At 72.4% G+C, this 109723-nt stretch carries 109 protein-coding genes, 2 tRNA genes, 1 pseudogene and 1 riboswitch (1 of these 113 cut by a window edge); of the genes and pseudogenes, 67 read left to right on the forward strand and 45 right to left on the reverse strand.

Features of this window, described 5'->3' with window-relative positions; translation table 11 throughout:
* The 6 genes and pseudogenes from ACIBQ8_RS44590 to ACIBQ8_RS44615 all read left to right on the forward strand — a co-directional run.
* Nucleotides 1-152 (forward strand): annotated as a pseudogene (locus ACIBQ8_RS44590) (IS110 family transposase); the annotation flags it as partial.
* Nucleotides 153-236: 84 nt separating this feature from the next.
* A complete protein-coding gene (locus ACIBQ8_RS44595) occupies nt 237-2591 on the forward strand; it encodes an ATP-binding protein (RefSeq protein ID WP_397172381.1) in 2355 nt (784 codons plus the stop codon).
* A 357-nt stretch (nt 2592-2948) separates the two neighbouring features.
* A complete protein-coding gene (locus ACIBQ8_RS44600) occupies nt 2949-3722 on the forward strand; it encodes an AMP-binding protein (protein WP_397195170.1) in 774 nt (257 codons plus the stop codon).
* A gap of 123 nt (nt 3723-3845) precedes the next feature.
* On the forward strand, nt 3846-5138 hold the full coding sequence (locus ACIBQ8_RS44605) for an ABC transporter substrate-binding protein (RefSeq protein WP_397172377.1): 1293 nt from the start codon (nt 3846-3848) through the stop codon (nt 5136-5138).
* 54 nt (nt 5139-5192) lie between these two features.
* Nucleotides 5193-6074, forward strand: a complete 882-nt coding sequence (locus tag ACIBQ8_RS44610) for a carbohydrate ABC transporter permease (RefSeq protein WP_397195171.1) — start codon at nt 5193-5195, stop codon at nt 6072-6074.
* Nucleotides 6071-6931: a carbohydrate ABC transporter permease gene (locus tag ACIBQ8_RS44615; RefSeq protein WP_397172373.1), complete on the forward strand. Its 861-nt coding sequence runs from the start codon at nt 6071-6073 to the stop codon at nt 6929-6931. Before ACIBQ8_RS44610 ends, ACIBQ8_RS44615 begins: the two co-directional genes overlap by 4 nt.
* Here the strand turns inward: ACIBQ8_RS44615 and ACIBQ8_RS44620 are convergent.
* The gene (locus tag ACIBQ8_RS44620) at nt 6871-7932 is read right to left on the reverse strand and encodes an ArsR/SmtB family transcription factor (protein ID WP_397195172.1); all 1062 of its coding nucleotides are present in this window, start codon (nt 7930-7932) and stop codon (nt 6871-6873) included. The two genes, ACIBQ8_RS44615 and ACIBQ8_RS44620, sit on opposite strands and share 61 nt — an antisense overlap.
* Before the next feature lie 58 nt (nt 7933-7990).
* Between ACIBQ8_RS44620 and ACIBQ8_RS44625 the strand changes: the two genes are divergently transcribed.
* The gene (locus tag ACIBQ8_RS44625) at nt 7991-9316 is read left to right on the forward strand and encodes an MFS transporter (RefSeq protein ID WP_397195173.1); all 1326 of its coding nucleotides are present in this window, start codon (nt 7991-7993) and stop codon (nt 9314-9316) included.
* Here ACIBQ8_RS44625 and ACIBQ8_RS44630 read toward each other — a convergent pair.
* Nucleotides 9279-10262, reverse strand: coding sequence for a LacI family DNA-binding transcriptional regulator (locus ACIBQ8_RS44630; protein WP_397172368.1), 984 nt, complete (start codon nt 10260-10262; stop codon nt 9279-9281). The genes ACIBQ8_RS44625 and ACIBQ8_RS44630 overlap by 38 nt on opposite strands.
* A 75-nt stretch (nt 10263-10337) precedes the next feature.
* On the opposite strand from ACIBQ8_RS44630, the gene ACIBQ8_RS44635 reads away from it, so the two are divergent.
* Both ACIBQ8_RS44635 and ACIBQ8_RS44640 read left to right on the forward strand, forming a co-directional pair.
* Nucleotides 10338-11504, forward strand: a complete 1167-nt coding sequence (locus ACIBQ8_RS44635) for a CynX/NimT family MFS transporter (protein ID WP_397172366.1) — start codon at nt 10338-10340, stop codon at nt 11502-11504.
* 14 nt (nt 11505-11518) lie between these two features.
* Nucleotides 11519-12184, forward strand: a complete 666-nt coding sequence (locus ACIBQ8_RS44640) for a hypothetical protein (protein ID WP_397195174.1) — start codon at nt 11519-11521, stop codon at nt 12182-12184.
* Here ACIBQ8_RS44640 and ACIBQ8_RS44645 read toward each other — a convergent pair.
* Both ACIBQ8_RS44645 and ACIBQ8_RS44650 read right to left on the reverse strand, forming a co-directional pair.
* Nucleotides 12156-12692: a cysteine dioxygenase gene (locus ACIBQ8_RS44645; protein WP_397172362.1), complete on the reverse strand. Its 537-nt coding sequence runs from the start codon at nt 12690-12692 to the stop codon at nt 12156-12158. The two genes, ACIBQ8_RS44640 and ACIBQ8_RS44645, sit on opposite strands and share 29 nt — an antisense overlap.
* Before the next feature lie 243 nt (nt 12693-12935).
* Complete coding sequence (locus ACIBQ8_RS44650) at nt 12936-13796, reverse strand: amidohydrolase family protein (protein WP_397195175.1); 861 nt, start codon at nt 13794-13796, stop codon at nt 12936-12938.
* Between the two features lie 241 nt (nt 13797-14037).
* Between ACIBQ8_RS44650 and ACIBQ8_RS44655 the strand changes: the two genes are divergently transcribed.
* Nucleotides 14038-15021, forward strand: coding sequence for a LacI family DNA-binding transcriptional regulator (locus ACIBQ8_RS44655; RefSeq protein ID WP_352352106.1), 984 nt, complete (start codon nt 14038-14040; stop codon nt 15019-15021).
* Here ACIBQ8_RS44655 and ACIBQ8_RS44660 read toward each other — a convergent pair.
* Nucleotides 14963-16294 carry an aromatic amino acid ammonia-lyase gene (locus tag ACIBQ8_RS44660; RefSeq protein WP_397195176.1) on the reverse strand — a complete coding sequence of 444 codons (1332 nt, stop codon included), beginning with the start codon at nt 16292-16294 and terminating at the stop codon, nt 14963-14965. The genes ACIBQ8_RS44655 and ACIBQ8_RS44660 overlap by 59 nt on opposite strands.
* Nucleotides 16295-16304: 10 nt before the next feature.
* Complete coding sequence (locus ACIBQ8_RS44665) at nt 16305-16685, reverse strand: phage holin family protein (protein WP_352319465.1); 381 nt, start codon at nt 16683-16685, stop codon at nt 16305-16307.
* Nucleotides 16686-16800: 115 nt separating this feature from the next.
* Here ACIBQ8_RS44665 and ACIBQ8_RS44670 point away from each other — a divergent pair, with 115 nt between their 5' ends.
* On the forward strand, nt 16801-17076 hold the full coding sequence (locus ACIBQ8_RS44670; RefSeq protein WP_352319467.1) for a hypothetical protein: 276 nt from the start codon (nt 16801-16803) through the stop codon (nt 17074-17076).
* A gap of 63 nt (nt 17077-17139) precedes the next feature.
* On the opposite strand, the gene ACIBQ8_RS44675 is transcribed toward ACIBQ8_RS44670, so the two are convergent.
* On the reverse strand, nt 17140-17913 hold the full coding sequence (locus ACIBQ8_RS44675) for an FAD:protein FMN transferase (protein ID WP_352352103.1): 774 nt from the start codon (nt 17911-17913) through the stop codon (nt 17140-17142).
* A gap of 50 nt (nt 17914-17963) precedes the next feature.
* Nucleotides 17964-18662, reverse strand: coding sequence for a hypothetical protein (locus tag ACIBQ8_RS44680; protein WP_397195177.1), 699 nt, complete (start codon nt 18660-18662; stop codon nt 17964-17966).
* Between the two features lie 52 nt (nt 18663-18714).
* Here ACIBQ8_RS44680 and ACIBQ8_RS44685 point away from each other — a divergent pair, with 52 nt between their 5' ends.
* The 4 genes from ACIBQ8_RS44685 (at nt 18715) to ACIBQ8_RS44700 (ending at nt 22885) form a co-directional block, all read left to right on the forward strand.
* A complete protein-coding gene (locus tag ACIBQ8_RS44685) occupies nt 18715-19107 on the forward strand; it encodes an OsmC family protein (RefSeq protein WP_352319472.1) in 393 nt (130 codons plus the stop codon).
* 286 nt (nt 19108-19393) lie between these two features.
* The gene (locus ACIBQ8_RS44690; RefSeq protein ID WP_397172353.1) at nt 19394-20317 is read left to right on the forward strand and encodes a nucleoside hydrolase; all 924 of its coding nucleotides are present in this window, start codon (nt 19394-19396) and stop codon (nt 20315-20317) included.
* Between the two features lie 41 nt (nt 20318-20358).
* A tRNA-Lys gene (locus ACIBQ8_RS44695) sits at nt 20359-20435 on the forward strand.
* 80 nt (nt 20436-20515) lie between these two features.
* Nucleotides 20516-22885: a helicase-associated domain-containing protein gene (locus ACIBQ8_RS44700; RefSeq protein ID WP_397195178.1), complete on the forward strand. Its 2370-nt coding sequence runs from the start codon at nt 20516-20518 to the stop codon at nt 22883-22885.
* Here ACIBQ8_RS44700 and ACIBQ8_RS44705 read toward each other — a convergent pair whose 3' ends face one another.
* On the reverse strand, nt 22886-23446 hold the full coding sequence (locus tag ACIBQ8_RS44705; RefSeq protein WP_397172349.1) for an NADAR family protein: 561 nt from the start codon (nt 23444-23446) through the stop codon (nt 22886-22888).
* Between the two features lie 252 nt (nt 23447-23698).
* Between ACIBQ8_RS44705 and ACIBQ8_RS44710 the strand changes: the two genes are divergently transcribed.
* Nucleotides 23699-23959: a hypothetical protein gene (locus ACIBQ8_RS44710; RefSeq protein ID WP_397195179.1), complete on the forward strand. Its 261-nt coding sequence runs from the start codon at nt 23699-23701 to the stop codon at nt 23957-23959.
* 66 nt (nt 23960-24025) lie between these two features.
* Here the strand turns inward: ACIBQ8_RS44710 and ACIBQ8_RS44715 are convergent, their stop codons facing one another.
* Nucleotides 24026-24874, reverse strand: a complete 849-nt coding sequence (locus ACIBQ8_RS44715; RefSeq protein ID WP_397172346.1) for a DUF4429 domain-containing protein — start codon at nt 24872-24874, stop codon at nt 24026-24028.
* A 31-nt stretch (nt 24875-24905) separates the two neighbouring features.
* Between ACIBQ8_RS44715 and ACIBQ8_RS44720 the strand changes: the two genes are divergently transcribed.
* Complete coding sequence (locus ACIBQ8_RS44720) at nt 24906-25490, forward strand: HD domain-containing protein (protein WP_397195180.1); 585 nt, start codon at nt 24906-24908, stop codon at nt 25488-25490.
* Here the strand turns inward: ACIBQ8_RS44720 and ACIBQ8_RS44725 are convergent.
* Nucleotides 25487-26197, reverse strand: a complete 711-nt coding sequence (locus ACIBQ8_RS44725; protein ID WP_358288371.1) for a FadR/GntR family transcriptional regulator — start codon at nt 26195-26197, stop codon at nt 25487-25489. The genes ACIBQ8_RS44720 and ACIBQ8_RS44725 overlap by 4 nt on opposite strands.
* A 138-nt stretch (nt 26198-26335) precedes the next feature.
* On the opposite strand from ACIBQ8_RS44725, the gene ACIBQ8_RS44730 reads away from it, so the two are divergent.
* From ACIBQ8_RS44730 to ACIBQ8_RS44750, 5 genes are read left to right on the forward strand one after another with little or no spacing between them, the layout of a single operon-like run.
* Nucleotides 26336-27940, forward strand: coding sequence for an ABC transporter substrate-binding protein (locus ACIBQ8_RS44730; protein WP_397195181.1), 1605 nt, complete (start codon nt 26336-26338; stop codon nt 27938-27940).
* A complete protein-coding gene (locus tag ACIBQ8_RS44735; RefSeq protein ID WP_397172340.1) occupies nt 27937-28896 on the forward strand; it encodes an ABC transporter permease in 960 nt (319 codons plus the stop codon). Before ACIBQ8_RS44730 ends, ACIBQ8_RS44735 begins: the two co-directional genes overlap by 4 nt.
* Nucleotides 28896-30839: a dipeptide/oligopeptide/nickel ABC transporter permease/ATP-binding protein gene (locus ACIBQ8_RS44740; RefSeq protein ID WP_397195182.1), complete on the forward strand. Its 1944-nt coding sequence runs from the start codon at nt 28896-28898 to the stop codon at nt 30837-30839. Before ACIBQ8_RS44735 ends, ACIBQ8_RS44740 begins: the two co-directional genes overlap by 1 nt.
* A complete protein-coding gene (locus ACIBQ8_RS44745; RefSeq protein ID WP_397172337.1) occupies nt 30832-31824 on the forward strand; it encodes an oligopeptide/dipeptide ABC transporter ATP-binding protein in 993 nt (330 codons plus the stop codon). Before ACIBQ8_RS44740 ends, ACIBQ8_RS44745 begins: the two co-directional genes overlap by 8 nt.
* Nucleotides 31821-32753 (forward strand): dihydrodipicolinate synthase family protein, encoded by a 933-nt coding sequence (locus tag ACIBQ8_RS44750; RefSeq protein ID WP_397172335.1) that lies wholly within the window; start codon nt 31821-31823, stop codon nt 32751-32753. Before ACIBQ8_RS44745 ends, ACIBQ8_RS44750 begins: the two co-directional genes overlap by 4 nt.
* A gap of 35 nt (nt 32754-32788) precedes the next feature.
* Here ACIBQ8_RS44750 and ACIBQ8_RS44755 read toward each other — a convergent pair whose 3' ends face one another.
* From ACIBQ8_RS44755 to ACIBQ8_RS44765, 3 genes are all read right to left on the reverse strand, one after another.
* Complete coding sequence (locus ACIBQ8_RS44755) at nt 32789-34453, reverse strand: catalase (RefSeq protein WP_397172333.1); 1665 nt, start codon at nt 34451-34453, stop codon at nt 32789-32791.
* Between the two features lie 85 nt (nt 34454-34538).
* Nucleotides 34539-35483, reverse strand: a complete 945-nt coding sequence (locus tag ACIBQ8_RS44760; protein WP_397172331.1) for a sugar kinase — start codon at nt 35481-35483, stop codon at nt 34539-34541.
* Nucleotides 35480-36235: an IclR family transcriptional regulator gene (locus ACIBQ8_RS44765; protein WP_397195183.1), complete on the reverse strand. Its 756-nt coding sequence runs from the start codon at nt 36233-36235 to the stop codon at nt 35480-35482. Before ACIBQ8_RS44765 ends, ACIBQ8_RS44760 begins: the two co-directional genes overlap by 4 nt.
* A gap of 122 nt (nt 36236-36357) precedes the next feature.
* On the opposite strand from ACIBQ8_RS44765, the gene ACIBQ8_RS44770 reads away from it, so the two are divergent.
* Genes ACIBQ8_RS44770 through ACIBQ8_RS44780 form a run of 3 tightly spaced genes read left to right on the forward strand, consistent with a single transcriptional unit; the run spans nt 36358 to nt 39313 of the window.
* Nucleotides 36358-37608 carry an extracellular solute-binding protein gene (locus ACIBQ8_RS44770; RefSeq protein ID WP_397195184.1) on the forward strand — a complete coding sequence of 417 codons (1251 nt, stop codon included), beginning with the start codon at nt 36358-36360 and terminating at the stop codon, nt 37606-37608.
* Nucleotides 37605-38495 carry a carbohydrate ABC transporter permease gene (locus ACIBQ8_RS44775; protein WP_397195185.1) on the forward strand — a complete coding sequence of 297 codons (891 nt, stop codon included), beginning with the start codon at nt 37605-37607 and terminating at the stop codon, nt 38493-38495. The genes ACIBQ8_RS44770 and ACIBQ8_RS44775 overlap by 4 nt, the downstream gene beginning before the upstream one ends.
* Nucleotides 38492-39313 (forward strand): carbohydrate ABC transporter permease, encoded by an 822-nt coding sequence (locus tag ACIBQ8_RS44780; RefSeq protein ID WP_397195186.1) that lies wholly within the window; start codon nt 38492-38494, stop codon nt 39311-39313. The genes ACIBQ8_RS44775 and ACIBQ8_RS44780 overlap by 4 nt, the downstream gene beginning before the upstream one ends.
* On the opposite strand, the gene ACIBQ8_RS44785 is transcribed toward ACIBQ8_RS44780, so the two are convergent.
* Together ACIBQ8_RS44785 and ACIBQ8_RS44790 are read right to left on the reverse strand one after the other, a co-directional pair.
* A complete protein-coding gene (locus ACIBQ8_RS44785) occupies nt 39284-40390 on the reverse strand; it encodes a winged helix DNA-binding domain-containing protein (protein WP_397195187.1) in 1107 nt (368 codons plus the stop codon). The genes ACIBQ8_RS44780 and ACIBQ8_RS44785 overlap by 30 nt on opposite strands.
* Nucleotides 40391-40440: 50 nt before the next feature.
* Nucleotides 40441-41571, reverse strand: a complete 1131-nt coding sequence (locus tag ACIBQ8_RS44790) for an alpha-hydroxy-acid oxidizing protein (RefSeq protein ID WP_397195188.1) — start codon at nt 41569-41571, stop codon at nt 40441-40443.
* Between the two features lie 82 nt (nt 41572-41653).
* Between ACIBQ8_RS44790 and ACIBQ8_RS44795 the strand changes: the two genes are divergently transcribed.
* On the forward strand, nt 41654-43375 hold the full coding sequence (locus ACIBQ8_RS44795; protein ID WP_397195189.1) for a serine/threonine-protein kinase: 1722 nt from the start codon (nt 41654-41656) through the stop codon (nt 43373-43375).
* A 13-nt stretch (nt 43376-43388) separates the two neighbouring features.
* On the opposite strand, the gene ACIBQ8_RS44800 is transcribed toward ACIBQ8_RS44795, so the two are convergent.
* From ACIBQ8_RS44800 to ACIBQ8_RS44810, 3 genes are all read right to left on the reverse strand, one after another.
* The gene (locus ACIBQ8_RS44800; protein ID WP_397195190.1) at nt 43389-46619 is read right to left on the reverse strand and encodes a protein kinase; all 3231 of its coding nucleotides are present in this window, start codon (nt 46617-46619) and stop codon (nt 43389-43391) included.
* 105 nt (nt 46620-46724) lie between these two features.
* Nucleotides 46725-47279: a GNAT family N-acetyltransferase gene (locus ACIBQ8_RS44805; RefSeq protein ID WP_397195191.1), complete on the reverse strand. Its 555-nt coding sequence runs from the start codon at nt 47277-47279 to the stop codon at nt 46725-46727.
* A gap of 12 nt (nt 47280-47291) precedes the next feature.
* The gene (locus ACIBQ8_RS44810) at nt 47292-47801 is read right to left on the reverse strand and encodes a shikimate kinase (protein ID WP_397172315.1); all 510 of its coding nucleotides are present in this window, start codon (nt 47799-47801) and stop codon (nt 47292-47294) included.
* A gap of 38 nt (nt 47802-47839) precedes the next feature.
* On the opposite strand from ACIBQ8_RS44810, the gene ACIBQ8_RS44815 reads away from it, so the two are divergent.
* Entirely contained in the window at nt 47840-48121 is a 282-nt protein-coding gene (locus tag ACIBQ8_RS44815) for a hypothetical protein (protein WP_352319513.1), read from the forward strand.
* A gap of 13 nt (nt 48122-48134) precedes the next feature.
* On the forward strand, nt 48135-48518 hold the full coding sequence (locus tag ACIBQ8_RS44820) for a ChaB family protein (protein ID WP_397172313.1): 384 nt from the start codon (nt 48135-48137) through the stop codon (nt 48516-48518).
* 5 nt (nt 48519-48523) lie between these two features.
* Here the strand turns inward: ACIBQ8_RS44820 and ACIBQ8_RS44825 are convergent, their stop codons facing one another.
* Nucleotides 48524-50350, reverse strand: a complete 1827-nt coding sequence (locus ACIBQ8_RS44825) for a transketolase (RefSeq protein ID WP_397172311.1) — start codon at nt 50348-50350, stop codon at nt 48524-48526.
* A 129-nt stretch (nt 50351-50479) separates the two neighbouring features.
* Nucleotides 50480-50860, reverse strand: a complete 381-nt coding sequence (locus ACIBQ8_RS44830; protein ID WP_397172310.1) for a winged helix-turn-helix transcriptional regulator — start codon at nt 50858-50860, stop codon at nt 50480-50482.
* Between the two features lie 132 nt (nt 50861-50992).
* Here ACIBQ8_RS44830 and ACIBQ8_RS44835 point away from each other — a divergent pair, with 132 nt between their 5' ends.
* From ACIBQ8_RS44835 to ACIBQ8_RS44845, 3 genes are all read left to right on the forward strand, one after another.
* Nucleotides 50993-51400 (forward strand): RidA family protein, encoded by a 408-nt coding sequence (locus ACIBQ8_RS44835; RefSeq protein ID WP_397195192.1) that lies wholly within the window; start codon nt 50993-50995, stop codon nt 51398-51400.
* A gap of 144 nt (nt 51401-51544) precedes the next feature.
* Nucleotides 51545-51880: a hypothetical protein gene (locus tag ACIBQ8_RS44840; RefSeq protein WP_397195193.1), complete on the forward strand. Its 336-nt coding sequence runs from the start codon at nt 51545-51547 to the stop codon at nt 51878-51880.
* A gap of 10 nt (nt 51881-51890) precedes the next feature.
* Nucleotides 51891-52406, forward strand: coding sequence for a GNAT family N-acetyltransferase (locus ACIBQ8_RS44845; protein WP_397195194.1), 516 nt, complete (start codon nt 51891-51893; stop codon nt 52404-52406).
* A gap of 306 nt (nt 52407-52712) precedes the next feature.
* Here the strand turns inward: ACIBQ8_RS44845 and ACIBQ8_RS44850 are convergent, their stop codons facing one another.
* Both ACIBQ8_RS44850 and ACIBQ8_RS44855 read right to left on the reverse strand, forming a co-directional pair.
* On the reverse strand, nt 52713-53717 hold the full coding sequence (locus ACIBQ8_RS44850) for an SDR family oxidoreductase (protein WP_397195195.1): 1005 nt from the start codon (nt 53715-53717) through the stop codon (nt 52713-52715).
* Nucleotides 53718-53725: 8 nt separating this feature from the next.
* Nucleotides 53726-53992 carry a hypothetical protein gene (locus ACIBQ8_RS44855; protein ID WP_352319527.1) on the reverse strand — a complete coding sequence of 89 codons (267 nt, stop codon included), beginning with the start codon at nt 53990-53992 and terminating at the stop codon, nt 53726-53728.
* A gap of 54 nt (nt 53993-54046) precedes the next feature.
* Here ACIBQ8_RS44855 and ACIBQ8_RS44860 point away from each other — a divergent pair, with 54 nt between their 5' ends.
* From ACIBQ8_RS44860 to ACIBQ8_RS44870, 3 genes are read left to right on the forward strand one after another with little or no spacing between them, the layout of a single operon-like run.
* Nucleotides 54047-55054, forward strand: coding sequence for a DNA topoisomerase IB (locus ACIBQ8_RS44860; protein ID WP_397195196.1), 1008 nt, complete (start codon nt 54047-54049; stop codon nt 55052-55054).
* A 45-nt stretch (nt 55055-55099) separates the two neighbouring features.
* On the forward strand, nt 55100-55348 hold the full coding sequence (locus ACIBQ8_RS44865) for a BON domain-containing protein (RefSeq protein ID WP_397172299.1): 249 nt from the start codon (nt 55100-55102) through the stop codon (nt 55346-55348).
* Complete coding sequence (locus tag ACIBQ8_RS44870; protein WP_397172298.1) at nt 55341-56081, forward strand: metallophosphoesterase; 741 nt, start codon at nt 55341-55343, stop codon at nt 56079-56081. Before ACIBQ8_RS44865 ends, ACIBQ8_RS44870 begins: the two co-directional genes overlap by 8 nt.
* 10 nt (nt 56082-56091) lie before the next feature.
* Here the strand turns inward: ACIBQ8_RS44870 and ACIBQ8_RS44875 are convergent, their stop codons facing one another.
* Both ACIBQ8_RS44875 and ACIBQ8_RS44880 read right to left on the reverse strand, forming a co-directional pair.
* Nucleotides 56092-57873 (reverse strand): PP2C family protein-serine/threonine phosphatase, encoded by a 1782-nt coding sequence (locus ACIBQ8_RS44875; RefSeq protein ID WP_397172296.1) that lies wholly within the window; start codon nt 57871-57873, stop codon nt 56092-56094.
* Nucleotides 57874-58009: 136 nt separating this feature from the next.
* Nucleotides 58010-58159, reverse strand: a complete 150-nt coding sequence (locus ACIBQ8_RS44880) for a GPGG-motif small membrane protein (RefSeq protein ID WP_165959640.1) — start codon at nt 58157-58159, stop codon at nt 58010-58012.
* A 71-nt stretch (nt 58160-58230) separates the two neighbouring features.
* On the opposite strand from ACIBQ8_RS44880, the gene ACIBQ8_RS44885 reads away from it, so the two are divergent.
* Nucleotides 58231-59184, forward strand: a complete 954-nt coding sequence (locus ACIBQ8_RS44885; protein ID WP_397172294.1) for a TIGR03557 family F420-dependent LLM class oxidoreductase — start codon at nt 58231-58233, stop codon at nt 59182-59184.
* Here the strand turns inward: ACIBQ8_RS44885 and ACIBQ8_RS44890 are convergent.
* Nucleotides 59181-59666: a DUF1360 domain-containing protein gene (locus ACIBQ8_RS44890; RefSeq protein WP_397195197.1), complete on the reverse strand. Its 486-nt coding sequence runs from the start codon at nt 59664-59666 to the stop codon at nt 59181-59183. The two genes, ACIBQ8_RS44885 and ACIBQ8_RS44890, sit on opposite strands and share 4 nt — an antisense overlap.
* A gap of 151 nt (nt 59667-59817) precedes the next feature.
* Here ACIBQ8_RS44890 and ACIBQ8_RS44895 point away from each other — a divergent pair, with 151 nt between their 5' ends.
* A complete protein-coding gene (locus ACIBQ8_RS44895; protein ID WP_364330127.1) occupies nt 59818-60369 on the forward strand; it encodes a nucleotidyltransferase in 552 nt (183 codons plus the stop codon).
* A gap of 102 nt (nt 60370-60471) precedes the next feature.
* On the opposite strand, the gene ACIBQ8_RS44900 is transcribed toward ACIBQ8_RS44895, so the two are convergent.
* On the reverse strand, nt 60472-60759 hold the full coding sequence (locus tag ACIBQ8_RS44900) for a PRC-barrel domain containing protein (protein WP_352352063.1): 288 nt from the start codon (nt 60757-60759) through the stop codon (nt 60472-60474).
* Nucleotides 60760-60949: 190 nt separating this feature from the next.
* Here ACIBQ8_RS44900 and ACIBQ8_RS44905 point away from each other — a divergent pair, with 190 nt between their 5' ends.
* The 5 genes from ACIBQ8_RS44905 (at nt 60950) to ACIBQ8_RS44925 (ending at nt 66707) form a co-directional block, all read left to right on the forward strand.
* Nucleotides 60950-61765: an SAM-dependent methyltransferase gene (locus ACIBQ8_RS44905; RefSeq protein WP_397172290.1), complete on the forward strand. Its 816-nt coding sequence runs from the start codon at nt 60950-60952 to the stop codon at nt 61763-61765.
* A 192-nt stretch (nt 61766-61957) separates the two neighbouring features.
* Nucleotides 61958-62839 (forward strand): DMT family transporter, encoded by an 882-nt coding sequence (locus ACIBQ8_RS44910; RefSeq protein ID WP_397172288.1) that lies wholly within the window; start codon nt 61958-61960, stop codon nt 62837-62839.
* Nucleotides 62840-63006: 167 nt separating this feature from the next.
* Complete coding sequence (secA2, locus tag ACIBQ8_RS44915) at nt 63007-65157, forward strand: accessory Sec system translocase SecA2 (protein WP_397172287.1); 2151 nt, start codon at nt 63007-63009, stop codon at nt 65155-65157.
* 54 nt (nt 65158-65211) lie between these two features.
* A complete protein-coding gene (locus ACIBQ8_RS44920) occupies nt 65212-65586 on the forward strand; it encodes a VOC family protein (RefSeq protein WP_397195198.1) in 375 nt (124 codons plus the stop codon).
* 164 nt (nt 65587-65750) lie between these two features.
* Entirely contained in the window at nt 65751-66707 is a 957-nt protein-coding gene (locus ACIBQ8_RS44925; protein ID WP_397195199.1) for a DMT family transporter, read from the forward strand.
* Here the strand turns inward: ACIBQ8_RS44925 and ACIBQ8_RS44930 are convergent.
* Complete coding sequence (locus ACIBQ8_RS44930; protein ID WP_397195200.1) at nt 66676-67836, reverse strand: FAD-dependent monooxygenase; 1161 nt, start codon at nt 67834-67836, stop codon at nt 66676-66678. The genes ACIBQ8_RS44925 and ACIBQ8_RS44930 overlap by 32 nt on opposite strands.
* 84 nt (nt 67837-67920) lie before the next feature.
* Here ACIBQ8_RS44930 and ACIBQ8_RS44935 point away from each other — a divergent pair, with 84 nt between their 5' ends.
* Complete coding sequence (locus tag ACIBQ8_RS44935; protein WP_397172281.1) at nt 67921-68493, forward strand: TetR/AcrR family transcriptional regulator; 573 nt, start codon at nt 67921-67923, stop codon at nt 68491-68493.
* Between the two features lie 42 nt (nt 68494-68535).
* Here ACIBQ8_RS44935 and ACIBQ8_RS44940 read toward each other — a convergent pair whose 3' ends face one another.
* The 3 genes from ACIBQ8_RS44940 to ACIBQ8_RS44950 form a co-directional block, all read right to left on the reverse strand.
* Nucleotides 68536-68661 carry a hypothetical protein gene (locus ACIBQ8_RS44940; RefSeq protein WP_397172279.1) on the reverse strand — a complete coding sequence of 42 codons (126 nt, stop codon included), beginning with the start codon at nt 68659-68661 and terminating at the stop codon, nt 68536-68538.
* A 140-nt stretch (nt 68662-68801) separates the two neighbouring features.
* Complete coding sequence (locus ACIBQ8_RS44945) at nt 68802-71198, reverse strand: hypothetical protein (protein WP_397195201.1); 2397 nt, start codon at nt 71196-71198, stop codon at nt 68802-68804.
* Nucleotides 71199-71222: 24 nt separating this feature from the next.
* A complete protein-coding gene (locus tag ACIBQ8_RS44950) occupies nt 71223-71798 on the reverse strand; it encodes a GNAT family N-acetyltransferase (protein ID WP_397172276.1) in 576 nt (191 codons plus the stop codon).
* 107 nt (nt 71799-71905) lie between these two features.
* Here ACIBQ8_RS44950 and ACIBQ8_RS44955 point away from each other — a divergent pair, with 107 nt between their 5' ends.
* From ACIBQ8_RS44955 to ACIBQ8_RS44965, 3 genes are read left to right on the forward strand one after another with little or no spacing between them, the layout of a single operon-like run.
* On the forward strand, nt 71906-73108 hold the full coding sequence (locus ACIBQ8_RS44955; RefSeq protein ID WP_397172274.1) for an acyl-CoA dehydrogenase family protein: 1203 nt from the start codon (nt 71906-71908) through the stop codon (nt 73106-73108).
* Complete coding sequence (locus ACIBQ8_RS44960; RefSeq protein ID WP_397172273.1) at nt 73105-74268, forward strand: acyl-CoA dehydrogenase family protein; 1164 nt, start codon at nt 73105-73107, stop codon at nt 74266-74268. The genes ACIBQ8_RS44955 and ACIBQ8_RS44960 overlap by 4 nt, the downstream gene beginning before the upstream one ends.
* Nucleotides 74265-75320: an acyl-CoA dehydrogenase family protein gene (locus ACIBQ8_RS44965; protein ID WP_397172271.1), complete on the forward strand. Its 1056-nt coding sequence runs from the start codon at nt 74265-74267 to the stop codon at nt 75318-75320. The genes ACIBQ8_RS44960 and ACIBQ8_RS44965 overlap by 4 nt, the downstream gene beginning before the upstream one ends.
* Here the strand turns inward: ACIBQ8_RS44965 and ACIBQ8_RS44970 are convergent.
* Nucleotides 75279-75893 carry a TetR/AcrR family transcriptional regulator gene (locus ACIBQ8_RS44970; protein WP_397172270.1) on the reverse strand — a complete coding sequence of 205 codons (615 nt, stop codon included), beginning with the start codon at nt 75891-75893 and terminating at the stop codon, nt 75279-75281. The genes ACIBQ8_RS44965 and ACIBQ8_RS44970 overlap by 42 nt on opposite strands.
* Nucleotides 75894-76042: 149 nt before the next feature.
* Between ACIBQ8_RS44970 and ACIBQ8_RS44975 the strand changes: the two genes are divergently transcribed.
* Nucleotides 76043-76807 carry a nuclease-related domain-containing protein gene (locus ACIBQ8_RS44975; RefSeq protein ID WP_397172268.1) on the forward strand — a complete coding sequence of 255 codons (765 nt, stop codon included), beginning with the start codon at nt 76043-76045 and terminating at the stop codon, nt 76805-76807.
* A 6-nt stretch (nt 76808-76813) separates the two neighbouring features.
* On the opposite strand, the gene ACIBQ8_RS44980 is transcribed toward ACIBQ8_RS44975, so the two are convergent.
* Complete coding sequence (locus ACIBQ8_RS44980; RefSeq protein ID WP_397195202.1) at nt 76814-78193, reverse strand: VWA domain-containing protein; 1380 nt, start codon at nt 78191-78193, stop codon at nt 76814-76816.
* Entirely contained in the window at nt 78186-79025 is an 840-nt protein-coding gene (locus tag ACIBQ8_RS44985) for an AAA family ATPase (protein ID WP_397172265.1), read from the reverse strand. Before ACIBQ8_RS44985 ends, ACIBQ8_RS44980 begins: the two co-directional genes overlap by 8 nt.
* Before the next feature lie 101 nt (nt 79026-79126).
* Between ACIBQ8_RS44985 and ACIBQ8_RS44990 the strand changes: the two genes are divergently transcribed.
* The 8 genes from ACIBQ8_RS44990 to ACIBQ8_RS45025 all read left to right on the forward strand — a co-directional run bounded on the left by ACIBQ8_RS44990 (nt 79127) and on the right by ACIBQ8_RS45025 (nt 87549).
* Nucleotides 79127-79200 (forward strand) — tRNA-Lys (locus ACIBQ8_RS44990).
* Nucleotides 79201-79430: 230 nt separating this feature from the next.
* Nucleotides 79431-80570: an aminotransferase class V-fold PLP-dependent enzyme gene (locus tag ACIBQ8_RS44995; protein ID WP_397195203.1), complete on the forward strand. Its 1140-nt coding sequence runs from the start codon at nt 79431-79433 to the stop codon at nt 80568-80570.
* Complete coding sequence (locus ACIBQ8_RS45000; protein WP_397172262.1) at nt 80567-81877, forward strand: ABC transporter substrate-binding protein; 1311 nt, start codon at nt 80567-80569, stop codon at nt 81875-81877. The genes ACIBQ8_RS44995 and ACIBQ8_RS45000 overlap by 4 nt, the downstream gene beginning before the upstream one ends.
* On the forward strand, nt 81874-82743 hold the full coding sequence (locus tag ACIBQ8_RS45005; RefSeq protein ID WP_397172260.1) for a carbohydrate ABC transporter permease: 870 nt from the start codon (nt 81874-81876) through the stop codon (nt 82741-82743). Before ACIBQ8_RS45000 ends, ACIBQ8_RS45005 begins: the two co-directional genes overlap by 4 nt.
* Nucleotides 82740-83549, forward strand: coding sequence for a carbohydrate ABC transporter permease (locus ACIBQ8_RS45010; RefSeq protein ID WP_397172258.1), 810 nt, complete (start codon nt 82740-82742; stop codon nt 83547-83549). Before ACIBQ8_RS45005 ends, ACIBQ8_RS45010 begins: the two co-directional genes overlap by 4 nt.
* Nucleotides 83550-83551: 2 nt before the next feature.
* Nucleotides 83552-85195 carry a glycoside hydrolase family 36 protein gene (locus tag ACIBQ8_RS45015; protein ID WP_397172256.1) on the forward strand — a complete coding sequence of 548 codons (1644 nt, stop codon included), beginning with the start codon at nt 83552-83554 and terminating at the stop codon, nt 85193-85195.
* Entirely contained in the window at nt 85196-86212 is a 1017-nt protein-coding gene (locus tag ACIBQ8_RS45020; protein ID WP_397195204.1) for a LacI family DNA-binding transcriptional regulator, read from the forward strand. It begins immediately after the preceding gene.
* Nucleotides 86209-87549, forward strand: coding sequence for a hypothetical protein (locus ACIBQ8_RS45025; protein ID WP_397195205.1), 1341 nt, complete (start codon nt 86209-86211; stop codon nt 87547-87549). Before ACIBQ8_RS45020 ends, ACIBQ8_RS45025 begins: the two co-directional genes overlap by 4 nt.
* A 46-nt stretch (nt 87550-87595) precedes the next feature.
* Here the strand turns inward: ACIBQ8_RS45025 and ACIBQ8_RS45030 are convergent, their stop codons facing one another.
* Nucleotides 87596-88216, reverse strand: coding sequence for an L-threonylcarbamoyladenylate synthase (locus ACIBQ8_RS45030; protein ID WP_397172254.1), 621 nt, complete (start codon nt 88214-88216; stop codon nt 87596-87598).
* Between the two features lie 67 nt (nt 88217-88283).
* Nucleotides 88284-89042 (reverse strand): hypothetical protein, encoded by a 759-nt coding sequence (locus ACIBQ8_RS45035; RefSeq protein ID WP_397195206.1) that lies wholly within the window; start codon nt 89040-89042, stop codon nt 88284-88286.
* 226 nt (nt 89043-89268) lie between these two features.
* On the opposite strand from ACIBQ8_RS45035, the gene ACIBQ8_RS45040 reads away from it, so the two are divergent.
* From ACIBQ8_RS45040 to ACIBQ8_RS45060, 5 genes are all read left to right on the forward strand, one after another.
* Nucleotides 89269-89895 (forward strand): hypothetical protein, encoded by a 627-nt coding sequence (locus ACIBQ8_RS45040; RefSeq protein ID WP_397172252.1) that lies wholly within the window; start codon nt 89269-89271, stop codon nt 89893-89895.
* Between the two features lie 91 nt (nt 89896-89986).
* Nucleotides 89987-91741: an ATP-binding protein gene (locus ACIBQ8_RS45045; RefSeq protein ID WP_397195207.1), complete on the forward strand. Its 1755-nt coding sequence runs from the start codon at nt 89987-89989 to the stop codon at nt 91739-91741.
* A gap of 10 nt (nt 91742-91751) precedes the next feature.
* On the forward strand, nt 91752-92891 hold the full coding sequence (locus ACIBQ8_RS45050; RefSeq protein WP_352352034.1) for an exonuclease SbcCD subunit D: 1140 nt from the start codon (nt 91752-91754) through the stop codon (nt 92889-92891).
* Nucleotides 92891-95311: an AAA family ATPase gene (locus tag ACIBQ8_RS45055; protein ID WP_397195208.1), complete on the forward strand. Its 2421-nt coding sequence runs from the start codon at nt 92891-92893 to the stop codon at nt 95309-95311. The genes ACIBQ8_RS45050 and ACIBQ8_RS45055 overlap by 1 nt, the downstream gene beginning before the upstream one ends.
* Entirely contained in the window at nt 95308-96255 is a 948-nt protein-coding gene (locus ACIBQ8_RS45060; RefSeq protein WP_397172248.1) for a hypothetical protein, read from the forward strand. Before ACIBQ8_RS45055 ends, ACIBQ8_RS45060 begins: the two co-directional genes overlap by 4 nt.
* Before the next feature lie 5 nt (nt 96256-96260).
* Here ACIBQ8_RS45060 and ACIBQ8_RS45065 read toward each other — a convergent pair whose 3' ends face one another.
* A complete protein-coding gene (locus tag ACIBQ8_RS45065; RefSeq protein ID WP_397195209.1) occupies nt 96261-97448 on the reverse strand; it encodes a sensor histidine kinase in 1188 nt (395 codons plus the stop codon).
* Entirely contained in the window at nt 97445-98101 is a 657-nt protein-coding gene (locus ACIBQ8_RS45070; protein WP_397195210.1) for a response regulator transcription factor, read from the reverse strand. Before ACIBQ8_RS45070 ends, ACIBQ8_RS45065 begins: the two co-directional genes overlap by 4 nt.
* A gap of 134 nt (nt 98102-98235) precedes the next feature.
* On the opposite strand from ACIBQ8_RS45070, the gene ACIBQ8_RS45075 reads away from it, so the two are divergent.
* Genes ACIBQ8_RS45075 through ACIBQ8_RS45090 form a run of 4 tightly spaced genes read left to right on the forward strand, consistent with a single transcriptional unit; the run spans nt 98236 to nt 101907 of the window.
* A complete protein-coding gene (locus tag ACIBQ8_RS45075; protein ID WP_397195211.1) occupies nt 98236-98751 on the forward strand; it encodes a hypothetical protein in 516 nt (171 codons plus the stop codon).
* On the forward strand, nt 98751-99881 hold the full coding sequence (locus tag ACIBQ8_RS45080; RefSeq protein ID WP_397195212.1) for an efflux RND transporter periplasmic adaptor subunit: 1131 nt from the start codon (nt 98751-98753) through the stop codon (nt 99879-99881). The genes ACIBQ8_RS45075 and ACIBQ8_RS45080 overlap by 1 nt, the downstream gene beginning before the upstream one ends.
* Nucleotides 99882-99940: 59 nt before the next feature.
* The gene (locus ACIBQ8_RS45085) at nt 99941-100693 is read left to right on the forward strand and encodes an ABC transporter ATP-binding protein (protein ID WP_397172586.1); all 753 of its coding nucleotides are present in this window, start codon (nt 99941-99943) and stop codon (nt 100691-100693) included.
* A complete protein-coding gene (locus ACIBQ8_RS45090) occupies nt 100693-101907 on the forward strand; it encodes an ABC transporter permease (protein ID WP_397172239.1) in 1215 nt (404 codons plus the stop codon). Before ACIBQ8_RS45085 ends, ACIBQ8_RS45090 begins: the two co-directional genes overlap by 1 nt.
* Here the strand turns inward: ACIBQ8_RS45090 and ACIBQ8_RS45095 are convergent.
* The 4 genes from ACIBQ8_RS45095 to ACIBQ8_RS45110 all read right to left on the reverse strand — a co-directional run bounded on the left by ACIBQ8_RS45095 (nt 101850) and on the right by ACIBQ8_RS45110 (nt 104620).
* A complete protein-coding gene (locus ACIBQ8_RS45095; RefSeq protein ID WP_397172237.1) occupies nt 101850-102386 on the reverse strand; it encodes a hypothetical protein in 537 nt (178 codons plus the stop codon). The genes ACIBQ8_RS45090 and ACIBQ8_RS45095 overlap by 58 nt on opposite strands.
* A 90-nt stretch (nt 102387-102476) precedes the next feature.
* Nucleotides 102477-103046, reverse strand: a complete 570-nt coding sequence (locus tag ACIBQ8_RS45100; RefSeq protein ID WP_397172236.1) for a DUF421 domain-containing protein — start codon at nt 103044-103046, stop codon at nt 102477-102479.
* Nucleotides 103043-104038: a rod shape-determining protein gene (locus tag ACIBQ8_RS45105; protein ID WP_397172235.1), complete on the reverse strand. Its 996-nt coding sequence runs from the start codon at nt 104036-104038 to the stop codon at nt 103043-103045. The genes ACIBQ8_RS45100 and ACIBQ8_RS45105 overlap by 4 nt, the downstream gene beginning before the upstream one ends.
* Nucleotides 104039-104122: 84 nt before the next feature.
* A complete protein-coding gene (locus ACIBQ8_RS45110) occupies nt 104123-104620 on the reverse strand; it encodes a PadR family transcriptional regulator (RefSeq protein ID WP_397172233.1) in 498 nt (165 codons plus the stop codon).
* A 68-nt stretch (nt 104621-104688) separates the two neighbouring features.
* Between ACIBQ8_RS45110 and ACIBQ8_RS45115 the strand changes: the two genes are divergently transcribed.
* The 4 genes from ACIBQ8_RS45115 to ACIBQ8_RS45130 all read left to right on the forward strand — a co-directional run bounded on the left by ACIBQ8_RS45115 (nt 104689) and on the right by ACIBQ8_RS45130 (nt 108501).
* Entirely contained in the window at nt 104689-106131 is a 1443-nt protein-coding gene (locus ACIBQ8_RS45115) for an MDR family MFS transporter (protein ID WP_397195213.1), read from the forward strand.
* A gap of 47 nt (nt 106132-106178) precedes the next feature.
* A complete protein-coding gene (locus tag ACIBQ8_RS45120; RefSeq protein WP_352323331.1) occupies nt 106179-106379 on the forward strand; it encodes a DUF5302 domain-containing protein in 201 nt (66 codons plus the stop codon).
* Nucleotides 106380-106544: 165 nt separating this feature from the next.
* Nucleotides 106545-106679: riboswitch (cyclic di-AMP (ydaO/yuaA leader) on the forward strand.
* A 175-nt stretch (nt 106680-106854) separates the two neighbouring features.
* Nucleotides 106855-107571 (forward strand): hypothetical protein, encoded by a 717-nt coding sequence (locus ACIBQ8_RS45125; RefSeq protein ID WP_397172229.1) that lies wholly within the window; start codon nt 106855-106857, stop codon nt 107569-107571.
* A gap of 54 nt (nt 107572-107625) precedes the next feature.
* Nucleotides 107626-108501: an alpha/beta fold hydrolase gene (locus ACIBQ8_RS45130; RefSeq protein WP_397172228.1), complete on the forward strand. Its 876-nt coding sequence runs from the start codon at nt 107626-107628 to the stop codon at nt 108499-108501.
* A 63-nt stretch (nt 108502-108564) separates the two neighbouring features.
* Here ACIBQ8_RS45130 and ACIBQ8_RS45135 read toward each other — a convergent pair whose 3' ends face one another.
* The 3 genes in view from ACIBQ8_RS45135 to ACIBQ8_RS45145 are tightly spaced (at most 32 nt apart) and all read right to left on the reverse strand, a layout consistent with a single transcriptional unit that may run on beyond the window.
* Nucleotides 108565-108936, reverse strand: coding sequence for a hypothetical protein (locus tag ACIBQ8_RS45135; RefSeq protein ID WP_352352019.1), 372 nt, complete (start codon nt 108934-108936; stop codon nt 108565-108567).
* 26 nt (nt 108937-108962) lie between these two features.
* The gene (locus ACIBQ8_RS45140) at nt 108963-109334 is read right to left on the reverse strand and encodes a roadblock/LC7 domain-containing protein (RefSeq protein ID WP_397172226.1); all 372 of its coding nucleotides are present in this window, start codon (nt 109332-109334) and stop codon (nt 108963-108965) included.
* A 32-nt stretch (nt 109335-109366) separates the two neighbouring features.
* Nucleotides 109367-109723: the end of a DUF4388 domain-containing protein gene (locus tag ACIBQ8_RS45145; protein ID WP_397195214.1), read on the reverse strand. 471 nt of this gene lie beyond the right edge of the window; 357 of the gene's 828 nt are visible here — the last part of the coding sequence; its start codon lies beyond the right edge, outside the window; it ends in the stop codon at nt 109367-109369.

Raw genomic sequence — 109723 nt, forward strand, 5'->3', positions numbered from 1 at the left:
GCCTGCGCTGGGACCCTCGCACCCGCGCCTACATGGAACGACGCACCCAAGACGGCCTGTCCAAGAAAGAGATCATCCGCTGCCTGAAGCGCTACATAGCTCGCGAACTCTACCGAATCATCACAGCAAACGATCAAGAACATCCCGCTTGACATCCATAGGAGCATCCGCGGGCCGCCGAGTTCTCCACCGATTGAGTCTGGGCGCGAACGGTAGTTGATGCCACACTCACAGTGATGCTGCGAACCGCCGATTTCCGCAACCTGCCGGCCGAGCCCAACCTGTTCGTGGGCCGGGAGTCCGACCTCGATGAGCTGGCCCATCTCGGCCGCGTCTCGCGTGTGGTGACGCTGTGCGGCGCGGGGGGCATCGGCAAGACGCGCCTGGCCCTGCGCCTGGCCGCCAGGGTCGCCGCCGAGCACCCCGACGGCGTGTGGCTGGTCGAGCTGGCCGACGTGGAGAAGGGCGAGCTGCGGGAGCGGGTCCGCGCCGCGCTCGGCGTCGCCGAGGACCTGGCGGAGACCATCGGCGGCCGCCGCGTGCTGCTCGTCCTGGACAACTGCGAGCCGGTGGTCGGCGAGTGCGCCGAGCTCTGCCGCGACCTGCTCGGCGCCTGCCCGCGGCTCACCGTGCTGGCCACCAGCCGCGAGCCGCTGCGGGTGCCGGGCGAGACGGTCTGGCGGGTGCCGCCGCTCTCGCTCGTCGGCGAGGAGAGCGAGGCCGTGCGCCTGTTCGTGACCAGGGCCAGCGCCGCGCGTCCCGGCTTCGAGCTGACCGAGGAGACGCTGCCGCTGGCGATCGAGCTGTGCCAGGCGCTCGACGGGCTGCCGCTGGCGATCGAGCTGGCCGCCGCCATGGTGCGGGTGCTGTCGGTCAGGCAGCTCGTCGAGCGGCTCGACGACCGGTTCAGGGTGCTGGCGGGCGGCGCCCGTACGGCCCACGCCAGGCACCGCACGCTGCGTGCCGCCGTCGACTGGAGCTACCGGCTGCTCAGCCCCCAGGAACGCCTGCTGCTGCGCCGCGTGGCGGCCTTCCGCTCCTGCTGGACGCTCGACCTGGCCGAGACGGTGTGCGCCGGCTCCGGCCTGCCCGAGGAGGACGTGCTGCCGCGCCTGTGCGACCTGGTGGACAAGTCGCTGGTCGTGCTCGACGGCGAGGTCGCCGGCCAGGCCCGCTACCGGCTGCTGGAGACCGTCCGCGAATACGCGCTGGAGCGGCTGGCGGAGTCCGGCGAGGAGGCGGCGCTGCGCCGCGCCCACCTGGCCGCGCTCGCCGGGCTGGCCGGGCGGTTCAAGGACGTCCTCGCGCCCGGCACGCGCACGTCGTGGCCCGTGGTCGAGCGCTTCGTCAACCTGTTCGACGGGCTCAAGGCCGAGGTGGGCGCGGCCTGCGACTGGGCCGTGGCGAGCGGGACGCCGCAGACCGCCCTGCAACTGCTGACCGACGTGCGCTACCTGCTCATGGCCAGCGGGCGGCGGCTGGACATCGCCGAGCGGCTCGACCGGCTGCTCGCGCTCGACGCACCCGACGTGCCCGAGGGCTTACGCGGGCAGGCGATGATCCTGCGCGGTGAGCTGGCGCTCGCGGCCGGTGAGACGGGGCTCGCGGCGCGGTGCGTACAGATCGGGCTGGCGCTGTGCGTCGACGCCCACGACGCCTACGGCGAGGCCGTGGGCCTGATCATGCTGGCCCAGGCGACCGGCGACCAGGAGTCGCTGGCCCCGGCCCTGGAGGCGGCGCGGCGGCGCGGCGACCCGATCCTGGAGTCGCTGGCCCAGGGCACCCGGGCCGACTTCGGCCTGCGGGCCGGCCGCCTGCACGAGGCCCGGCGCGCGTTCGAGGAGGTCCTGTCGCTGAGCGAGCGGCTGGACAACCACCTCGGCCAGTCCTACGGGCACGTCGGCCTGGCCCAGATCGCCCGGCGCACCGGCGACCGTCCGGCCGCCCGGCGGCACTACGAGGCCGGCCTGCGCCTGCTGCGGCACATCGACGCCCGGCAGCAGATCGTGAGCTGCCTGGCCGGGCTCGGCCGCGTCGCGCTGGACGAGGGCGACCTGGCGCAGGCCCGCGCGCGGCTCACCGAGGCGCTGGTGCTCAGCCGCGACGCGGGCCTGCGCGACAGCATCGCCCGGCGGCTGGCGGCCTGGGCGCGCCTGGTGGCGGCCGAGGGCGACGACCGGCGCGCGGTCCTGCTGGCCGCCGCCTCCCTGGGGCTGCGCGACCGCCGTCCCGACGCCCGCACCGAGGAGCTGCTGGCCCCCGCCCGCGAACGGCTCGGCGAGGCCCTGGTGGCGCTGCTGTGGGCCGAGGGCCTGGCGATGACGGCCGACCAGGCGGTCTCGTGCGCGCTCGGCGGCCCGTTGCCCGAGCTGCCCGCCGCGCCGGTCGCCCCGGCCGCCCAGGACAGCAGGCTGACGGCCAGGGAACGCGAGATCGCCGAGCTGGTGGCCCGCGGGCTGAGCAACCGGGCCATCGCCGACGAACTTGTGATCAGCCCGGCCACCGCCGCGCGGCACGTCGCCAACATCCTCGGCAAGCTGGGCTTCTCCACACGTACACAGATTGCCGCATGGGTGATCGGCGGACGCTGATCCCGGCGGGTTCTCTACACATCGCCGCCGCCCGGCGCTTACATCGTCGAATGGCCATGTCAGCGCATGTGCCGCCCCGGCCGGAACGCCTACCGTTCTCGTGTGATCGACCGCGCCCCGCGCTCCCCGTCCTCGCGCCGGGGGCCGCGGCGGCCGATCGACCGAGGGACGTCACGCGTCCCGACGGAGCCGGGCCTTCTCGGAGGGGTGGGGGCCCGGTTCCGGGGCGCGTGACAGCGGGCTCGAGTCGCGCAGGGCTCGGGCCCGCCCACCTCGGCCCTGGGCTGGGGAAATGCACACCGCTCTACATAGATCGGTGGATGCGGCCGGCGCGCGGGCGACCGTACGTTGACGGTCATGACGCCGTCCGCCTCGTCCTCCGGCACCGTGATCCACGAGGTGTTCTGCCGGGCGTACGAGCGGGGCGAGCGGCCGGCGCTCATCGATCTGCGCGGCGGCCACGTCTACGGCTACCGCAGCCTGGTGACCGAGGTGACCAGGGCGGCGTCCGGGCTGGTGCGCAGGGGAGCGCGCCGCGACCAGGTGGTGGGCGTGCACGTCTCCACGACCGGCACCCAGACCGTGGCCCTGCACACCGTGCTGGCGGCGGGCGGGGTGGCCGCGCCGATCGGTCCAGGGCTCGGCGTCGAGGAGGTGGCGGCGCTGCTGCGCGAGTGCGACGCCCGCATGCTGATCACCACCCCCGACCTGGCGGAGACGGCGATCGCGGCGGCCGACGGCTCCCGCGTGCGCCAGGTGGTCTCGCTCGGCCCGGCGCTCGACACGATCGACTTCCGCGGCCTGCTCGTGCTGGAGCCCACCGCGCTGCCCGCCCTCGACGCCAAGCGCCAGGACGCGCTGGCGCTGCCCGGCGGCGCCCGGCTCACCCATGCCGACCTGCTGGCCAGGATGGCCGAGCTCGACGTGCCGATCGGCCTGACGGAGTCCGACGTCGTGCTGTGCACGTGGCCGCCCGGCGCCGGCGCCGACCTGCCCGCCCTGGTCGGCCTCGCCGTCTCCAGGGGCGCGCTCGTCGTCGCCGCGGGCCGCGGTGACCTGCCCGGATCCGGCTACGACGCGGGCGTCACCGTGCTCACCGGGCCCGCCGGCACGCTGGAGCGCGTGGGCTGAGTATGCGGACCTGTTACCTGCTCCGCCCTTGACGTCGGCGCGCGCGAAGTGGGTTGATAGCCGTTGTTGACAACGTTGTCAAAGGTCACCAACTTCGGGGGATCGCGAAGGGAATGGTGTGCGATGCGACGGTGGTTAGCGGCCGTCTCGATCACGATGGCGGGCGTTCTGGGCCTGGCGGGCTGCGGCGGAGGCAGCGGCGGCCAGACTGCCGAGCCGGGCTCGTCGAGCGGCGGCAAGCAGCAGGTGGAGGTCTTCTCCTGGTGGACGGGCCCCGGCGAGGCCGACGGTCTCAAGGCGATGAAGAAGATATTCGAGGACAAGAACCCGAACTACACGTTCTTCGACGCCGCCGTGGCGGGCGGCTCTGGTGACAAGGCCAAGGCGTTGTTGCAGTCGAAGTTGCAGGCCGGCACGCCGCCCGACACCTTCCAGGGGCACGCCGGCGCCGAGTTGCAGGGCTACATCAAGGCGGGCAACCTGGAGGACCTGACGTTCCTGTACGACGAGCTGAAGCTCAAGGACGTCTTCCCCGCCCAGCTCGTCGACCAGATCAGCGTCGAGGGCAAGATCTACTCGGTGCCGGTCAACATCCACCGGTCCAACGTCCTGTGGTTCAACCCCAAGGTGCTCAAGGACGCCGGCATCGCGGCCGCGCCCAAGACGATCGAGGAGTTCATCGCAGACCTGGAGAAGGTCAAGGCCAAGGGCAAGATCCCGATCTCCATCGGCTCGGAGTGGACCGCCACCCACCTGCTGGAGAACGTGCTGCTCGGCTCGCTCGGCACCGACGCCTACAACGCGCTGTTCAAGCCGGGCGCCGACTGGAGCGGCCCGCAGATGACGAAGGCGCTGGAGAACTACGCCAAGATCATGTCGTACGCGGGCGACCCGCAGGACGACTGGCAGCCCGCCGCCAAGCAGGTGGCCGACGGCGAGGCGGCGTTCAACATCATGGGCGACTGGGCCTACGGCTTCTTCCACAACCCGCCGGAGGGCGGCCTCGGCAAGACGTCCAAGACGGACTTCGACTGGGCGCCCGCGCCCGGCACCGAGGGCACCTACATGTGGCTGTCGGACAGCTTCACGCTGCCCAAGGGCGCCAAGAACCGGGACGGGGCCATCGCCTGGCTGAAGGTCGCGGCGAGCAAGGAGGGCCAGGACGCCTTCAACCCCAAGAAGGGCTCCATCCCCGCCCGCAAGGACGCCGACCAGTCGCTCTACACCGACTACCTGGCCGACGCGCTGAAGGACTGGTCGGGGAACAAGCTGGCCGGTTCCATCCAGCACGGCGTCTCGGTGAGCCAGCCGTGGCTGGCCTCGATCAACGAGGCGGTCGGGCTGTTCATCGGCAGCAAGGACGTCAAGGGCCTGCAGCAGGGCCTGGCCGACGCGGCCAAGGCCAACGCTCAGTGACGCATGCGGGTACGGCGGGAGGCTCCCGCCGTACCCGCGCGAAGGGAAACGGTTGTGAGGCGGGCACGCACCTGGCTGCCCGGACTCCTCCTCGTCGCGCCGTCGATCGTGGCGATCGGCGTGTTCGTGTACGGCATGCTGGGCTGGAACTTCCGCCTGGCCATGACGGACCAGCACGATGAGGTGTCCGAAGGCACGTTCGTGGGGCTGAAGAACTTCGTCGACATCTGGGAGCAGGCGCGCTGGCGGCTGTCGGTCGACCACGCGATCGTGTTCACGATCACGTTCGTGGCGGGGGCGCTGGTGCTGGGCTGGTTCCTGGCGTTCCTCATGGAGAAGGGGATCTGGGGGGAGGGCACGTTCCGGGCGATCTACCTGTTCCCGATGGCTGTGTCGTTCGTCGCGACCGGCATCGTGTGGCGGTGGCTGATGAACTCGGGGACGGGTGAGCGGGCGGTCGGCCTGAACCGGCTGTTCGACGCGATCGGGCTGCCGCAGTGGCAGTGGTTCAGGGATCCGGACTGGGGGATGGCCGCGATGGCGCTCCCAGCGATCTGGCAGATGTCCGGATATGTCATGGCGTTGTTCCTGGCGGGCTTCCGCGGCGTCCCCGAGGAGCTGCGCGAGGCCGCGCGGGTGGACGGCGCCGGCGAGTGGGGCGTCTACCGGCACGTGGTGCTGCCCATGCTCAGGCCGGTCACCCTGTCGGCGCTGATCATCCTGGGACACATCTCGCTCAAGGTCTTCGACCTCATCGTGGCGGTGTCCGGCAAGCAGATCATCACCGACGTGCCCGCGGTGTTCATGTGGGTGGCGGTCTACGACTCGCACGACCCGGCGAAGGGGGCCACGATCGCCTCGTACATCGTGCTCAGCGTGGCGGTCTTCGTGATCCCGTACCTGATCTGGTCGGTGCGAAGGGAGCGCAGGCCATGACGGCCGTCGCGGCCCGGCGCAGGACCGGGTTCGGGATCGTGCGGTTCTGCCTGCTGCTCGCCCTGGTGGTCGTCGTCCTCGTCCCGATCTACGTGCTGCTGGCCACCAGCTTCAAGCCGCTCACCGAGGCCGACCCCGGCCAGGCGTGGAACCTGCCCAGGACGTGGACCACCGAGGCGTGGCGGGTGGCCTGGGAGAAACTGGCCCCCGGCCTGTGGAACAGCGTGCTGCTGGCCGTCCCCGGCTCGCTGCTGTCGTGCGCGTTCGGGTCGATGAACGGCTACGTGCTGTCCAAATGGCGCTTCCCCGGCGCGGACGTGCTGTTCACGCTGTTCCTGTTCGGCATGTTCATCCCCTACCAGGGCGTGATGATCCCGCTGGTCAAGCTCATGGTCTGGCTGAACGAGCAGACCGGGCTGCCGGGCGTCTTCTACGGCGGCATCCCGGGCCTGGTGCTCGCGCACGTCGTGTACGGCATCCCCATCTGCACGCTGATCTTCCGCAACTACTACGTCACGATCCCCGACGAGCTGATCGAGGCCGCGCGGGTGGACGGCGCTGGAATGCTGCGCGCGTACTGGTCGGTCGTGCTGCCGGTGTCGTGGCCCGCCATCGCGGTGGTGATCATCTGGCAGTTCACCTCCCTGTGGAACGACTTCCTGTTCGCCGTCTTCATCACCGGGCCGCAGAGCTGGCCGACCACCGTCATGCTCAACAACATCGCCGGGGCCCAGGCAACCCCCTACAGCCAGCAGATGGCCGCGGCCGTCCTGGCCTCGATCCCGACGATGCTGATCTACGTGCTGCTCGGCCGGTTCTTCATGCGCGGCCTGATGGCGGGCGCGCTGAAGGGCTGAGGCGGGACGGCGCGCCAGTCCGGTGACCGGCCGGCCAGCGCGTCGCCCAGCGGCGTACGGGCGTACAGGACGGAACGGCCGGTGCGGGTGCCCACGACCAGGCCCGTCCTGCGCAGGACGGCCAGGTGCCCGCCGGTCGCGCCGAGGCTCTGGCCGAGCAGGGCGGCCAGGTGGGTGGTCGTCGCGGGCACGGCCAGCTCGGTCAGCAGGCGCGCCCTGGTGCGGCCGATCAGCAGCGCCAGGTCGCCGTCCGGGACGCCGACCGCGGCGCCGGTGCCGCGGGCCGGGTAGACCAGCGCGTTGGGCCAGGCCGCCTCCAGGTACACGCCGACCGAGCCGGAGAAGGCGGTCGGCACGAACAGCAGGCCCCCGCCGCCCAGCACGTGCAGGCCGTGGCGGGTGTGCAGGCGCACCTCGATGTGCCCGTCCGGACGCCAGCGCACCTGGTCGCTCAGGTCGTCGAGGGCCGCGGCCCAGCCGTAGGCGGCCAGGCGTCCGGCCCGCTGGATCACGTCGCGTTCGAGGATCGCGTGGAGCCGCTGCCAGTCCACCGAGATGATCTCCCGCCACAGCGCCTCGTACGCGTCGGCCAGCACCTGCACCACCCGCGGCGAGAAGAGCAGGTCGCGGACCGGCTCCGGCACCGGCGGCAGCTCCGCCAGCACCCTGGCGATCTCCTCGTGCGCCTGCCGGACCGGGGTCCTGCGCATCGAGGCCAGCTCGGTCTCGAACGGCACGCTCATCCCGGCCGGCGGCGGGGCGAGGAAGTCGACGTTCGCGTAGCCCTTGTTGCCGCTGATCGCCGCCATCGCGCGCAGCGCCGGATGCCGTCGCACCAGGTCGAGGTACGGGCCGCGCCAGCGCTCCACCCACCGGCGGTGCACGCCGGGCTCGTTCCTGCCGTCGAGCGTCCAGTGGGCGTGCATGGTCTCGATCAGGGGTGAGATCGCGAACCTGCCGGCCACCAGGTCCTGCGGGGTCACCTGGATCTGCAGCGCCATCTTTCGGTTATATCCGAAACCTTGGCCGGGCCGGGCGCCGGTTCAGCAGCATCGGGGTGTGAGAGCGGCGAGGTACGGCGACGTGTTCGCGGTCAAGGAGTTCCGGGTGCTGTTCGGCAGCTTCGTGCTGCTGGTCACCGGGGACTCGATCAAGATGCTGGCCCTGTCCGTGCTGGTGTACGCGCGGACGGGCTCCCCGGGGCTGTCGGCGGCGGCGTACATGGCGGGGTGGCTGCCGTACATCGTGGGCGGGATGTTCCTGCTGTCGCTGGCCGACCGGCTGCGGCCCCGGGCGCTGATGGTGACCGGCGAGCTGGTCAGGGCGGCGGTGTGCCTGCTGCTGGCCTGCCCCGGGCTGCCGGTGTGGGCGATGCTGGCGCTGGTGCTGGTCAGCGGGCTGTTCTCGCCGGTGTTCGGCGCGGCCAGGTCGGCGGCGCTGCCGGACGTCCTGCCCGGGGACGCGTTCGTGCTCGGCCGGTCGGTGCTCGGGCTCGCCTCGGCGGCCTCCCAGGTCGGCGGGCTCGCGGCCGGAGGCGCGTTCCTGGCCTTCGCCGGGGCGCCCGGCGCGCTGGCCGCCACCGCCGCGCTGTCGGCGGCCGGCGCGGCGGTCCTGCGGTTCGGCCTGCCCGACCGTCCGGCCCGCGCCGGCGCGCGCAGCGGCGGGACGGGGGCCGTGCGGCAGACGTTGCGGGTGAACCGGTCGCTGCTGGCCGATCGGCGGGTGCGCGATCTGCTGCTGGCCGGATGGCTGCCGACGATGTGCCTGGCCGGGGCGGAGGCGATGATCGTGCCGTACCTGGGCGGTGAGGGGCAGGCGGGCGTGGTGCTCGCCGCGGCGGCGGCCGGGATGGCGGTGGGGGAGTTCACCGTGGGCAGGTTCGCCGCGCCGCCGCTGCGGGAGCGGCTGTCGGCGCCGCTCGCCGTGCTGCTCGGGGTGCCGTGGCTGGGGTTCGCGTTCGGTCCTGGCCCGGGGTGGGCCGCGGTGCTGGCGGCGTGCGCGGCCGCGGGGCTGTCGTACCAGCTCGGGTTGCAGCGGCGGTTCGTGGACGCGGTGCCCGAGGAGGGGCGCGGGCAGGCGTTCGGGCTCCAGTCGGCGGGGCTGATGACGGGGCAGGCGGCCGGGGCGGCGCTGGTCGGCGCGCTGGGCGAGACGATCGGGCCGGGGGCGGCGATCGTCGCGGCGGGCGCGGCGGGTGTCGTGGTCGCCCTGGCCCTGCTCGGGCCGCTGCGCCCGCCGCGCCCTTCCCCGGCTTTCCCGGCTTCCCCGGCTTCCCCGGCTTCCGTGGCTTCTCCGGCTGCCGGCGCCGCCGGTTCCATGGGGCCGGTCGCGGCGTCCGGGGCGGGGGTCACGTCGCCGGAAGCTCCCCGGAGCCCCGCGGGATGAGACGTACGGGCAGCTCGACGTGCTCCGGCGGGCCGCCGTCACCGCGCAGACGGCGGAACAGCAGCTCGGCGGCCACCCGGCCCATCCATGCCGGATCCTGCGCCACCACGCTCACCCCCGGCCGCAGCAGGTCGGCCAGCTCGAAGTCGTCGAACCCCACCAGCGCCAGCCGCCGCCCCTCCAGGGCCCGCAACGCGGTCACCGTGAGCCGCCCGTTCCCGGTGAACAGCGCGGTCGGCGGCGCGTCCAGGGCGAGCATGCGCCGCAGGTCGGCCCGCACGTCGTCGAGCGACGGCGGGCGCATCGCCACCAGCCGGGGGTCGAACAGCCCGCCGAGCGCCCGCCGGTAACCCGCCAGCCGCCGCGCCGCGGTGTAGATCGCCGGGTCGTCGCCCAGGAACGCGATCCTGTGGTGCCCGTGCGTGAGCAGGTGCCGGACGGCCTGCTCGGCCCCGCCCGCGTTGTCGGCGAGCACGGTGTCCACGTCGATCCCCGGCTCGGGCGGCCGGTCGGCGAAGACCACGGGCGTGCCGGTCTCCAGCTCGCCCCGCAGGTAGGCGTGGTCGTCGCCGGCCGGGACGACGATCAGCCCGTCCACCCGGCGCGCGCAGAACGTCTCGACCAGCTCGCGTTCCCGGCCCGGCTCCTCGCCCGAGGACCCGCTGAGCAGCAGGCAGCCGTGGTCGATGACGACGTCCTCGACCGCCCGGCTGAGACCGGCGTAGAAGGGGTCGGCGACGTCCTCGATGACCAGGCCGATGGTGGCGGTCATGCCCGTGCGCAGGACCCGGGCGCTCTCGTTGCGGCTGTAGCCCAGCCGGTCGATGGCCGCCCGCACCCGCTCGGCGGTGGCCGGATGGACGCCGGGCTCGCCGTTGACCACGCGCGAGACGGTCTTGAGCGCCACGCCCGCCGCCGACGCGACGTCCTTCATCGTCGGTCTCACGCATGGATCATGTCCTACTCCACCCGGGCGGACAACGTTGTCAGACGCCTGTGCCAGAGTAGGTGCCCTATGCCGTTGCGACACGCCTTGCTGGTGGCCGGGTTCGTGCTGGCCGCGCTCAACCTGCGGCCCGCCATCGCGGGTCTGTCACCGCTCCTCGACGAGATCATGAAGGACCTGGGGCTGTCGCCGTCGGGCGGCGGCGCGATCACCACCGTCATGGTGGTCTGCCTGGGCGTGTTCGGCCCGGTGGCCCCGCTGCTCGCCCGGCGCATCGGCTTGGACAGGACGCTGCTGGCCGGCCTGCTCGTGGTCGCGGCGGGCGAGTGCCTGCGCGGGCTCGACGGCGTTCCCATGCTCTACCTCGGCTCGGCGCTGGCCGCGACCGCCATCGCCGTCATGAACGTCTCCATGCCCGGCATCGTCAAGCAGCACTTCCCCACCCGCGTCAACCTGCTCACCGGCGTCTACGTCGCGGCCGTGGTGGCCGGCGCGGCCGGGGCCTCGGCCCTGGTGATCCCGCTGGAGCGGGCCACCGGCTTCGACTGGCGCGGCGTCTCGGCGCTGCTCGCCGTGCCCGCCGTGCTCGCGGCCCTGCTCTGGCTGCCGCAGGCGGTCCGGGGCGGCCCCGCCGAGCAGGGCGGCCCGAGACCGTTCGGCGCCGTCCTGCGCAGCCGCGTCACCTGGTACGTGACCGCGCTCATGGGCCTGCAGTCGCTCACCTTCTACGTCATGCTGGCCTGGCTGCCGACCATCTTCCTCGACGCCGGCCTGCCCGCCGACCAGGCCGGCTACCTGCTCAGCCTGACGAACCTGGTCCAGGTCGCGACCTCGCTCGCGGTGCCGGTGCTGGCCGGCCGCCGGGACTCGCAGGTGCCGTACGTGGTGGGCGCCGGCGTGCTGACCGTGCTGGGCTACCTCGGCGTGCTGCTGGCCCCGGCCACCGTGCCGTGGTTGTGGATGATCGTGCTCGGCATCGGCCAGGGGGCCTCGTTCGCGCTGGCGCTGCTGATCATCGCCCTGCGCCCGGCCGATCCGGCCGGCGTGACCGCGCTGTCGGCCGTGGCCCAGTCGGTGGGCTACGTCGTGGCCGCGCTGGGCCCGCTGCTGTTCGGCTACCTGAGGGAGGTCTCGGGCGGCTGGACCGTGCCGCTGACGGTCGGCCTCGGGGTTCTCGGGGCCCAGCTCGTGGCTGGCTGGTTCGCCGGACGCCCTGCTACTTTAGGTAAGGCTAACCTATAGAAGGGATCCGCAGCGTGCTGACCGAGGCTCTCCAGCGTCTGGCCGACAGCCGCGGCGGCGTCATCGGGGTCGAGCCAGGGCTCGTCATCGACCCCGACGAGAGCTGGACGGCCGCCGCCGACCTGGTGCGGGAGCCGTACACGCTGTTGGAGGGCCTGGTCGCGCAGACGGCCGCGCGCTGGAACGCGCCCCGGCACGTCGGCGCGGCGCTGTTCTGGAAGACCTTCGGCTACTGGCAGACCCTGCCCATGGCGCTCGGCTGGGCCCTCGACGGCCGCATCCCCGTCATGCGGCTGGCCGACACCTACTTCAAGGTCTCCGACGCCGGCGTGACGATCGCCGCCGGCCGCGTGAGCTGGGGCACGGGCGTCGAACCCATCCGCGAGTCGCTGGCCGAGGCGCAGCAGCCGCTCGTCAAGGCCATCAGCGCGCTGGCCAAGGTCGGCGAGCGCACGTTGTGGGGCTCCACCGCCGAGGCGTTCGCCCATCCGCTGACCTGCATCGTCAAGGGCGACTACATGGCCCTGCTCGCCGAGCTCGGCAGCCCGGTCGACGGGCTGGTCGAGCCCGCCGACGACGGCTACTTCCGCAGGACGTGCTGCCTGTGGATCACCCTGCCCGACGTCGAGCCGTGCGGGAGCTGCTGCGTGCTCAGGCCACAGGCACCGGCTCGTCCATAGGACGCAGCTCGTCGGCGTAGCTCACCGACACCCGGCGCATGACGCCGCTGTCGTCGATGGAGTACTGGCCGAGCCGCCACAACGGCGGCGAGTACGCGTGGATCGAGACGCTCTCGCCCTCCGCGCCGCCGAGCCGGTGGATGTGGTCGGGCCCGAACGAGAACGACTGCCCGGCCGGCACCACGGTCTCCAGGTGCTCGCCGCCGATGCGCGGATTGCACTCCTGCAACGCCCCCTGCACGACGTGCACCGCGCCCGAGGAGATGTCGTGGTCGTGCCAGCCCGTGTCGTCCTCGGGACGCCAGCACAGCACCCAGACGTCCACATAGGCGTCCCGGTACAGGGAGGCGTAGTGCCGTCCGCCGTCGGACGGGAAGTCGACCATGTCACGCCACTCCTGCGGGTTGGCGGCCAGCTCGTCGACCAGGTCGCGCAGCTCGCGCCGGTCAAGCGTGCGCTCGGGCAGCCCGGCACACACGCCCCCGCCCTGGATCTGGATGTCACTCACGTACGAGTCTCCTTTCTGTATCTAATGGCCTCACTCCGTGAGGCGGCTCGGTCGCCGGTATGCCGGCGTCTTCCCCCGCTCTGGTCGCTGCGCTCCCGCCGCTCCTCCAGACGCCGGCGCTCCCTCGCGCGTTTGATGGCCTCACTTCGTTCGGCGGGCTCGGTCGCCTCATGCCGGCGTCTTCCCCCGCTCTGGTCGCTGCGCTCCCGCCGCTCCTCCAGACGCCGGCGCTCCCTCGCGGCTTCATGGTGGGGGGAGGCCCAGGAGGCGGCGGGGGTTGGTGGACTGGATGGCGTGGCGGGCGGCGGTGCCGAGGCCGGGGTCGGGGGTGGTGGCGTACGGGGCGTCGGAGCCGTTGACGACGACGTCCACGCCCAGCTCGCGGACGATCGCGTCGATGGCACGCGGCCCGTACGAGGACGTCTCCACGTAGAAACCGGGATCGACCAAGCCGCGCCCAGTGCCACCACGGGCGATGAGCCGTTCGGAGTGCAGCGGCGCCAGCCCCGCCAGCAGCGCGAAGCACACCCGCAGCCGAGGATGCCTGGGCCGGACCACGGCGTGGAAGTGGTGCCAGGCAGCGTGCATCTGCTGCACGTACGGCACCAGCGCCGGCCACCACGGCGGCGTCCCCGGCGGCGGCGGCACGGCGGCCGGCCCCGGATGCACGAACAGCGGCAGGTCCCGCTCGGTGAGCACGTCGAGCAGCCGGTCGTCCGGTACGGCGGTGGCCGGGATCTGCAGCCCGGCCAGCCCCCGGTCGAGGTCCTTGGCCAACCGCTCCGGATCGGGCTCGCTGTGACAGGTCGCCGCCCACACCCCGAACGGCTCGCCCAGCCCGAGCGCGCCCTCGTGGTAGGCGTCGATCAGCGGCCACGCCTCCTCCGGCGGCAGGAATTCCACGCCCAGCGGGCTCGACATCGACACCAGCGCCAGGTCGAGCCCGGTCGTGTCCCGGTGCTCGTGGTCGGCCGGATCCACCTCGTACGGCGGCTCGCCGTCGAGCAGCAGCGTCCACCCGTCGAGCCGGGGCGGGACGGTGCGAGCGCGCAGCGCGGCGACGAACGAACCCGTCCACAGGTGCTGGTGCACGTCGATGCTCACGATCACACCTCCCTCTATTTCCTACTGAGATTACAGGTAAACGAAGTGTACTGCGAAATCAAGCAGGTGAACCGTTTCAGTGATACGGTTCAGTGAACCGCTTCACTGCCCTATTTGTCAACGGATCGCACGTCGAGGGCAGGTCGAGAAGAAGCCCGCGAGCCCGTGCGGTAATCCGGCTTCTGTCGGTGGCAGGCAATAGGCTGGCGGGATGCCGCGGAAGAGAGCGACGATTCGGGAAGTGGCCCGCGCGACCGGTCTGTCTCCGGCGGCCGTCTCCTATGCGCTGCGCGGCATGCAGGTCTCGGAGGAGACGATGGAGCGCGTGCGCGCCGCCGCCGCCGAGCTCGGCTACGAGGCCGACCCCATCGCCAGGGCCCTGGCCAGCGGCCGCACGGGCATGATCGGCCTGCTCTGCGGCTCGCTCGAAGACCTGTGGCAGCAGTCGCTGGCGGTCGGCATCAGCAGGGGCCTGCGGGAGAAAGACCGCTATGCCCTGATCCTCGACGCGGTCGGCGACCCCGACCGCGAGCGCGTGCTCGCCCAGCAGCTCCGCGACCAGCGCGTCGACGGCATGATCGTGCAGCCGGTCGACCCGGCCGCGCCGTTCTGGGCCGAGCTGTGCGAGTCGCTGCCCGTCGTCGCGATCGGCGACTCACTGGCGGGCACGGCGGGCGAGGTCGTCTTCGACAACCGCCGGGGCGTCACGCTGGCCCTGGAACACCTGGCCGGCCTCGGTCACCGCCGGGTGGCCGTGCTCACGCCCACCCAGGCCAGCACCCCCGACCGTCCGGCCGACGTGCACGTGCTGGCCGAGGCCGACCGGCTGGGGCTCGACATCGAGGTCGTCACGGCCCCCCACGACCTGGCGGCGGCCACCTCGGCGGCCCACGAGATCCTCTCCACGTCCAGGCCGGGCGCGGTCTTCTGCTTCGCCGACTCCATCGCCTACGGCGTCTACGCCGCGGCCAAGGAGCTTGGCTTGTCCATCCCCGGCGACGTGTCGGTCATGGGCTACGACGACCATCCCATGTCGGGGCTGCTCACCCCCGGCCTGACCACCGTCGACTGGGACATCGACGGCATCGTCAGGGCCGCGGTGCGGCTCATCGCGGCCGCGGCCGACGGCGGCACCCGCCGCCGCCGGGTGGTCCAGGAGCCGACGCTCAGGGAGCGCGGCTCGGTCGCGCAAGCGCCGCCCGCGCCTCGTCCAGCTCGTCGGTGAGCTGCCTGTCGGGCCGCGCCCCCTTGCGGGCCCGCATGGCGGCGGCGCGCTCGCAGGCCAGCACGACCTCCAGCGGTTCGAGGCAGCGCAGCGCGTGGCGGGCGGCCTGGGTGGCGAAACCGGCGTGGTCCTCGGTGCCCAGCGAGATCACCGCGGTCCCGGTCGTCACGGGGGTGGCGAGGTGGCGCAGCTCGGCCAGGGCGTCCTGGGCCACGTACTCCAGGATCATCAGGCCGGAGGCGCCCGGCCGGTCGGCCAGGAACGGCAGTTGCCCGGTGTAGGCGGGGTTCATGAGGGTGGCCAGGCGGGCGGTGCTGAGCTGGGCCGTCTGGGCCAGCGCGGCGCGCAGCGCGTCGAGGGCCAGGGCCACCGGGGCCGAGTGGAAGTTGCCGTTGTGCCAGGCCAGGGTGCCGGTGATGAGCGGGTTCTCGGTGGCGGCGTTCAGATCGGTCTCGACGATGGCGGTGGCACGCTCCAACGCGTCCACGGCCGCGCCGTGCACCTGCGCGAAGGCGCGGTAGCCGTACGGGTCCTGGACGCGGGTGGCCAGCTCGTGGGTGAGCAGGCCGCGCAGGCGTCCGGCCACCCGCGACTGGCCCGGATGCGGCCTGGCCTCCTGGACGGCGGCGGCCAGCGGCTCGGCGGAGGCGTCGACCGCGGTGAAGGACAGGGCGGCCACGTCGACGGCCGCCTCCAGCAGCGCGCCCAGCCGGTGGCAGGCCAGCGCGGCGTCGGCCAGCGTGGCCGCGCCCGAGCTGATGAAGGGCAGCGCGTCGCCGGAGGCGAGCGCGAAGCGCGGCCCGGCCGCCTCCTCGCCCGCCCGCCGCCAGGGCACCTCGCCCAGCAGGCACAGGGCCGTGGTGGCGAGCGCGGTCAGGTCGCCGGTGCCGATCGCGCCGTACGTGCGGATTGGCGGCGTGAACCCGCCCGCGACCGCCTCGGCCAGGACGGGCAGCACGGCCGGGTCGATGCCCGAGCCGCCCGCCATGAGCTGGTTGAGCCGCACGACGAGCATGGCCCGCGCGCGTTCGTCCGCGACCAGGGGGCCCGCTCCGCAGGCGTGGCTGCGCAGCAGGTCGAGGCCGGGAGAGTCGAGCCGGACGTCCCGGTTGGCGCCCACGCCCGTGCTGCGGCCGTAGACGGGGCCGGTCAGCCCCTGGGCGGTGGCCCACGAGGCCCGGGCCCGATCGAGAGGACCGATCGTGACCCGGGCCCGGCCGTGGGCGGCTTCGTGCACCTGGGCGCAGGTCAGGCCGGCGCCGTTGAGCTGCATGGGGAGGGGATCAGTCGTTGTCGGGGATGAACAGGCCGAGCAGCCAGCTGACCACGCTGATGATGATCGCGCCCCAGAAGGCGGCCGGATAGAAGTTGTCGACGTGGAAGGGGATGTCGAACTGGCCGGCGATCCAGCTCGTCAGCAGCAGCATGGCCGCGTTGATGACGAGGAGGAACAACCCGAGGGTCAGCACGATGACCGCGCAGCCCAGCGCCTTGACGATCGGCTTCACGATGGCGTTGACGACACCGAAGATCAGCGCCACGAGGAGCAGGACGCCCCAGTACTTGGCCGAGTTCTCCGGGGCGGTGATCTTGATGCCGTCGAGGAGCTGGATGGCGACCCAGAGGGCGGCGGCCGCGGCCACGGTTCTGATGATGAATCTCACGCTGGTTGATCCTCCCACTTCGCGATGGCCGGCGCGATAGATCGACCCCGCGAAGCCGGTCGACCACGGATGGTGGCGGCGGTTACCTGTGACTCATGTCGGGAAAGGGAGCGGGATGGACGCTAATGGTCTTGATTCGTTGCCCGCGGCGGAGTTGCACGACCGAGCGGTGCGGTACGCCGTACGCCATGGGGATCTGGGCTTCCTGTGGAACCTGCTGAAGGTGATCCCGGCCGCCGAGGCCGCGAGCGGTCACGAGAGTGAGACCGCCAACGACCTCAGCCGGGTCTCCGCGCTGCTCAGCGACGCGCTCGCGGCGGGCGAGGGTGAGCTGGGCGAGGCGTTGCGCCCGATCTACCTGGAATACCTGCGCGATCATCCCGACGCCTGACGCCTGACGCCTGACGCCTGACGCCTGACGCCTGACGCCTGACGCCTGGACACTGGGCGGTGCTCAGCCGGCCAGGCGGGCCCCCGCGGCGATGCCCGAGATGCCCGGCGTGCTGACCTCCTGGCCGTCCCGGAGCACGATCATGGTGTCGTACGCGCCGGCCTCGGCCAGGTCGGTCGCGAAACGCCTGGCCAGGGTGGGGCCCATGGCGTACATGGCGGTGGCGTAGGCGTCGGCCACGCCGAGGTCGGGGCCGATCACGGTGACCGAGCCGAGCGTCTGCTGGCGCTCCCCGGTGCGCGGGTCCACCACGGCCGCGCCGCCCGAGGTGGCGATGCCGAGGTCGTGGGCGAACAGCGCCTTCCTGACGACGTCGGTGCGCGGGTCGCGGATGCCGACGCGCCACGGCTTGCCTGGCGCGGCCGAGCCGCGCACCCTGATGTCGCCGCCCGCGTTGATGCGGTGGTCGCCGGCGCCCGCGTTGCACAGCGCCCGCGACAGGCGTTCCAGGGCCCAGCCCTTGATGTAGCCGGACGGGTCGATCACGCCGTTGATCCGGTGCTCGAACCAGCCGCCGGTCGCCTCGCCCAGCTCCTCGCAGCGGTGCAGGACCTCGACGAGCTCGGGGATCTGCCTGATGGTCAGGCCGTGGTTGAGGCGCCAGATCTGGCTGTCCTCCTTGGCCGGGCTGAAGGTGTCGGCCACCCAGCGCAACCAGGAGAAGGCGTCGTCGAGCAGGGGGGTGAGCTCTCGGGCCGGCAGAGCCGTGCGGATGTCCACACTGACGGGCATGCCCATGACCGTGTCGACACGGGCGCTTCCGGGGAAAATCGTCACCTGGCCTCCTTGTCCGCTGCCCACGCTCTCACGCCGGCCGTAACGTGGGGCTAAGCCTTTTGCCCTGGTTTGAAATGGACCTGTGACCTCGGGATCGCGAGGCGTGACAACGCGCCGCCGACGTACCGGGTGAACGGGCGCGGGCCCTCGACGACCACCTCGCGCTCGGCGATGTCGGGGATCTGGCGGCTGAGCCCGGAGGCGCTGATGCGCTCCTTGGCCCTCGGGTCGTGCTCGGCGCCGGTGACGAGGATGAGACCGTACCTGGCCTCCAGGTCGCGCAGCTCGCTGGTGGCGCGCTCGGCCCGGTAGACGGCCACGGTGTCCGTCCCGGCCAGCCGGGCGCGCAGGGTCTCCGGGGCCATGCCGGACGCGATCAGCACCCTGCCCTTGGCCCGCGGGACGACCGTGTGGCTGCGGACCGCCATGACCGCCGCCATCGCGTACAGCAGGAGCGAGCCGACGCGGCTGAGTTCCGTCACGTACGCGGTGGAGCTGAGCTCGTGGGCCACCAGCAGCGCGCCGGCCAGGTAGCCGCCGAGCCGCAGCCGCTGCCGGGCCTGCTCGGTGCGGAGCAGGTCGGCGGCCTTGACGGTGGCGAAGCCGAGCGCGACGAGCAATGCCGCGGCGGCGTAGGCGGTGGGTCGCCAGGGGTAGCCGAACCCCGGCTGGATCGCGCCGAACTCGGCGACCGCGACCCCGCACCAGAAGAGGATGGGACCGTGACTCGCATTCACCTCACTAGCCATGTCTACGACGATGCTGAAGGAACATGAGAGCTTTCTGAGTAAGGTCTGAAACATGGCTAACGTGCGTGTTGAGCGGACAGAAGACGGCGGATTCCGGGCCACGAACGCCCGCGGCGCCGAGGTGAAGATCGGCGGCGGCGACGACGAGGGCGTGTTCACCCCGGTCGAGCTGCTGCTCGCGGCGGTGGGCGGCTGCAACATCGTGACCGTCGAGCCGCTCACGGCCAAGCGCGGGCACCGGCTGGTGCGCCTGGCCATGACGGTGGAGTCGGAGAAGGTCGAGCCGAACAAGCTCGGGCCGGTGACGGTCACCTACGACGTGGAGCTGCCCTCGGAGGAGGCCGACGAGGTCTTCAGGGCGGTGGCCGGGCGGGTGCACGACAAGTACTGCACGGTGAGCAGATCGTTGCAGGACGGTACAGAGGTTCGATTGGAGCTTCCCTAGTCGGATTAAACGCTTATTCGACCCCGTTATGACGCGACCGTTGCATTCGTCTCGGTAGCGTTGTAGCAGGTCGAGAGGCCACAACAGACCTTCACCGATGCGGACGCGGAGGGGGACCGCGGTCCGCGAGTGCGGGACCGCCGACGTTTTTGGGGGAAGACGTCGGCCTGGACCGCCACCGATCGGGGCCGGGCAGATTTGGGGGAACTGCCCGGCCCCGATCCATGCCCGCAGCCGGCCACGGCGCTGTCCCGTCTGTCATCGGGGATGCGTATTGTCCTGGGGTGTGAAGAAAGTTCTCATCGACTGCGACCCCGGCATCGACGACGCGCTCGCCCTGGCCCTCGCCGCCGGCTCCCCGGACCTCGACGTCGTCGGCGTCACCACCGTGGGCGGCAACGTCGACCTGGAGCTGACCACCGCGAACGCGCTGGCGCTCAGGGAGTTCCTCGACCTCGGCGACGTGCCGGTCACGCCCGGCAGCGCGGGCGCCCTGCTGCACCGCACGGTCCGCGCCGGGCACGTCCACGGCGACACCGGTCTCGGCGACGTCGTCCTGCCCGCCCCCGTACGCGCCCTGTCGGAGGGGCACGCGGTGGACTTCATCGTGGACGCCCTGCGTGCCGCCCCGGGCGAGATCACGCTGGTCGCGGTGGGCCCGCTGACCAACATCGCGCTCGCCGTACGCCGCGAGCCCCGCGTCGTGGAGTGGGCCCGCGAGCTGGTGATCATGGGCGGCTCGTACACCCGGGGGAACCACAACCCGGCGGCCGAGTTCAACATGCTGGCCGACCCCGAGGCCGCGGCCATCGTCTTCGAGGCGGGCTGGCAGGTCCGCCAGCTCGGCCTCGACGTGACCCTGTCCGCCCTGGTCACCGCGGACGTCCTCGACCGCATGCGGCCGCTCGGCCGGCTGTCGGAGCTGCTGGTCCCGGCCGCGCAGTTCTACGGCGTGGTGACGGCCGAGGGCGGCCCGGCCATCCACGACGCCTGCGCGGTGGCGTACGTGCTGGACCCGTCGCTGTTCACCTGCGTGCCGGCCGTGGTGAACGTGGAGACCGCCGGGACGTACACGCGAGGTATGACCGTCACCGACTTCGACCTGCGCGGACGGCCGGCGAACGCGCTGGTGGCGACGTCCGTGGACGTCAAGGGGTTCTGGGACCTGGTGCTGGGGGCGTACGGGCGGCTGGGGGAGCGGCTCGGCTGATGTGCGGGCACCGTCCGGCGGCTGATACAGTTAACCCTGTTGCGCCGCTAGCTCAGTTGGTTAGAGCAGCTGACTCTTAATCAGCGGGTCCGGGGTTCGAGTCCCTGGCGGCGCACCACACCGAAACCGCCTGGTTCACCAGGCGGTTTCGCTGCTTTTCGGGCCCCTTCGCTCCTCGCGGCTTGCGACAATCGGTCGGTGGACGAGACGTTTGCGGGGTGGCTGGCGGGGCTGGGGCGCGAGCGGCTGACCGAGCTGCTGGCGGCGCGGCCCGACGTGTTGCGGCCCGTGCCGCCGCGGCGGCTGGCCGAGCTGGCCGAGCGCCTCGACGCGCCGGAGTCGGTGCACCTGGCGCTGTCCCGGACGCCGCTGCCCTGCCTGCTGCTGGCGGAGGCGATCCTGGTCTCGGCCCGCAGCGACCGGCCGCTGTCCGCGCTGGTGACCGCGGGCGCCGACCTGTCCGGGCTGATCGACCGGCTGGAACGCGTCGCGCTCGTACGGCGGGGCGCGGGCGGGGCGCTGCACCTGGCCGCCGGGCTGCCCGCGGCGCTGCCGACGCCCCTGGGGCTGGGCCCCGACCTGTCCGGGCTGCTCGCGCACGTCACCGTGGCCGAGCTGATCGACGTGCACCGGCGGCTGGGCGGCACGGGCGCGCCGCGCAAGGCGGCGCTGATCGAGTCGATCACCGCGGCCCTCGGCGATCCCGGCAGGCTGGCCCGGCTGGTCGCCCGCGCCCCGGCGGGCACCCGCGAGCTGCTCGACGACTTCCTCGATCGCGGGCCCGCGCGGGTGCTCGACGAGTTCCCGCCCCGCGGCCGGCACCAGCCGCGGGGCTCGGCGACCCCGGCGCGGTGGGCCCGCGACCACGGTCTCGTCTGGAGCGTCGACTGGGAGCGCACCTACGTCATGCCCATGGAGGTCGCGCTCGCGCTGCGCGGGCCCGACCATCGGATCGACCTGCCGGTCGAGCAGCCGGCGATCCGCACCCGGCCGGTCGACGCCGAGCTGGTCGCGCACGAGGCGTCCGTGGCCGCCCTCCGCCTCCTGGACCGGGCCGCGGCCCTGCTCCAGGACGCGGCGGCGCAGCCGTTGCCCGAGCTGAAGGGCGGCGGCGTGGGCGTCAAGGAGGTGCGCCGTCTGGCCGGCCGGCTGGGCTGCGCCGAGGACGAGGTCCGCCTGCTGCTCGACCTCGTGCACGCCGCCGGTCTGCTGGCCGCCAACCCGCTCACGCAGGTGCCCGCCCGGCGCGCGACCGAGACCCGGCGTGCCGGGGTCTCGCCGACCAGGGGTTACGACGCGTGGTTGCGCCTGTCGCCGGCCGACCGCTACGCGGCGCTGGTCGAGGCGTGGTGGCGGCTGCCGATCAGCCCGACCCGCCGGTACGACGGCAAACCCCGCAACCCGCTGGCCCCCGCCGGGACCGGGACGCCGTCCAGCGTCATCCGGGAGGTGGTGTTCGGGCTGCTCCCGGGCGGCGCGGCGACGGAAGAGGCGGCGGCGGGGGAGGTGGCGGCGGGGGAGGTGGCGGCCGTGCCGGACGCGGAGGCGGTGGCGGCGGCCGCGAGCTGGCATCTTCCGCTGTTGCAGCGGGCGAGCTGCCGCGAGGTCGTGCTCGCGGTGCTGGCCGAGTCCCGGCTGCTGGGCCTGCTCGGCGCGGACGCCCTCAGCCCGCCCGGCCTGGCACTCCGGACGCCGTCCGGGCCGAGGGTGGGCGAGGCCGCCGCCGGGCTGCTGGCCGGCGCCCGGCGGCAGGCGCTGTTCGGGACGGACCTGACCGCCGTGGTCACCGGGCCGCCCGCCGCCGCCCTGACGGAGGTCCTCGACCGGGCCGCCGACCGCGAGCCCGGCGGTTCGTGGCGGTTCGGCGCGGCCTCGGTGCGCCGCGCCCTGGACGCCGGGCACACCGCGGCCGATCTCGTCTCCGCCCTGGCCGAGGTGGCCGCCGGCCCGCTGCCGCAGCCCCTGACGTACCTGATCCACGACGTCGCCCGGCGGCACGGGGAGATCGAGGTGGTCCCGGTGGGCTGCTGCGTGGTGGGCGACGACCATGCCCTGCTGGCCGAGCTGGCCGCGCATCGCAGGCTGGCCAAGCTGCGTCCGCGCCTGCTGGCGCCCACCGTCCTGGCCAGCGCGCTCGACCCGGCGCAGACCCTGGCCCTGCTCAGGGAGGCCGGGTACGCGCCGGTCGCCCGCGAGGCCGACGGCACGCTCACCGTCACCGGCCGCAGGCCCCGGCGCGCCCCGGCCCGTCCGGCCGGCCGCGAGCAGGCGGTGCTCCGCCCGGAACGCGCCGCCGCCTGGCTGGTCACCACCGCCGGCGAGCCGCTGCCGGCCCACCACGGCCTGCGCGACGTCTTCGCCCGGTACGCCACCGCCCTGCCGCCCAAGGCCCGCGGACGGGTGGCGATGGAGCTGGAGTACCACGGCACGGCCCGGATCGTCCACGACGGCGAGGAGCTCACCGTCAGCGGCCCGGAGGTGCGCGGCACGGACCTTGACGTGTGGTGCCACGAGCCCGCCGAGTTCCGGCTGCTGGACCTGGCGAAGATCACAAAAGTGCTGACCTGATCAGGAGTCCAGCTCGTCGCGGGCCGCCATCAGGGCGAAGCCGAGCAGGTTCAGCCCCCGCCAGGTCGCCGCGGACGCGGCGCGCTCGTCGTCGGCGGCCAGGCCGATGCCCCAGACCCGGTCCAGCGGGCTGGCCTCGACCAGCACGTGCGCCCGGGTGCCGATCAGGAACTCCCGCAGGTCCCGGTGCGCGCCGAACTTGGCGAGGGAGGCCCGGGTGACGATGTCGAGCCGGTGTGCCGCCCACACGGCCTCGTCGAAGCCGCGCACGGTGCGGCCGAGCTTCTTGGCCTCGCCCGGGGTCGCGGCCAGGAGGATGCGGCGGGCGCTGTCGTCGTCGCCGAACAGCCACGCCTTGTGGGCCATCATGTAGTGCTCGGCCGAGGCGAAGGTGTGGCCGCCCTCGGTGAAGGCGACCGGCCACCACTGCGACAGGCAGCCGCGGCCGGGGCCGCCGTCGCGGGGCGGGCGGTGGCCCCAGAAGTAGAGGTAGCGCGGCCGGTGGCCGTTCCGCTCCGCCTCGACGGCCTCGTCAACGGTACGGGGAAGCTGGTCGGACACCGCTCAACCGTCCCACAAGGGACGGACGCCGGCCAAGCCGATTAAGACCGGCGGTCGAGCCCGCCGAGTTCCGGCTGCTGGACCTGGCGAAGATCGCCAAGGCGCTGACCTGACGATGCCTCCCGGCTCACGATGATCGCGACCGGAGGTCAGGGCGCGGCGTCAGCGGGCCGTCGTGCGGATGATTATGATCATGATTGCGGGAAATGATCTAGTTTTCTCCGCTATGACCCCTGACCCGAAGGGATGTTCATGTCCAAGCTCACCCGCGCCGCCGCCACCTCCGTGGCGGCCGTCGCCCTGGCCGCGACGTGCACCGCGATGACCGCGCCCGCCGCCTCCGCCACCACCTCGGCCGCCTCGGCCGCCGCCTCCACCTGGATCAAGTACGGCGACTACAGCAGTGAGGCCAAGTGCATCGCCAAGGGCAAGGAGCTCAAGGCGAAGGGCACCTACCTGTCGTACTTCTGCCAGTACACCGGCTTCTTCACGCTGATGGTGCTGACCCGATGACCGCCTGACCGGCCATGGCCCGGAGGCTCGTCCTCCGGGCCGGTCGCCGTCACGGCGGGTCGCCGGTCAGAGCCGGCGGATCATGGCCTGCTTGGCCGCCGCGAACTCCTCGTCGGTCAGCACCCCGGAGCGGTGCAGCTCGCCCAGTTCGGCCAGGCGGCGCAGCACGGCGTCGTGGGCGTCGCCGGTGGAGGCCGCCGGCTCCAGCTCCTCGGGCTGCTCGCGCGGCAGCCGGGCCAGCACCGCGGCCCCGACCAGCGCGGTCGCGCCGCCGAAGCGCTGGATGCCCCAGGAGACGCAGTGGGGGTCCTTCTGCGGGGACGCGCCGGGCCCGTCGCCCTTGAGCCGGAAGCGGAGGGTGCCGTAGCCGAGGCCGGACTGCGGTTTCCACTCCACGCCCACCAGCTCGGCCAGCGGGAACTCCTGCGACCCCGCCCGTTCCTTCTCCGTGCTGGCGAAACCCGTCCACTCCAGGCGGACGCGCTCGCCGTCGAAGATCGCCGTGCCGTCGCCGGCCGTGGCCGAGACGGGGATGGCGGGGCCGGGGAGCAGGTAGTGCTCGCAGGGGCCGCCGGGCGTCTGGTTGATCTCCAGGGTGTCGCGCACTTCGTCGGCGAAGTACTGGGCCGCGCCGGCGCGCTCCTTGGGCACCGCCAGCCGGTACGGGTCGGCGGGGGCGGCCAGCGACCCGGCGACGAGGTCGGACAGGGGGTCGGCGCCGTAGCGCAGGCGCAGGCGGAGCTGGCCGCCCTTGCGGCCGGGCTCGAAGGCGCACGTCGCGATGGCCTCCAGCGGCACGGCGACCTCGCCGAGCACCTTGCGGAGCTCGTGGACGTTCTTGTCGCCGCCAGGGACGACGCGCAGCATCTCTCCGTTGAACGTCCACGAGCCGTCGGGAACGGCGATCTCGGTCATATTCTCAGCCTAGGACGTCGAGAGGAGCCCGATGAAGATCTTCACGAGCTGGATGTCATGGGGCCAGGCCGCCGGCCCCCTGGGCGAGGCGCTCCCGTCGCAGACCGTCGCGGGGTTGCGCGAGGCGGTGCGCTTCGCCCGGACGCAGCACGGCGTGCAGCAGCGTCCCACCGGGCGGCCGTACGTGGAGCATCTGCTGGAGGCGCTGGAGGTGGCGGTGGCCGGGGCGCAGGTGCGCGACCCCGACGTGCTGACCGCGATCGTGCTGCACGACGTGCTGGAGGACACCGCGTGCACCGAGCGGGAGCTGGCCCGGCGGTTCGGCGCGGAGGTGACCGGGCTCGTCCGCTGGGTGACCAGGCCCGCCGGGCGCGCGAAGGCCGACCACCTGGCCGCGCTGGCCAAGGCCCCGGCCCAGGCGGTGCTGGTGAAGCTGGCCGACCGGGTGAGCAACGTGCAGGAGTTGCAGCGCCTCCACTGGCGGTTCCAGAAGCGCTACTACCACGAGACCGTCGCCCACATCGTGCCGCTGGCCGCGCCACACCCCTGGTTCGCCGCGTGGTACGAGGAGTGGCGGCGGCCGTGGGCCAGGCGCGTGGCGCGCTACCCGGACTAGCCTCCCAGCCGGGCCAGCCGGTTGCGCACGCCGTCGAAGTGCGCGTACACGGCCGAAACCGCGGCGGCCCGGTCGCCGGCCAGCACCGCGGCGTAGATGTCGCGGTGCCGCCTGGCCACGTCGCCGGGCGGCTCGTCGGGGGCGCCGAGGTGGTCGCGGAGCTGGTGGTAGACGTCCCAGAAGGCGCCGAGGAGCTGGCTGACCAGCGGGTTGCCGAGCGGCCGGTAGAGCAGGTCGTGGAAGAGCCGGTCGGTCTCGGGGGAGACCTCGCCGACCTGCGACTCGTGGTCCATGCGGGCCATGACGTCGGCCACCGGGGCGAGGTCGGCCTCCGGGCCGAGGTCGATGAGCCGCTGGACGAGCCCGCTCTCCAGGATCTCGCGGATCTCGATGAGGTGCGCCAGGTGGTTGCGGCCGTTCTGCAGGGTGATGCGGCTGTGGAAGGCCAGCTCGTCCACCAGCCCGGCCAGCGACATCCGGCCCACGAACATGCCGAACCCGTGGCGGATGTCCACGATGCCGACCGCCTGCAGAGCCTTCAGCGCCTCCCGGACGGAGTTGCGGCTGACCTGGAGCTCCTCCATGAGCTCCGACTCCGTGGGCAGCGGGTCGCCCGCGACCAGCCCGCGCCTGACGATCAGGTCCTTGACGCCCTCCTGGGCCTCGACGGCCCGGCTGGGACGTGCCGGACGCGGGACTGCGGCCATGAAGCTTCCTTTCATCGTAGGTAACATTCCGGAAATCCTCTGTTGACCTCAAGACGCTCTGGCGTTTAGCGTCCACGTTACGCACAAGATAGGACATGGGATGTCCTACGTTCTACCTGTTCCCCCCAGGAGGCATCCGTGAGCTCTGAGTTCAGCCGCCGTGACTTCCTGCGCTACAGCGGGGCCACGGGTGCGGCGGCGTTCATCGCGGCCACCCTCTCCGCCTGTTCCGGAGGCCCGGCCTCGACCGGCTCGGTCGGCGCCGGATCGAACAAAGACCTGATCACCGCCGTCATCGGCTACGGCAACGACCAGAGCTGGGACCCGACGCAGACCGCGTCGGCGTTCGCGATGGCCGGGATCAGCCACGTCTACGAAGGGCTGCTCGACACCGACCCGGTCACCCGGGAGCCGTACCCGGCCCTGGCGACGGCGCTGCCCGCCGACGCCGACGCCACGTCGTGGACGTTCGCCCTGCGCGAGGGCGCCAAGTGGCACGACGGGCAGCCGGTCACCGCCGACGACGTGATCTTCACCTTCGAGCGCATCCTCGGCCCCGACAACGTGCTGACCGGAAACTTCTTCAAGCCCTGGCTCCAGGAGGTGAAGAAGGTGGACGACCGGACCGTGGAGCTGGTCCTGAAGTTCCCCTTCCCCGACGCGGCCCCCCGGCTGACCATCGCCAAGATCATGCCGAAGCACGTGTTCAGCCAGGCGGGCGCGTGGGACAAGGCCAAGAGCGGCATGGCGGTCGGCTCCGGGCCGTACAGGCAGACGGCGCACAACCCCAAATCCAACACCTCCTTCGAGGCGTTCGACGGCTACAACGGCCCCCGCCCGGCCACGGTCAGGAAGATGAACTGGCTGACCATCGTGGACGCCTCCGCCCGGGTGGCCAAGATCTCCGGCGGCTCGGCCGAGGCGCAGATCGCCGACAACATCCCGTACGCCAACGTCGACCAGCTCAAGCAGCAGGGCCTCACGGTCGAGGGCGGCAAGGGCATGAACCACATGTTCCTGATGTTCAACACCGCCGCCAAGCCCTTCGACGACGTACGCGTCCGCCAGGCCCTGCACTACGCCATCGACAAGCAGAAGATGATCGACGTGGCGCTCAAGGGCCACGGCACGGCCGCCAGCTCCTTCCTCAACGAGGGCCACCCCGACCACCGGCGCGCCTCGGTCGTCTACGACCACGACCCCGACAAGGCCAAGGCGCTGCTGAAGGAGGCGGGCGTGACGAACCTGACGGTCAACCTCATGGCCGTCAACGTGAGCTGGATCGCCGACTGCCTGCCCACCATCGCCGCCTCCTGGGAGGCGGTCGGGGTCAAGACGACGCTGGAGCCGCAGGACACGGCCGCGCTGTTCACCAAGATGGACCAGTTCCAGGACTACCAGGTGGTCGCGGCGGCCTCGAACCCCAACCAGTTCGGCATGGACGCCGACCTGATCCTGCACTACAACTACGTGCCCGGCGGGCTGTGGATGAAGTACAGCCACTGGGACGGCAGCAAGGACGCCGAGAAGCTGTTCGCCATGATGGACGCGGCCGCCAAGGAGACGGACAAGACCAAGAAGAGCGAGCAGATCCACAGATATCTGGACCTGGTCGCCGAGCAGGCCGTGCTCTATCCCGTCGTCCACAACGAGCTGATGACCGCCTGGGACCCGAAGAAGCTGTCCGGCGTCCGCGCCCAGCCGTACCCCGGCATCAATCTGCTGCAGGCCAAGAGGACATGACGCTCGTACTCAGGATGCTGCTGCGGCGGCTCCTCATCCTGATCCCGCTGGTCCTGGGCGTGGTCGCGTTCGTGTTCGTGGTGATGCGCTTCTCGGGCGTCAAGCCCGAGTACGCCTACTTCCAGGGCGCGAACCCCACGGCCGAGCAGATCCACCGTTTCCAGCAGGAGAACGGCCTGCTGGACCCGCTGCCGCTGCGGTACGCGCGCTTCGTCGCCGACCTCGCCCAGGGCGACATGGGCACCAGCGTGCTCACCAAGAAGCCGGTCGTCGAGTCGGTGACCACCGCGCTGCCGCTGACCCTGCAGCTCACGTTCCTCGGCCTGGCCGTGGCGGTCGTGCTCTCGCTGGTGTTCGGCGTGACCGCGGCGCTGTTCCGCGACCGCTGGCCCGACCAGGCGATCCGGGTCGTGTCGCTGGTCGGCGTGGCGGCCCCGGCGTTCTGGCTGGCGCTGCTGATGATCCAGTGGCTGGCGGTCGGCGAGGGGCTGTTCCCGACCGGCGGCTACATCAACCCCGCCGACTCCCTCACCGGCTGGCTGCAGTCGATGACGCTGCCCGCGCTGTCGTTGTCGCTGCCGATCGCCGCCCAGCTCACCCGCATCATCCGCACGTCGATGGTCGAGGAGCTGGACCGGGACTACGTGCGCACCGCGATCGGCAGCGGCCTGCCGATGATCGTCGTGGTCGGCCGCAACGTGCTGCGCAACGCGCTGATCAACCCGCTGACCGTGCTCGGCCTGCGCATCGGCTACCTGATCGGCGGCACGGTGGTCATCGAGACGATCTACGGCCTGCCCGGCATGGGGCAGCTCATGATCAACGCGGTCCGCGACGGCGACCCGGCCGTGGTGCAGGGCGTCGTGCTCACCATCGCGATCGGCTTCATGGTGGTCAACCTGGTCGTCGACATCCTCTACCTGCTGGTCAACCCCCGCCTGAGGAGTGCCGCCTGATGAGAAGCGGACTCACCGAACGCCTGACCGCGTCGGCCGGCAGGCCCGGCGTCGCCTTCCGGCGGCTGCCCGCGGCGTCGTGGCCGGCGGTCGCCGTCGTCGTCCTGGTCGTGCTGGCCGCCCTGTTCGCGCCGCTGATCGCGCCGCACTCGCCATACTTCCAGGAGGCCGCCGGCGGCGGCCCGTCGGCCGCCCACTGGATGGGCCTCGACAGCGCCAACCGCGACATCCTGTCCAGGCTCCTGTACGGCGCCCGCTGGTCGCTGATCATCGGCCTCGGCGCCACCGGCCTGGCCCTGGTCGCCGGGGCGGTCGTCGGCGCGGTCGCGGCCACCTCGCGCCGGGCGGTGGACGAGACCGTCATGCGCGTGCTCGACGTGATCATGGCCTTCCCCGGCATCGCGCTGGCCGCCGTGCTGGTCGCGGTGTTCGGCGGCAGCATCCCGGTGCTGGTCATGGCCATGGCCTTCCTCTACATGCCGTCCGTGGCCAGGGTCGTGCGGGCCAACGTGATCGCCCAGTACGGCGAGGACTACGTGGCGGCCGAGCGCGTCATCGGCGCGCGTACGCCGTACATCGTGCTGCGGCACGTCGCGGTCAACTGCGCGGCGCCCGTGCTGGTGTTCTGCACGGTGATGGTGGCCGACGCGATCGTGTTCGAGGCGTCGCTGTCGTTCATCGGCGCCGGCGTACGGCCGCCGAACCCGTCGTGGGGCAGCGTCATCGCCGACGGCAAGAACCTGGTGCTGCTCGGCGGCTGGTGGGCCACGGTCTTCCCCGGCCTGCTGATCCTGATCACCGTGCTGGCCCTGAACGTCCTGTCCGAGGGCATCGCCGACGCCTGGGCCGCCCCGGCGCGCAGGGCCGCACCCAGGAAGGACGACGCCTACGAGCAGGCCGCCCCCGGCGCCGGCCAGGTCGTCGAGCTGCCCGGCCTGGCCGAGGCCGCCCGCCGGCTGGCCGGACGCGCCCGCCCGCTGCCCGAGGGACAGCCGATCCTCAGCGTCGAACGCCTGAGAATCGGCTTCGACACCGGCGTGGACATCGTGGACGGCATCGGCTTCGAGGTCTGGCCCGGCGAGGTCGTCGGCCTGGTCGGCGAGTCCGGCTGCGGCAAGTCGCTGACCGCCCTGACCGTCATGGGCCTGCAACCGCGCCAGGCCCGGGTCGGCGGCCACGTGCGCTTCGACCAGCAGGAACTGCTCGCGCTGCCGCGCCGGGCCCGCCGCCGCCTGCTCGGCCACGAGATGGCGATGATCTACCAGGACGCGCTGTCCTCGCTCAACCCGGCCATGACCATCAGGGCCCAGCTCAGGCAGCTCGCCCGCAGGGGCGGCCGGCGCACCCCGGCCGAGCTGCTGGAACTCGTCGGCCTCGACGCCCGCCGCATCCTGTCGGCCTATCCGCACGAGCTGTCGGGCGGCCAGCGGCAGCGGGTGCTGATCGCGATGGCGCTCTCCCGCGACCCCAAGCTGATCGTCGCCGACGAGCCGACGACCGCGCTCGACGTGACCGTCCAGGCGCAGGTCATCGAGCTGCTGCTGCGGCTGCGCGAGGAGCTGGGGTTCGCGCTGATCCTGGTCTCGCACGACCTGGCCCTGGTCGCCGACGTCACCGACCGCGTCGTCGTCATGTACGGAGGCCAGATCGTCGAGACCGGCGCCACCGCCGCCCTGGTCGGCGAGCCCGCCCACCACTACGCCCGGGGGCTGCTCGGCTCGGTGTTGTCGCTGGAGTCGGGGGCCGAGCGGCTGACCCAGATCCCCGGCGTGGTGCCCGCGCCCGCCGACTTCCCGGCCGGGTGCAGGTTCGCCGACCGGTGCCCGATGGCCACCGGCGTGTGCCGTACGCAGACCCCGGTATTGGCCGGAGAGGCCAGGCGGCACGCGGTGGCCTGCCACCACCCGGCGGCCGGACTCGCAGGGAGTGAGACACGTGCTTGAGCTGAACGACGTGCACGTCGTGCACAGGGCCCGCTCGGGAGGGCTGTTCTCGCGGGACCGCGTGCACGCCCTGACCGCCGCCTCGCTGACCGTCGCGCCCGGCGAGACCGTCGGGATCGTGGGCGAGTCGGGCTGCGGGAAGTCCACGCTGGCCAAGGTGCTGGTCGGGCTCCAGCGTCCGACCTCGGGAAACGTGCGCCTGAACGGCCGCGACCTGTGGACGCTGAAGCAGGACGAGCGGCGCGCGCTGGTCGGCGGCGGCGTCGGGCTGATCTTCCAGGACCCGTCCACGGCGCTCAACCGGCGGCTGCCGGTCGGGCGGATCCTGCGCGACCCGCTCGACGTGCACCGCCGGGGCACCACCGGCGAGCGCGAGGCCCGCGTCCGCGAGCTGCTGGACCTGGTCGGCCTGCCCGCCGGCGTGGCCGGCGCGCTGCCCGGCCAGCTCTCCGGCGGGCAGCGGCAGCGGGTGGCCGTGGCCAGGGCGCTCGCGCTCGAACCGCGGCTGGTCGTCGCCGACGAGCCCACCAGCGCCCTGGACGTGTCGGTCCGCGCCCAGATCCTCAACCTGTTGCTCGACCTCAAGGACCGGCTCGGGCTGGCGATGGTGTTCATCTCGCACGACATCCAGACCGTGCGCCGGATGAGCGACCGCGTGGTCACCATGTACCTGGGCAGGATCGTCGAGCAGACGCCCGCGCGGTCGGTGCCGGGGCGGGCCAGGCATCCGTACACGCGGGCGCTGTTCTCGGCCACCCCCGGGCTGATCTCGCCCATCACGCCGATCCCGCTGGTCGGCGCGGTGCCGTCGGCCACCAGGCCGCCCAGCGGCTGCCCGTTCCGCACCCGGTGCTGGCGGGCGGACGACCTGTGCGCGGCCGAGATGCCCGCCGCCACGCGGGCCGGGGACGACCACCTCTTCCACTGCCACCACCCGGTGGCGGCCGGAGCCACCGACCTAGAGCTGATCCAGGAGCACTCATGACAGATCCCGATGTCGCCGGGGCCGCGACGGTGACCGGCGTGATCCCCCCGGTCTGCACGCCGTTCACCCCCGGCCACGAGGTGGACGCCGCCTCCCTGACCCGGCTGGTGGACCACCTGCTGGCCGGCGGGGTGGACGCGCTGTTCGTGCTCGGCTCCTCCTCGGAGGTGGCCTACCTGACCGACGCCCAGCGGCGGGTGGTGCTGGACACGGTCGTCGGGCACGTCGGCGGCCAGGTGCCGGTGCTGGCCGGGGTGATCGACATGACCACGCCGCGGGTGCTCGAACACGCCCGCGTCGCGGCGGCGGCGGGGGCGTCCGGGCTGGTGGCGACCGCGCCGTTCTACACGCGCACCCATCCCGAGGAGATCCGCACCCACTTCCGGACGATCGCCGCCCGCACCGGCCTGCCGGTCTACGCCTACGACCTGCCGGTCAGCGTCCACACCAAGCTGAGCGCCGACCTGCTGCTCGACCTGGCCGCCGAGGGCGCGCTCGCCGGGGTCAAGGACTCCAGCGGCGACGACGGCGGGCTGCGCCAGGTCATCCTGGGCCGCCGGGCGCCGTTCAGCGTGCTCACCGGGTCGGAGGTGACCGTGGACTCCGCGCTGTGGATGGGCGCCGACGGCGTCGTCCCCGGCCTCGGCAACGTCGACCCCCACGGGTACGCCGAGCTGTACCGGGCCGCCACCCGCGGCGACTGGGCGGCGGCCAGGGCCGAGCAGGAACGCCTGGTCAGGCTGTTCGAGATCGTCCGGGTCGGCGCGGGCCGCATGGGCGGCAGCTCGGCGGGGCTGGGCGCGTTCAAGGCCGCCCTGCACCTGCGGGGCGTCATCGACTGCCCGCTCACCGCGCTGCCGCAGATCCCGCTGAACGACGACGAGACCGGCCGGATCGGCAAGCTGCTGGCCGCCGCCGGGCTGCTGTAGCCGCCGCTCGGACGTCGCGGGTCAGGGGCCGCCTGTCACAGGCCGTCGGCGTGGGCGGCCCGCTCGTTCGGCACGCAGTGGGTCATCTTCAGGCCCTCCACGTCGCGCGGGCCGTTGCGCCCCAGCTTGACCAGGCGCTCCCGGTCCTCGTCGGTGAGGTCCTGGCTCGCCAGCGGCTCCAGGTGGGCGACGTCGTCCGGGGTGATGCCGAGGCCCTCGCCGACGCGCAGGCCGAGGTCGTCCTCCACGAGCAGGAAGTGCCAGACCATGCGCTCCTGGATGCGCCGGTCGCACTGGCTGAGCGCGTCGACGAAGTTGCGCACCAGGTCGTCGCGCTCCCACTGCTCCATGAGCAGGTAGCGCTGGCCGGCCTGCTTGTAGTCGTTGGTCCGCGGGATGCGCCTGCGCATGACCCGGCCGCTGATGACCGGGCCCTCCTCGTCCACGGTCGGGTACTCGGCCTCGCGCAGGCCGCCGCGCAGCGAGGGCTCGTAGTTGATGTGCGGGTCCTCGCCGCCGGTGTCGACGAAGTACGCCATCTGGCCGTCGCGCTGGTTGGTCCTGATGGGCGCGTTCCTGGCCTGGTTGACCGGCAGTTGCAGGTAGTTCGGGCCGACCCGGTAGCGCTGGGTGTCGCTGTAGGAGAATGTCCGGCCGACCAGCATCTTGTCGTCGGAGAAGTCCAGGCCGTCCACCAGGACGCCGGTGCCGAAGGCGGCCTGCTCGTTCTCGGCGAACTGGTTCTCGACGTTGCGGTTCAGCACCAGGCGGCCGACCGGCCTGGCCGGGAACTCGTTCTCCGGCCACACCTTGGTGTCGTCGAGCGGGTCGAAGTCCAGCTCCGGGTGCTCCTCGTCGGTCATGAGCTGGACCAGCAGCTCCCACTCGGGATAGTCGCCGCGCTCGATGGCGTCGTGCAGGTCCTTCGTCGCGTGCCCGAGGTCGCCCGCCTGGACGACCGCCGCGTCCGCCTCGGTCATGCTGCGCACGCCCTGCTTGGGCATCCAGTGGTACTTGACGAGGAACGTCTCGCCCTGCTGGTTGACCCACTTGTAGGTGTTCACGCCGAATCCCTGCATGTGCCGGTAGTCGGCGGGGATGCCGCGCGGGCTGAACAGGTTGACCAGCATGTGCATCGACTCGGGCGTCTGGGACATGAAGTCGAAGATGCGGTTGGGGTCCTGCCGGAAGGTCACCGGGTCGGGCTTGAGCGCGTGGATGACGTCGGGGAACTTGATGGCGTCCCTGATGAAGAAGACGGCCAGGTTGTTGCCCACCAGGTCCCAGTTGCCGTCCTCGGTGTAGAACTTGATCGCGAAACCGCGCGGGTCGCGGGCGGTCTCGGCCGAGTCCCGGCCGCCGATGACGGTGGAGAAGCGCAGCGCCACGTCGGTGCGCTTGCCGGCCTCCTGGAACAGCTTGGCCCTGGTGTAGCGGCTGACCGGCTCGTCGCCGATCTTGCCGTACGCCTCGAAGTAGCCGTAGCTCAGCGCGCCCCTGGCGTGCACCACCCGTTCGGGGATGCGTTCGCGGTCGAAGTGACTGATCTTCTCCAGGAACTGGTAGTTCTCCAGCGTCGCCGGTCCGCGCGGGCCGACCGTCCGCTGGTTCTGGTTGTCGTAGACGGGATGCCCTTGTCGGTTGGTGAGCACCTCGCGCTCGTCGTTCGACTGCGGACCCTTGCTGGAGACGTCTGTCATCGCACTGTTCCTCTCCCCGGACGAGATCTTCCCCGGCTGCCCTCAAGACCGGGTCGAAAACGGGCAAAACCTCGTCCTCGGGGAGCTACCTGCTCACACCGTCGGCTCCCCGGCCGAGCAGGCCCAGGTCGGACCGGCGGGGCAGGCTCTCCCAGTCGCCCTGCGAGGTCACCGCGAACGCGCCCGCCGCGCAGGCGGTGTCCAGCCGCCGTTCCGGCGCCGCCCCGGCCAGCCAGTCCGACAGCCAGCCGGCCGCGAACGCGTCCCCGGCCCCCACGGGGTCCACCTCGGTCACCCGGTACGGCCGCGCCCGCCGCAGCACCCCGCCGGACAGCTCAAGCGCGCCCGCCGACCCCGACTTGACCAGCACGTACGAGGGCCCGAGCGAGGCCAGCGCCTTGGCCAGCTCCGCCGGGTCCTCGACGTCGGCGACCAGGCGGCCCTCCGGGACGGTCGCGAACAGCACGTCCACGTCGCCGGCCGTCTCCCGCAGCCAGGCGCCCGCCTCCTTCTCCGTCCACAGGGCCCGCCGGTAGTTGACGTCCAGCGAGACCAGCACGCCGGCCGCCCGCGCCACGGCGATGGCGTGCGCCACCGTCTCGCGGGCCGACGCCGACAGCGCCGGGGTGATCGCGGAGACGTGCAGCACGCGGGCCGAGGCGATCAGCGCCGGATCGAGGTCGCCCGGCCGCAGCCGGGAGCCGGCGCTGTCCTTGCGGTAGTACCGCACGTCCACGAGGTCGGCCGTGCGGCGGCCCTTGATCATCAGTCCGGTGGGGGCGTCCGGGTCGGTGACCGCGCGCACGTCCACGCCCTCGCCGGCGAGGGTGGCCCGGATCAGGTCGCCGAACTCGTCGTCGCCCACCCGTCCGGCCCACGTCGCCCGGTGGCCCAGCCGGGCCACGCCGATCGCCAGGTTCGACTCGGCGCCGCCGAGGCCCAGGTCGAAGTCGCGGGCGAAGCGCAGCGGCCCGGTACGCCGGGCGGCGAACAGCGCCATGGTCTCGCCGAAGGTCACCAGATCGGTCATGTGGTCGGCCTGCCCAGCTTTCTGGAGATCCGCGACGCCGCCCCGGCCACCAGCGGCCCGAGCTCCCGCACCCGCGCGGCGGTGATCCGCGAGGTGAGCCCGGAGACCGAGACGGCGGCGACGACGGCGTCGTTGTGGTTGAAGATCGGTGCGGCGACGCAGCGCACCTCGGGCTCGTTCTCGCGGTCGTCCACCGCGTAGCCGCGCCGCCGGATGTGGGTCAGTTCGGCGCGCAGCCGGTCGGGGTCGGTGATGGTGTGCTTGGTGATCGGGTCGAGCGCCAGCCCGGTCAGCGCCTCCTCCGGCTGCCAGGCCAGGATCGCCTTGCCGACCGCCGTGGCGTGCACCGGGCCGCGGCTGCCGATGCGCGAGGCCATGCGCACGTTCGTCTCGTTCTCCACCTTGTCGATGTAGACGACGTGCGGGTGGTCGTAGACGACCAGGTGGACGGTCTCGCGCACCTCGCTCATCAGCCGGTGCGACTCCTCGGCGGCGACCGCGCGCAGGTCCAGCGTGGCCAGGTACGCCTGCCCGAGCCGGAGGGTGCCGTGCCCCAGCCGGTAGGCCCCGGTCCTGCGGTCGCGTTCGAGCAGCCTGGCCTCCACGAGCGGGACGGTCAGCCGCAGCACCGTGCTCTTGGACAGGCCCACGGCCTCGGCGAGCTGGGTGAGCGACAGGCCGGTGTGGCCGCGTACGTGGTCCAGGACGGCCAGGGCGCGCCGGAGCGAGGCGGACTGGTTGCGGTCAGGCACGCAAGTCACCATATTCGATGAAATTTCGCGAAATGCAGCACCCTGTTGTGCACTGCACAACATCTCCTGACAGGTCTTCTCGACTCCAGAGCGAATTCCTAGTGTCGGCGCAGGAGGTAATAGTGAAGTTTCTTTACTTTGCCGCGGCCGGAACGGCCCTGCTCACGCTGGCCGCCTGCGCGCCCTCGACCGCTCCCGCCTCCGGCGGCGGCGACGAGCGAACGGGGACGCTGCGCGTCTGGCTCTTCGACGAGCCCAACCGGGCCCCCAAGGACAAGGTCGTCAACGAGGCGATCAAGGAGTTCACCGCCGCCCACGCGGACGTCAAGGTCGAGGTCACCTACATCCCCACCACGCCCGCCCGGCACGAGAAGTTCAAGGGCGCCTTCAACGACCCGGCCAGCTCCCCGGACGTCGCCGAGTACGGCAACACCGACCTGGCCGAGTACGCCGCCGCCGGCGGGTTCGCCGACCTCACCGCGGACCTGAAGGGCCTGGACCTGACCCCCGACCTGGTCAGGTCGGCCTCCGTCCAGGGCAAGCAGTACGGCCTGCCGTGGTTCATCGGCATCCGCGCCCTCTACTACCGCACCGACGTCTTCGACGAGCTCGGCCTGAAACCGCCCGCGTCCATCGGCGCCCTGACCGAGGCCGCCCGCACGATCCGCAGGAAGAAGCCCGACCTGTACGGCATAGCCGTCGGCGGCGAGTACACCTTCGGCGCCCTGCCGTTCGTCTGGGACGCCGGCGGCGACATCACCTCGCTCGACTCGCCGCAGTCGCGCAAGGGCGTCAAGGCGTACACGGACCTGCTGACCGACGAGGTGTGCCCGCCGCAGGCGTGCGTCTCGCTGACCGGCGGCAAGACGGTCGAGCTGTTCGCCGGCGGCAAGGCCGCGATGGGCATACTCGGCAACTTCAACCGCTCGGCCGTGGACGCCGGCGCGGCGGCCGGCAAGTACGCCGTCGTGCCGCTGCCCGGCGCGGCCGAGGGCTCGATCGCGCCCGCCTTCGCCGGCGGCAACAACCTGGGCGTGCTGAAGAACGCCGGTCACCGCACCCTGGCCGCGGACTTCGTCAAGCTGCTGGGCGGCAAGGCGTACCAGGGCAAGATGTACGACGCGATGGGCAACCTGCCGACGCTCACCTCGGCCCGCGACGAGCTGGCGGCCAAGGACCCGTTCGTCAAGCCGTTCCTGGACACGGTGGCCAAGGGCACCCGGTTCGTGCCGATCGACCCCGCCTGGGTGAAGATCGACAACGGCAAGGTCATCCCCACGATGCTGCAGAAGGTCGCGACCGGCCGGTCCACCGTCGAGCAGGCCACCACCGAGGCGGCCGCGGCCGTCAAGACCGCCTTCGGCCGCTCGTGAGCCGAGGTTCGACCGCCCGCCGCGGGCGCCCCTGGCTCTACCTGCTGCCCGCGGCGGCCGTGCTGGTCCCCATGTTCGGCTACCCGGTCTACATGCTGGGCCTGCTGTCGGTCTTCGACTACCGGCAGGCGCAGGTCAGCGGCGGGCAGCCGAGCACGTTCGTCGGGTTCGGCAACTACGCCGCGCTGCTCGGCGACCGGCGGTTCTGGGAGGTGCTGGCGCAGACCGTGGGGTTCGCGGCGGCGCTGGTCGTCGCGACGCTGGCGGTCGGCGCGGCCCTGGCCGTGCTGCTGACCAGGACCGGGCCGCTGCCGAGGACGGCCCTGTCGCTGGCCGCGCTCGGCGCGTGGGCGGTCCCCGCGATGACCGGCTCCACCGTGTGGATGTTCCTGTTCGACGCCGACCTCGGCCTGGTCAACCAGGTGCTCGGGATCGACGGGTTCAACTGGTTCTACGACCGGTGGGTCACCTTCGGCGTGGTCGGCGCGACGGTCGTGTGGCACTCGTTCCCGCTGGTGATGATCACCCTGTACGCGGGCATCCGGGCCATCCCCGCCTCGGTGCTGGAGGCGGCCGCGCTCGACGGCGCCTCGGCCTGGCAGGGGTTCTGGCGGATCATCGTGCCGATGCTGCGGCCGCTGGTCACGATCGTGGTCATCCAGTCGGTCATCTGGGACTTCAAGCTCTTCACCCAGATCTACGTGATGACCAACGGCGGCGGCGTGGCCGGACAGAACACCGTGCTCAACGTCTACGCCTACCAGATCGCCTTCGGCTCCTCCGAGTACGGGCTCGGCTCGGCCGTCGCGGTCGTCATGACGCTGATCCTGCTGGTGATCACCCTGTTCTACATCCGGGCGCTGCGGCGCAGTGGGGAACGCCTGTGAACCGACGACGTCTTCTGCCCAACGCGGTCGCGCTGATGGTCGCCCTGCTCACCGCGTTCCCGCTCTACTGGATGGTCCTGTCGGCGCTCAAGCCGGCTGGGGAGATCCAGTCGCTGGAGGTCAGGCCCTGGACGTCGCACCTGACGCTGGACAACTTCGTCCGGGTGCTGACCGGGGAGAACTTCGCCCGCTACCTGCTCAACAGCGCGATCGTGGCGCTCCTCGTGGTCGTGCTGTCGGCCGGGGTCGCCTTCCTGGCCGCGGTGGCCGTGACCAGGTTCGCCTTCCGGTTCAGGACGACCGTGCTGATCATGTTCCTGGTCGCGCAGATGGTGCCGGTCGAGGCGCTGACGATCCCGCTGTTCTTCGTGGTCCGGGACCTGGGCCTGCTCAACACGCTGGCCTCGCTGGTGGTGGTGCAGCTCGCCTTCACGCTGCCGTTCGCGATCTGGATGCTGCGCGGGTTCGTCGCCGGGGTGCCGGAGGCGCTGGAGGAGGCGGCGATGATCGACGGGGCCGGACGCGCGACCGTGCTGTGGCGCGTCCTGTTCCCGCTGGTCGCGCCCGGCCTGGTGGCGACCAGCGTGTTCTCCTTCATCACCGCCTGGAACGACTTCGTCTTCGCGCGCACCTTCATCATCTCGTCCAAGGACAACCAGACCCTGCCCGCGGCGCTGCTCGTCTTCTTCAAGCCCGACGAGAACGACTGGGGCGGGATCATGGCGGCCTCGACGCTGATGACGATCCCGGTGCTGATCTTCTTCGTGGCGGTGCAGCGGCGGCTCGTGTCAGGGCTTGGAGGGGCGGTCAAGGACTGAGACGGCGTGCTCGTCGCCGGGGGCGAGGAACTCCAGCAGCAGCCGCGCCTCCCGCTCGACCTCGTCCAGCTCGGCGATCGGCGTCCACTGGTGGACGTTCAGCGTGGAGACGCCCTTGGCCCTGGTCACCGTCCAGTCGCCGGCGGTGACGCCGTCCACCAGGATGATCCGGGGGATCACGTTCGTGCCCATGAACGACCCCTGTATGACGGCCGCGCCCCGCTCGCTGATCACCCGCGAGCGGTCGGCGTGCGACAGGAACAGGTTGTCGAAGTCGTACATCAGCCGCACCGGGGCCGGGACGTCCTCGGCCGGGCGGACGGCCTCCGGCAGGTCGTACAGCGTGCGGCCGGCGGCGTCCCTGAAGCGGACCAGGTCCATGGACTCGACGACCTCGCCCAGCCTGGTCAGGCCCGACCAGGTCTGCGCGTCCTGCACCGAGGCCGGGCCGAACGCGGCCAGGTAGCGCCGGACCAGCTCGGCGGGCGTCATCGGCGGCACCTCCGCCGGGCCCAGCCACGACTCGGCGGTGGTGTGCGCGACCGGCCCGCTCCTGCCCCACAACCCGCGCGGCGGCACCTGGACCAGCGGCAGCAGCCAGCGCACGCCCTGGCCGAGCGCGTGCTGGTCGTGCTCGGGCCACCGCTCGGCCAGCGCCCGCCCGAGGTCGGCGAAGGTCATCGCACGCTCCTCCAGCAGCGCCCGGCCGACCGCGGCCAGCTCGTCCAGGTCGACGCCCGCCAGCCGCCGGCCGAACGTCGTACGGGTCATGCGCTCGGTGACGACCTGCAGCAGCGGCCGCATGGCCAGGCAGTCGCGGGCGGTGACCAGGTGGATGGTGGAGCGCTGCAACGCGAGCCGCACCAGCTCACGTCCGGCCAGCAGGCCGGAGACCTCCTCGGGCTTGAGCCCCTCGATGCGGTTCCACAGGCCGACGTACCAGGTGTGGGGGGTCTGCGCCTGGAGGCCGCCGAGCCTTTCGACGACCTCCTGCACGCTGCCGTCGCCGCGGCGCAGCAGCAGCTGCCGGTCGAGCGTGGCCCGGTTGAGCGCGCGCTGGGAGATGAGGGGATCCATGGGGACAACGGTAGGGGTGATCGCGGTCATTTCCGGACCTCGATGCGCCCTCAGGCGAGCGCGTCGGGGCCCAGCTCGTGCGGCGCGGAGTAGCCGGACAGGGCGAGCGTGATGTCCAGCTCGCCCAGCAGGCAGCGCAGCACGTGCTCGACGCCCGCCTGCCCGCCCAGCGCCAGCCCGTACAGCACGGGACGGCCGACCAGCACGGCCCGCGCGCCCAGCGCGAGCGCCTTGACCACGTCGGCCCCGGTGCGCACGCCCGAGTCGAACAGCACCGTCAGCCGGTCGCCCACCGCCTCGGCGATGCCGGGCAGCGCGTCGAGCGCGGCCAGGGCGCCGTCGACCTGGCGGCCGCCGTGGTTGGACACCACGATCCCGTCGACGCCGTGCTCGGCGGCCAGGCGCGCGTCCTCGGTGCTCATGATGCCCTTGAGCACGATCGGGCCGTCCCAGTGGTCGCGCAGGAACGACAGGTCGTCCCAGCTCAGGCCGGGGTTGGGGAACATGCCCGCCCAGTGGGCGACCGGGTTCTCGACCCCGGCGAAGTGGGGGTCGCTCAGGTAGTTGGCGAGGCCCGTGCCGGCCAGGAACGGCAGGAAGCCGCGGTCGAGGTCGGCCGGACGCCAGCCGAGCAGCGTCGTGTCCAGCGTGACCACCAGCACCGAGTGGCCGGTCGCCCTGGCCCGGCGCAGGAAGCTCAGGCACACGTCCCGGTCGGTCGGGCAGTAGAGCTGGTACCAGCGCGGCGCGTCCCCGCCGGCCGCCGCCACCTGCTCGAAGTCGTGGGCGGCGGCCGTCGAGTGCACGTACGTGACGCCGACCGCGGCCGCGGCCCGCACGGTGGCGAGCTCGCCCTCCTCGTGGGCCAGCGTCTGCACCCCCATGGGCGCCACCAGCACCGGCGCCGCCATCCGGGTGCCCAGCACCTCGCACGACAGGTCACGCTCCCGCGCGACGCCGCGCAGCATCCTCGGCACGATCCGGCGCCGCTCGAACGCCTCCAGGTTGGCCCGCGCGGTCGAGCCGCTGCCCGCGCTCGGCACGATGTACCCCAGCGCCTCGGGCGGCAGAACCCGCCCGGCCGCGCCCTCCAGGGCCGACAGATCGGTGGTCAGCTCCGGCGTGCGGCCTTCGAACATGCCCGTCAGGTAGATGCCGAGCTGGTGGTCGCCTGCGTTCATGGCGCCCATCCAACCAGCCCGCCCGTCCCCGCCGCGACCACCCTGATGACGGCGACCACGACGCGGCCCTACGCTGCTTCCCATGCACAAACGCGTGATCGACAACCGCTTCGAGCTGACCGAGAGGCTCGGCGGCGGTGGCATGGGCCTGGTGTGGCGCGCCTGGGACACCGCCCTCCACCGCGAGGTCGCGCTGAAGGAGGTCCGGCCGCCCGATCCCGCGTTCGAGGAGCACGACCCGGAGGCCGCCCGCGAGCTGCGGGCCAGGGTGCTGCGCGAGGCCCGCGCGCTGGCCCGGCTGAACCATCCGCACGTCGCCACCATCCACCACATCGTCGATCCGGGCGGCGACGGCTACCCGTGGATCGTCATGGAGCTGGTCACCGGCGGCTCGCTCCAGGACCGCCTGGCCCGCGGGCCGATGACGCCCTGGGAGACCGCCCGGCTGGGCCGCGAGGTGCTGTCCGCGCTGCGCGCCGCGCACGCCGTCGGCATCCAGCACCGCGACGTCAAGCCCGCCAACGTGCTGCTGCGCGAGGACGGCCGGTCGGTGCTCACCGACTTCGGGATCGCCGCCGTGCGCGAGTCGACCAGCCTGACGGCGACCGGGTCGTTCATCGGCTCGCCCGAGTACATGGCGCCCGAGCGCATCAACGGGCACGAGGGCGACCCCGCCTCCGACCTGTGGTCGCTCGGCATGCTGCTGTACGTGGCCGTCGAGGGCCGCCACCCGCTGCGCAGGAGCACCACGCTGGCGACGCTGGCCGCCGTGCTCAACCAGGACGTGCCGCCGCCGGAGCGGGCCGGGCCGCTCGGTCCGGTGCTGGGCGCGCTGCTGCGCCGCGACCCGGCCGGGCGTCCCGACGCCGAGACCCTCGACCGCATGCTCGCCGCCGCCGCCGACCCCGGCGCGGCCCCGCCCGCCTACCCGCCCCCCGCCCCGCAGCCCGCCCCGGCCCCGCTCCAGCCCGGCCCCCCGTCCGCCCCCTCGGGACCGCTCCACCAGGGTCACTTCCCGCCGTCGCCCGGCCCGCTCCGGCAAGGCCCGCCGTACGGGGCCACCGTGCCGCCCGGGGCGCGGCAGGGGGCCACCGTGCCGCCCGGGGGGCCGCGGCCCTGGGGGCCGGAGCCGTCGTTCTCGCAGGCCGGCACCATGGCGTCGCGTCGCGCCCGCCGTTCGCCGGTCGCCGCCGTGACGGCCTCCGTGGGCGCGCTGGCGGTGACCGGCGTGCTGGTCTACACGCTGCTGCCCGGCGTGCGCGGCGCTGAGGAGCCGACCCAGCCGAACACGCCGCAGATCACCCCGGTGGAGACCACCGACGTCGAGGAGCCGAAGGCGAGCGAGGAGCCGCAGCCGCAGCCGGAGAACCTGCTCACCGCCGACGGCGTCCGCGCCGCGATCAAGGCGCTCAAGCCGGTCATGGGCGGCACCAAGGTCGTCCGGATGGTCGTCTACCCGACGTACATCTCCGCCGAGGCCCCGGTCAAGGACGACCCGGGCGTCTACGACCGCTACGCCTACCGCGACGGCAAGGCCACCCACGAGGGCCCCGGCTCCACCATCCGCACCCCGACCGTCGACCTGGCCAAGTACAACTGGGACGCCTTGCCCGGCCTGTTCAAGAAGGCGCAGAGCGTCCTCGGCGTGCGCAAGCCCACCGCCCGCTACGTCATCATCGATCCCGACTACGTCTTCACCAACCCCAAGCAGGTCATGCTCATCTACCTCACCGACGCCTACCGCACGGGCTACCTGGCGGCCGACCCCCAGGGCAGGGTGCTCAAGACCGTCCCCGCCTCCTGACCTGCCGCCCGGCTCAGCAGCCGCCCTGGTAGCCGCTCTCCGGGATCAGCCGGGTCCACTCGTCCTGGCTGAGCGGCCCGCCCGCGCGGGCGCACACCTCCTGCGCCGTCAGCGCCGGGTCGACCGGGCTCTCGCGGACGCTGCCGTCGGCCGCCACGCCGCGCAGCCTGCGGCCGTCCTGGCTGAAGGCCAGGCCCTCGGACCACGACCCGACCTGGCCGACCTCGCGCAGCGTGCCGGCGTCCCACAGGGAGGTGCGTTCCGCGTCGATCGCGAGCAGGTCGCCGCCGGGGGAGAAGCGCAGGTCGCGTACGGGGGCCGGGCCGGTCTCGACCGAGCCGGCGCGCCGGCGCCCGCGCACGTCCCACAGCTCGACGCGTCCGCCGCCGAGCCCGAGGGCCAGCGTGCGGCCGTCGGGGGAGAAGGCGAGCGCGGTGGGCCGGGCGGCGGCCGGGGCGAGCGGGGTGACCTCGCCGGTACGCAGGTCGAGCAGGTTCGTGCCGGAGGCGAGCGTCGAGCCGTCGGGGCTGAAGGCCATCGCCAGGTCGCCCGCACCCTCGTAGGCCCTGATCCGGCGGCCGGCGCGCACGTCCCAGGTCTCCAGCAGCCGGCCGCGCGCGGTGGCCAGCGTGTCGCCGCCGGGGGACAGGGCCACGGCGGGCACGTCGCCGCCCGCGTCGATGACGGCGACCCTCCTGCCGCCCGACGCCTCCCAGACGGTGACCGGGTCGCCCGCCACGGCCAGCAGCCTGCCCGCGGCGTCGAAGGCCACGTCGCCGGTGGCGGCGATCTCGGCCAGCGGCTTGCGCGCCACCACGTCGGTGAGCCGGATGGCGTTCCCGACGTCCTTGGCCGCCACCCGGCCGTCGCTCGACAGCGCGGCGGTGCGGACGCCGGAGAAGGGCGCGGGCAGCCCGGAGACGTCGAGCGAGACGACCGAGCCCAGGCCGCTCAGGTAGCGCAGGGTGCGGCCGTCGGCGGAGAAGGCCAGGCCGCCGTGCTGGTCGCCGCGGAAGCGGTAGGCGCCGGCCAGCCGCCGGTCGGCCACGCTCCACAGGCGCACCTCGTCCCGGCCGGGGAGGGCGAGCAGGCTGCCGTCGGGGCTGAACACGGGCGTGCCGGCGGAGCCGTCCGCCGGCAGCTCCCCGCCGGGGGCCTCCGCCGCGAACGCGGTGGCGGCGGCGCCGGTCGGGGCCCCCTGCGGCGGTTCGGCGCCGGGCGTCAGGAGGGTCACGCCGTCGCGGCCCGCGACCGCCAGGGTGCGGCCGTCGGGGCTGAACGACAGGGGCGGCGCAGACCGGTCCGGCCCGGTCTGCGGCCGGACGGCGAACTCCCGCTCCTTGGCCCGGCCGGGCAGCGACCAGAGCTCGACCCGCCCGTCCAGGTCGGAGACCGCGGCCCGGCTCCCGTCGCGCGACACCGCCACCCGCCGGTCGAGCACGTCGAGCAGCACCTCGGCGCCCCGGTAGACCCTGGTGCGGTTGCCGCTGGTGATCGTGTACGTCCCGGTCGCGGGGGCCCGGCCGGTGGCCACCTCGACGGGCTGCCCGCCGGGGCCCTCGGCGTACCGGCCGTCGTCGCTCAGCGCGGCGCTGCCCTCGGGGAGCGCGTGCGCGGCGAGCTGCCGGCCGCTGCGCACGTCCCAGACGGTCAGCGTGCGGTCGCGCCACCTGACCAGGTCGTCGCCGCGCAGCAGGTAGCCGGCCCGCTCGTCGGCCGCGGGGTCGGTGAACACGCCCAGCTCCGGCTGCGCCAGCGAGGCCTGCAACGCCACCCGCGCCTCGAACACCGGCGACATCCGCCAGGCCGCCACGCTCAGCCGCATCGCCGTGCGCGGGTCGGAGGAGCGCAGCGCCTCGGCACGGGCGGCCACGGCCCGCGCGTTGGCCTCCAGAAGGTGCCCGCGCAGCTCCCGCTCGCCGTTGAGCGAGACGGCGGACATCGACACCGCGACGGCCAGCGCGGCGGCCAGGGTCGCCATCGAGGGGCGCAGCAGCCGCCTGCGCTGCTTGGACATGGCCACGCTCGCGCCGATGAAGTCGCGTTCGAGCTGGCTGAGCCGCAGGTGGCGGCGCTTGGCCGCGGCCCAGCCGAGCGCCGTGTCGAGCCGGTCGCCCCGGTAGAGGTAGGTGTGCCCGCGCCGGTGGCGCGACCACCGGTCGGCCGCCAGGCGCAGCTCGCGGTGGACGGCCAGGCCGTCGCGCTCGTCGGCCACCCAGCCGCGCAGGCGTGGCCAGGCCCGGTAGAGCGCGGCACTGGCCGGCGCGACCCGGTCGTCGCGCACGGCCACGAGCTTGCCGACCGCGGTCTCGGTCGGCGGCACCCGCACGCTGCGGCGCACGAGCAGCCCGGCGTCCATCAGCGGGGCCAGCACGCCGCCCTCGTCGTGGGGGTCGTCGCCGTCCATCAGGCGCAGCAGCAGGCCCGGCACCGCCTCCTGCTGGCGCGGCGTGAGCCCGGCGTAGACGCGCTCGGCCAGCTCGCCGAGCGACCTGTGCCCGGCCACGCCCGCCGGCGGGCGCAACGCGGCCGGGTCGGCCTCGACCAGCAGCTCGTCGGCCGCGGGACGGGCGGCGGGGTCTTTGGCCAGCGCCCGCCCGACCAGCTCGCGCAGCCCGTCGGGCAGGGCGCTCAGGTCGGGGTCGACGGTCAGCAGCCGGTGCAGCACCGCGCCGAGACTCCGCCCGGAGAACGGGTCGCCGCCCGTGGCCGCGTAGAGCACCACGGCCCCCCAGGAGAAGACGTCCGTCGCCGGCTCGTGGCCGCTGCCGGTCAGGATCTCGGGGGCCAGGTACGTGCACGTCGCCCCCAGCGACCCGCCGACCGCCGCCCCCATGTCGATCACCTTGGGGCCGCCCGCCGCCAGCAGCACGCTCTCCGGCCGCAGATCGCGGTGCGTCAGCCCGGCCGCGTGCAGCGTGCGCAACGCCCCGGCCAGCGCGCCGGCCAGCGCCGCCAGCTCCTCGCCCCGGTACGGCCCGTGCCGCTCGACCGCCTGCCGCAGGTCGGGCCCGTCGACGAACTCGCTCACCACGTAGGGGATGCCGTGATCGACCCCGGAGGCGACCACCTCCGCCAGATGCGGGCAGCTCACCCGCGCGACCGGCTCGACCTCGACCCGGGGCACCTTCACCGCGTAGCGGCGGCCCTCGTCGTCGTAGGCGTCGTAGACCACCCCGCGCGCGCCCGCGCCGAGCCGGGCGGCCAGCCAGAAGCCGCCCAGCCTCTCGGGATCACCAGGCACCAAGCGCATCGTCACTGATGCTTAGATGCGCCGGACCGGCCGTTGGTTGTCGGTGAACGACCACAGGTCCCCCGCGCGCCTCGGGGGACCCATGCGTCATGATCATTATGCCAGGCTTCCGGATCTTGACTGCCACTCCGGCCGCAGCACCGACATCGTCACGGAGTCGTGCCACTCGCCCTCCCACAGCAGGGTGTCGCGCTGCACGCCCTCCTCCACGAACCCGATCTTCTTGTAGACGTGCCGCGCCCGGTCGTTGAAGGTGAAGACGCCGAGGCCGATGCGGTGCAGCGGCGTGGTGGCGAAGGCGTGGCCGAGGACCAGCTCGATCGCCTCGGTGCCGTAGCCCTTGCCGAAGACCCGCGCGCCGATCAGCGCGATCCGCAGGTTGCACGACAGGTTGTGCCGGTCGAGCTCGTTGAGCACGACCTCGCCGACGTACTCGTCGCCGGCCATGATGGCCAGGTCGAGGCGGTCGGCGTGCTCGCCCCTCGTGCTGTACCACTGGCGGGCCACGTCGTGGTCGACCTCGCCGTGCGAGCCCGTCAGCCGCTGCACCTCCGGATCGCTGATCAACGTGATCAGGCCCTCGACGTGCTCGGGGCCGACCGGGAGCAGCCTGACGCGCTCACCCGTCAAAGTGGGTTTCTCGGCGAACATCCCCTCTGGGTATCAGTCCTGCTCATCGGCGGGCAAACCCATTTTCCGCAGGGCCGCGTCGCGCACCTCCTCGGGGGTCAGCACGCCGACGTCGCACGTCAGGTCCGCCACCTGCTGGAAGTAGCCCTCGCGCCGGGCCCGCATCTGCGCCGGCTGGAACTCGGGACGGTGCGCCCCCGAGCTCATGCGCCGGGCCAGGACGGCGTCGGCGGCGTCCACCCAGACCACGAACGCCTCGCGCAGCGCCTCGCGCACCCGGGGGTCCTCCACGGTGCTGGCCGCCGCCGCGATCACCTTCGGCTCGCCCGCCAGCGCCGCCAGCACGTGCTCGGCCTCGTACCGGTGCAGCGCCTCGGCCCCTTCGCGGACGGCGATCTGCGCCGCCGTGCCGCCGTGCTCTCTCTCCAGGAACGGGTCGCTGTCGGTGAACGGCATCCCCAGCGCGGTGGCGAGGAGGCGGCCCGCGGTCGTCTTACCCGATCCCATCAGCCCGATCACCACGACTGGTTTGTTTTTCGACATGTGGATAGAGGTTCCTTCGTGTCAAGGAGGTAAATCTGATGACCATCGCCGGAAGCATCATCCTCATCATGCTCGGTGCGATCCTCACCTGGGCCGTCGAGTTCGACCTCGCCGGTCTCGACATCAACGTCGTGGGCGTCATCCTCATGCTCGGCGGCCTGGCGGGGCTGCTGTTCGGCATCTACCGGATCAGCGTCACCCGCAGGGCGGTCGGCCCGATCGACGAGCCGGTGCACCGGCACGAGATCTACGAGGAGCCGGAGACCCGCAGGACCACGGTGTATGAGGAGCGCCGCCACTACGACGAGCCGCCGCTGTAGGAGGTGAATCGACATGCCAGCCGTTGACGAGCTGCCGTCGACCATCAAGCGTTCGCCGAAGAAGGCACAGAACACGTGGATCAAGGCGCACGACTCCGCCGTGAAGGAGTACGGAGAGGGCAGGCGCGCGCACATGACCGCGTTCGCCGCACTCAAGCACTCCTTCGAGAAGGTGGGGGACCACTGGGAGCCCAAGGGGGAGAAGGGACCGTCCGACAAGGGCGCGACCGACCGCTCCGGCAGGACCCAGGAGGGCGTGGACGCCAACGCCAGCAAGGAGCACTTGCAGGGCGTGGCGTCCAGGCTCGGGGTGCGCGGCCGATCCAGGATGACCAAGAAGGAGCTGGTGGACGCCATCAAGAAGGCCAACAGGAAGGCCACGGCGAAAGCCCGCTAGTTCCTTCACAGCAACCGCTTGACCGCCTCGGCAATCGCGTGGCGGTCTATGCGGGCGTCCGCGAGCTGTTCCTCAGGCGTCGCCGACCCGGGCAACCCGGTCACGGCGAGCTTCACCACCCGCGGGCCGAGCTCGCTGACGGCGTCCAGCACGGCGTCGCCGAGACCGCCCTCCAGCCGGTGATCCTCGACCGTGATCAGGTTGCCCGTCGTCGTGGCGGCCTCCACCAGCACCGCCGCGTCCACCGGCTTGACCGAGTACAGGTCGATCACGCCGACCGGGACGCCGGCCGCCTTCAGCTCGTCGGCCGCCGCCAGCGCCTCGTGCACCGTGATCCCGGCCGCCACGATCGTGACCCGGTCGTCGGGCGAGCGCCGCAGCACGCGCGAGCCGCCCACCGGGAAGCGTTCGCCGGGCGGGTAGATGACCGGCGTCTCGCCGCGGGTGGTGCGCAGGTAGGACACCCCTGACACGTCCGCCATCTCGACGGTCAGCGCCGCCGCCTGGTTGGCGTCGCACGGGTACAGCACCGTGCTGCCGTACACCGCCCGCATCATGGCCAGGTCCTCCAGGCCCATCTGCGAGGGGCCGTCCTCGCCGATCGAGACGCCGGCGTGCGAGCCGACCAGCCGGATCGACGCCTGGCTCACGCCGGCCATCCTGACGAAGTCGTGCGCCCTGGTCAGGAACGCCGCGAAGGTGGCCGCGTACGGCCTCCAGCCGCGCACCGACAGGCCGACGGCCGCCGCCACGAGCTGCTGCTCGGCGATGTACATCTCGAAGAAGCGCTCGGGGAACGCCTGGCCGAACTCCTCGGTCTTCGTCGAGTCGGCCACCTCGCCGTCCAGCGCCACCACGTCGCCGCGGGCCGCGCCGAGCGCCGTCAGCGCCGCGCCGAACGCCGCCCTGGTCGCCGCCTTCGCGCCGACCTCGTACTCGGGCAGCGTCGCCGGTCGCGGGTCGAAGTGGTACGGCTCGGCCTCGCCCTCCGGCCTGTGCACCTCCACATGGACGCTGCGCGGGCCGCCCAGCTCGTCGATGGCCTTGTCGGGATCCTTGAGCGCCTTGCCGTGCGCGCCCTCCCGGTTCTCGACCTCGACGACCCCCTCGCCCTTGCGGGTCTTGGCCAGGATCACGGTGGGACGCCGGCGGGTGTTGCAGGCGTCCCCCAGCGCGAAGTCGATCTGGCCGGGGTCGTGGCCGTCGATCTCGATCGTGTGCCAGCCGAAGGCGCCGAACCGGCGCGCGTACGCCCCCGTGTCCCATCCGTGCCGGGTCGGGCCGCGTTGTCCCAGCCGGTTCACGTCCACGATCACGACCAGGTTGGCCAGCCCCTCGGCCCCGGCGTGCTCGGCCGCCTCCCAGATGGACCCCTCGGCCAGCTCACTGTCGCCGCACAGCACCCACACCCGGTACGGCAGCCGTTCCAGCCGTCCCGCCATGGCCACGCCCACGCCCACCGGCAGCCCCTGACCGAGCGAGCCGGTCGCGACGTCCACCCAGGGCAGCCGGGGGGTGGGGTGTCCCTCCAGCCGGCTTCCCCGGCGCCGGAACGACAGCAGCTCCTCGTCGTCGATGACCTTCGCCGCCTTGTAGAGCGAGTACAGAAGGGGGGAGGCGTGGCCCTTGGAGAAGATCAGGTGGTCGTTGCCGGGGTTGTCGGGGCGGTCGAAGTCGTACCTGAGGTGGCAGGCGAACAGCACGGCCATCAGGTCCGCGGCCGACATCGACGAGGTGGGGTGCCCGGAACCGGCCGCCGCGGCGGCGCGTACGGAGTCGACGCGCAGTTGCGCGGCCAGTTCGGTCAAGTACGGGAGATCGCGTTCAGGCATCAAGACCCTCCTCGTGAGTTTCACGCCGCCTACCCCCTGCGCGGCGCTTAACTCGGGCCTGACGTCACCTGACCCCATTTGTCGGCAGTTGAAACCTCCCTCGCCCGGGCGGTCCCGGGGCGTGCGGCGTCAGGCGTCGAAGCGGTGGCGGGCGGCCTCGATGTCGCCGAGGTGGCGCTGCGTCCACGCGCACATCGCGTCGACCGTCGCGCGCAGGGCCCGTCCCGGCTCGGTGAGGGTGTACTCCACCCGCGGCGGCACGGTCGGATACACCGTCCGCTCGACCAGCCCGTTGCGCTCCAGCATGCGCAGGTTCTGGGTGAGCATCTTGTGGCTGATGCCCTCGACCTGGTCGCGCAGCTCGCCGAAGCGCAGGGTGCCCTCGCCGATGGCCTCGATGATCAGGAACGCCCACTTGTTGGCGACGTCCGTGAAGATCTCCCGCGCCAGGGAGTCGGCCCGCCTCAGGTCCGCCTCGCCCTCCGAGCCCTTGAACTGCTTGGTCACCATGAGGTTCCCCAGTCACTGAAAAGTGCGTTCTTCCACGTCAGCGAACACTCTCCTACAGTTCCTCAGTAACCACAAGAGAGTCTTGAGTGGCCGTACGCGCGTTCCGGCCACCCCTGTCAGGAGGCGCACACCATGCCCGTCACCCTGCTGAACCCCGACGGCCTGCCCGCGATCGACGTCTACCACCAGACGGCGGTCGCGTCCGGAACGAGGCTGGTCTTCGTCGCCGGACAGGTCTCCTGGGACGCCGAGGGCGCCACGGTCGGCGCGGGCGACCTCGCCGCGCAGGTCGAACAGTGCTACCTCAACGTCGCCACCGCCCTCGCCGGGGCCGGCGGGACGTTCGACGACGTGGCGAAGCTGACCGTCCACGTCGTGGACTGGACCCCCGGCAAGATGTCCGCGCTCCTGGACGGGATCTCCCGGGCGAAGGCGAAACTGGGCACGACGGCGACCCCACCGGCAACCCTGCTGGGCGTCGCGGCCCTGTCCGTCCCGGACCACCTGGTCGAGGTCGAAGCCACCGCGATCCTCCCGTAAGGGACAGGAGACGCACTGAGACCAACTGAGAAAGGGCATCCGGAAGGGGATCTTCGGCCGGACGAACCCGCCGATCACCGCTTTCGTGGAAGAGCGGGTCGTCGAAGGCGTACAGCTGATCCTGATCACGGTCCCGCGGGGGTGATGCCGCACAGCAACGCCGCGGGCCTCGCCACCCGTCGCCTCGGCAAGCAGTGCCTGCCGTTCCCCCCGCACCAGCAGCGCGAGGTCATGATCGCTCGCGGCCAGGTCGACTGGTCGGCCGACGCCTCCAGCCTCAGCATCGGCCAACTGAGCGCGGTGGAGTTCGAAAGGCTCCGGCGGTTGCTGATCGCCGGCGGGCGCGATCACCTGGCCGAGCTGGCGGACAAGGCCCTCCTGGAGTCGCTCCGCCTGATCGCCCCCAACGGCAGCGTCACGAATGCGGCAGTGCTGTCGAGTCCCAGCCCCGGACGAGTCGGCGACGGGAGCCGACAGTAGTGTCTGAGTCATGCCTGACGTGATCACGGTCAACCCCGCGCAACCTGGGGACGGGGACGTCCTCGGCGAGATTCACGCCCTGTCCTGGGGCGTCTCGCACGGCCCGCTGTGCGCGCCGAAGGTCGCCGAGGCCGGGATCGAGGAGCGGCGCGGCAAGTGGCACGGCATCCTGGCCGAGGGCGCGGACCCGATCCTGCTGGCACGCCTGAACGACCGGCCCGGGGCCTTCGCCCGGTTCGGGGCCTCCACCTCCCGTCCCGGCTCCGCGGAGATCTATACCTTCTTCGCCCATCCGGACGTCTGGGGCAGCGGCATCGCCGGTGTTCTGCTGATGGCAGTCCTGGACGCGGCACGCGACGCCGGGTACGACGACGTGCACCTGTGGACGCTCCGGGACTCGGCCCAGGCTCGCCGCTTCTACGCCAAGAACGGCTTCACCGAGACCGGCAGGACTCACGACCACGAGTTCGAGGAGGGGCCCGCGCTGGCTCTGATCGAGCTGGAGCGAGCCTTGCCGGGGCGCTGAGCCGCACCGCCTTGATCAGCTCGGGCGGCCCTGCGACCACGGACATCGCAGTGGTCGGGGACCTTCCCGTTGCCTGGCCAGTGATCTGCGGGACGGCTGGTGGAGGGTGAGTAGGTCCGCTGCCAGATGGGCGGTAGGGCCTGGCTGGTACCTCGGGGGGCACCGCTGTGCACCTGGTGCTCCCATGGCCCACCTGGTAATCGGCCCCGAGGCGGGTGGCCATGGCGAGCGAAGCGAGCATCCCGGGTGGGCTCCCGGCGGCCCACCCGGTGACCAGGTGCCGGGCGGGAGCCCGAAGAAGCCGGGTCAGCGGGCGAGCCGCCGAGCCACCGTCACCGCCGCAGCCAAACCCCCCGCCGCCACCATCACAGCCCGCCGATGCTGCGACAGCCACACCTGCGGGCTGTGACCGTGTGAGCGCCGGTCGAACGTGCCGTGCGCCCCGTAGTCCTTGTCCTCGTCGGCCGGCTCCCAGAGGTTCGACACCCCGCTCGGCTGCTTCTCGTCCGTCTGCTGGGACTGGATGCCGGTCCTGGCGAGGTACCGGTCCACCAGGGCGGGGGCGACGCGCTGGGCCATGAGGGTGGCCGCGGTGCTGGCGCCCACCCAGTATTCCTTGCGTCCGGGGTGCTCGGCGGCGTACACGATGGCGCGCGCCGCGACCTCCGGCTGGTAGATCGGGGGGACGGGCTGGGGGTGCCGCCGCAGCTTGGACAGCACCCACTCGAACTGAGGGGTGTTGACCGCGGGAAGCTGGACGAGCGTGACGTCGATGCCGCTCCGGTCGGCCAGCAGCTCGGTGCGCAGCGACTCGGTGAAGCCCTTGATGGCGTGCTTGGCCCCGCAGTACGCCGACTGGAGGGGGATGCCGCGATGGCTCAGCGCCGAGCCGACCTGGACGACGGTCCCGGCGTTGCGGGGGCCCATGAGGTCGAGGGCGACCTTGGTGCCCCACACGTAGCCGAGGTACGTGACCGAAGTCGTACGAGCGTACTCATCTGGCGAAATATCGGTGAACTTGGCGAAGACTGAGGAGAAGGCGGTGTTGATCCAGGTGGAGATCGGTCCCATCTCCGCCTCGATGCGCTCCGCCGCCGCCTTCACCTGCTCGTAGTCGGCCACGTCCGCCTCGTAGACCTTCGCGTCCCCGCCCGCGGTTCCCACGTCCACGGCGGCCGCGCCAAGGCCCGCCGTGCCGCGGGCGATCAGGGCCACCCGCGCGCCGCGAGCGCCCAGCTCGCGCACCACCGCCCGTCCGACCCCGCCGCTCGCGCCCGTCACCACTACCACGCGTCCTCGAAGGGATGCCATGTCGGTTGTCAGCCTGCCTCTCCAGTGTTTCGGTCCTTCTGCCGCCGGATCGCCAGGGCGATGTCGACGATCGTGATGATGAACAACACGATCGCGATCCCTGCCATCACCGGCGCTCCTGCTATGAGCCCCAGCACCGTGAACGCGAAGAGGAACACCAGAATGAACGATCCCACCCTGATGTGCACCACGTCGCGCGGTGTGGCGGGCACCATGGGGTGGCCCTTCCGGTCACCCTCTTCGTGCCATCTACCGTCATCCGTGTTCTCAGGCATGCCGCTCACCTGCCCGTCCTGTTTGTTGCCTAACGTGCTGGGTAGCCGCCCTGCGTGCCCGAGCTACATCCCAGTGACCAGAGTGAGCCGGGGATCGTCAGGCGCCGTCGCGGGCGCGGGTTCAGCTACGAAGGACCGGACGGGCGGCCGGTGCGCGACAAGGCGACGCTGGAGCGCATCAGGTCGCTCGTCATCCCCCCGGCGTGGAAGGACGTGTGGATCTGCCCCTCCCCGTACGGCCACCTCCAGGCCGTCGGCGTGGACGCGGCAGGACGCAGGCAGTACCGCTACCACGACCTGTGGCGCGAGCAGCAGGACAAGGCGAAGTTCGACCACGTGCTGGAGGTGGCCGAGCGCCTGCCCGCGTTCCGCAAGGCCGTGGACGACCGCCTCAAGGGCCGCGGCCTGACCAGGGACCGGGTGCTGGCCGCCGCCGCCCGCCTGCTGGACGTCGGCTTCTTCAGGATCGGCGGCGAGAGCTACGACACCTACGGCCTGGCCACCCTGCGGATGGACCACGTGACCTGCAGCAACGGCGTGGTGACCTGCGCCTACCAGGCCAAGGGGGACATCTCCCGCGAGGTCGTGGTGGCCGACCCCGGAGCCTGCACGGTGCTGCGTTCGCTCAAGGCGCTCGGCGCGGAGGGCGAACTGCTCCGCTACCGCCGTCCGGAGGGCGGCTGGGGTGACGTCAAGAGCGAGGACATCAACGACTACCTGCGCGAACTGCTCGGCTGCGAGGTCAGCGCCAAGGACTTCCGGACCTGGCACGCGACCGTCCTGGCCGCCGTGGGCCTGGCGGTCTCCAAGCACGCCCGGGGGAGCGGCGCCGCCAGGAAGCGGGCGGTCACCCGGGTGATGCGGGAGGTGGCCGAGTATCTGGGCAACACGCCGACCGTGGCGCGGGCGTCGTACGTGGACCCGCGGGTGGTGGAGGCGTACGACCAGGACAGGACGATCGCCGCGGCCCTCACCGAGCTCGGAGCGGACGCCGACTACGGGCAGCTCGCCACCCACGGGACGGTGGAACGGGCCGTTATAGACCTTATTCGCGCCGTTTGAGCCCTTAATCCCCGGGCATGCGGCGACAATAGAAGGAGGCAAGCGATGGAAGCTCCGCAGTACGTCGCGGCCCGCGTCCAACAGGCGCTGGCCGAGGACGGACGCACGCACGAGCTGGGCATCCGGGTCGACGTCCGCGGCGACCAGTTGTTCCTGCGTGGTCAGGTGAGCGGAGCCGAGCAGCGCGACAGGCTCGGCGAGGTGGCGCGGGAGATCGCGCCCCAGCTGCACCTGCACAACGAGATACGCGTGGTCGACGTCTCGGCGCCGGGGGAGGATGAGCATCTTGACTGACCTGCGAATCGCGGCGGTGGGCGACATCCACCTGGGCGAGGACGTCAGAGGCCAGTACCGGCGCAGGCTTGAGGGCATCGAGGAACGTGCCGACGTGTTCATGGTCGCGGGAGACCTCACCCGGCACGGCACGCTGGAGGAGGGCCGGGTCGTGGCCGACGAGCTGCGCGGCCTGCCCATCCCCACCGTGGCGGTCCTGGGCAACCACGACTACCACTCCGACCTGCAGTACGAGATCGCCGCCGAGCTGCGCGACGCCGGCGTCATCGTGCTCGACGACGACGGCGCGGTGATCCAGTGCGGTGACCGGAAGCTGGGCGTGGTCGGCGGCAAGGGGTTCGGCGGCGGGTTCGCCGGCAAGAGCGCCAGCGAGTTCGGCGAGCGCGAGATCAAGAACTTCATCTCCCACACGCGCTACATCGCCGAGGCGTGGAAGGTCGCGCTCAAGGAGCTCGTGGCCGACCAGCGCGTGGTGCTGTCCCACTACTCCCCGATCAAGGAGACGCTGGAGGGCGAGCCGCTGGAGATCTACCCCTTCCTCGGCAGCTACCTGCTGGCCGAGGCGGTGGACACGGCGGGCGCCGACCTCATCCTGCACGGGCACGCCCACAAGGGCACGGAGAAGGGCATGACCTCGGGCGGCATCCGGGTGCGCAACGTCGCCCTGCCCGTCCTCGGCAGGGCGTACGGCGTCTACTGCCTGGAGGAGCCGGGCAACCACTACGACGACTGACCCCGGAAGATCACAGCACGCGTGCGGCGATCACGCACACGTCGTCGGTGGAGTCGTCGGCGCCGAGCCGGTGCAGCAGGCAGTCGATCAGCTGCTCGGGGTCGTCCCCCACGCACGAGTGCGAGGCCCGCAGCAGCGCGGCGATGCCGACGTCCAGGTCCCGCCCGCGCCGCTCGACGACGCCGTCGGTGTACATGACGAGGGTGTCGCCCGGTTCGAGCTGGGTGACCGTCATGTCGTACTCGGCCGCGTCGAAGGCCCCCAGCAGCGTGCCGGTGACCCCGTCGACGGCCTGCCCGCGCCCGTCCCTGATGAGGACGGGCGCGAGGTGGCCGGCGTTGGTCCAGGCGAACGTGCGGCGCTCGGGGTCGAAGTGGCCGATGATCGCGGTTCCCGTGACGGTGACGTCCTCGTTGGAGTGCACGATGAGGTCGTTCAGCCAGGTGGTGAGCTGACCGGCGGGAGCGCCGGTGTAGGCCAGGCCGGCCAGCCCCGAGCGCATCTGCAGCATGATGCTCGCGGCGGTCAGGCCGTGGCCCATGGCGTCGCCGATGGCCAGCAGCACGCGGCCGTCGGTGATCAGCCGGGCCTTGAACCAGTCGCCGCCGAGCCTGGCCAGGTCCTCGCTCGGCAGGTAGCGCACGCCGACGGCGAGCCCCGGAAGCCGGATGAGGCCCCGGCGGATCGGCAGGATCGTGTTCTGGAGCTGGACGGTGATCCGGTGCTCCTGCTCGGCCCGTTCCTTCTCCCTGGTCGCCTGCTCGTGCGCCACGGCCAGCGCGCGTTCCCTGCGGCGGTTCTTGGTGACGTCCTGGACCAGGCAGCGGACCTTGACCGGCACGCCGTCCGCGTCGAGCAGCGGCTCGCTGTAGACGCACAGGTGGCGTACGCCGTGCCGGTGCTGGATGCGGAACTCGTTCTCGACGGCCTCGCGGAACTCCAGCAGCGTGCGGATCTGCTCGTCCATGACGGGGAGGTCCTCGGCGACCACCACGCCGGGCAGCTCCTCCAGGGGCATCGGGCCGTCGGCGCGGTCGCGGCCGAACATCTCGTACATCTGCGGCGTCCACAGGGTGCGCTCGGTCGCCAGGTTCCACTCGCCCCAGCCCAGCTCGGCCAGGCGCTGGGCGCGTTCCCAGCCGGAGACCAGCAGTTCCTCGTCGTCGAGGATGCGCCAGCTCACCAGCAGGCCCTCGTCCACGCGCGCGGCGCGCACGGCGAGGGTCGCCGGCCACAGCCGGTAGTCCATGGCCTCGACGAACTCCAGCGGCATGTGGTGCAGGGACTCGCCCGACTCGTACACGGCGATGTAGTCGTCCAGCAGGCCGGAACCGGCCACGCCGGGGCTGACCTCAAGCAGGCGGCGTCCGGCCAGGTCGTCGGCCGTGCGTCCGGCGGGGGTCCTGGCGTGCTCGTTCGCGGCCACGACGAGGAAGTCCACGACGCGGCCCGCGTCGTCCTGGACGGGGGTGAGGAAGAGGGCCGAGGCATGCACGCCCGCCAGCATGCCGCGTACCCACTCGGGCACCTCGGGTCGTTCGAGCACCAGCTCGGACGGCCGTTCGATGCCCTTGGCGACCTCGGTCAGCTCCAGACCGCTGTGCTGGGCCATCCTGGCGAGTTGCTCGGCGGCCTCGCCTGGGCGGATGTTGAGCCGGGTGGCCAGGCGGGCCGTGGCCTCGTCGAGGATGGCCTGGGTACGCAGGTGGCGGCGAACGTGAACAAGTTGCTCACGGACCCGTGCCGAAGCCGCGTTCATCTCGTAGCGGCTGAACGGCGGAAATCTGCTCACTCGCTCCCCATGCCCGATCATTCGGGATTGAGGGCAGGTGGTGCTGATATTTCGGCAAAACTAGGTGATCCGCTGGGCCGTTCTCGAGGTTCGGCCCAGCGGGTCGTCACGGACGGAGTGCGGAGCGGCGTCCGCCCTACACATTGAAGATGCTGACCCCACCCGGCCCCACGAGGAAGCCGAGGACGATGAGCACGATCCCCCAGAGGAGGTCGCGACGGGCCAGAATCACATAGATCCCGGAGATGACGAGGATTACGGCGATGATCCAAAGCAAAGTAGCCATGTGACTGCAACTGCCCCCACGCGCGACTCCGTAACATGTTTTCCTCCGCCGTAACGGGCAGGTGGTGATTCATGACGACATTCGGCTATTTCTTGTCGTGTGAGGAACACGGGCCCAAAGAACTGGTGCGTCAGGCCAAGGCCGCAGAACGCGCCGGTTTCGAGGCTCTGTGGATCTCCGACCACTTCCACCCCTGGCTGGACGAGCAGGGCCAGGCCCCCTTCGTCTGGTCCGTGCTGGGCGCGCTGGCCGAGGCGACCTCGCTGCCCATCACCACCGCCGTCACCTGTCCCCTCATCCGTACGCACCCGGTCGTCGTCGCGCAGGCCGCCGCCACCACCGGGGCGCTCACCGGCGGACGGTTCCGGCTCGGCGTGGGCACCGGCGAGGCGCTGAACGAGCACGTCGTCGAGTCGCGCTGGCCCCCGCTCAGCGAACGCCTGGAGATGCTCGAAGAAGCCGTCGGGCTGATGCGCGAGTTGTTCACCGGCAAGCTGGTGACCCACCGGGGCGCCCACTACCGCGTGGACACGGCCCGGCTCTACACGCTCCCCGACGAGCCGGTGCCCATCCTGATGTCGGGGTTCGGCGAGAAGTCCACGACGCTGGCCGGCCGGCTGGCCGACGGCTACATCTCCACCGCGCCGGACGCCGAGTCGGTCACGCGGTTCCGCGAGGCGGGCGGCGCGGGCAAACCGGCGCTCGGCGGCCTCAAGGCGTGCTACGCCGCCGACGAGGCCACCGCGCGCAAGACCGTCCACCGCCTGTGGCCCACGCAGGGGATCAAGGGGGAGGCGTCGCAGATCCTGCCGCTGCCGCGCCACTTCGAGCAGCTCGCCGAGTCGGTCACCGAGGACGAGGCCGTGGGCGGCAGCCCGGTCGGCCCCGACCCCGAGGTCCACGCGCGGGCGCTCAAGGAGTACGTGGACGCGGGGTTCGACGAGGTCTACGTCAACCAGATAGGCACCGAGCAGGACGCGTTCTTCGACTTCTACGAACGCGAGGTGCTCCCCAGGGTGCGCTAGTCCGCGGACTTCATCAGCTTGGCGTACCCGAGCTGCAGCCAGTCGGAGACGGCCACCGCGGTCATCGTGGCGCCGACCAGCCTGGTCACCCTGGGGGCGAAGACCAGGCCGACGGCGTACGCGGTGGCCGCCCACTGGGCCAGGCAGAACGGGCAGGCCAGCAGCTCGCCCATCGGCCCGCGCGGCTCCTCCTGGACCTCCGACGGGCCGCCCTGACCCTCGTACTTGGTGAAGGGCGCCCGCAGGGGGCTCATGACGGGGTCCTTGGCCAGGCGCCGGGAGACCTTGTGCGTGCAGGCCGCCATGAGCGCGAGGTCGAGGACGCCGACCCGCTCGGGCAGCTTCCTCTTGGTGAGCACCGCGGCCGCCGCCGCACCGGCCACCCCCGCGCCGTACGTGGCGAGGATGCCCAGGTAGCCGCGCAGCGGACGGTCATGCCCGTTGCCGTAGGCCCGTTCCGTCTTCTCCAGCATGTCGGTCATAGGGTGTGGCGCTACCCTCAACCCCTGCCTCTACGCGCCCTCTTCCGGGCGGTCTCTTGGGCTGCCGGCAACGTCTACATGACGATCGTGAGGGTAGCCCGGAACCATGAGCAGCCATGGTCATGCGGTCACTGACGCCATCCTTGACACGTTGAAGCGCGCGAGCTCCGGGCTGAAGGACGCCGGGGTGAAGTTCGCGCTGGCCGGCGGCTGCGCGGCCTACGCCAGAGGCGCCGCCCCCTCCCTGCACGACGTGGACTTCGTGCTCACCGAGCACGACGTGCCCGCCGCCCTGGAAGCCCTGCGCGGGCTGGGCTTCGAGACCGCCAAACCGCCGGAGGACTGGCTGGTCAAGGCGTACGACGAGGGCCGGCTGGTCGATCTGATCTTCCGGGTCTCCGACCACGAGATCACCGAGGAGCTGCTGGACCGGGCCGAGCCGCTGAAGGCGTCCGCGGTGATCGTGCCCGTCCTGGAGGCCACCGACCTGGTCATCTCGTGGCTGCTGCCGCTGTCGGAGCACGCCTGCGACTACGGCTCCCTGCTGGCCCAGGTGCGGGCGCTGCGCGAGCAGGTGGACTGGCCGCGGGTGGTGGCGGTGGTGGCCGACTCGCCGTACGCGACGACGTTCGTGACGCTGCTGGAGCGGCTGGGCGTGCTGAGCGAGCCGGTGGTGGCCGGCGGCGAGAGCCGGTGGCCCTGACCCGCCGGCCCTGACCCGCCGCCCCTGAGGGGGCGGCCCGGAACGGGCGGAGGGCCGCGCCCTGTTCGGACGCGGCCCTCTCTCTAGGACAGACTGCGAGGGTCACCCGCCGTAGCGGCCGTAGTAGTCACCCAGCCGCGTGCGGTACTCGGGCTCCTTGTACCTGCCCTCGTCGAACTCGGGCGCGTCCTTGATCTCGGCCTTGGTGCGCGCGACGTGCACGTTGCGCTCCTGAGGGTCGATGCGCGTGACGACCTGCGCCGGCAGCATGACCTTCTTGCCGAAGATCCAGGGACCGGTGTCGACGATGATGTAGCTCTCGCCGACCTCGTACGTCGCCTCGTCGACGGACCCGATCTTCCCGTCGGTCGCCTGGACGTGGTACCCCACGAGATCCAGACTCTGACCCCGGTCATAGACGTCAGGACGATAGTTCCAGAGCTCCATTGGGCTCTCTTCCTCTCTTCTTCCGTCTTTTCTCGGGCAAGACTCCCGCTACCCGGACAGGCTCCGGTAAACCACCAACAAAGCGTCGGTGGCGACGGATACGATCCGCGTCACGGACTGAAAGGGGGGCCGGATGATCGTCGGCGAGGCGCAGGAGTGGGCCCCTCCGGGCGTCGACGTCACGCGTCCCAGCGTGGCCCGCGTGCACGACTGCCTGCTCGGCGGCGTGGAGAACTTCTCCGTCGACCGCTCGGTGGCGCGCCGGCTCAGGGACGCCGTGCCCGAGGTGGTCGACCTCGTCTGGTGCAACCGGGCCTTCATCGGCCGGATCGTCGACTTCCTCGTCCGCGAGGCGGGCATCAGGCAGATCATCGACCTCGGCGCCGGGCTGCCGACCATCGAGAACACGCACGAGGTCGCCCAGTTCGCCGACCCCCGTACCAGGGTCGTCTACGTGGACATCGACCCCATGGTCGAGCCGCACGCCCGCGCCATCCTGAGCGGCAACCCCGGCGCCACCGCGATCACCGCCGACGCCCGCGACGTCGAGGCCGTGCTCGGCCACCCCGAGCTGGGCCGCCTGATCGACCTCGACCAGCCCACGGCCCTGCTGGCCATCGGGCTGCTGCACCTGTTCCCCGACGCCGACGACCCCCACGGCCTGGTCCGCCGGTACGTCGCCGAACTCGCCCCCGGCAGCCACCTGGCCGTCTCCAACATGCTGGCCTCCGGCAACCCCAAGGCCAAGGCCCTGGAGGCGCTGCTCCAGGCCACCATGGGCACCGGCCACTTCCGCGAGCGCGCGGCGATCGAGGCGTACTTCGACGGGCTCGTGCTGGTCGAGCCCGGGGTGGTGCACTTCCCCGAATGGCACCCCGACGAGCGGCTGCCCGGCCCGCTGGCCCCCTGGGAAGAGCTGCTGCTGGGCGGCGTGGCCCGCAAGCCGTGAAAACCCTGCTGCTTTTCGTGGCGGACGGCGGCTAGGGTGGCGCCCATGCCGCGTCGATTCCTCGTCTGCTCCCCGCCGCCGGCCCTCTAGCGGGCGGCGGCGTTTCAGGATTCTCCGGGTCTGACCGATCCGGGGGTGGTTGCTGCCCGCGTACGGGCCCATTCCGACCACTCCATCCGGAGAACTCCTGTCATGACCCCTGTCTCCGCCCGCCGTGGCGCCGTCTACGTCTCCGTGGCCGCCACGGCCTGGGGCACCGGCGGCGCCGCCGGCGCGCTGCTGTTCGAGTCGAGCCACCTCGGCCCCGTCGGCGTCTCGCTCTGGCGCTACCTGCTCGGCGCCGCCTTCCTGCTCGCGCTCACCCGCCGCGCGGCGCGTCCGCGCCGGCTCACCTGGCACGTCCTGCCGGTCGGCGCCGGCATGGCCGTCTACCAGACCGCGTACTTCGCGGCCATCGCCGGGTCCGGCGTCGCGGTCGCGACGGTCGTGACCATGGGCGCCACGCCGATCATCACCGCCCTCGGCGGGCGGCTGCTGCTGCGCGAGCCGCTCAGCCCGGTCGCCCGCGCCGCGCTGGCCGCCGCGCCGGCCGGGCTGGTCCTGCTCACCTGGGAGTCGGTCGTCCGGGCCGACTCTCCGTCCGGCAGCGGGGCCGGGATCGGGTACGCCCTGCTCTCGGCCGCCGGGTACGCCGGCGTGACGCTCTTCTCCCGCTACCACCGGGCGGCCGACCCTCAGGGCACCGCGGTCGGCGGGTTCGCGGTCGGGGCTGCCTGCCTGGCGCCCTTCGCCCTGCCGGCGGGCGTGCTGCCCGAGCTGAGCGTGTCGTCGGTGGCGCTGCTGGTCTACCTGGGCGCGGTGCCCACCGCCCTGGCCTACGGCCTGTTCTTCCGGGCGCTCACCGCGTTGCCGGCCACCACGGTCTCGATCATCTCGCTGGGCGAGGCGGCCGGGGCGGCGCTGATCGGCGTCCTGCTGTTCGGCGAGCGGCTGACCCCGCTCGCCTGGGGCGGGTGCGCGCTCCTGCTCGCCGCGGTCGCCGTTCTCGCGCTGAAAGCGGAAACGGAGATGTGAGGTCCAGGGCCCGTGATGAGTTAAGGTCCGGTACGGCGACGCTTGCCGTATCGTCGCTCCGTTCTCTCATTTCGGCATAACGGAACGGCGCCGGCGAAACGTGCGTTGGAGGAACTGTGGCCTCGATAAAGGGAATATTCAGAAACCTCCTGGATCGTCCAGGCGGCGTGAACCTGAGCCCCTATCTGAAGATCGTCAAGGCGGCCGAAGAGCGCGCCGGCCGCGTCGGGAAGCTCGACGAGCTGCCGACGCCGGCCATGGACGATCTGGCCGAGTTCTGCGCCGTCGTGCGCGAGGCCGCCGACCGCACCCTCGGGCTCAGGCCGTACGACGTGCAGTTGCTGGGCACGCTCGCCCTGCTCGACGGCAAGGTGGCCGAGATGGCGACCGGCGAGGGCAAGACCCTGTCGGGCGCCATGGCCGCCGCCGGTTACGCGTTGCAGGGCAAGCGCGTCCACGTGATGTCCGTCAACGACTACCTGGCCAGGCGTGACGCCGAGTGGATGGGCCCGCTCTACGAGGCGCTCGGCGTCAGCGTGGGCTGGATCGACCAGAACTCCACCCCGGAGGAGCGCCGCGCCGCCTACGCCAAGGACGTCACGTACGGGCCGGTCAGCGAGATCGGCTTCGACGTGCTGCGCGACCGGCTGCGCACCGACCCGGCCGAGATCGTCGTGCCCGCGCCGGAGGTGGCGCTGATCGACGAGGCCGACTCCGTGCTGGTCGACGAGGCCCGGGTGCCGCTGGTGATGGCCGGCGCGGCCGACCCAGGCAGCGCGGTGCCGGAGATGGCGGCGCTGGTGCGCACGCTGGTCCGCGGCTACCACTACGAGATCGACGAGCAGGCGCGCAACGTCTACCTCACCCCCAAGGGCGCCGACAGCGTCGAGAACATCCTCGGCGTCGAGCTCTACGACGAGCACGAGCCCGGCACGCTCATCGAGCTCAACCTCGCCCTGCACGCCCACGCGCTGCTCGCCCGCGACGTCGACTACATCGTGCGCGACGGCAGGGTGCAGCTGATCAACCCCTCGCGCGGCCGGGTCGCGCTGCTGCAGCGCTGGCCCGACGGGCTCCAGGCGGCCGTGGAGGCCAAGGAGGCGCTGCCGCCGAGCGAGAAGGGCGAGATCCTCGACTCGATCACCGTCCAGGGGCTCATCCGCCGCTACCCGCAGATCTGCGGCATGACGGGCACCGCCGTCGCGGTCAACGAGCAGCTCGGCGAGTTCTACGGCCTCAAGGTCGCGGTCATCCCGTCCAACCGGCCGTGCGTGCGGCAGGACGAGCCCGACCGCATCTACCCGACCGTCCCCGACAAGGACGCCGCGCTGGTCGAGGAGATCCAGGAGGTGCACGAGACGGGCCGGCCGATCCTCATCGGCACCCTCGACGTGGCCGAGTCGGAGAACCTGGCCAAGCTGCTGCAGCGACGCGGCATGGAGCCGGTCGTCCTCAACGCCAAGAACGACGCGGAAGAGGCCACGATCATCGCCAGGGCGGGCGAGCGCGGCGCGATCACCGTCTCCACCCAGATGGCCGGTCGCGGCACCGACATCCGGCTCGGCGAGGGCGTGGCCGAGCTCGGCGGCCTCTACGTCATCGGCTCCGGCCGCCACGCCAGCAGCCGCCTCGACGACCAGCTCCGCGGCCGGGCCGGCCGGCAGGGCGACCCCGGCGGCTCGGTCTTCTTCGTCAGCATGACCGACGACCTGATCACCCAGTTCGTCCCCGACGAGCGGCCCCCCGCCGCCGACCCCGACGGCCTGGTGCGCCACCGGCGCGGCGCCTACATCGTGGGCCACGCCCAGCGGGTGGCCGAGGGCGTCAACCTGGAGATCCACCGCAACACCTGGCGCTACACCCGCCTGCTCGAACACCAGCGTGAGCTGATCCTCGAATGGCGCGACAAGGTCCTCCACGGCGACGCCGCCGCCAGGGCGCTGGCCGAGGCCGACCCCGAGCGCTGGGCCGAGCTGCCCGAGGACACCAGGGACGAGACGGCCCGCCAGATCGTCCTGCACGCCATCGACACCTGCTGGACCGAGCACCTGGCCTTCCTCAACGACCTGCGCGAGGGCATCCACCTGCGCGCGCTGGGCCGGATGAGCCCGGTCGACGAGTTCCAGCGGGAGGCCGTGGCCGAGTACAAGGCGCTGCAGGCCGAGGTCGAACGCCGCTCGCTGGAGTCGTTCGAGGCCCCCGAGCCCGACCTCAAGCGCCCGTCGGCCACCTGGACGTACCTGGTGCAGGACAACCCGTTCGGCACGGAATGGGACCGGATCCTCAAGCGGGTGACCGCCGCCACGCGCCGCGGCTGAACCCGCCGGGCGTACCTGACAGAAGATGACAGGTACGCCTGCGAGCATGGACGCATGACGACGAAAGCCAAGCTCATCGCCTTCACCATCGACTGCGACGACCCCCGGAAGCTGGCCGCCTTCTACCACGAGGTGACCGGCTTCGAGATCCAGTACTCCGAGGAGGAGTACGCGGCGATCGGCGACGGCACCACGAGCATCTACTTCGGCCGCGTCCCCGGTTACAAGCCGGGCAAGTGGCCCAGCGCCGACAAGAAGTTCCATCTCGACTTCCGCGTGCCCGACCTGGACAAGGCGGTCGAGGAGTACACCGCGCTCGGGGCGGTCAAGCCGGAGTTCCAGCCGGGCGTCACCGAGGAGGGCACGCGCTGGATCGTGCTGCAGGACCCGGAGGGCCACCTGTTCTGCGTGGTTCCCGAGCAATCGTAGGCCCCGCGACGCCCCCGCGGGGGCTCAAGGATCAGCCACAAGTTCGTGCAGGTGGCGGCCCCAATTGGTCGATTTATCAGCCTAAAGAATGATGGTAGTGCTCCGCTCGGCTCTTAAGCTGGAGCAATGCTCCTGCACGGACCCCTGCCCCTGCGTGGGCGCCGATGACCTGGATCGGGCTGCTCATCGCGCTGGCCGGAGCGCTGGGATACGCGCTCGGCGCCGCCCTCCAACAGTACGAGGCCGTGGCCGCGGGCGCCTCGCTCAAGCTGGTCCGGCGCCCCCGCTGGTGGATCGGCGGCGTCATCGGCTTCACCGGGGCGTGCCTGCACGCCGTGGCGCTCAGCTTCGCGCCGCTGGTGGCCGTGCAGCCGATCAGCGTGGCCACCCTGGTGTTCGCGGTGCCGCTGGCCGCCTTCATGTACGGGCGCAAACCGTACCGGGCGGAGATCCTCGGCTCGATCGCCGTGGCCGTGGGCCTGCTCTGGCTCATGCTGCTGGTGCCGCAGCACAACGTCACGCCCCACCTGAGCAGCGGCGCCGCGCTCGCCTTCCTGGGCGTCATCGCGGCGATCGCGCTGGTCTCGCAGGTGCTCGCGCGGCGCTTCCACGGGCCCGCGCGGGCCCTGCTGCTGTCGGTGGGCGCCGGCGTGGTGACCGCGAGCGTCTCGACGTTCGTCCGGGTGGTCGGCGGCGGGCTGGAGGGCGACTGGGGGCGGCTGATCCACTGGTTCACGCTGGCCGTGCCGGTGCTGCTGGTCTGCGCGGTGGTGCTGCTCCAGCGCTCGTACGCGGTCGGCTACTTCGGCATCGCCTACGCCGGCGTCCAGGTCATCGACCCGATCACCTCGGTGCTGGCGGGGGCGATCCTGCTCGGCGAACCGCTGCCTGCCAGCCCGTCCACGGCGATCCCCGCCCTGCTGGCCGGGGCGCTGACCATCGGCGGCACGATCACCCTCGGCCGCCTCACCCCCGACCACTCCAAGCCGGCCCCGGCCCCCGCCCCCGTGCCCCCGGTGCTCACCTCCGCGACGGTGGCAGCCGAGACGGCGTCCAAGACGGCATCTGAGACGGCGTCCGAGGGCGCGGTCACCGGCCGGCGGCCCGCGTCCGGTCAGTGACCGCCTCCACCGGCGGACGCCAGGACAGCACGTCGTCCATCGAACGCAGCATCAGCTCCGGGCTGAGCCGGCCCGCCGCGCTCACCGCGAGGTCGCGCAGCCGTACCGCGAGCGGGTTGCGCAGCTTGGTGACCCGGCAGATCGTCATCGACTGCCGCACGACGCCCGACGTGCGCGCCAGCCGGGCGGCGGTGTAGGCGGCCAGGTCGCCGTCCGCCGCGTGCGCGAGCACCACGGCGTCCTCCAGTGCCTGGCAGGCGCCCTGCCCCAGGTTCGGGGTCATCGGATGGGCCGCGTCGCCCACCAGCGCCACCTTGCCCCGGTGCAGGGCGGGCAGCGGCGTCTTCAGGTAGTGGACGTCGTTGCGGATGATCCGGGCCGGGTCGGCGGCCCGCAGCAGCGCCGGGATCGGCTCGTGCCAGCCGCCGAACCTGCGCAGCAGTTCCTCCCGCTCGTCCCCGTGGGCGGCGCCGGCGGGTGACAGGTCGGTGGCGTACAGGTAGACCAGGTCGTCGGTGAGCTGGTGGACGCCGAACACCAGCCCCCTGCCCCAGCTCTCCGACCGGGGGATCTCCAGCCCGTTGCGCGGGACGAGCGCCCGCCACGCCGTCACCCCGGAGTACACCGGCCCCGGATGGCCGGGGAAGAGCGCCCGCCGGGTCGCCGAGCGGATGCCGTCGGCGACCACGACGAGGTCGGCCTCGATCTCGCCCGCGTCCGTGCGGACGATCCCGCGCTCGGCGTCCACGCCCGTCACGGTGACGCCCAGCCGCAGGACGCCCGGTTCCAGGGCGCCGGCGAGCACGTCCATGAGGGTCGCCCGCAGCATGACGACCACCGAGTCCCCGTACCGGGCGTCGGCGTGGCCGGTGGTGGTGCGCGTCAGCCAGCGGCCGTCCGCCCGCCGCACGCCGAGCGGCCCCTCCACCGTGGACAGCTCGCGCACCCGGTCGCCCAGTCCCAGCGTGTCGAGCGCCTTGAGGGCGTTGGCGGCGACCGCCAGCCCCGACCCGACGGGCTCGACGGCGGCCGCCCGCTCCAAGACGCTCACCTCCCACCCCTTACGGCGCAGGGCCACGCCGCAGGCCAGCCCTCCGATGCCGCCACCGATCACCACAGCCTTGGGCATGACGCCCTCCTTTGGTTACTACGTCTGTAGTGTCAGCGTACTACGCCTGTAGTGCGCTCGCACTACCCCTGTAGTATTCGGTCCGTGAAACGAGCGGACGCCGTGGCCGACACGGCCATCACCCTGCTGGCCGAGCGGGGCATGCGCGGCCTCACCCACCGCGCCGTCGACGAGGCCGCCGGGCTGCCGCCCGGGTCCACGTCCAACCTGGCCCGTACCCGGGCCGCCCTGCTGGAGCTGACCCTGTCCCGGCTCACCGAGCTGGAGATGAAGGCCATGGCGATCGCCTACGAGCCGGTGCCGCTCAGCTTCGACGACCTGCCCGCCCGGCTGGCCGAGGCGGTACGCGTGCAGCTCGACGACCGCAGGCGCACCCTGGCCCGCTACGAGCTGGCCCTGGAGGCCACCAGGCGTCCGGAGCTGCGCGAGATCTACAACCGGGCGGGCCGCCGCTTCCGCGACCCGGCGCCCGCCATGATGGCCGCCCTGGGGTCGAAGGACCCGGTGCGCCACGCCCGCCAGCTCGTGGCCTTCGGGGAGGGGCTGATGTTCGACGCGATCGCCGGCGCGGGCTCGGTGCCCAGTATGGAGGAGCTCACCCTCGCGCTGCGCGACCTGCTGACCGGCATGCTGCGTGACGAGGGCGCCGGCGGATAGCACCGCCGGCGCCCGTGTCGGCCCTGCGTGGCCTCGGGTGGCCTACTCCTCGCCGCCCGCGTCCTCGCCGTCCCTCGCGTGTTTGCCGCGAGGCTCCCGGTGGCCGTCGGCCGTGCCGGACTCGGCCTCCGGCGACTCGTCCTTGGGGGGTGCCTCATGCCTGCCCATACGGGGGGAACTCTCCTTCTCTTCGACCAACAGCTCACGGTGACCGTATGACTACGGTTACGTGCCCGGCAAGGGGGTTGGTTCAAGATCCACGCTACGAATTCGAGAAAAATTCGCATATTGGCGGTGATCAGGCGGAATCAGCCGGGGCAAGTCGGCCGGTAGGGCACCTCGGGCAGGTGCCGGGCCCAGTCCGCGGCCGACAGGCCCCCGTAGCGGGCGCACACCGCCGCCGCCGGGTCGCCGGCCGCGGGCGACCGGGCCAGATCCAGCGTGAGCACCGTCCCGCCGGCGGCCAGCACGCGGGCCGTCCGCCCGTCGCCCGCCGGCACCGCCTGCGCCGGCCGGTCCGCGCCGCCCACCGGCACCTGGCGTTCGGCCAGCAGCACGCGGTCGGGGACGCGCCACACCCGCACCCGGTCGTTGTCCGTCCCGGCCAGCAGCCGCCCGTCCGGGCTGAAGCGCAGGTGGCCGGGGGAGGGGCGCAGCCGGGTGCCGAGCACGGGCACGCCGTCCAGGTCGTAGATCTGGATGCCGGTCTCCTCGGCGATGGCCACCCGCTCGCCGTCCGGCGCGAACGTCGTGTACTCCCACGGCATCCGGTCCAGCCACGGCGCCGGCGTGACGCGGTCGCCGCGCCGGATCGCCGAACGCCGGCCGTCGAACGTCAGCGCCACCCGGTCGCCGGGACCGGCCACCGCGTACTCGCCGACGAATGCCGCCCGGCGGGCCCGCAGGTCCCAGGCCCACCGCTCGCCCGACTGCCGGGCCGCCGCGAACAGCAGCCCGCCCCCCGGGCTGAACCACGCCGACTGCTCGCCCGGCGCCCCCAGCCCCCTCCCGAACGGCGGCCCCACGCCCTGCCCCGACGCGGTGTCCCACAGGTACGACCGGTCCACGCCGACGAAGGCCAGCGTGCGCCCGTCGGGGGACCAGGCCATCGCCCGCACGCTCTGCTCGGGACCGGCCGTCTCGGCGAGCCGCCGATGCCCGGGGACGTCGTAGACGCGTACCGTGTCGTCGGTCAGCGCGGCCAGCCGCGAGCCGTCGTCGCTGATCGCGTACAGCGAGCGCGGCCCGGCGTGCGGGTCGGTGAAGACGTCCACCGCCGGGTCGGCGGCGGCCGCTGTCAGCGCCCGCCGCGCCTGCGGCACCTGGGCCAGCCGCCAGGCCGCCAGGCTCAGCCGGCGCGCGGTCACCGGATCGGCCACCCGCAGCGCCTCGGCCCGCGACGCGGCGACCCTGGCCATCGCCTGCTCCAGCCGCCCTTCGGCGGCCCCGCGCTGCCACACCGCGAGCAGGGCCGCCAGCAGCGCGACCGACACCAGGCCCGACAGCAGCCCCACCATGAGCCTCCGGCGCCTGCGCGCGCCGCCGCGGGCCCGTGCGAGCGCCTCGTCCAGGAAGGTCTGCTCGCCGGGGCTCAGGGTGACCCGCCGCCGCCCGCCGGCCGCCCACGCCATCGCCCGGTCGAGGGGCTCGCCCTGGTAGAGGTCGGACTCGCGGCGCCCGCCCGCCTCCCAGGCCCGCGCCGCCCTGGCCAGCTCCCGGTGCACGGCCAGGCCCTCCCGCTCGCCGTCCAGCCACTCGTGCAGGCGCGGCCAGGCCCGCAGCAGCGCCGTGTACGTGATCGCGAGGGAGCCCCCGTCGCCGGCCGTCAGGATCCCGGCCTTCCCGTACGCCTCCAGCACCCGGTCGATCGCGGCCACCTCGTCGGGGGCGCGTCCGGCGACCAGGTCGTCGCGGAGGGCGGGGGCCACGGTGTCGCCGCCGGACTCGTCGAGCCCGACCAGGCGCAGGAAGACCTCGGGCACCAGATCCTGGTCGGCCCGGCAGAGCTGGAGGTAGATGGCCTCGGCGCGTTCGCCGAGCGGCGGGTCGTCGACCGGCTCGGGCGGCAGCAGGCGGCCGAGCTGGGACTGCGGGGCGTCGAGCAGGGACATGAGCAGGTGGCGGGCGTCCGGGCGCCGCTGCGGGTCGTCGTGCAGCGCGGCGGCGACCAGGCCGCGTAACAGCCGGTCGAGGCGCTCCCCGTTGCCTAATCGCTCGGTGAGCCCGTACGCGGCGAACAGCAGGACGCGCCCCCACGCCCGGACGTCGTCCGCCGGGCCGGCCTCGGCGTCGGCCAGCCCCAGCCCCACCAGGCGCGGCCCCTCGGCGCCTAAGATGATCTTGTCGGGCGTGAGCGACCCGTGCACCGCCCCCGCCTCGTGCACCGCGGCCAGCGCGGTGGCCGTGGCGGCGGCCAGGCGGTAGAGGTCGTCGCCGGCGAACGGGCCGTGCCGCTCGACGACCTGGCGCAGCGTCGGCCCCTCGATGTACTCGCTGACCAGGTACGGCGGATCGCCCTGCGGGCACGCCTCGACCAGCCGCGCCGCGTGCACCGAGCGCACCTCCGGGACCGTCGCGTACGCGCCCGGTCCGGGCAGGTGGAGGGCATGGCGACCGCCCGACTCGTCGTAGGCCTCGCGGACGGTGGTCCGCCCGCCGCCGTCGAGCCGGGCGCCGAGCCAGTAGCCTCCCAGCCGATCAGTCATGCGGGATTAGATGCCGCCTTCCGTTCAGCGGTTCAGTCGAGCCCGGTGCTCCGGCCATTCCTCTTCGAGGATGCCGAAATAGACCGTGTCGCGCCAGGTGCCGTCGGGCCTTCTGCGGTGGCGGCGCAAGGTTCCCTCGTGCACGCCGCCGATGCGCCGGATGGCGGCCTGGGAGCGCAGGTTCAGCACGTCGGTCTTGAGCAGGACCCGGTTGTATCCGAGGCCGAAGGCGTGGTCGAGCAGCAGCAGCTTGCAGTTGGTGTTCACCGCGGTGCGCCAGTGGGCGCGGCCGTACCAGGTCCAGCCGATCTCGACGCTGTCGTCGAAGCCGGGCACGTCGATGTAGGTCGTCCAGCCGCCCGGCCGCCCGGTCTCCTTGGGGATCACCGCGAACGGCACGTGCTGGTCGTCGCCGATGAGCGCGTGGGCCGTCCTGGCCAGGTCGTCCTCGGTGCGCGGGGTGGCGATCGGCAGCCAGCGCCACAGCTCGTCGTCCCCGCCGCCGGCGGCGAACAGGTCGGGGACGTGGTCCAGGGTGAGCGGTTCGAGGCGCACGACGTCGTTCTCCAGCACCACGGGCGCGGGCAGCTTGGCGGTCATGCCGCCACCATAGGCGGCGCTCCCGTCGCAGGTTGACGGCCACCTGGCCCTTTTTGCGGGGAACCACCTGTCGACATCCATACCGGCCGGTCGGTAGGCTCACCGGCATGGACTTCGCCTTCGACACCGTCACCGAGGACCTGCGCGAGCGCCTGCTCCGCTTCATGGACGAATGCGTCTATCCGGCCGAGCCCGCCTTCGAGGAGCAGGCCGCGGCCGCCGGCTGGAGCCCGCCGCCGCTGCTCGACGACCTCAAGGACGAGGCGAGGAAGCGCGGCCTGTGGAACCTGTTCCTGCCCGGCGCGCACGGCGCCGGCCTGACGAACCTCCAGTACGCCCCGCTGGCCGAGATCATGGGCCGCAGCCCCGCCATCGCCCCCACGGCCACCAACTGCGCCGCCCCCGACACCGGCAACATGGAAGTGCTGTCGATGTTCGGCAGCCCGTGGCAGCGCGAGGAGTGGCTGCGCCCGCTGCTCGACGGCGAGATCCGGTCGGCCTTCGCGATGACCGAGCCCGACGTCGCCTCCTCCGACGCCACCAACATCGCCACCTCGATCGTCCGCGACGGCGGCGAGTACGTCATCAACGGCCGCAAGTGGTTCATCTCCGGCGCGATGAACCCCAACTGCAAGATCTTCGTCGTCATGGGCAAGACGAACCCCGACGCGCCCAAGCACCGCCGGCAGAGCATGGTCCTGGTGCCGCGCGACACCCCGGGGCTGCACGTCAAGCGCGGCATGCACGTCTTCGGCTACACCGACGCCGACCACGGCGGCCACGCCGAGGTGATCTTCGAGGACGTGCGCGTCCCGGCCGAGAACCTGATCGGCGAGGAGGGCGGCGGCTTCGCCATCGCGCAGGCCAGGCTCGGCCCCGGCCGCATCCACCACTGCATGCGCCTGATCGGCATGGCCGAGCGCGCGGTCGAGCTGATGTGCGAGCGGGCCCTGTCCAGGACGGCGTTCGGCAAGCCGGTCGCCCAGCAGGGCGTGGTCCAGGACTGGATCGCCGAGTCCCGCATCAGGATCGAGCAGTTGCGCCTGCTCGTGCTCAAGACCGCCTGGCTCATGGACACCGTGGGCAACCAGGGCGCCCACACCGAGATCCAGGCCATCAAGATCTCCACTCCGATCACCGTCGAATGGATCCTGGACAAGGCCATCCAGGTGCACGGCGCGGGCGGCGTCTCCCAGGACTTCCCGCTGGCCGCGCTCTGGGCGGGGGCCCGCTCCCTGCGCCTGGCCGACGGTCCCGACGAGGTGCACAAGCGGTCCCTGGCCTATCGCGAGCTGAAGAGGTTCATGTGAACGAAGCGCAGATCAAGGAGCGCGTACGCGCGTTCCTGGGCGAGCACGACCCCGAGGGGGACCGGCTGGAGTTCCTGCGGGCCAGGTTCGACGCCGGGCTGGCCTGGGTCTGGTTCCCCGAAGGGCTCGGCGGCCTCGGCGCGCCCAGGGAGCTGCAGCAGGTGGTCGAGCACGAGCTGGCCGGCACGCCGCAGATCAACGGCGGCGTCCAGGGCATCGGCCTCGGCATGGCCGCGCCGACGATCCTGGCGTTCGGCACGCCGGAGCAGAAACGGCGCTTCCTGCGCCCGCTGTGGACCGGCGAGGAGATCTGGTGTCAGCTCTTCAGCGAGCCCGGCGCCGGCTCCGACCTGGCCACCCTCGCCACCCGCGCGGTCCGGGACGGCGAGGAGTGGGTGGTCGACGGCCAGAAGGTCTGGACGTCGGGCGCCCACCACTCCCGCTGGGCCATCCTGGTCACCCGCACCGACCCGGACGTGCCCAAGCACCGCGGCATGACGTACTTCGTCTGCGACATGCAGGCCCCCGGCGTCGAGGTGCGGCCGCTGCGCCAGATCACCGGCGAGGCCGAGTTCAACGAGGTGTTCCTGACCGGCGTGCGGCTCTCCGACGACCTGCGGCTGGGCGAGGTCGGCGACGGCTGGCGGGTCGCGCAGACCACGCTGATGAACGAGCGCGTCGCGATCGGCGGCGCGCCCGTGCGGCGCGGCGGCGGCATGGTCGGCGCGGTGCTGGAAGCCTGGCGCGCGCACCCCGAGCTGCGCACCCACGACCTGCACCAGCGGCTGCTGGCGCTGTGGGTGGAGGCCGAGGTCACCCGCCTGTCCGGGGCCCGGCTGCGCGAGCAGCTAGCCGCCGGCCAGCCCGGCCCCGAGGGCTCGGGCATGAAGCTGTCGTTCGCCAAGCTCAACCAGGCGCTGTCCGGCTTCGACGTCGAGCTCCGCCGCGACCTGGGCTACGACGACTGGACGTTCCGCCGCTCGGAGGACGTCGACTTCTACGGCCGCGGCCCCGGCTACCGCTACCTGCGGGCCAAGGGCAACTCGATCGAGGGCGGCACGTCCGAGATCCTGCGCAACATCATCTCCGAACGGGTGCTCGGCCTGCCCTCCGAGCCCCGCGTCGACAAGGACGTGCCCTGGAAGGACCTGCCGCGATGACTCTGCTCTACTCCGAGGTCGAGGAGGAGCTGCGGGCGGCCGTGCGCGGCCTGCTCGCCGACCGCTGCCCGCCCGCCGCGGTGCTCGGGCGCGTCGAGTCGCAGCCCTACGACCTGGACCTGTGGAAGACGCTGGCGGGCGAGATCGGGGTCGCCGGGCTCCTCGTGCCCGAGGAGCTCGGCGGCGCGGGCGCGTCGGCCAGCGAGGTGGCCGTCGTGCTGGAGGAGCTGGGCCGGGCCGTGGCGCCGGTGCCGTTCCTGACCAGCGCGGTGCTGGCCACGAAGGCGCTGCTGCCCACCGGTGACGCCCTGCTCGGCGAGCTGGCCGAAGGACGCAGGACGGCGGCGCTGGTCGTGTCGTTCGCGGCCTCGCCGTACCGGCCGGGGCGCGGGGCGTCGCTGCGGCTGGAGGGCGGGCGGCTGTCCGGCACCGTCACCGGGGTGGCCGGCGCGGACGTGGCCGACGTGCTCCTCGTCCCCTTCGAGGGCAGGCTGTACGAGGTCGAGGGCGCCACCGTCGAGGTCGTGCCCTCGCTCGACCTGACCAGGCCGGTCGCCACCGTCACCCTGTCGGGCGCGGCGGCCCGCGACGTGGGGGAGTGCGACCTGGCCGGCGTGCTGCGGTTCGGGGCCGGGCTGCTGGCCTCCGAGCAGTTCGGCGTGGCCGAATGGTGCCTGGACACGACGCTCGCCTACGTCAAGGAGCGCCACCAGTTCGCCCGGCCGGTCGGCTCGTTCCAGGCGATCAAGCACCGGCTGGCCGACCTCTGGCTGGACGTGGTCAGGGCCAGGGCCGCCGCCCGCGGCGCGGCCGCCGATCCCGGGGACATCCCGGTCGCGGTGGCGCAGTCGTGGAACGCGGGGGTGGCGGTGCACGCCGCCGAGGAGGCGGTGCAGCTCCACGGCGGGATCGGGATGACCTGGGAGCATCCCGTGCATCTGTATCTCAAGCGCGCCAAGGCCACCGAGATCGCGCTCGGCACGCCCGGCGACCATCGGGAGGCGCTGGCCTCACTCGCCGGCGTCCCCGGCCCCGAGGGAGTTCAGCAGTAGGTCGGCGAAGTGCTTGCCCACCTGGGCGCCGGTCAGCGGCCCGTCCGCGTGGAACCAGGTGCCCAGGTGGTGAACCGAGCCGAAGAAGTAGTCCACGACCAGCTCGGCGGGCACCCGGTCGCTCAGGACGCCCGTGCGCTGCCCCTCGGCCACCAGGTCGCGGAACCGCTCGTGGTAGCGGCGGCGCTCGGCGCGCACGGTCTTCTGCTTCTCGGTCGCGAGCAGGTGCATCGACCTGAAGAAGATCTTGGAATCGTCGAGGTTGGCGGTCGTCGTCTCCACGACGTCGGCCGCGGCCCGGTGCAGTCGCTCGCGGACCGTGCCGGGGCCGTCGGCGATGCGCGTCAGCCGGTCCATCTGCATGCGGAGCAGGCGGGCGTAGATCTCGTGCAGCAGATCGTCTTTTGAGTCAAAATAGTGGTACATGGCGCCCTTGGTGACGCCGGCCGCCTGGACGATCTCCTGGACCGAGGTCCCCTCGAATCCACGGGCCGCGAACAGCCGCGTCGCCTCGGCGAGCAACCGCTGCCGAACGGGTTCTTCCTTCACATCGTCCCCCTTGTCACCCGCCATAGCATACCGACTGGTCGGTTGACGGTCTTGCAGGTTTTATTTGCGTCACCTTAGGCTCGCCTTGGTTCGTGCTTGGGTATGCCTTAGACCGGCGAGGGATCTTCGGAGTGGCAGATCCTGAGGGTTTCTACTCATTCGGGGAGTTTGCCGTGCCCGGTGGCTCTATCTACGTGCAGCAGGACGAAAAGTACACAGGCTCATCCCCGCAGTGGTGGTACGAGAAGTTCTGGCGTGAGGACGCGCCCAACCGGCGCAGGTCCCGGTACGTCAAGGCGGGCGTGGGCGCGGTGGCAGGCATCCTGCTCGCGCTGCGGTTCGGCTCGGAGTACATGCTGCTGTGGGGGGCCGTCACGGCCGGTCTCGTGGCCGCCGTCGACTGGTACATCGACTGGCGCTCCTTCCGCGCGACGGCCGTCTGGCGCGGCGCCCGGCGCGGCGAGCTGATCACCGGCCGGCTGCTGCGCAGGCAGCTCGCCAGGCGCGGCTACCAGGTGCTCGACGGCCGCGCGATCCGCGACCAGGCCTCCATCGACCACCTCGTGATCGGCCCGACCGGCATCTGGGTCATCGACAACGAGTCCTGGAGCCCCGACACCGAGATCGGCTGCTACAACGGCCGGCTGTTCTTCAGCGAGAAGTACGGCACCAAGTGGGCCAAACCGCTGGTGGACACCGCCGAGGCCTTCGCCGAGCTGCTGACCCGCGAGACCGGGATCGAGGTCACCATCTCGCCCATGCTGGCCGTCCACTGCGGGCTGCTGCCGCGCGGCGGCGTCGTGGTCGGCGAGGGGCTCGCGCTGCTCAAGCCGCGCCTGGTGGCCAGGCGCATCAAGGCGGTCGACGGCGTGGTGTTCACCGACGAGCAGGTCGAGCTGCTGGCCCGCACCGCGGCCAGGGAGCTGCAGAAGGTCTGACCGCCGTCAGGCCAGCGTCTCGATGAACGCGGTGAGCTGGGCGACGTTGCGGCACTCGTGCATCTCGACCACGGTGCCGTACTCGCTCGCGACCGAGTCGCCGGTGTCCCACTGCTGCCTGGACTCGGGGTTGAGCCAGTAGGCGTGGCGGGCCCCCGACGTCAGGCGCCTGAGCACGTCGAGGGCCGGCGGCTGGTAGTTGGAGCGGGCGTCGCCGAGGATCAGCAGCGAGGTTCTCGGGCCGATGGCGTCGGAGTGGCGCTCGGCGAAGCCCTCCAGGGCGTGGCCGTAGTTCGTACGTCCGAAGCGCGACATGTCGGCCTCGTCCGCGAGCCGCGTCATGGCCTCCACGACGTCGGCGCCGGGCACGAAGAAGCGGGTGATCTCGTCCACCCGGTCCACGAACCCGAACGCCCGCACCTTCGTGAACTGCTCCCGCAGCGCGTACGTCAGCAGCAGCGTGAAGTGGGCGAACGACGAGACCGAGTCGCTGGTGTCGCAGAGGATGACCAGCTCGGGCTTGTGCGGCCGGGGCGGTTTGAAGTGCGTGGTCAGCGGCACGCCGCCGCTCTGCAGCGAGGCCCGTACGGTGCGTCGGAAGTCCAGCCGCCCCCTGCGCCCCTTCCTGTGCTTGATCGTCAGCCGCGCGGCCAGCCGCCTGGCCAGCGGATGGACCTCCTTGCGCAGCCTGGCCAGGTCGGCCCTGGTGATGCGGAGGAAGTCGATCTGGTCCAGCGGCGGGCGCACGGCCGAGCGGGCGATGCGCTCGATCCCCGAGTCCTCGGCGATGCGCCGGCGCACGTCAGTGGCCACCGCCTCCTCGAACCGCCGGACGTTGCCGTTGACGCGCTGCCGCACGGTCTTCTCGGCCAGCCCGCCGCGTTCCCGCCCGGCCAGCACGTTCTGCAGGATGCGGGCCATCAGCGTCTCGGGGGACAGGGCCCGCAGGACGCTGTAGGAGAACCAGTTCTGGCGGCCCGGCCCGGTGGTCTGCTGGCGGCCGAACCGCTCGACCATGGCCTGGGCGAACTCCCGCAGCTCGGCGTCCGTGCTGCCGGTGAGCAGCTCCGCCAGGCGCTCGCGCAGCTCGTCCACCGGGGCCGTCCGCGGGTCCAGGCGGTCCGCGGCCGGACGGGGGGCGTACATGCCGGTCGTGGACGACGGGAACCACAGGTCGAACAGCACGTCGAAGCCGGGACGGTAGGCCGGCTTCTTGACCAGCGTGGCCGCGTAGGCGGCGCGCAGCGACTCCCGCTCGCTCAGGTCGATCACCCGCAGCGCGCGGGCCGCGTCGAGCCCCTCGGCGAGCGACACGGGCAGGCCCGCCTCGCGCAGTGCGTGCACGAAGCCGACATGCCGGTCAACCAGCGATCCCCGCTCAGGCATCCGGCAGCCCCAGCTCCTTGATCGCCCGGCTCTGGTCGGAGGCGTGCTTGAGCACCACGCCCAGCGTCCCGGCCACCGTCGCCTCGTCCAGCTCCTCGCGGCCGAGGGCCAGCAGCGTGTTGGCCCAGTCGACGGTCTCGGCGACCGAGGGCGCCTTCTTCAGCTCCAGCGCCCGCATGGTGGCGACCGTCCTGGCGAGCTGCTCGGCCAGGTCGGCGCGGATGGTCGGCACCTGCGCGAGCACGATGTCGCGCTCCCGCTCCGGCGTCGGGTACTCGATGTGCAGGTAGAGGCAGCGCCGCTTGAGCGCCTCGGACAGCTCGCGGGTGGCGTTGGAGGTCAGCAGCACGAACGGCCGGCGGGTGGCGGCGATCGTGCCCAGCTCGGGGATGGTCACCTGGAAGTCCGACAGCAGCTCCAGCAGCAGGCCCTCGACCTCGACGTCGGCCTTGTCGGTCTCGTCGATGAGCAGCACGGTGGGGGCGGCCGACCTGATCGCCTTCAGCAGCGGGCGTTCGAGCAGGAACTCCTCGGTGAAGATGTCGTCGTCGGCGCTGGTGGCCTGGATGCGGAGCAGCTGCTTCTTGTAGTTCCACTCGTACAGGGCGCGGGCCTCGTCGAGACCTTCGTAACACTGGAGGCGGACCAGCTCGGCGCCCGTCGCCTGGGCCACGGCCTTGGCGAGCTGCGTCTTGCCGACGCCGGCGGGCCCCTCGACCAGCAGCGGCTTGCCCAGCGCGGCGGCGAGGAACACCGAGGTGGAGATGGCGTCGTCGGAGAGGTAGTCCACGGCGGCGAGCCGCGCCGTCACGTCGGCGGGCGAGTCGAACATCGGTGCTCCCTGTCTGCAGGCCGAACTTTATTCTAGCGGTAGGAGCTCGACCCAGGTCGATTCGACCAACATGCGGATCACCGGTATATTCCTCTCTGCAAGCGCCGCTAGCTCAGTTGGTTAGAGCAGCTGACTCTTAATCAGCGGGTCCGGGGTTCGAGTCCCTGGCGGCGCACCGCACGAAAACCCCAGTTCAGTACGCTGAGCTGGGGTTTTCGCGTTTCCCCGTGGCTGCGGCCGGACCGCCGAAGGGGTGAGCCATCCGCCGCGCTGGGCCGTTATGCAATCTTTGCTTGCGGCCATGAGGAAGCTGCGTAATATGAACGTTCATATCACTGAGCCCTGTTCCCCCCGGTCAGCCGCGCACCCCTCCTTTTGTCATGCCTAGATGAGCCGTCAGAGGATATGAACGTTCAAATTTTCGCCGAGCCCTCCGGCTACCTCGACTTCGCCCGGCTGGGGCCGCTCTCCCACGCGGTCGCGGCGGTGCTGGCCGAGTCGGCCCGCCGCCGCGTCGGCGACATGCCGCTGGCCTGGTTCGAGGAGCAGGCGGCGCGGACGCGCTCGGCGGCGGCGCGGCTGCTGCGGGCGGCCGAGCACGAAGTGGCGTTCGTCTCCTCCACCAGCCACGGGCTGTTCGCCGCCGCCGCCGCGCTGCCGGGAGAGGGCGTGGTGCTGGTGCCCCGGGGCGAGTTCCCCGCGAACGTCTACCCCTGGCTGCGGTTCGAGGGGCGCGGCGGCCTGCGGGTGCGGTGGATCGACGACGTGCGCCTCACCCCGGAGGTGCTGGCCGAGCACCTGGACGGATCGGTGCGGGCCCTCGCGGTCAGCGCGGTCGACGCGCTCACCGGCTACCCGGCGCCGCTGGGCGCGCTGAAGGAGGTGCTCGGGCCGGGACGCGTGCTGGTCGTGGACGCGATCCAGGGGCTGGGCGCCGTCCCGCTGGAGGTGGAGGCCGCCGACGTGCTGGTCTGCGGCGGGCAGAAGTGGCTGCGCGCCGGATGGGGGGCGGCCCTGTTCCTGGCCCGCGACCGCGTCGCCGGGCTGATGGCGCCGGGGCTCGGCGGGTGGTCGGGGGTCGAGGGCCCGCTCGCGGGGCCCGCGCCCCGGCCGCCGCTCGCGGGAGCGGCCGCGCACACGATGACCAATCCCGACTATTCCGGCGTCGCCGCCCTGGGCGTCGCGATCGAGCTGGTCCTGGAGGCCGGCGTCGCGGAGTTCGGCCGCAGGACGGCCGATCGGCTGGGCGAGCTGCTCGACACGGCCCGCGCCGCCGGGGCGCGGGTGCTGCTGGACGCGCCCGCCGGCGCCGGCGGCCCGGCGCCGCCCGGCGCCGGACGTGGCGCCGCGCAGTGGAGCGGCATCGGCTCCTTCACGATGCCCGGCCGGGATCCGGCGGCCGTCCATGCCGCGCTGGCCGCCGCCGGGCTCACCACGACTCTGCGGGGCGAGTGGATCCGTCTGTCGCCCCACGCCACCACCTCGGGCGAGGCCGTACAGCGTCTGGCCGCCGCCCTGCACCCCCCGAGAAAGGAATCGTCATGAACCGACCTCTCGTCATGGTCGTCTCCGCGACTCTCGCTCTGGCCGTCACGGCCTGCGGCAGCGGGGGCGGGAGCGACCAGAAGTCCACCGGGCCCGTGAAGATCACGGTCTGGAGCTGGAAGCCCGCCTCCGACGGGCTGGCCTCGGTGGCCAAGGACTTCGAGCAGGCCAACCCCGGCATCAAGGTCGACGTCCAGGTGGTCGGGAACCCCGCGATCTGGGAGAAGATCACGGTGGGGATGGCCGCGGGCGGCAAGGGCCTGGGGGACGTCCTGCACATCGGCATCGACTACCTGCCCGGATACATGGAGAAGTTCCCCGGCGGGCTGGCGGACCTGAGCGCGCTGGGCGCCGACAAGTACAAGGACGCCTTCGCCAAGGGCCTGTGGCCGACGGTCACCGGCAAGGACGGCAAGGCGTACGCGATGCCGTGGGAGGTCAACCCGGTCGGGTTCTTCTACCGCTCGGACCTGTTCGACAAGGCGGGCATCGACTCCGCGGCAATCAGGACCTGGGACGACGCCATCGAGGCCGGCAAGAAGCTCAAGGAGAAGACGGGCGCCTATCTGATCGGCCTGAACAAGCCCGCGGCCGGCAGCGCCGACATGGACTTCTTCCAGTCGCTGCTGCAGCAGCAGGGCGCCTTCTACTTCGACCGTCAGGGCGCGGTCACGCTCTCCTCGGCGCCCGCCGTGCAGGCGATGACCCTGATCAAGAAGATGAACGACGCCGGGATCGTCGCCGACACCTCCGGCGAGGGGACGCGGAAGAAGCTGATCAGCGAGAACAAGGTGGCGGTGCTGCCGTGGGCGGCCTGGGCGGTCGGCTACATCCCCGAGATGTGGCCGGAGCAGAAGGGGCTCTGGCGCGTCATGCAGCCGCCGGCCGTCGCGCCGGGCGGCAAGCGCACCGCGATCGTCAACTCCACGTACCTGTCGGTCTCCGGAACCAGCCCGCACAAGGCGGAGGCGTTCAAGTTCCTTGAGTACGCGCTGACCAGGCCCGAGGTCATCAACAAGGTGTTCAAGGACGGCGGGGTCTTCCCCGCCCTGAACGCCGCCTACGCCGACCCGCGCTTCACCGCCAAGACGGACTACTACGGCGGGCAGCCCGCGCTCAAGACCTTCGTGGACGCCCTGGGCGAGGGCGCGGACGCCACCTACTACTCCGGCGACTACGCCCGCGCGCTGAAGATCGCCAGTGACGCGCAGACCCAGGTCCTGCTGAAGGGCGCCGACCCGGCCGCCGCGCTGGGCCAGGCGGCCCAGCAGCTGTCCCAGCAATCCGGCAGGAAGCTCGCGGGATGACCGGCCGCCTGCTCACCAGAAGAACCGTTCCGTACTTCCTGGTGCTGCCCGCGCTGCTCGGCTTCGTCTGCTTCAAGGCCTATCCGATCCTGGCGGCGGCCTACATCAGCCTGACGACCGGCGCCGGGGCGGCGCGCTCGTTCGCCGGGCTGGACAACTACGTCAGGCTCGTTAACGACCCGCTGTTCTGGACGTCGTTGTGGAACACCGCGCTGATCCTCGTCGTCCAGGTGCCGATCATGCTGATCCTCGCGCTGCTGCTGGCGCTGGGCCTCAACTCCAGGCTCGTACGGCTGCGCGCCCTGTGGCGGCTCGGCGTCTTCATGCCCTCGCTGACCGGCCTGGTCGCCTACGGCGTGATGTTCTCGGTGATCCTCAGCAAGGACTCCGGCCTGCTCAACTGGCTGCTCGGCCTCTTCGGCGTCAGCCCGATCGACTGGCTGGGCAGCCCCTTCTGGGCGCGAATCGCCATCGTCATCGCGCTGACCTGGCATTACTGCGGCTACAACGCGGTGATCTACCTGGCAGGGCTGCAGAGCATCGCGAAGGAGCTCTACGAGGCGGCGATGGTGGACGGCGCCGGAGCGGTCCGCCGCTTCTGGTCGATCACCGTCCCGCAACTGCGGCCGATCCTGCTGCTGACGATCGTGCTGTCGGCGATCGGCACGCTGCAACTGTTCGACGAGCCGTTCGTGCTCACCGGCGGCGGCCCGGACAACTCCACCCTGACGATCTCCCTCTACCTGTACCAGAACGGCTTCCGCTACTTCGACTTCGGCTACGCCTCGGCGATCGCCTACGCGCTCACGCTGATCGTGGCCGGCTTCGGGCTGGTGCAGCTCAAGCTCACCGGAGGCAGGAAATGAAGGGCTGGCTGCTGACCTTCGCGCTCGCCGCGTGCTTCGCCTTGTGCGTCGGCCCGTTCTACTGGCTGACCATGGCGGCCACGCACGCCAACGCCGACATCTTCGGCGCCACGCCCACGTTCTCGCCGGGCGACCAGCTCGGAGTGAACACCGCGAAGCTGGAGGAGTCCATCGGGCTGCTCCACGTGCTGGGGAACACGCTGCTCGTGGCGACCGTCCAGACGTCGATCGCGCTGGTCGTGGCGTTGCTGGCGGGATACGCGTTCGCCAAGTTCGAGTTCCGCGGCAGGAACGCCTTCTTCGTGCTGCTGCTGTCGACGCTGGTGATCCCGGGCGGCGTCACCATCATCCCGATCTTCGAGATGATGAACGACCTCGGGCTGATCGACACCTTCCCGGCGCTCATCCTGCCGAACCTGACGGTTCCGTTCGGGATCTTCCTCATCCGGCAGTCGCTGCAGGCCGTGCCCGACGAGCTGCTCGACGCGGCGCGCGTGGACGGGGCGGGGGAGCTCCGGGTGCTGTGGCGGGTGGTGGTGCCGGTCATGCGGCCCGCGCTCGCGGCGCTGGCGGTCTTCCTGTTCCTCGGCGCGTGGAACGACTTCCTGTGGCCGCTGATCGCGCTGCGCACGCCCGAGATGTTCACCCTGCCCGTCGCGCTGGCCACTCTCCAAGGGCTGGCCAGGACCGACTTCGGCCAGGTCATGGTGGGCACCGCGATCTCCGCGCTGCCCATGATGATCCTCTTCCTCGTCCTTCAGAAACAGTTCATCTCCGGCCTGCTGGCCGGGGCCACGAAAGGTTGACCATGCAGATCTGGGAGCCGCACGCCCTCGGGGAGACGACCGTCGTCCGCGCGGGCGAGGTCGAGGTGGCGATAGCCGGTACGGAGGCGATCACGGTCACCCCGCTCGCGCCGGACGTCTGGCTGATCGACGCCCCCGAAGGGAACGCGGCGCAGTGGAGGCTGCCGTGCGTCGACGCCGCGGCCTTCTGGACGCCGGGCTCGGGCACCCGCTGGATCCCGCCGATCTGGAGCGCTCCGGCGAAGGCCGGGCTGGTCTCCGGCGCGCCCGTCGTCAGCCTCGTCGGCACGGCGGGGGCCAACCTGTGCACGGTGGCCCTGGCCTCGGTGACCGGCAGCTTCACCGGCGGCGTGATCGAGGAGACCGGCGAGTTCGTCTTCACCGTGCAGGGCGAGGGGCTGCGGATCCGGCTGGACCTGTCGGACCGGCAGTTCTCCGCGGCGCTGACCGAGGTCGCCGCATGGTGGCAGGAGGGCCGCGACCTGCCGCCCACGCCGCGTCAGGCCAGGCTGCCCGTGTACTCGACCTGGTACAGCATGCACCAGGAGGTCTCGCGGGAGTCGGTGGAGCTCCAGGCCCGGCTGGCGAAGGAGCTGGGCTGCGCCACCATGATCGTGGACGACGGCTGGCAGACGGCCGACCGGTCGCGGGGGTACGCCTTCTGCGGCGACTGGGAGCCCAACATCCCCGACCTCCGGCAGCACATCGAGCGGGTCCAGAGCGACGGCATGGCCTACCTGCTGTGGTACGCGCTGCCGTTCGTGGGCAAGCACAACGCCGCGTTCGAGCGTTTCGAGGGGAAGTTCCTGCGCTACCTCGACCACATGGACGCGGCCGTCCTCGACCCGCGTCACCCCGAGGTGCGCGCGTTCCTCGTCGACAAGCTGGCGCGAGCGGTGGAGGAGTGGGGCGCGGACGGCCTGAAGATCGACTTCGTCGACCGGTTCGGCACCGACGAAGGAGTGGCCGAGCTGCTGCGCGAGCTCGACGTCAGGCTCCGGGCGGCGAAGCCGGACGTGCTGATCGAGCACCGCCAGCCGTACACGAGCCCGGGGCTGTGGCCGTACGCGAACATGATCAGGGCGGTGGACTGCCCGCTCAGCCCGCAGGAGAACCGGCAGCGGACGATCGACCTGCGGCTGACCGCCGGACCCCAGGCCGTGCACTCCGACATGATCCTCTGGCATCCGGACGAGTCCGCCGAGCAGGTCGCGGTACACCTGATCAACGTGCTCTTCTCGGTGCCGCAGATCTCCGTGGACCTGGCCGCCCAGCGGCCCGACCAGCTCGCCGCCATCCGGTTCTGGCTGGGCGTCTTCCGCCGCCACCTGGCCACGCTGCAGCTCGGCGTGCTGGAACCGCACGGGGTCGAGCACGGATACCCGCTGGTGCGGGCCTACAGTGAGGAGAGCGAGGTCGTGGCCCGGTACGCTGCCCTGCCTGTGGACGTGCCGGAGATCGCGGAGCTGCTCGTGGCCAACGCCGCCCCCGACACCCGCGTCGTCCTGTACGGGCGGGGTGTCGCGACGGCCGAGGTCCGCGACTGCGGCGGGCGGCTCGTGAGCCAGAGCGAGCTGCGCTTCACCTCCGGCGCGAGCGTGGTCGAGGTGCCCGTCGGGGGCCTGCTGACGGTGAGGAGAGACTGAGTGGCGGCACGCCGTGGGATCACCATCGAGGACGTCGCCCGCGCGGCGGGCGTGTCCCGCCAGACGATCTCCAACGCGCTCAACGCCCCCCAGCGGCTCAAACCGGAGACGCTGGAACGGGTGACCCGGCTGATCGAGGAGCTCGGCTACCGGCCCGACCAGTCGGCGCGCAGCCTCAAGTCGGGCACCCGGCGCATAATCGCCTACCCGACGCCGGTGGACGACCCCGCCAACCCCAACCCGCTGATGGGCGGGTTCCTGGAGGCCGTGGTGGCGTCGGCCGGTGAGGTCGGCTACCGGATCCTGCTGCTGCGCCCGCGCCCGGGGCAGAGCCAGGAGCAGGCGCTGGACGAGGTGATCGCCGCCCGCACCGTGGACGCCTTCCTGCTGTCGGACGTGATGCGCGACGACCCCAGAGTCGCGCACCTGACCGCGGCGGGGTTCCCGTTCGCCGCGTTCGGCAGGACGATGCCGGACCAGCCGCAGTCGTGGGTGGACGTCGACAGCGTTCAGGCGGTCATCGAGCTGGTCGGGCTGCTGGCCGCCCGGGGGCATCGGCGCGTGGCCTTCCTGGCCTCCGTCGGCGCGCAACCGTGGATGGAGGACCGCAGAGAGGGTTTCCGCGCCGGCGTCCGCAGGCACGGCCTGGTGGGGCAGGAGTTCTCCGCGCCGGGCGACGGCCCGGCGGAGCTCGTCACGGTCACCCGCGAGCTGCTGCGCGGCCGCAACCGCCCGACGGCCGTCGTGGCCGCCGGTGACTGGCTCGCGCTCGGCGTCTACGCCGCGGCCAGGGAGGAGGGCATCGAGATCGGCGCCGATCTCGCCCTGGCCGCCTTCGACGACCTTCCCCTCACCGCGTTCCTCCATCCCGCCCTGACCACGGTACGGCTGCCGCTCCAGCGCATCGCGCGGGCGCTGATCGGCCGGCTGATCCAGACGGTGGAGGACGGCGCGATCCCTCAGGCGGGGCTGCTGCTGCCCGGGGAGCTGGTGATCCGTCCCAGCATCGGCCCATGATGCGCATCGGCTCGGCCAGCTCCGAGCTGGTCGCGATGTTCGAGTGGGCCTGCTCCCGGGCGCTGCGCCTGCGGCACGAGGGCGGCTCCTGGGGCCCCGTCGACGTCGACGAGCACCGGCCCGAGGGGACGGGACAGAGCCGCTACCTGCCCTCCTACTGGGCGGGCTACGCACACCGCAGCGGCTTCTACGCCCGCGACTTCGCCCACCAGCTCGTCGGCGCCCACCTGCTCGGCATGGCCGAGGCCAACCTCACCATGCTGCGCTGCTTCGCCGCCTCGGCCACCCCCGAGCACGGCTTCCACCCGGTGTGGGCGTTCAACTTCGACGGCTCCTACCTGTCCATCGACTACCGCGGCCCCGGCTCCTTCGTCCGCGAGCTGCCCGCGGTGTACGAGCTGGTGGAGAAGGCCGCGGCCGCCTACCGATGGACCTGGGACCGCGCCTACGTCGAGGATCCCGTGCTGTGGTCCTACTACCGCAACGCGGTGACGAAGGTCGTGCCGCGGGCTGCCGGAAGGGGCATCTTCCAGGGCGTGGCCAGCTACAACGAGCTGGCCGGCGAGCACCTGGCGGAGGCCGGAGACTCCGTCGGCTCCCGGTACCAGGCATACCTGGCGATGAGCGCCCTGAGCCGGGCCCGCGGCCTGGACGGCGAGGACTTCGCACGCCGGGCCGCCGAGCTGAGGTGGCACTTCAACGAGGTCTGGAGCGTCGGCGAGAACCCCGCGGACCTGGTGCGCGGCTACACCCTGGACGGCGACCCCGTCACCGGATGGGGCTGTGAGAACAGCTGGTTCATGCCGCTCAAGGGCCTCATCGAGCCGGGTCCGCGCAACGAGGGCTACCTCGACTTCATCGACGGCCAAGCCGCCGGCCCCGGGCGTCCCCGCAACATCGAGGCCTACACGTACCTGCCCGACACGTTCTTCCGGCACGACAGGAACGCGGCCGCCTGGCGGTGGATGCGGCACGTCTTCGACCGGCGTGCTGAACCGCACGTCGCGGGCGGCCTCAACGGCGACTACCCGGAGGTGTCCTTCACGCTCGTCAGCCAGGTCGTCGAGGGCCTGCTCGGCGTCACCCCCGAGGTGAACGCCGTGACCACGCTGTCCCGCCTGCCCGGCGACATCGCCTGGGCCGAGGTCTCGGGCATCCCCCTGGGCGGCGGCACGATCACCGTCCGGCACGAGGGCAGGACCGCCACCAGGCTCACCAACACCTCCGGTGACACCACCTACCGCTGGGAGGCCCGCTTCCCGGACGCCCCCGCCGTGGTCACGCGGGTCGCGCCGGGACAGAGCGCCCTGGTCACCGCTCCCGGCCGTCCAGGGTGAGAGCGGGCTCGGCCGGCCTCCCGAAGGGGTGGCCGGCCGGGCGGGCCTATTCGAAGAGGGACGGGTCTCCGGTGCCGCGACGGAGGATCTCGGGCTCGTCCTGCGAGAGGTCCACGACGGTCGTCGGCGTGGCGCCGCATTCCCCCGAGTCGATGACGGCGTCCACCATGTGGTCGAGGCTCTCCTTGATCTCCCAGCCCTGTGTCGAGGGCTCGCTCTCGCCGGGCAGGATCAGCGTGCTCGACACCAGCGGTTCGCCGAGCTCGGCCAGCAGCGCCTGGGTGACGACGTGATCGGGGATCCGGACGCCGACGGTCTTCTTCCGGGGATGCAGCAACCGCCGCGGGACCTCCTTGGTCGCCGGCAGGATGAACGTGTACCCGCCCGGAGTCGCCGCCTTGACCAGCCGGAACACCGCGTTGCTCACATGAACGAACTGGCCGAACTGCGCGAAGTCCTTGCAGACCAGGGTGAAGTGGTGATCGCTGCCGAGGTGCCGGATCTCTCTGATCCGGTCGAGGCCGTCCTTGTTGCCCAGCCGGCACCCCAGCGCGTAGCACGAGTCCGTCGGGTACGCGATCAGCCCGTCGGCATGCAGGGTCTCGACCACCTGGCCGATCAGGCGAGGCTGGGGGTTGTCAGGGTGCACGTCGAAGTACTTGGCCACGCATCGGATCATAGGAGCACGTACCTCCACGCATGACACGTGGCCCTTGCGGCCGGGCGCGGATCGGCTACGGCCGGGACGGGCGGCGCAGGCGTAAGCCGGTGAGGGCGGCGGCCAGGACCAGCGACCCGGCCAGCACCAGCGCCCGCCCGTCGGGGCCCGCCTCACCACCGCCGCCCGTGTTCGCGCCGCCCGTCGGCATGGCGGCAGGCGTGTCCTCGGAGGTCTCGTCCGGGGGCGTGGCGTCCGTGTCCGTGGTGTCCGTGGTGTCCGTGGTGTCCGGGGTGCTCGGGGTGTCCGGGGCGGCGCCGGCGGCGGTGACGGTCAGGGGGTACGACGTCGGCGCGTCCTTGTCCTGGAGCTCGCACTCGATCAGGCGTTTCTGCGGGGTCGGCCCGAAGTTGACCGACGCGGGCCGGACCGTGCCCGTCCCCGGATGCCGGGGAGTGGTCCGCAGCTCGACCGTTTCCCGGGGCAGGGGGATGACCCCCCCGGGGACGATCAGGCCGGGGCTGCCGACGCCCGTCGCCGAGGTCAGCCGGTCGATCCCGCTGACGGCGGCGTAGGCGTAGAGCTTGACCTCGCCGTCCAGGCCGGTGGCGGGGGCGCGGAGCTCGGCGCCCTCGACGTACGAGCCGCGCCAGCCGATGGTCATCTGCCGGCCTGTGGAGGCGGTGGCGGGCACGGTGAGCGTGATGTCCATCTTGACGATCTGCGTCTCGTTCGTACCGGTGGTCTTGCAGGTGTACGCCGCCACCGTGCCGCTCTCGGGCGCGGGCGTGGCGAACAGCAGGACGGCCAAGGGCAGGATCAGTGGCAGGCGCACGACGTTCTTCCCTTTGTGACGGATGTGACACAGAAGGGACGGCGGACGCCTGCGGCAGGTTGACCGGACCGTCCACATCCGGACAACGCGCGCTGTGGGGAGCCGGTTCTGTCGGACCCGGGTGGTATCCATGGCTCCCATCAAGATGATCACGCTGGACGGCGGAGGCCCCGGGCTCTCGTGGAGAACGCGCAACTGAAGGTAATCGGTCTGCAACAATTCGTGCATGGCGATGTTGCGGTCAGTCAATGGCCTGCCCCACCACGGGTGCGGCGAGCTGGGGCGGGTGGCTCACGGCGCGCTGACCGGCCCCTCGGAGTCGGCCGGGTGGCCGAGGCTGTTCCTCGGCTACAACACCCTCCCCGACCCGCCGTTCCCGCTGGTCGGCTACCTGCAGTACGAGCTGGCTCCGCCGGCGGGCGAGCTCGACCTGCCGGCGTTGCTGCGCACGATGGCCGAGTCGATGCGGGCCCAGCCCGTGCCGCCCGAGACGGCCTTCGACGAGTCCCGGCGGCGGGTGGCGACGGCGATGCGGGTCGACGCGATGGTGGTCGTCGCGCCCGCGCCTGCCCTAGCGCCGGCGGAGGGCCAGGCCGCGTGGCGACCTCCGGCGCACCGGGAGGGGCCGCGCAGGCCCGCCGCGGCGCACCGGGACGGCGCGTGGGAGCCGGCCGCGGCCCTGGCGGTCGACCGGGAGGGCGCGCGGGTGCTGCTGGTGGCGGGGCGGAGCGCCGAGGGCGGCCGCCTCGGGCCGAGGCAGTCGGCGCAGCAGGCCGACCCCGCGCTGGCCGGCCTGCTGGGCGAGGTTCTCGACGCCCAGTTCGCCTGGACCAAGGCGGCCTTCGCGCTCTGACGCGGCGCGGCGAAGGCGGCAATGAGCCGGACGCATCCCCGGCCCCCGACTACTCTCCTTTGGAAGGGCATGTCTGGTGGTGGAGGGATTCGTGACGGTCAACGGGGCTGCGAGCCGCGAGACGTCTCCTGCGGCGTTGGCGGCCGGTGAGGCGGTCGGGCGGGTCCTGGGCACCCAGGCCGCCTCGCCGCTGTCGTTCTGGGTCGGCCTGGAGCCCGGCAAGGTGCTGCAGCTCGACGACGTCGTGGTCACCAGGCGCGACGTGCCCGGCCACGGCCCGGTGCTGGTCGCCGGCGTGGTGACCACGGTCGAGGCCAGGCACGAGGGCGCCGCCTACGACTCCGACGTGTTCCTCATCGCCGAGGGCGCGCTGCCCGCCGCCGTGGTCGAGGTGGCCGAGGTGCGGGTGACCAGGGTCGAGCCCGAGGTGTTCGTGCCGCCGCTGCCGGGCGCCAAGGTGTTCCTGGCCGGGGCCGGCGACCGCGACCAGGCGCTCTACTTCGACGTGATGGACCGCCGGGTGCCCATGGGCATGGGCCGCGACGGCCTGCCGCTCTACGTCAACTTCGACTTCCTCGACGGCACCCGCGGCGCGCACGTGTCGATCTCCGGCGTCTCCGGCGTGGCCACCAAGACGTCCTTCGCCACGTTCCTGCTCTACTCGATCTTCAACTCGGGCGTGCTCGACGCCGAGTCGGCCAACACCAAGGCCCTGATCTTCTCCGTCAAGGGCGAGGACCTGCTCTTCCTCGACCACGACAACGTGCGACTCGACGAGCAGGCGCGGGCCGCGTACGCCCGGCTCGGGCTGCCCGCCCAGCCGTTCGGCAGCGTGCACGTGTTCGCGCCGCCGCGGCCCGGCGACCCCAACGGCGTGCCGCACGTCTCCGCCCGCACCCAGGGCGTCAGCTCGTTCTACTGGACGCTGGTCGAGCTGTGCGAGGAGGAGCTGCTGCGGTTCGTCTTCGCCGACGCCGACGACGAGCGCGCCGGCTACTCCCTGCTGGTGGGCCAGGTGGCGGCCCGGCTGAAGTCGTGGGCCGAGCCGGTCGGCGACGGCGGCGCGGTCATGATCAGGGGCACCGCCTGCCGCACCTTCGGCGACCTGGTCGAGCTGCTGTCCGACCAGTTGCAGGACGAGGCCACCCGCATCGAGTGGACCGGCGCCCAGACCCCGCTCGGCACGGTCAACGCCTTCCTGCGCAGGCTGCGCAGCGCGGTCAAGCCGCTGTCCCCGATCGTCCGCGGCGACCTGCCGTTCTTCCGGGCCCACTCGGTGCGCACGTCCGACGCCCAGGTCACCATCGTCGACCTGCACAACCTGCCCGAACGCGCCCAGCGGTTCGTGGTGGGCGTCGTGCTGCGCGGCGAGTTCCACCGCAAGGAGACCTCGGGCACGGCCAAGCCGCTGCTGTTCGTGGTGCTCGACGAGCTGAACAAGTACGCGCCGCGCGAGGGCGACTCGCCGATCAAGGAGATCCTGCTCGACGTGGCCGAGCGCGGCCGGTCGCTCGGCGTGATCCTCATCGGCGCCCAGCAGACCGCCTCCGAGGTTGAGCGCCGCATCGTCTCCAACAGCGCCGTGCGCGTCGCCGGCCGCCTCGACCCGGCCGAGGCCGCCCGCTCCGAGTACGGCTGGCTGCCCCCGGCCGTCCGGGAACGCGCCACGATCGCCAAACCGGGCACCATGTTCGTCGCCCAGCCGGAGATCCCGGTGCCGCTGGCCGTCGCCTTCCCGTTCCCCGCCTGGGCGACCCGGCCGGCCGAGGCGGCGTCGCGGGTCAGCCCGTCGGCCGACCCGTTCCAGGGGTTGCCGGGCGTCGAAGACGACATTCCGCCGTTCTGAAGGGAGCTCGGTGAAATTCCTGCACACCGCGGACTGGCACGTGGGCAAGGTGCTCAAGGGCCGCTCCCGCATGGACGAGCACCGGGCCGTGCTGCGCGAGCTGGTCGCGGCGGCCCGCACCCACGACGTCGACGCGGTCGTGGTGGCCGGCGACCTGTTCGACACCTCGGCCCCGACGCCCGAGGCGCAGTCGCTGGTGCTCAACGCGCTCATGGCGCTGCGCGGCGACGGCCGTGACGTGGTCGTGCTGGCCGGCAACCACGACAACCCGCAGCTCTTCGAGGTCTACCGGCCGGTGCTGGGCAAGCTCGGCATGCACGTGGTGGGCGTCTTCCGCCGTCCCGACGCGGGCGGCACGCTGGCCTTCACCGCGCGCTCGGGGGAGCCGGTGCGGCTGGGCGTGCTGCCGTTCCTGTCCCACCGCTACGTCGTACGCGCCGCGGAGGTGCTCACCGGCACCACCGCCGACCACAACCGCGACTACGCCACCCGCATCTCCGAGCTGGTCGGCGCGCTGACCGCGGGCTTCCAGAGCGACACCGTCAACCTGATCACCACGCACGGCACCCTGCCGGGCGGCGCGTTCGGCGGCGGCGAGCGCGAGGCCCAGTCGATCTTCTCCTACTACTTCGAGTCCAACGCCTTCCCGGTCTCCACCCAGTACGCCGCGCTCGGCCACCTGCACCGCAGGCAGCAGATCCCCGGCCCGTGCCCGATCTGGTACAGCGGCTCGCCGCTGGCCGTCGACTTCGGCGAGGAGGGCAACACGCCGGGCGCGCTGCTGGTGGAGGTCACGCCGGGGCGGCCCGCGGTGGTGCGGGAGCTGACGTTCGCCTCGGCGCGCCGGCTGCGCACCGTGCGCGGCACGCTGGAGCAGTTGGAGGGCCTGGAGGCGGGCGACGACTGGCTCAAGGTGATCGTGGAGGAGAAGCCCCGCGTCGGCCTGTCCGACCAGGTGCGCGACCTGCTGCCCGGCTCGGTCGACGTCGTCCTCGACGAGCGGTTCCGGCCGGTGCCCGCGGTGCGCCGGGCGGGGTCGGCCGCGCGCAGCCCGCGCGAGCTGTTCCGCGAGTACCTGACCGCGACCGGCCGCCACGACGACCAGGTCGCCGCCCTGTTCGACCGGCTCTACGACGAGGTGACCGGCTGATGCGTCCCCTGCTGCTGCACCTCGACCACTTCGGCAGTTTCCGCGAGCCGGCCACCGTCGACTTCTCCGACACCGAGTACTTCGCCCTGGTCGGCCCGACCGGCGCCGGCAAGAGCACGATCATCGACGCCATCTGCTTCGCCCTGTACGGCACCGTCCCGCGCTGGGGCAAGGAGAACGTCATCGCCCACGCCCTGGCGCCGTCGGCGAGTTCGGGCAAGGTGGCGCTGGTGTTCGAGAGCGACCGGCGGCGCTACGGCGTGGTGCGCTCGCTGGTCCGCGACGCCAAGGGGACCGTCCGCACCAAAGAGGCCAGGATCGACGAGCTCGACCCGGCGGCGCCGCTCGACGCGGCGTACGAGATGGTGCTGAAGCCGCTCGCCGAGGGCGAGAACGTCACGCCCGAGGTGCAGCGGGTGACGGGCCTGGAGTACAAGTTCTTCACCCAGTGCGTGGTGCTGCCGCAGGGGCGGTTCGCCGAGTTCCTGCACGCCGCGCCGCGCGAGCGCCAGGACCTGCTGGTGCAGCTCCTCGACGCCGACGTCTACGAGCTGATCAGGCAGCGGGCCGCCCGCGACGAGGAGGCCGCGCGCAACGCCGCCGCCTTCGCCCGCGACCAGCTCGCCAAGCTGGCCGGCGCGTCCGACGAGGCCGAACGGGAGCTGGCCGACCGGCTGGCCGCGCTGCGCCGGCTGGCCGGCACCATCGACACCGACCTCGACCTGCTGCGCTCCCGCGAGGCCGACATCGGGCGGGCCGAGCAGGAACGCGCGTCCGTGGCCGAGCGGCAGTCGGCGCTGGCCGCGCTGCGCATGCCGCCCGCGGTGCCGACGCTGGCCTCGGCCCGCCGCGAGGCCGCCGACGCGGTCGCCGCGCTGGAGGCCGAGGCGGCGTCCGTGGAGGCCGACGAGCACGAGGCGTTCGAGGCGCTGGCCGCGCTCGGCGACCGCGCCGAGCCGGTGGCCGCGCTGGCCACGCTCGACGCCTGCGAGCGCCTCACCGCCCAGGCCGCCGACGCCCGCAGGGCGGCGGCCGAGGCCGCCACGGCGCTGGAACGCCTCACGCCCGCGGTCGCCGACGCCGAACGCGCGCTGGCCGACGCCGAGCACGAGCGCGAACGGCTGCGCGACGCCCACACCGCCGTCGGTCTGAGCCACCGGCTGGCCGTGGGGGAGCCGTGCCCGCTCTGCCTGCGCCCGCTCACCGAGCTGCCCCGCCACGACCGGCCCGCCGACCTCGGCGCCGCGGACCGCGCCCTGGCCGCGGCCCGCGACCACGCGACCCGTGGCCGGGCGGCCCTGGCCAAGGCCGAGACGTCGGCGTCCATGCTGGCCACGCAGGCGGGCAGGCTCGACGCCGAGCTGGCCGCGCTGCCCGCCCCCGGCGACCGCAACGAGATCGAAGGCCGCCTGGCCGCCATCGCCAAGGCCGAGGCCCTGGCCACCGAGGCCCGTACGGCCGTGCGCAACGCGCGCAAGAAGCTCGAACGCGCCCGTACCGCCGCCGAACAGGTCGAACGGCAGGCCGAGAGCGCCTGGCAGACCCTCGCGGCCACCCGCGACCGGCTGCTCGTGCTCGCGTCCTCCGGCGACGCCCCGCCGCCGCTCACCCGCGACGACCTCCACCGCGCCTGGACCGAGCTGCTCGGCTGGCGCGACCGGGCCGCCGAGGCCGCCCGCGCCGCCCTGGCCGAGCGCGAGCAGGAGCTCGCCCAGGCCACCGCCCGGCTCGCCGCCGAACGCCACCGGCTGACCGAACGCCTGGCCGAGCACGGCGTCACTGTCCCGCGCAACGCCACCCCCGACCAGCTCGGCGCGGCCGTCGCCGGCGCGGTCGCGCGGGCCGACGGCGCCCTCGAACGGGTCCGCGAGGAACGCAGGCGCGCCGCCGAGCTGGAGACCGCCGTCGCGGAGAAGGATCACGAGGCCAAGGTCGCCCACGAGCTGGCGCTGCGCCTGCGGGCCAACGCCTTCGAGCGGTGGCTGTGCGCCGAGGCGCTGGCCGTGCTGGTCGCCGCGGCGTCCGAGACGCTGATGGAGCTGTCCGACGGCCAGTACGAGCTGGCGCTGGGCGAGCGCACCGGCGACATCGAGGTCATCGACCACGGCGAGGCCGGCCTGCGGCGCAGCGCCCGCACGCTGTCCGGCGGCGAGACCTTCCAGGCCGCGCTGTCCCTGGCCCTGGCCCTGTCGGGGGCCGTCGCCAGAGGGCTCGACTCGATCTTCCTGGACGAGGGCTTCGGCACCCTCGACCCGGCCACCCTCGACACCGTCGCCACCACCCTCGAACGCCTGGCCGCCGGTCAGGAGCGCATGATCGGCGTCGTCACCCACGTCCCGGCGCTGGCCGACCGGGTGCCCGCGCGCTTCGAGGTGCTGCGCGACGCGAAGGGCTCGCACGTGCGCAAGGTGGGGCCGTGAACCAGGGCTTCACCGTCGACCCCTGGGACCCGGGTTACGCCGCCGCCATCGCCGTGGAGGCCCTGTCCGAGCTGGGCGCCACCAGCGCCGAGCTGGTCCTCGACATCGAGTGGCCGGCCGCCGACTGGAAGCCGGTCGCGCCGGGGCCCGGCGCCGCCGCCCCCGAGACGCTGCTGGTCGCCGACGGGGTGCGCCGGATCGACGCCCGCGTGTGGGTGCACGATCCCGACCTGCCGATGCCCGTCCCGGGGATCGCCGCCTCCTACGCCGCCGGGATCGTCCGCTGCGGGCGCGAGGGGGCCGAGCTGGCCGCGATCGAGGTCAACAGGACGCTGATCTCCGCCTCGCCGTACGCGCCGGAGGTCAAGACCGCGCACGCCTCCTACCTGCCGAACAAGGCCGCCGACTCCAGCTTCGAGGAGCTGTCGCTCGCCCTGCAACGCCAGGTCACCCAGCTGGAGGTGGACCTCGCGGTCCGCCACCGGTCGCTGGGCGACGACCTGCTGCTGGTGGACGGCCCGCTGCGGGGGCGCACCCACCTGCCGCGCACGGTCGGCTACATCAAGACGCACCACGCGGCGTACCTGCCGCAGCCGCAGTCGGCCGTGGTGGCCGCGCTCACGCCGGGGCAGCGCACGCCGGTGTTCCTCATGGGCACGAGCTGGCGCCGGCACGCCTGGTACCTGCGGCTGCCGGTCCAGTCCACGGCGCCGTGGGCGGGGATCGCCCGCTGCGAGGCCAGCGCCGAGCTCGATCCCGCGCAGGTCGTCGAGCTGGCCGACGCCGTCACGCTGGCCCTGCCGGCGCTGGCCGGGGTCGACTACAAGGACCCGCGCGCCCCCCAGAACCTGGTCCCGATCGGCGGCCTGGAGAAGCTGCTCCGCCACCACCTGGGCGACCCGCGCCTGCTCTACCGCTCGCTGCGCACGGCCGCCCACCAGTAGCCGGGTCAGCCGGCCGGGAGGGTGGCGGTGACGACCAGGCCGCCGCCCTCGCGCGGGCGGGCCGTCACGTCGCCTCCGTGCGCGACGGCGACCGAGCGCACGATCGACAGCCCGAGCCCCGCGCTCATCCCGGTGACCACCCGTTCGGCGCCGTGCCGGTGGAACGGCTTGAACAGCAGCGGCACGTCGTACGGGGGCACGGTCGGCCCGCTGTTGGCCACCTCCACCTCGGCGAGCCCGCCGGGCGCCGTCCGGCTCACCACCCGGACCCATCCGCCGCTGCCGAGGTTGTGCCGGATGCCGTTCTCGACCAGGTTGTGCACCAACCGTTCGAGCAGCAGCGCGTCGCCCGCGGTCGGGGCGGGCCCTGCCTCCTCCTTCACGACGACGTTCGCCTCCTCGGCGGCGCGGGCGGTCTGGGCGACCACGTGCGAGACGATGTCGGCCAGGTCCACCGGCGAGCGGTCGGCGATCTCCTGCTCGGAGCGGGCCAGCAGCAGCAGGCCCGAGATCAGCCGCTCGTGGCGGGCGTTGATCTGCAGCAGGCTCTCGCCCAGCTCCTTGACGTCGTCGGAGGCGGTACGCCGGTGCATCGCCAGCTCCACCAGGGCCCGATTGAGCGTCAGGGGCGTGCGCAGCTCGTGGGAGGCGTTCGCGACGAACCTGCGCTGGCCGTCGAAGGAGTGGTCGAGCCGCTCCACCATCGTGTCGAACGTGTCGGCCAGCGTCTTGACCTCGTCAGGGGGGCCGCCCAGCGCGATGCGCTCGTGCAGGCCGCGTTCGGCCATGGGGGCGGCGGCGATCCTGCGCGCGGCCTCGGTCACCAGGTGCAGCGGGGCCAGCACGCGTCCGGCCACCACCCAGCCGAGCCCGATGGCGGTCCCGCACACCACGACGAGCGCGATCGCGCCCTGGGTGAGCAGCGAGGTCACGGCGGCCTCCCGCACCCCTTCCTCCTGCTGCCGCATCCAGTTGACGGCGGCGGGGCCGACCAGCTCGACGCCGTCCTGCTTGAGGAAGATCACGTTCTTGCGGATGCCGTCACCGGTCACGAACCGGTTCTCGAAGGACTGCGCGAGCTGCTGGTTGAACAGCAGGTACGTGACGCCCAGCAGGGCCAGCCCCGCCACCAGGAACAGGGCGCCGTACACGAGGGTGAGGCGCAGCCTGAGAGTGGGATGGGGCAGCTTCATGCGATCCGGTACCCCACTCCCGGCACCGTCTCCACCACCGGCGGGTCGGCCAGCTTGCGGCGCAGCTTGAGTATCGTCAGCCGCACCGCGCCGGTGAACGGGTCGGCGTGCTCGTCCCACGCCTTCTCCAGCAGATGCTCGGCCGAGACGACCGTGCCCTGCGCCCGCATCAGCTCGGCCAGGACGGCGAACTCCTTCTTCGACAGCGGCACGAACCGCCCGTTCCTGAACACCTCCCGGCGCCCGGGGTCGAGCGTGATCCCGGCCCGGCGCAGCACCGGGGGAGTGGCCGGGCGCGAGCGCCGTCCCAGCGCCAGGACGCGCGCGGCCAGCTCGGGGAAGGCGAACGGCTTGGACAGGTAGTCGTCGGCGCCGATGGACAGCCCGGTGACCCGGTCGTCGAGCTGGGCGGCGGCCGTGAGCATCAGCACCCGCGCGTCGGACTCGGAGGCGACCAGCTCCCTGCACACGTCGTCGCCGTGCACGCGCGGCAGGTCGCGGTCCAGGACGACCACGTCGTAGTCGTTGACCGCGATCCGCTCCAGCGCCGCCGCGCCGTCGTGCGCGAGATCGACCGCGTGGGTCTCGTCGCGCAGCCATTCGGCGATCGCGCCGGCGAGCACGCGCTCGTCCTCCACCACCAGCACCCGCATCGCGCACCTCCGGCTTGATTCTTGCGCGGCCGGCATTTGATCCGGATAAGCCGGAGACGGAAACGCTGGGGAAACACCTCCGCGTATTGCATCTCCCCTCGTAAGGCCACCGGCTTTTCGACGGAGGAGAAATCATGCGAGGACGACCCCTCATGGCGCTGGCCGCGGCCGCGCTGTTCCTGACGGCGTGCGGCGCCCAGGAAGGCGGATCGGACGTGGCGTCGGTGACCGGCACCGGCGCCAAGCCGACGGCCGGCGCCACGGCCACCGCCGACCGCAACGCGCAGGCCGTGAAGTACACCACCTGCCTGCGCGAACAGGGCCTGGACATCGCCGACCCCGGCCCGGACGGCCGGCTCCAGATGAAGTTCGACAAGGGCTCCGGCGGACCGGAGAAGGTCCACAAGGCCATGGAGGCCTGCAAGGCGCTCCAGCCCCCGGGCATGAACCTGGGCAAGGGCGGCGACCCCAAGCAGGCCGAGGACATGCGCAAGCAGGCGCAGTGCATGCGGGACAACGGCGTGGAGGCGTTCCCCGACCCCGAGGGCGGCATGGTGCGCATCACGCCCGAGGTCGGCGAGGACCCCGACTTCAAGGCCGCGCAGGAGAAGTGCCGGATGAACATCGGCGGAGGACAGGGGGGGTCTTGATGGGCACGGCCGCCATCGACGAGAAGGCCGACCCGGACGCCCCTTCCCCCCGCGCCCGCCGCCGCGGCGGCGGGCGGACGGTCCTCGCCCTGGTGGGGGTGGCCGCCGTCGCGGGGGCGGCGGTCCTGGCGGTCAACCCCGGCGGGGTGCTGGACGGCGGCGCCGCCCCGTCCGCGTCGGCCGGCGCGCTGCCCCCGGCCACCACCCCGGTCACCCGCCAGACGCTCAACGACACCAGGGACGCCGACGGCGAGCTCGGCTACGGCCCGGTCACCACGGCCATGGCCAGGAAGCCCGGCACCCTCACCTGGCTCCCGGACAGCGGCGACCGGATCACCCGCGGCCGGTCCCTGTACCGCCTGGACAACAAGCCGGTCATGCTCCTGTACGGCACCACCCCCGCCTACCGCGACCTGCGGATCGGCAGCGAGGGCAAGGACGTGCGGAACCTGGAGCGCAACCTGCGCGAACTGGGCTACGACGGCTTCACCGTGGACGACGAGTACACCTACGACACCGCCCAGGCGGTGCGGGAGTGGCAGGAGGACCGCGGCCTCGACGAGACCGGCGTGGTCGAGCTGGGACGGGTCGTCTTCGCCCCCGGCAAGGTCCGGGTGGAGAGCCTGGAGGCGGAGCAGGGCCAGCCCACCGCCCCCGGCCAGAAGATCCTCACCTACACGGGCACGAAGAAGGTCGTCACCGCCGAACTGGCCGCAGAGGACCAGCGGATGGCCAGGAAGGGTGCCAAGGTCTCGGTCACGATGCCGGACGGCAAGGACGTGACCGGCCGGATCACCGAGATGGCCACGATCATCAAGCCCGGCGACGGGCAGAACGCCGACCCGGAGACCCGCCTGGAGGTGCAGGTCTCGTTGGGGAACGCCAAGGCGGCCAAGGGGCTGGACCGGGCGGCGGTGAAGGTGACGTTCACCGCCGACCGGCGGAGGGGCGTGCTGACCGTGCCGGTGTCGGCGCTGGTCGCGTTGCGGGAGGGCGGGTTCGGGGTGGAGGTGGTGGAGGGCGGCCGGTCGCGGTACGTGGCCGTGCGGACCGGGTTGTTCGCCGGTGGCCGCGTCGAGATCTCCGGCGACGGGCTCGCCGACGGCATGACAGTGGGAATCCCGCAATGACGTATGCTGCGAACCCCTCAGAACGCCCCACGGGCCGGGTCGCGGACGCCGGGCGGGCCATGATCGTGCTGACCGGCGTGTCCAGGAGCTATCCCGGTGGGGTGGCCGCGCTGGACTCGGTGTCGCTGGAGGTCCGGCACGGCGAGCTGGTCGCCATCGTCGGCCCGTCGGGCTCGGGCAAGTCCACGATGCTCAACATCGTCGGCACGCTCGACCGCCCGTCGGCGGGCCGCGTCGAGATCGACGGCCACGACGTCTCCAAGCTGTCGGACAACCAGCTCTCGGCCCTGCGCGCGACCACGATCGGCTTCGTCTTCCAGCACTTCCACCTGGCCGCCAAGGTCACCGCCCTGGACAACGTGGCCGACGGCCTGATCTACACCGGCCTGCCGCTGGCCGAACGCCGCCGCCGGGCCGGGACGGCGCTGCGCCGCGTCGGCCTCGGGCACCGCGTCGACCACGAGCCGCACGAGCTGTCCGGCGGCGAGCGGCAGCGCGTGGCCATCGCCAGGGCGGTGGCCGGCGACCCGCCGCTGCTGCTGGCCGACGAGCCCACCGGCGCGCTGGACTCGGTGTCGGGCGCCGGCGTGATGGACCTGCTGCACGAGCTGAACGGGAGCGGCACCACCATCGTGATCATCACCCACGACCGGGAGATCGCCGCCGGCCTGCCCCGCCAGGTCAGCATGCGGGACGGCCGGATCGTCTCCGACTCCGGCCAGAGCTCAGCGCGCGACCGGCAGCGGGCCGGGAACGGCGAGGAGGACGGTGGCCGGTGCGTGCGCGAGCCCGTCGAATCCGAGGTGGCGTGATGGCGACCCTGGAGCGTCCCAGGCTCTCACCGGCCAGGATGCGCCCGCGCGACGTGCTGCGCGTGGGCGCGGTCGGCCTGCGTACGCGCCCGCTGCGGGCGTTCCTGTCGGCGCTCGGCATCGCGATCGGCATCGCCGCGATGATCGGCGTGGTCGGGATCTCGTCCTCCTCCAGCGCCGAGCTGGACCGTACGCTGTCCGCGCTGGGCACGAACCTGCTCACCGTCTCCTCCGGCACCACGCTCATGGGCGAGGCGGCCCAGATGCCGATGGACGCCGAGGCGATGATCGAGCGCATCGGCCCGGTGGAGTCGGTGTCGTCCACGGGCAAGGTGGCCGCGGCCAAGGTCTACCGGAGCGAGGAGATCCCGGCGCCCCAGACCAACGGCCTGGTCACCATCGCCGCCCGCCTCGACCTGCTGCCGACCGTGGGCGCGACGGTCCGCCGCGGCGCCTGGCTCAACGCGGCCACCGAACGCTACCCGGCCGTCGTGCTCGGCTCGGCCGCCGCCCAGCGGCTCGGCATCGGCACGGTCACCCCCGACACGCAGGTGGTGATCGGCGGCATCCGGTTCACGGTGGTCGGGCTGCTCGACCCGGTGCCCCTGGCCGAGGAGCTGAACAGCGCGGCCCTGGTCGGGTGGCCGGTCGCGGAGTCCAGGCTGGACTTCGACGGGCATCCGACCACGCTCTACACCCGCTCGCAGGAGGCGCGGCTGGAGGACGTGCGGTCGGTCCTGGCCGGCACGGCCAACCCCGAGGCGCCCAACGAGGTGGACGTCTCCCGCCCGTCCGACGCGCTGGCCGCCAAGCAGGCGACCAGCCAGGCCTTCGCCGGGCTGCTGCTCGGCGTCGGGGCGGTGGCGCTGCTCGTGGGCGGCGTCGGCGTGGCCAACACGATGGTCATCTCGGTGCTGGAGCGCCGCGCGGAGATCGGCCTGCGCCGGTCGCTCGGCGCGACGCGCGGCCAGATCCGCACCCAGTTCCTCGCCGAGTCGCTGCTGCTGTCCGCGCTGGGCGGCGCGGGCGGGATCCTGCTGGGGGCCGGCGTCACCGCCGGCTACGCCTTGTCCCGCGGGTGGCCGGCCGTGGTGCCCGCGTGGGCGACCGTCGGGGGCCTGGCGGCCACGCTGCTCATCGGCGCGGTGGCGGGGCTCTACCCGGCCGTGCGCGCCTCCCGGCTGTCGCCGACGGAGGCGCTGTCGGCGCCCTGAGACAGGCGCTCGGAGGAGGGCGGGGCGGCCTCGGGGGCGGGGGAGTAGCAGGTCGTCCTGCCGACGATCCTGACGTTCGGCCCCTCGAGCACGGTGAGCTCGAACGTCAGGTTCGTCCGGGGGTTGCGCACGACGGAGACGACCGGGGTCTCGTCACGCAGGTCGAGATCCTCGACGATCTGGTCGTAGCCCATGTCCTGGAGGGTGTGCAGCAGGCCGTCGGGGGCGTCGGCGGCCTCGCCCTCGGCCCGGACGAGCCGGCGCACCTGGCCGGGCACGCACGAGCGGTCTTCGGTCTCGTCGGAGCGGCCGGCCGGCGACACGTGCAGCGCGGCGCTGGTGAGCAGGGTGTCGGTGTCGGCGGTGAGCTGCCTGGCCGCCTCCTCGAAGGAGGACTGGCGGCCGGAGGTACAGGCTGCCGCGACCGCGACACATAACAGCACCGCGGACATCACGACCGAGCGACCAGCCAGGCGCACGTTGGGACGATATCGGAGATCAATTCCGCGCGCAGGGGGATTAACGCAATATTAATGGCCGATTTCAAAATGCCGTCCGGCCGCGCATTCTCAGGAGGGGCCGGTTCTCAGCTCGTCCAGCTTGCGTTCGATGCGGTCGAGGCGCCGGCACAGGTCCTCCAGGTCGCCGCGTTCGGCTTCCTCCTCCTCGGGGCGCAGGCGGACCAGGAGCGAGCCGCCGGGCTCCAGGCGCACCAGGTCGGTGTCGCTGACGCTCTCGGCCCCCCGGAGCTGGAGCATCACGTTGAGGTCGGCCTGCCGGACGCCCATCCGGCGCAGCGCCGAGGGGATGAAGTGCCCGTCGCGGGCCAGGACGACCGGCGTGCCCTCGAACACCCTGCCGACCGAGGGCACGGTCGCCGCCAGCCGCACCACGACCGAGTTGACCGCCACCAGGATCACCACGCCCACCAGGCCGCCGACCAGCGAGTTGTCCGGGCCGATGATCGCGTTCTGCACGACGTTGCTCATCAGCAGCATGACCACGAAGTCGAAGTTGTTGAGCTGCGCGATGCCGCGCTTGCCGGCGATGCGGAGCAGCACGGCGATCGTCACGTAGACGGCGATCGTCCTGACGGTCTTGTCGGCGACGGAGACCCCCAGGTCGAACAGGTCGCTCACCGGCGCCTCAGCTTGGCGATCAGCCCCAGGTCCTCCACGCAGCGTCCGAGCCCCAGGGCCACCGAGTCGCCGGGCCGCTCCGCGCGCCGCACCGGCATGGACAGCCCCTCCTCCAGCCGCCGGCGCAGGCCGGGCAGCAGCGCGCCGCCGCCGACCAGCACCATGCCGCGCTCGCCCAGGTCGGCGGTCAGCTCGGGCGGGCAGCGTTCCATGGTGTGCTCGGCGGCCCGCACGATGTGCTCGACCGACTGGACGGCCGCCTCGCGGACGCGCGCCGCGGGCAGCGCCACCGCGCGCTCCTCGCCGGTGCCGGCGTCCCGGCCGCGGATCAGCACGTTCCCCGTCGGCTCCCGCGTCGCGCGCAGCTTGGCCGACTCGGCCTCGCGCTCGTCGGCCAGCAGGCCGTGCTCGTCCTCGACCAGGCGGGCGACGGCCCGGGTCACGGCGCTCCCGCCGCCGCGCACGGTTCCGGCGGCGACCACGGCACCGCAGGAGAGCACGGCGACCCTGGCGGCGTCCCGGCCGATGTCGACGACCATGTGCCCGGAGCCGTCGCGCACCGGCAGGCCCGCGCCGAGCGCGGCCGCGATGGCGTGCTTGACCAGCAGGATCCCGCGGGCCTCCGCCTCGAAGCCGGCGTCGCGCAGCGCCACCCGCTCGATCGGGGTGAACTCGTCGGGCACGGCCATCACCAGGCGCGGCCGGGGGAAGGGGTGCCGGTGCACCTTGCGCAGGAAGTGCCTGATCATGCGCCGGGCGAGCTCGCCGTCCTGGGGCAGGCCGTCGCTGATCGGCCAGTACGCCTCGCCGTCCGCGCCGGCAGGGCCGTCCGCGCCGTTCACGGCCTCGGCGCCGAAGGCGAGGACCTTGCCCGTCTGCCTGTCGCGCAGGACGACCGACGGCTCGTCCAGCACGATGCCCCTGCCCTTGGCGTAGATCCTCGTGCCGGCCGCGCCGAGGTCGATCGCCAGGTCACGACCCAGGAGGCTCATCGCCGTACTGGGAGGTTGAGCATCATGCCTGGGTGTATATCCGGCGCTTCTCCAACGCAACACCAGGAACCGCAGAGTTCCGTTTTACCCTTCGCGCCGCAGTGCGGCCAGGGTCTCGTCGGCCCACTCGATGCCGGAGCGCGCCTGGTGCAGGCCGAGGGAGAGCGCGTACCTGCCGAACAGCCCACCGGGTTGGCAGTCGAGCACCGCGAGACGGGCCTGGAAGTGGCCCTTGATGCGCTCGACGACGGCGACGGCCTGCTCGGTGTCGAGCAGGGCCAGCAGGAACGCCTGGAGGGCGGTCTCGCTGCGCACGGTCGCCGACGGGTCGTGGCCGACCAGCCACTCGGTGACCAGCGCGCGGCCCTCGGCGGTGACGGCGTAGATCTTGCGGCCCCTGGCGCCCTCGTGCTCGACGGTCACCAGGCCGTCGGCGGCCATCTTGACCAGCTCCGGATAGATCTGCGTGTGCCCCGCCTGCCAGACGTGGTTGAGCGAGTGCTCGAACTTCTTGGCCAGGTCGTAGCCGCTGGCCGGGCCTTTGGTGGCGAGCAGGCCGAGGAGCGCGATCCGCAGGGACATGTCCGCCAGCATAGCGAAGGCTTGACATGTCAGCGCTTACATATCAATCTTCACCTGTGACTAATGACATGAAGACCAAGGGAAACGGCCTGGTGCTGCTGGCGGTGCTCGGCGGCATGTTCCTGGCGATGCTCGACCAGACGATCGTCGGCACCGCGCTGCCCCGCATCACCGGCGAGCTGGGCGGCACCCGGCTCTACACCTGGGTGGTCACGGCGTATCTGCTCACCTCCACCGTGACCGTGCCGCTGTACGGCCGGCTCTCCGACCAGCACGGCAGGAAGCCGCTGCTGCTCGTCGGGATGTCGGTGTTCGTCGTCGGATCGGCGTTGTGCGGGCTCGCCCAGGACATGACCCAGCTCATCGCCTTCCGCGCCGTGCAGGGGCTGGGCGCGGGCGCGCTGCTGCCGCTGTCGCTGGCCCTGGTGATGGAGATGTTCCCGCCCGGACGCAACGGCGCCCGCGTGCAGGGCGCGCTCGGCGGCGTGATGGCTTTGACGTACCTGGCCGGGCCCTTCCTGGGCGGGTTGTTCACCGACCACGCGAGCTGGCGGTGGGCGTTCTACGTGAACGTGCCGCTCGGGATCGTGCTGATCGCGATCGTGGTGCTGCGGCTGCCGTTCCGTCCGGGCACCGGCGGCGAAGGCCGGCCGGACTACGCGGGCATCGCCGTGTTCAGCGTGGCCATCAGCGCCCTGCTGCTCGGCCTGACCGAGAAGGGCCTGGACGGCAACGCCTGGACGTCCCCGCCCGTGGCCGGGCCGATCCTGCTGGCGCTGGTCCTGCTGGCCGCGTTCGTGCTGGTCGAACTGCGGGCGGCGAACCCGGTCATGCCGATGCACCTGTTCCGGGACCGCACGTACACGCTGGTCAACGCGACCTCCTTCGTCACCGCCTTCTGCATGTACGCCGGCGTGGTGTTCCTGCCGCGCTACTTCCAGCAGGCGCTGGGCGTCAGCGCCACCGAGTCCGGGCTGAGGATCTACCCGATGACGCTGGCCATGGTGGCGGGCAGCGCGCTCATGGGCACGCTGATGTCCAGGACGCGCACGTACAAGCCGTGGCTGGTCGGGGCGCCGTTCCTGCTGGCGGCCGGCAGCCTGCTGTGCCTGAACCTCACCGTGCGCACCGACGGCCTGCTGCTGGCCGGGTGGATGGCGCTGCTCGGGCTCGGCATGGGGCCGATGCTGTCGGGGCTGACCGTGGCCGTGCAGCAGGCCGTCGCGCCGCGGTACATCGGCACGGCCTCGGCCAACCTCACCTTCTTCCGGCAGATCGGCGGCTCGGTGGCGCTGGCGCTGGCCGGCACCGCGTACACGTCGGTCATCACCACGGACGCGCCGGTCCACGGGCTCGCGGCCGCGCACGCCTCGGCGGCGGCCGTGGTCATCCCGTCGCTGGGCGTGGCGGGCGCGGTGATCGCCCTGGTCGCGCTGGTCATGATGCCCGGCAGGCGGCTGGAGCAGGCGCCCGCGGCGGAAAGCAGAGTGGAGGCCGGTTTCGCGTCGTAAGCGACGTCGTGCGAAGCTGTGGATGTCCCCAGAACCAGGAGGTCCTCATGGCGGAAACACCGGAGCCGGAAGTCAGCGAGACTCCCGAGGACGAGATGAAGCGCAAGTTCCGCGAGGCGTTGGAACGCAAGCGCGGGCAGCAGGCCGACTCGGCCGCGGGTGGCAGGGGCGTCGACCCGTCGAAGATCCACGGGGCGCACGGTCCGGCAGCGAGTAAAAGATCCTTCAGGCGCAAGAGCGGCGGCTGAAAGGCCCGTTTTAGCAGGGGGTACGGCATGCCGTGCCCCCTTTCTCTTTACCGCGATAGGTAGATCTTTACCCGGTTCATGACGATTCGTTTGTATTTGTCCGAATCTCTGGGTACGGTCTTAACCAATTACCAGCTGGTGGCGTAGTCCCTACCAGGAGAGGGGCGACAGCTGGCGCCGAATCCCGACTCGTCGGGAACCGGGGACCCATCTCATTGGGGTGAATCCGGCCACGTGCCGGTAGGGCATCTCCACGCCCGAACCCGTCAGCTAACCCGGTAGGCGAGATGGAGAGGACTTCACGCATGTACCACCTCGTCGTACCCCCGGACAGTGTAGTGACGACCGCCTGCTGAGCGGTCTCTTCCCTGACTTCCCCCACGCGCCGCGTAACCACCTCTTCGGCGCTCTGCCCGGTTACGCACCGTAGTCACGCGCGTTCCCCCTGTCCCCTCGCGAAGGACTTCACTGCTTCATGTCTCGATTTGGCCTGCGCTCTCTCGCCCTGTTGTCCGTGTCCGCCATGGGCGCGCTGACGATCTCCGCCACCGGCGCCCACGCCGACACCGGCGACGACCAGAAGATCCTGCTCAAGGGTTCCACGAAGGCCTCCTACTTCTGGGACGACTCCTCCGGCCGGGCCGGCGACACCGGCCTCCCCGCCAGCGGCAAGCCCATGCAGAAGGGCCTGGCCGCCAGCCCGAGCTGGCCCCTCATGACCGAGGGCTACGTGACCTACAACGGCAAGAAGATGCCGTTCTTCGTGGGCGACCGCGGCCCCGGCGAGCCCTCCAGCCGTGGCGTCATGCTCGACCTCGACGCCAAGACCTTCGCCGAGCTGACCGGCGGCACCTTCAACCCCGACACGCTCGGCGTGGACGGCAACGGCGGCCGGGGCCACATCAAGATCGACTACGTCATCACCAAGTGGGGCGACGGCAAGGGCAAGAAGAACTACCCCGTGGCCTTCTCCAGCGGCGCGTGGAGCAGGTTCGACGCCAACCCCGCCGAGCCCCCCAAGGTGCTGGCCGACGAGCCCGCCGACAACGCCGAGGACGCGGCCGGTTCGGCCGGCGGCCAGGTCGGTAAGACCGTCGCGATGGGCGGCACCGTGATGGCCGGCGTGCTGGTGCTGGCCGGCGGCGGCGTGGTGCTCGGCGGCGAGCGCCTGCGCAAGCTCCTCAACGACTGATCTGCGGACAGACCGCTCTTTACGCCTCGCGACCAGAATGACATTCTGGTCGCTGTGATCCAGCGCGCAGCCGCCAACGGCATCGAGATCGCCTACGAGAGCTTCGGCTCCCCCGCGGGCAGGCCCCTCCTGCTCATCATGGGACTCGGCGCCCAGCTCATCCACTGGGACGACGAGTTCTGCGAACTCCTGGCCGAGCAGGGGCACCACGTCGTCAGGTTCGACAACCGCGACGCGGGCCTGTCCACCCATCTCCACGACGAGGGCGTGCCCGCATGGGGCGCGCCCTCGCCGTACGTGCTGGACGACCTGGCCGACGACAGCGCCGGGCTCATGGACGTCCTGGGCCTGCCCGCCGCGCACGTCGTCGGCGCCTCGATGGGCGGGATGATCGCCCAGGCGCTGGCCATCCGGCACCCCGCCCGCGTGCTGAGCCTGACCTCGATCATGTCCACGCCCAGCCCGCAGGCGGCCCCGCCGACCGAGGCGGCCGCCGCGGTGCTCTTCGCCAAGCCCGCGACCGACCGCGAGGGGGTCGTCGCCGGCGCGCTGACGACCTGGGCCGTGCTCGGGTCCCCCGGCTGGGAGCTGGACCGCGAACGCGTCACCAGGCTGGCCGGGCTCGCCTTCGACCGCTGCCACGACCCGGCCGGCACGGCCCGCCAGCTCGCCGCCATCATGGCCTCCGGCGACCGCACGTCCGCGCTGGGCGGGCTGACGGTGCCCGCGCTGGTCATCCACGGCGAGGACGACCAGCTCGTGCCGCTCGCCGGCGGGCGGGCCACGGCCGCCGCCATCCCGGGCGCCCGCCTGGTCACCTACCCGGGCATGGGCCACGACCTGCCCCGCGCCCTCTGGCCCGCGATCGTCGCCGAGATCACCGCCCACACCGGCTCGGCGGCGCCCGCCCGGCCGCAGCCCGCCACCTGACCCCGCCGCGTGACCCGCCGCCGGACCCGCCGTCCCGACCCGCCGTGAACCGTGGGACGGCGCTCAGAGCTCCAGTTTCTCCTCGATGACCTTGAGCATGTGCCGGGCCAGGGCCAGGTTGGCCCGGTTGCGGTCGAGGGCCAGGTACAGGAACAGGCCCTTGCCGCTGCGGCCGGTCAGCGGCCGGATGATGTGGTACTGGGCGGTCAGCGTGATCAGGATGTCCTCGATGCCGTCCTTGAGGCCCAGCGAGTCCATCGTGCGCAGTTTGGCCTTGATGACCTCGGTGTTGCCCGCCGCCGCGACCTGCAGGTCCAGCTCCTTCGAGCCGCCGAGCGTGCCGAGCGCCATGCCGCTGCCGTGGTCGACGATCGCCGCGCCGATCGTGCCGTCGATGCTCATCATCTCTTTGAGGGAGACGTCCATGCCTGCCATGCTTTCCTCCGCTTCGGTGGGGATGGTCAGTGTTTGCGTGCCACGGCGGCCACGGCGGCCGCCGTCTTCCTGCCCTCCAGCCGGAGGAGCCCGACGTTGGCGCCGGGTCCCGCCAGAACCGTGAGGACGATCGTGGGGCCCGCGGCGTAGAAGGCCACGAACCCGGCGGTGCCGGACACGAGGGTCTCCTCGAACGTCCCGCGGCCCGCCATGGTCAGCATCCGGCCGCTCATCGCGAGCAGCGCCGCCGACAGCGCCGCCACCTGCTCGCCGGTGTCTCCTTGCAGGTCGCAGGCGATCCGCAGGCCGTCGACGGTGCACGCGACGCTGCCGGTGACGTCCGGCGTGCGGCCGCGCAGGAGCTCCATCTCTGCCAGGACCTCTTGCCGTAGCTCCACGGGTGGCCTCCTCCCGCGTCGTGAGGGGAACCTCACGGCATCTCCTCCAGCGCCTTCTTCAGCCGCAGCAGCAGCGTCAGATCGGTCGGGTCGCCCGTCGGCACCGGCCCGGCGGCCGCCCCCGCCCGCCCGTTCCCGGCGGGAACGGGCACCGGGCCCGGCACCCGCCTGGGCAGCGCGTCCCCGTCGTCCGGACGGCGTTGCGCGGGCCGCCCCGGGTCCGGCGGGACGAGGAGGCCGGCGGCGGCCAGCCTCCTGACGGCCAGCAGCACCGCGTAGCCCGACCGGCCCAGGTGCCGGGCCAGCTCCAGCGGGGTCGCCTTGTGGTCGGCCCGTACGACGACCTCCCACTGCACCTGGCTGAGCGCAACCCCGTGCCCGGGAAGGCG

It is taken from the genome of Nonomuraea sp. NPDC049646 (genome assembly GCF_044465525.1).
Lineage (GTDB): Bacteria > Actinomycetota > Actinomycetes > Streptosporangiales > Streptosporangiaceae > Nonomuraea.

What these genes read in the sequence shown, in the direction of transcription:
- ACIBQ8_RS44885 (WP_397172294.1), top strand. Translation starts at nt 58,231, where the DNA reads ATGACGACATTCGGCTATTTCTTGTCGTGTGAGGAACACGGGCCCAAA.
- ACIBQ8_RS44970 (WP_397172270.1), bottom strand. Translation starts at nt 75,893, where the DNA reads ATGGCGGGTGACAAGGGGGACGATGTGAAGGAAGAACCCGTTCGGCAG.
- ACIBQ8_RS44910 (WP_397172288.1), top strand. Translation starts at nt 61,958, where the DNA reads ATGACCCCTGTCTCCGCCCGCCGTGGCGCCGTCTACGTCTCCGTGGCC.
- ACIBQ8_RS45135 (WP_352352019.1), bottom strand. Translation starts at nt 108,936, where the DNA reads ATGGCAGGCATGGACGTCTCCCTCAAAGAGATGATGAGCATCGACGGC.
- ACIBQ8_RS45125 (WP_397172229.1), top strand. Translation starts at nt 106,855, where the DNA reads ATGTCTCGATTTGGCCTGCGCTCTCTCGCCCTGTTGTCCGTGTCCGCC.
- ACIBQ8_RS45000 (WP_397172262.1), top strand. Translation starts at nt 80,567, where the DNA reads ATGAACCGACCTCTCGTCATGGTCGTCTCCGCGACTCTCGCTCTGGCC.
- ACIBQ8_RS45010 (WP_397172258.1), top strand. Translation starts at nt 82,740, where the DNA reads ATGAAGGGCTGGCTGCTGACCTTCGCGCTCGCCGCGTGCTTCGCCTTG.
- ACIBQ8_RS45110 (WP_397172233.1), bottom strand. Translation starts at nt 104,620, where the DNA reads ATGTCCCTGCGGATCGCGCTCCTCGGCCTGCTCGCCACCAAAGGCCCG.
- ACIBQ8_RS44715 (WP_397172346.1), bottom strand. Translation starts at nt 24,874, where the DNA reads ATGACCGAGATCGCCGTTCCCGACGGCTCGTGGACGTTCAACGGAGAG.
- ACIBQ8_RS44825 (WP_397172311.1), bottom strand. Translation starts at nt 50,350, where the DNA reads ATGCCTGAACGCGATCTCCCGTACTTGACCGAACTGGCCGCGCAACTG.
- ACIBQ8_RS44840 (WP_397195193.1), top strand. Translation starts at nt 51,545, where the DNA reads ATGCCGCACAGCAACGCCGCGGGCCTCGCCACCCGTCGCCTCGGCAAG.
- ACIBQ8_RS45015 (WP_397172256.1), top strand. Translation starts at nt 83,552, where the DNA reads ATGCAGATCTGGGAGCCGCACGCCCTCGGGGAGACGACCGTCGTCCGC.
- ACIBQ8_RS44880 (WP_165959640.1), bottom strand. Translation starts at nt 58,159, where the DNA reads ATGGCTACTTTGCTTTGGATCATCGCCGTAATCCTCGTCATCTCCGGG.
- ACIBQ8_RS44815 (WP_352319513.1), top strand. Translation starts at nt 47,840, where the DNA reads ATGACCATCGCCGGAAGCATCATCCTCATCATGCTCGGTGCGATCCTC.
- ACIBQ8_RS44605 (WP_397172377.1), top strand. Translation starts at nt 3,846, where the DNA reads ATGCGACGGTGGTTAGCGGCCGTCTCGATCACGATGGCGGGCGTTCTG.
- ACIBQ8_RS45085 (WP_397172586.1), top strand. Translation starts at nt 99,941, where the DNA reads ATGATCGTGCTGACCGGCGTGTCCAGGAGCTATCCCGGTGGGGTGGCC.
- ACIBQ8_RS44965 (WP_397172271.1), top strand. Translation starts at nt 74,265, where the DNA reads ATGACTCTGCTCTACTCCGAGGTCGAGGAGGAGCTGCGGGCGGCCGTG.
- ACIBQ8_RS44985 (WP_397172265.1), bottom strand. Translation starts at nt 79,025, where the DNA reads ATGTTCGACTCGCCCGCCGACGTGACGGCGCGGCTCGCCGCCGTGGAC.
- ACIBQ8_RS44680 (WP_397195177.1), bottom strand. Translation starts at nt 18,662, where the DNA reads ATGGCTAGTGAGGTGAATGCGAGTCACGGTCCCATCCTCTTCTGGTGC.
- ACIBQ8_RS44925 (WP_397195199.1), top strand. Translation starts at nt 65,751, where the DNA reads ATGACCTGGATCGGGCTGCTCATCGCGCTGGCCGGAGCGCTGGGATAC.
- ACIBQ8_RS44600 (WP_397195170.1), top strand. Translation starts at nt 2,949, where the DNA reads ATGACGCCGTCCGCCTCGTCCTCCGGCACCGTGATCCACGAGGTGTTC.
- ACIBQ8_RS44855 (WP_352319527.1), bottom strand. Translation starts at nt 53,992, where the DNA reads ATGCCTGAGAACACGGATGACGGTAGATGGCACGAAGAGGGTGACCGG.
- ACIBQ8_RS44710 (WP_397195179.1), top strand. Translation starts at nt 23,699, where the DNA reads ATGTCCAAGCTCACCCGCGCCGCCGCCACCTCCGTGGCGGCCGTCGCC.
- ACIBQ8_RS44930 (WP_397195200.1), bottom strand. Translation starts at nt 67,836, where the DNA reads ATGCCCAAGGCTGTGGTGATCGGTGGCGGCATCGGAGGGCTGGCCTGC.
- ACIBQ8_RS44725 (WP_358288371.1), bottom strand. Translation starts at nt 26,197, where the DNA reads ATGGCCGCAGTCCCGCGTCCGGCACGTCCCAGCCGGGCCGTCGAGGCC.
- ACIBQ8_RS44670 (WP_352319467.1), top strand. Translation starts at nt 16,801, where the DNA reads ATGGACGCTAATGGTCTTGATTCGTTGCCCGCGGCGGAGTTGCACGAC.
- ACIBQ8_RS44760 (WP_397172331.1), bottom strand. Translation starts at nt 35,483, where the DNA reads ATGACCGATCTGGTGACCTTCGGCGAGACCATGGCGCTGTTCGCCGCC.
- ACIBQ8_RS44790 (WP_397195188.1), bottom strand. Translation starts at nt 41,571, where the DNA reads ATGAACGCAGGCGACCACCAGCTCGGCATCTACCTGACGGGCATGTTC.
- ACIBQ8_RS44920 (WP_397195198.1), top strand. Translation starts at nt 65,212, where the DNA reads ATGACGACGAAAGCCAAGCTCATCGCCTTCACCATCGACTGCGACGAC.
- ACIBQ8_RS44595 (WP_397172381.1), top strand. Translation starts at nt 237, where the DNA reads ATGCTGCGAACCGCCGATTTCCGCAACCTGCCGGCCGAGCCCAACCTG.
- ACIBQ8_RS44865 (WP_397172299.1), top strand. Translation starts at nt 55,100, where the DNA reads ATGGAAGCTCCGCAGTACGTCGCGGCCCGCGTCCAACAGGCGCTGGCC.
- ACIBQ8_RS45080 (WP_397195212.1), top strand. Translation starts at nt 98,751, where the DNA reads ATGGGCACGGCCGCCATCGACGAGAAGGCCGACCCGGACGCCCCTTCC.
- ACIBQ8_RS44845 (WP_397195194.1), top strand. Translation starts at nt 51,891, where the DNA reads ATGCCTGACGTGATCACGGTCAACCCCGCGCAACCTGGGGACGGGGAC.
- ACIBQ8_RS45055 (WP_397195208.1), top strand. Translation starts at nt 92,891, where the DNA reads ATGCGTCCCCTGCTGCTGCACCTCGACCACTTCGGCAGTTTCCGCGAG.
- ACIBQ8_RS44850 (WP_397195195.1), bottom strand. Translation starts at nt 53,717, where the DNA reads ATGGCATCCCTTCGAGGACGCGTGGTAGTGGTGACGGGCGCGAGCGGC.
- ACIBQ8_RS44805 (WP_397195191.1), bottom strand. Translation starts at nt 47,279, where the DNA reads ATGTTCGCCGAGAAACCCACTTTGACGGGTGAGCGCGTCAGGCTGCTC.
- ACIBQ8_RS44720 (WP_397195180.1), top strand. Translation starts at nt 24,906, where the DNA reads ATGAAGATCTTCACGAGCTGGATGTCATGGGGCCAGGCCGCCGGCCCC.
- ACIBQ8_RS44940 (WP_397172279.1), bottom strand. Translation starts at nt 68,661, where the DNA reads ATGGGCAGGCATGAGGCACCCCCCAAGGACGAGTCGCCGGAGGCCGAG.
- ACIBQ8_RS44735 (WP_397172340.1), top strand. Translation starts at nt 27,937, where the DNA reads ATGACGCTCGTACTCAGGATGCTGCTGCGGCGGCTCCTCATCCTGATC.
- ACIBQ8_RS44755 (WP_397172333.1), bottom strand. Translation starts at nt 34,453, where the DNA reads ATGACAGACGTCTCCAGCAAGGGTCCGCAGTCGAACGACGAGCGCGAG.
- ACIBQ8_RS44950 (WP_397172276.1), bottom strand. Translation starts at nt 71,798, where the DNA reads ATGACCGCCAAGCTGCCCGCGCCCGTGGTGCTGGAGAACGACGTCGTG.
- ACIBQ8_RS45070 (WP_397195210.1), bottom strand. Translation starts at nt 98,101, where the DNA reads ATGCGGGTGCTGGTGGTGGAGGACGAGCGCGTGCTCGCCGGCGCGATC.
- ACIBQ8_RS45005 (WP_397172260.1), top strand. Translation starts at nt 81,874, where the DNA reads ATGACCGGCCGCCTGCTCACCAGAAGAACCGTTCCGTACTTCCTGGTG.
- ACIBQ8_RS45120 (WP_352323331.1), top strand. Translation starts at nt 106,179, where the DNA reads ATGGCGGAAACACCGGAGCCGGAAGTCAGCGAGACTCCCGAGGACGAG.
- ACIBQ8_RS45115 (WP_397195213.1), top strand. Translation starts at nt 104,689, where the DNA reads ATGAAGACCAAGGGAAACGGCCTGGTGCTGCTGGCGGTGCTCGGCGGC.
- ACIBQ8_RS44620 (WP_397195172.1), bottom strand. Translation starts at nt 7,932, where the DNA reads ATGGCGCTGCAGATCCAGGTGACCCCGCAGGACCTGGTGGCCGGCAGG.
- ACIBQ8_RS44980 (WP_397195202.1), bottom strand. Translation starts at nt 78,193, where the DNA reads ATGCCTGAGCGGGGATCGCTGGTTGACCGGCATGTCGGCTTCGTGCAC.
- ACIBQ8_RS44835 (WP_397195192.1), top strand. Translation starts at nt 50,993, where the DNA reads ATGCCCGTCACCCTGCTGAACCCCGACGGCCTGCCCGCGATCGACGTC.
- ACIBQ8_RS44795 (WP_397195189.1), top strand. Translation starts at nt 41,654, where the DNA reads ATGCACAAACGCGTGATCGACAACCGCTTCGAGCTGACCGAGAGGCTC.
- ACIBQ8_RS44785 (WP_397195187.1), bottom strand. Translation starts at nt 40,390, where the DNA reads ATGGATCCCCTCATCTCCCAGCGCGCGCTCAACCGGGCCACGCTCGAC.
- ACIBQ8_RS44830 (WP_397172310.1), bottom strand. Translation starts at nt 50,860, where the DNA reads ATGGTGACCAAGCAGTTCAAGGGCTCGGAGGGCGAGGCGGACCTGAGG.
- ACIBQ8_RS45105 (WP_397172235.1), bottom strand. Translation starts at nt 104,038, where the DNA reads ATGAGCCTCCTGGGTCGTGACCTGGCGATCGACCTCGGCGCGGCCGGC.
- ACIBQ8_RS44740 (WP_397195182.1), top strand. Translation starts at nt 28,896, where the DNA reads ATGAGAAGCGGACTCACCGAACGCCTGACCGCGTCGGCCGGCAGGCCC.
- ACIBQ8_RS44955 (WP_397172274.1), top strand. Translation starts at nt 71,906, where the DNA reads ATGGACTTCGCCTTCGACACCGTCACCGAGGACCTGCGCGAGCGCCTG.
- ACIBQ8_RS44995 (WP_397195203.1), top strand. Translation starts at nt 79,431, where the DNA reads ATGAACGTTCAAATTTTCGCCGAGCCCTCCGGCTACCTCGACTTCGCC.
- ACIBQ8_RS44820 (WP_397172313.1), top strand. Translation starts at nt 48,135, where the DNA reads ATGCCAGCCGTTGACGAGCTGCCGTCGACCATCAAGCGTTCGCCGAAG.
- ACIBQ8_RS44810 (WP_397172315.1), bottom strand. Translation starts at nt 47,801, where the DNA reads ATGTCGAAAAACAAACCAGTCGTGGTGATCGGGCTGATGGGATCGGGT.
- ACIBQ8_RS44945 (WP_397195201.1), bottom strand. Translation starts at nt 71,198, where the DNA reads ATGACTGATCGGCTGGGAGGCTACTGGCTCGGCGCCCGGCTCGACGGC.
- ACIBQ8_RS45025 (WP_397195205.1), top strand. Translation starts at nt 86,209, where the DNA reads ATGATGCGCATCGGCTCGGCCAGCTCCGAGCTGGTCGCGATGTTCGAG.
- ACIBQ8_RS44750 (WP_397172335.1), top strand. Translation starts at nt 31,821, where the DNA reads ATGACAGATCCCGATGTCGCCGGGGCCGCGACGGTGACCGGCGTGATC.
- ACIBQ8_RS44660 (WP_397195176.1), bottom strand. Translation starts at nt 16,294, where the DNA reads ATGCAGCTCAACGGCGCCGGCCTGACCTGCGCCCAGGTGCACGAAGCC.
- ACIBQ8_RS45065 (WP_397195209.1), bottom strand. Translation starts at nt 97,448, where the DNA reads ATGAAGCTGCCCCATCCCACTCTCAGGCTGCGCCTCACCCTCGTGTAC.
- ACIBQ8_RS44685 (WP_352319472.1), top strand. Translation starts at nt 18,715, where the DNA reads ATGGCTAACGTGCGTGTTGAGCGGACAGAAGACGGCGGATTCCGGGCC.
- ACIBQ8_RS45040 (WP_397172252.1), top strand. Translation starts at nt 89,269, where the DNA reads ATGGCGATGTTGCGGTCAGTCAATGGCCTGCCCCACCACGGGTGCGGC.
- ACIBQ8_RS44890 (WP_397195197.1), bottom strand. Translation starts at nt 59,666, where the DNA reads ATGACCGACATGCTGGAGAAGACGGAACGGGCCTACGGCAACGGGCAT.
- ACIBQ8_RS45075 (WP_397195211.1), top strand. Translation starts at nt 98,236, where the DNA reads ATGCGAGGACGACCCCTCATGGCGCTGGCCGCGGCCGCGCTGTTCCTG.
- ACIBQ8_RS45090 (WP_397172239.1), top strand. Translation starts at nt 100,693, where the DNA reads ATGGCGACCCTGGAGCGTCCCAGGCTCTCACCGGCCAGGATGCGCCCG.
- ACIBQ8_RS44905 (WP_397172290.1), top strand. Translation starts at nt 60,950, where the DNA reads ATGATCGTCGGCGAGGCGCAGGAGTGGGCCCCTCCGGGCGTCGACGTC.
- ACIBQ8_RS44615 (WP_397172373.1), top strand. Translation starts at nt 6,071, where the DNA reads ATGACGGCCGTCGCGGCCCGGCGCAGGACCGGGTTCGGGATCGTGCGG.